Below are 111194 nucleotides of genomic sequence, written 5' to 3' on the forward strand. Positions count from 1 at the left end.
GCCCGACGCCGATATCCGCATCTGCAACCGCGCCGCCGACATCGACGCGGCCGACCGCGTCGTCTTCCCCGGCCAGGGCGCCATGGCCGACTGCATGCGCACGCTCAACGAATCCGGCCTGCGCGACGCCGTCGAGCGCGCCGCGCGCGCCAAGCCGCTCCTGGGCGTATGCGTCGGCGAACAAATGCTCTTTGAAGCCAGCGAAGAAGGCGACACCCCCTGCCTGGGGCTGTTCCCCGGCACCGTGCGCCGCTTCGCCGGCGATGCCTTCGCCGACGCCGCGGCCCCGCTGGACGGCGCCGAACGCCTCAAGGTGCCGCACATGGGCTGGAACCAAGTCCGCCAGACCCGCTCCCATGCATTGTGGGCCGGCATTCCCGACCACGCCCATTTCTATTTCGTGCACAGCTACTACGCCGCGCCGGCCGACCCTGGCCTCACAGTGGGAGAAACCGACTACGGCGTTACATTTACCTGCGCCGTGGCAGCGGCTAACATTTTCGCGGTGCAGTTCCACCCCGAGAAAAGCGCGGCGCACGGTTTGCGCCTGTACCGCAATTTTGTAGACTGGAACCCATAGCCGCCCCGTACGAGCCTCGGCCGGCCTTTTTTCAACCGATTTTTCAACGCTCGCTATCCACCATGCTGCTGATCCCCGCCATCGATCTCAAAGACGGGCGCTGCGTACGCCTGCGCCAGGGAGACCTCGACGAGGCAACGGTATTCTCCGAAGACCCCGCCGCCATGGCCACGCACTGGCTCGACCTCGGCGCGCGGCGCCTGCACCTGGTCGACCTCAACGGCGCCGTCGCGGGCAAACCCAAGAACGACGCGCCCATCAAGGCCATCCTGGACGCCGTCGGCGACGACATCCCGGTGCAGATCGGCGGCGGCATCCGCGACCTCGACACCATCGAGTCCTATCTCGACGCCGGCATCTCGTACGTGATCATCGGCACGGCCGCCGTGAAGAATCCCGGCTTCCTGCAGGATGCCTGCGGCGCCTTCCCCGGCAACATCATCGTCGGCCTGGATGCGCGCGAGGGCAAGATCGCCACCGACGGCTGGAGCAAGCTGACCCGCCACGATGTCCTCGACCTGGCCAAGAAATTCGAGGACTACGGCTGCGAGGCCATCATCTACACCGACATCAGCCGCGACGGCATGATGTCGGGCGTGAACGTCGACGCCACCGTGCGCCTGGCGCAGCACGTGCGCATCCCGGTCTTCGCCTCCGGCGGCATCGCCGGCATCCAGGACATCGAGGCCCTGTGCGCGGTCGAGGAAGAGGGCGTCGAGGGCGCCATCCTGGGCCGCAGCATCTACGAAGGCGCGCTCGATTTCAAGGCCGCGCAGGCCCGCGCCGACGAACTCAGCCAATGAACGCCCCCAATCCGCAGCCCGCCGCCAAGCCGGGCGCAGCCCCGGCCACCCCGCTGACCCGCCGCATCATCCCCTGCCTGGATGTCACCGCGGGGCGGGTGGTCAAGGGCGTCAACTTCGTCAACCTGACCGACGCGGGCGATCCGGTCGAGATCGCCCGCCGCTACGACGAGCAGGGCGCGGACGAGCTCACCTTCCTCGACATCACAGCCACCAGCGACGACCGCGACCTGATCCTGCCCATCATCGAGCAGGTGGCTTCGCAGGTGTTCATCCCGCTGACCGTGGGCGGCGGCGTGCGCCAGGTGTCCGACGTGCAGCGCCTGCTCAATGCCGGAGCCGACAAGATCAGCATCAACAGCGCGGCCGTGGCCAACCCGGAACTGGTGCGCGCGGCGGCCGGCTACCACGGCTCGCAGTGCATCGTGGTGGCCATCGACGCGCGCCGCGTGTCGGCCGCCGGCGAACCGGCCCGCTGGGAAGTCTTCACCCACGGCGGCCGCAAGCCGACCGGCCTGGACGCCGTGGCGTGGGCACGCCGCATGGCGGCCTATGGCGCCGGCGAGATCCTGCTCACCAGCATGGACCGCGACGGCACCAAGTCCGGCTTCGATCTCGAACTCACCCGCGCCGTGTCCGACGCCGTGCCGGTTCCCGTCATCGCCTCGGGCGGGGTGGGCAGCCTGCAGCACCTGGCCGACGGCGTCACCACCGGGCGCGCCAGCGCCGTGCTGGCCGCCAGCATCTTCCATTTCGGCCAGCACACGGTGCGCGAATGCAAACAATTCATGGCCGATCAAGGCATCGCCGTGAGACTGGGCTAGACTGCATCCCATGAATACCGATCCCGCCTGGATGGCCGACGTCGTCTTCGACGACAACGGCCTCATTCCCGCCATCGCCCAGGACGCCGACAACGGCCAGATCCTCATGGTGGCCTGGATGAACCGCGCCGCGCTCGCCGAAACCGCCGCCACCGGGCGCGCAGTGTACTGGTCGCGCTCGCGCCAGCGCCTGTGGCGCAAGGGCGAGGAATCCGGGCATACGCAGGCCGTGCACGAATTGCGCCTGGACTGCGACGGCGACGTGGTCCTGCTCAAGGTCCACCAGCATGGCGGCATCGCCTGCCATACCGGCCGCGCGAGCTGCTTCTTCCGCCGCCTGGAAGGCGCCTCCGGCGAGGCCTCCTGGGTCACCGTCGACCCCGTCCTGAAAGACCCGGAACACATCTACAAATGACCGCTCCCGCCGCCGGCGCCGACACCCTGGCGCGCATCGCCGACACCCTGGCCACCCGCCGCCCCGACCAGGGCGGCGATCCCCAGACGTCCTACGTGGCCAAGCTGCTGGCCAAGGGACCCGACGCGTTCCTGAAGAAAATCGGCGAAGAAGCCACCGAGCTGGTCATGGCCGCCAAGGACGGCGCGCCCGATCGCATCATCAGCGAAACCGCCGATCTATGGTTTCACTGCCTGGTCACTTTGACTCACTACAATCTGCGGCCCGAAGACGTGCTGGCCGAACTGGCACGCCGGGAAGGGCTGTCGGGCCTTGAAGAAAAAGCGCGGCGGCCCGCCCACTGAGCACGGAACCTGAGATGAGCGACAACTGTATCTTCTGCAAGATCGCCCGCGGCGAGATCCCCTCCAGGAAGGTCCACGAAGACGACGAATTCGTGGCCTTTCACGACATCAACCCGGCGGCCCCGGTGCACCTGCTGCTCATCCCGCGGCGGCACGTCGTGTCGCTGCAGGACATCGGCGCCGACGATGCCGGCTGGTTGGGTAGAATGGTGACTCTGGCGTCCCAACTGGCGGCCGAGAACGGCTGCCGCCCGGGACCCGAAGGCGGGTTCCGCCTGATGGCCAACTCGGGCGTCGAAGGCGGCCAGGAAGTCCCGCACCTGCATTTCCACATTCTCGGCGGTCAGCGTCCCTGGAAAGGGCGCATGGCTCCCAACGCATAATCACGGAGAACCGTCATGGGTAGCTTCAGCATCTGGCATTGGTTGATCGTCCTGGTCATCATTGCTCTCGTATTCGGCACCAAGAAACTGCGCAACATCGGCAGCGACCTCGGCGGCGCGGTCAAGGGCTTCAAGGAAGGCATGAAGGACGCCAACTCCGACAAGCCCGCCGACCAGGTCACCCAGCAAAAGGTCGCGGACGACACCATCGACGTCCAGGCCAAAGAAAAGACCAATTCCTGATCCCTGCCACCAGCCCCTCCCGGAGCAATGCCGCCAGGCATTGCTCCGGCCCACCTGATTGAGCGAGCAGACGCCGCATGTTTGATGTCAGTTTCACCGAGCTGATGGTAATCGGCGTCATCGCGCTGATCGTCATCGGCCCCGAACGGCTGCCCAAAGTGGCGCGCACCGTCGGCCACCTGCTCGGCCGCGCGCAGCGCTACGTCAACGACGTCAAGAGCGACATCCAGCGCGAAATCGAACTCGACGAACTGCGCAAGTTCAAGAGCGAAATGGACGAGGCGGCCAGCAGCATGACCTCGTCGCTGCGCGAGACCGAAAACTCCCTGCGCACCGGCCTGAATGACACCGCCCGCGAAGCCACGCAGGCGGTATCCGGCGCCCAGCCGGCGGCTGCCCCGCCACCCTCTGCCGAGCCGGCGCCGCCGGCCGCCCCGGCACCGGCCGCCGTCCCCGCGTCGCCCGACGAGCCAGCGCCCGCCGCGCCGTCCGGACCGCAGCCCCCCATCAAGCAAAACACCGGTACCGCACCGTGACCCAGGACGCCAAGCAAGACACGCTGGACCAGGAACAGCCGCAAGAAACCTTCATCTCGCACCTGGTCGAACTGCGCAGCCGCCTCATGAAGGCGGCGCTCGCCGTCATCGGCGTGTTCGTCGTGCTGTTCATCTATCCGGGCGCATCCGTCATCTACGACGTGCTGGCCCAGCCCATGCTGGCCTCGCTGCCCGAAGGCACGCGCATGATCGCCACCGGCGTCATCACGCCCTTCATGGTGCCCGTCAAGGTCACCCTGATGGCCGCCTTCGTCGTCGCGCTGCCCGTCGTGCTGTACCAGGCCTGGGCCTTCGTGGCGCCCGGCCTGTACCGGCACGAAAAGCGCCTGGCCCTGCCGCTGATCGTCTCCAGCACGCTGCTCTTCATCCTGGGCATGGCGTTCTGCTACTTTTTTGTGTTCCGCACGGTCTTCCATTTCATCGCCACGTTCGCGCCGCAGTCGATCACGCCGGCGCCCGATATCGAGGCCTATCTCAGCTTCGTGATGACCATGTTCATGGCCTTCGGCATTACATTCGAAGTGCCGGTGGCGGTGGTGCTGCTGGTCAAGACCGGCATCGTCGAACTCGACAAGCTGCGCAGCGCGCGCGGCTACGTGGTGGTCGGCGCCTTCGTGATTGCGGCGGTGGTCACGCCGCCCGACGTGGTCAGCCAGTTCATGCTGGCCGTGCCCCTGTGCCTGCTGTATGAAGTCGGCCTGATCTGCGCGCGCATGGTCACTCCGGGCAAGAAAGACGAAGACGCCGAAGACGCGGCAGGCAGCCTGACCGAACACCGCTGACGCCGTGCCTCTACCTGGGCGCAGCCCGGGTCGCTGCCCGGCCTATGTCGTCGTCCCGTATAAAGCGGACACTTTCACTCTTGTCCGTCCGTGCCCGGCAACCGTAAATTGCCGGCATGACGCTCGCACACCGTTTGCGCGCCCAGATGCGATGGCGCGGCATCAAAAGCCAGAATCAATTGGCACGTATCTCAGGCGTGCCCCAGTCGTCCATTCACCGCATATTGGCCCGGGGTGACGCCTATTCACCCGCTCGCAGCACGCTGCAACGCCTCGCCCAGGCACTGGACACGTCGGTCCCCTGGCTCACCGATGGCGTCGAACCCCTGGCGCGGCCCGCCGGGGCGCAGGCCCGGCAGCCGCTGCCGGCGGCCGAGCCCGACGGCTACGCCGCCGAACTGCAGGCCCTGATGGACCGGCTGCCCACCGACGCCCGCAAGAAAATCGTGGCCATCGCGCGGCTGATCGCCGACGGCCCGCGCCTGCCACCCGCCACGAAGGCCCATGCGGTCCATCCGCCGGCGCCAGAACGCCTGCGCTAGCGCGGCCGCGCGGGCCTCGTCCCCACGACCACCGTCACATCGCGCGCCTTGCCGCCACGCAGGATACCCAGGGTGGCCTTCTCGCCCGGCGGCAGCGCCGCGATCAACCGCAGCATCGACACCGTGTCCTGCACCGGCGCACCATTGACCGTCTGGACGATATCGCCGACGCGCAGCCCCGACTTGCCCGCCGGGCCGCCGCGCATCACGCCCGCAATGACCACGCCGCGGGTATCGGGCGCCAGGCCGAAGGCGCGCGCCAGGTCGGGCGTGACATCCTGGGGCTCGATGCCGAGCCAGCCGCGCCGCACGGAGCCGGTCTTGATGATGTCGTCCATGACCTTGCGGGCGGCATCGATGGGGATGGCAAACCCGATGCCCAGCGAGCCGCCCGATTCGGAATAAATGGCCGTGTTGATGCCGATCAGATTGCCCTGGGCGTCGATCAGCGCCCCGCCGGAATTGCCGGGATTGATCGCCGCGTCGGTCTGGATGAAGTTCTCGTAGGTATTGATGCCCAGCCCGTTGCGTCCCAGCGCCGACACGATGCCCTGGGTAGTGGTCTGCCCGACGCCGAACGGGTTGCCAATGGCCAGCACCACGTCGCCCACGCGCAGGCTGCGATCGGCGGCAAACGCGGCGACGGGCAGGGGCCGGATGCCGGGATCCAGCTTCAGCACCGCCAGGTCGGTCTCGGGATCGGCGCCCACCACCTTGGCGCTGCCGCTGCGGCCGTCCGCCAGCGCGACCTCGATGGCGTCGGCCGCCTCCACGACGTGATAATTGGTGAGCACGTAGCCTTCGCCGCTGACGATCACGCCCGAACCCAGGCTGGTGGAAGCCTGGCGGCGGCTCAGGCCCGGCACCTGGCCGAACAGCTGCCGCAGGACCGGGTCATCGGGTAATGGCACGACCGGCACGTTGACGTGCTTGGTCGTGAACACATTGACCACCGCCGGCGCGGCCTTGGTGACGGCCGCCGCATAGCTCGCCACCGCCGGCGCGCCGGCCGGCTGGGCGGGCGCGCCGGCCGGCGCGGGCGCCGACAGGCGCAGCCAATCGGGCCGCAAGGTGGTCACGACGAATAAAATGGCCAGACATACCGTGACGGCCTGAGCGAATATCAGCCAGTAGCGACGCATGATCCTGACAAGGTAGGGCAATGAAAACTGTCGACACCCGCGAAGTGGCAGCCTGGCTGGACACCACGCTGCAAGCGGCGCGATTCAAAGATTACTGTCCCAACGGCCTGCAAGTGGAAGGCCGGCCGCAGATAGGCCACATTATCACCGGCGTCACCGCTTCCGAGGCACTGCTGCGCGCGGCCATCGAACGCGGCGCGGACGCCGTGCTGGTCCATCACGGCTGGTTCTGGAAAAACGAGGACCCGCGCGTGCGCGGGCCACGCCGCACGCGGCTGGCCCTGGCGCTGGCCCACGAGCTGAACCTGTTCGCGTACCACCTGCCGCTGGACGCGCATCCGCAGTGGGGCAACAACGCGCAGCTGGCGCAAGTGCTGGGCCTGGCGCCGCAGTACCTGGCCGACGGCGCGCCCGCGGCCTGCGGACCGGACAATCTCATCTGGCTGGGCACGGCGCCCGGCCTGGCCACGCTCGGCGCGCTGGCCGAGCGCGTGCGCGAACGCCTGCAGCGCGAGCCTCTGCTGGTGGGCGAGCCGGATCGCCCGCTGGCCCGCGTGGCCTGGTGCACAGGCGCCGCCCAGGGGATGCTCGCCGACGCGGTGGAAGCCGGCGTCGATGCCTACATCACCGGCGAGGCCTCCGAGCCCACCGTGCATCTCGCGCGCGAGACCGGCGTCGGGTTCATCGGCGCCGGCCACCATGCCACCGAGCGTTACGGCGTGCAGGCGCTGGGCGACGCACTGGCGCGCCAGTTCGGCATCCGGGTCGAATTCATCGACATCGACAACCCGGTGTAGGCCGGCCACCCCCGCGCCGCGCTTATTTCTTCAGCAGGTCGCGGATTTCCCGCAGCACCACCAGGTCTTCGGCGGGCGCTTCGGGGGCCGGGGCCTCTTCTTCCTTGCGGCGCGCCGAGTTGATCGCCTTGACAATGATGAACACCACCAGCGCCAGCAGGATGAAATTGATGAGGATCGTCAGGAAGTTGCCCCACGCCAGCACGATGGCGCCCGCCTTGGTGAGGTCGGCGTAGGTCATGGGGCCGGCGTAGCCTTCCGGCGCCGACAGCACCAGGAACTTGTTGGAAAAATCGACCGAACCGCCGAGGATGAAGTTGACCAGCGGCATGATCAGGTCCTTGACCACCGAATCGACGATCTTGCCGAATGCCGCGCCAATGATTACACCCACCGCCAGGTCGATCGCATTGCCCTTGACGGCGAAATCGCGAAATTCCTTGAGAAAACCCGATGCTTTGCTCATGAATGCTCCTTACGTCGTTCGCCCGTCAGTGGGCAGGCGCTATAATACGCGGTTGCTATGTTGTTACATATTTCGGCATAACGGATGCTGCAAGCCTGATGCTACAGGCACTGCGGGCGCATCAACAAGGATAGGAAGATGAGTCAGGATACGCTGGTGCATGACGATGACGGTGCGGTTGATCCCAACCTCCCACCAGATCCTTCGCGCCGTTTCTGGGTAACGACCGCCTGTGCGGTGGGCGGAGTCGCCGGCGTGGCAACCGCCGTTCCCTTCGTCAGCACCTTCGCCCCTTCTGAAAAAGCCCGCGCCGCCGGCGCGCCCGTCGAAGTCGACGTGGCCACCCTGGCCCCCGGCCAGATGCGCACCGTCGAATGGCGCGGCAAGCCGGTCTGGATCATCCGCCGCACCGAAGAGCAGCTCGCCGGCCTGAAGACCCAGGACGCCTTCGTCGCCGATCCCAACTCCGAGCGCCCCGGCTTCACGCCTGAATACGCCCAGAACGAATACCGTTCGCGCAAGCCCGACCTGTTCGTCTGCGTCGGCATCTGCACCCATCTCGGCTGCTCGCCCACCGCCCACTTCGAGACCGGCGGCGGCGGCGGCCTGCCCGCCAACTGGGAAGGCGGCTTCCTGTGCCCCTGCCACGGCTCCACTTTCGACATGGCTGGCCGCGTGTACAAGAACAAGCCCGCGCCCGACAACCTCGAAGTTCCGCCGTACCAATACCTGAGCGACACCCGCATCATCGTCGGGGTTGACGAAGAGAACAAGGCCTGACGCGAACAGCGCAGCCTCCTACCCCGACCTTAGCAAAATACGCCCCGTATAGAAGGAGCCATTGATGGCTGGCGAAAAAACCGTCGAGACAACAGGCCTGCTGGGCTGGCTGGACCGGCGCTTCCCGGTGACTTCCACCTGGAAAGCGCACCTGTCCGAGTATTACGCGCCCAAGAACTTCAATTTCTGGTATTTCTTCGGATCCCTGGCGCTGCTGGTGCTGGTGCTCCAGATCGTCACCGGCATCTTCCTGGTGATGCACTACAAGCCCGACGCCGAACGCGCGTTCCAGTCGGTCGAATACATCATGCGCGAAGTGCCGTGGGGCTGGCTGGTGCGCTACATGCACTCCACCGGCGCCTCGATGTTCTTCGTGGTGGTCTACCTGCACATGCTGCGCGGGCTGTTCTACGGCTCGTACCGCAAGCCGCGCGAACTGGTCTGGATCTTCGGCGTGGCCATCTTCCTGTGCCTGATGGCCGAAGCGTTCTTCGGCTACCTGCTGCCCTGGGGCCAGATGTCCTACTGGGGCGCCCAGGTGATCGTGAACCTGTTCTCGGCCATCCCGTTCATCGGCCCTGAACTGTCCATCTGGATCCGCGGCGACTACGTCGTCTCCGACGCCACCCTGAACCGCTTCTTCTCGTTCCACGTCATCGCCATCCCGCTGGTGCTGATCGGCCTGGTGGCCGCCCACCTGGTGGCGCTGCACGAAGTCGGCTCCAACAACCCCGACGGCGTCGAAATCAAGCAAGGCCCGAAGGACAAGCACGGCCGCCCGAAGGACGGCATCCCGTTCCACCCGTTCTACACCGTCCACGACATCATGGGCGTGGCGGGCTTCCTGATCGTCTTCGCGGCGATCGTGTTCTTCGCGCCGGAAATGGGCGGCTACTTCCTGGAATACAACAACTTCATTCCGGCCGATCCGCTCAAGACCCCGCCGCACATCGCGCCGGTCTGGTACTTCACGCCGTTCTACTCCATGTTGCGCGCCACCACCAACGAATTCACGTGGGTGCTGGCCGGGGCCGCCGTGCTGGGCGCCGTCGCGCTGCTGGTCAAGAGCAACCTGAAGGGTTTCATGCGCATCGCCGTGCCGGGCCTGCTGGTCGTCATCGCCGTCCTGCTGCGCGTCATCGACGCGAAGTTCTGGGGCGTGGTGGCCATGGGCGGCGCCGTCGTCATCCTGTTCTTCCTGCCCTGGCTCGACCACTCTCCCGTCAAGTCCATCCGCTACCGTCCGGGCTGGCACAAGGTCCTGTACGGCATCTTCATCGTCAACTTCCTGGTGTTGGGTTTCCTGGGTACGCAGCCGCCCAGCGACGCGTACAACCTGACCTCGCAGATCGGCACGCTGATCTACCTGGGCTTCTTCTTCCTGATGCCCGTCTGGAGCCGCCTCGGCACGTTCAAGCCGGTTCCCGACCGCGTCACGTTCCATGCCCACTGAGCCACGAACCCATAACGGAATGACCATGATCAAGAAGCTGATTGGTGCCGTAGCGTTGATGCTCACGTGTACCGCCACGTACGCCGCCGAGAGCGGCTACCCGCTGGAAACCGCGCCCAACCGCGTCAACGACGTCGCGGCGCTGCAGAACGGCGCCAAGCTGTTCGTCAACTACTGCCTGAACTGCCATAGCGCGTCGTCGATGCGCTACAACAAGCTGCAGGACATCGGCCTGACCGACGACCAGATCAAGGAAAACCTGCTTTTCACCGGCGAAAAGGTCGGCGACCTCATGAACATCGCCATGAAGCCCGAGGACGCCAAGAAGTGGTTCGGCACCACGCCCCCGGACCTGTCCGTCATCGCGCGCGCGAAGTCGATCAACGCCGGCCCCACGGGCGCCGACTACATCTACACCTACCTGCGTACGTTCTACCGCAACACCGCGCGCGCCACCGGCTGGGACAACCTGGTGTTCCCCAACGTCGGCATGCCGCACGTCCTGTGGGAACTGCAGGGCCCGCGCGAGCTCACCACGGTGGCCATGCACGAAGTCACGGGCAAGGACGGCGCCAAGAGCTGGGAACGCGTTACCACCACCTACGACGCCCAGGGCTATTCCACCGTCAAGACCGAGCCGGTTGCCGATTTCCATGGCCATGCCTCGGTCGAAGCCAAGTTCAAGGCGCTGGATCCCGCCAAGGCGGCCGCGTACGACAACGACGCGGCCGACCTGACCGCGTTCCTCGCCTGGATGGCCGAGCCCGGCCAGCTCTTCCGCAAGCAACTGGGCGTCTGGGTGCTGCTGTTCCTGGGCCTGTTCCTGGTGGTAGCCTGGCGCCTGAACGCTTCCTACTGGAAACACGTGCGCTGATTATCAATGCCCCGCCAGGTTGCCGGCCCGGCTTCGCGCCGGCCGGCAACGTGATCCCGATAGGGCGGCACACCTATCCCACCCTGGCAATCGGGGCCAGCGCCTGCTAGATTAGCAGCGCTGGCCTTTCGCTTTTCATACAAGGACTTACCGCCATGATGGTGCTCTATTCCGGAACCACGTGCCCTTTCTCGCAACGCTGCCGCTTCGTGCTGTTCGAGAAGGGAATGGATTTCGAGATCCGCGACATCGACCTGTACAACAAGCCCGAAGACATTTCGGTCATGAACCCGTACGGGCAGGTGCCCATCCTCGTCGAGCGCGACCTGGTGCTGTACGAGTCGAACATCATCAACGAGTACATCGACGAGCGCTTCCCGCACCCGCAGCTGATGCCGGCCGATCCCGTCATGCGCGCGCGCACCCGCCTGTTCCTGTACAACTTCGAGAAAGAGCTGTTCGTCCACGTCTCCACGCTGGAAGACCGCAGCGCCAAGCCCGACGAGAAGAAGCTGGTCAACGCCCGCCAGAACATCCGTGACCGGCTGGCCCAGCTGGCCCCGCTGCTGCTCAAGAACAAGTACATGCTGGGCGACGAGTTCTCGATGCTGGACGTGGCCGTCGCGCCGCTGCTGTGGCGCCTGGACCACTACGGTATCGAACTGCCGAAGAACGCCGCGCCGCTGCAAAAATACGCGGAACGCATCTTCTCGCGTCCGGCCTACATCGAAGCGCTGACGCCGTCCGAAAAAGTCATGCGTCGCTGAGCGCCAAGGGTTGTGCAATATGGGTGAAACTTCCACCAAGCCTTATCTGCTGCGCGCGCTGCACGAATGGTGCACCGACAACGGCTATACGCCGTACATCACCGTGCAGGTCGACGAGCACACCATGGTGCCGGCGGCCCACGTGCGCGACGGCCAGATCACGCTGAACGTGGGCACGCTGGCCACCAACAAGCTGGTGCTGGGCAATGAATTCATCGAATTCCAGGCCCGCTTCAGCGGCGTCACCGAGAACGTGTCGGTGCCGATCGGCGCGGTCAGCGCCATCTACGCCCGCGAGACGGGCGCTGGCATGGGTTTCGAAGTCCAGCCCTACGAGCCGCCCGCCCGCGACGACAGCGCGGCCCCGGCGACCGAAGCCGTTCCCGGCCAGTCCGAGTCGGCCCCCACCGACCCAGCCGAAGGCGGCGACGAGCCCAAGCGCCCGCACCTGACCATCGTCAAATAGGCCGGTCGCTGGGCCCGGGCGCCCGGATTTACTACAATGCAGTCCCTTTGCCCGCCGCCTCCGCGCGGCGGCGCATCCGCCGGTGTAGCTCAGTTGGTAGAGCAGCTCACTTGTAATGAGAAGGTCGAGGGTTCGATTCCTTTCACCGGCACCATCGCTATTCCCTTCTAGCCCCTGGAAACACCCGCTACGACGACGCCCGCATAGCGGGTTTTTTTGTCGTGGGCAGAATCCCCCGCGGCATTTACATTAAGCCACTAAAACAACATTTCCAATTATGTCTGCCCAATCGACATAATGAAAGACGCGGATATTTAAACGAATAAAAACGCAGCTTTCGATTTTATTTTCAAACCCTGCATCGAGAAAAATAAAAGGTTTGAAAATTAACTTTTCTTGATCGTAGAAAACGTAGCTTTTTGTTATCCCTTCGATATTCTGTCGCCGAGCTCATTACCAGTTGTGTTGTTCGGCATTGTTCGGAAAGGAGAAGGGCATTAACTGCAGGGCTCATTGCAATTCATTCGAATAATTGCCACCGACGCGAAACAAACTGCCATAAAGCAATTTTGCCCGCATCTCCGTTTTTTATTTTCAGGAAACTCTTCATGAACTCCAGCGTGACTTCTATTTTCAAACGGACCGTCCTGGGCCTGGCCCTGGCAGGGGTTTTGCCGGTGGCCGCGCAGGCCGCGACCGGCACGGTCAAATTCGAAGGCGAAATCATCCAGTCGACTTGCGACGTGACCAGCGCCACCAAGGACCAGACGGTCGTCATCGGCACGTATCCGACGTCGCTGTTCAAGAACGTGGGCGATGTGTCCTCGTCCAAGGCCTTCACCATCGGCCTGGAGAACTGCGATCCGGGCGCGTACACCATCCGCTTCGACGGCCAGGCCCCCACCGGCCATCCCGAGCTGCTGGCGGTGAGCGTGGCCACCGGCGTGGGCATCGAGATCCTGGACAACAGCGACAAGGTGTTCCCCCTGAACCAGGACATCACCGATCCGGCCATCGTCAATGTCGGCACCGATGGCACCGCGACGGTCAACCTGAAGGCCCGCTACAAGTCCTTCGAGCAGACCGTGGGCGCCGGCGAAGCCAACGCCACCTCGACCTTCTCGATCGAGTATCGCTGATCGGCAAGGCGGGGCGCCGGCCGGCGCGGTATCCGGCCTGCCCCCGGCAACGAAGCAACGCGGCGGGCGGCGCGATTTCCGCGCCGCCCGCCGCGCACAGCAAGTTTTATCGCAGAGCACTGTCATGATTTTCATCCAAGCATTCGGCCGCTGGGCGGCATGGGCCAGGCGCCTGGCCGGCGCGGCGACGCTCGGGCTGGCCCTGCACGGCGCCGCCCAGGCAGCCGTCCACGTACAGGCCACGCGCGTGGTCTACCACGGACAGGCCGCCTCGGCGTCAGTGGCGATCTCGAACAAGAGCGCGCTGCCCTATATGGTGCAGACCTGGCTGGATACGGGTGACGCCACAGTCATGCCGGAAAACCTGCCCGTGGCGATCACGCCACCGCTGATGCGGCTGGCTCCGGGGGAGGAAGCCCTGGTGCGCACCATCTATGCCGGCCAGGGCCTGCCTGGCGACCGGGAATCCCTGTTCTGGATCAACATCCAGGAAATCCCGCCGCGCTCGGAGGCCGCCAATGCGCTGCAGGTGGCGATCCGTACACGCATCAAGCTGTTCTACCGCCCGGCCGGCCTGAAGACGACCCTGGACGAAGCGGCGCGCGCCTTGCAGTGGCGCATCGACGGCCAGACGCTGAAGATCAGCAATGCCAGCCCGCTGCACGTCACTTTCGCGCACATCCAGGACCGGCCCGCCGGCGGCACCGCACAGGGCATCGATGTCGACATGATCGCCCCCGGCCAGACCTTGTCCGTGCCGCTGCGGCAACTGAACCTCGCCTCGCGCGGCACGCTGCGCTTCGGCTACATCAATGACTACGGCGGCGTTTCCGACGTTGCCGACGTGCCCTTGCAGCACTGACGACCCGCACGCCGCTTACCATGCCTACCACGCTTTGCAGAATCCGCGCCGCGGCGCGGAGGGGCCTCGTCGTCCCTCGCCTGGCGCCCCTGGCCGCCGCCGTGTGCGCCCTGGGCGCGGGCCAGCCCGCTGCCGCCCAAGAGGAATTCAACCTGGACTTCCTGCGCGGCGACGCGCGCCAGGCCGACGTATCCGCGCTGACCAGCCCGGGCGGCATCCTGCCGGGCACGTACCCGTTCACGGTCTACCTGAATGGCACGGAAACGGCGCGCGAAGACATCGTTTTCGTCAAATCCGCCGCGGCCCGCGTCGAACCTTGCCTGAACCGGACACAACTGGCCAACTGGGGCGTGCTGCTGCCGGAAACAGCGACCGAGGCCGCCACGCCGGCGGCCTGCGCCAACATCGCCGCGCTGATTCCGGACGCGCACGTCGCCTATAACGGCAACCAGCAGCGCCTGGACCTGAGCGTGCCGCAGCGCTACCTGGTGGCAGTGCCGCGCGGCTTCATCCAGCCGTCGCTGCGCGACCAGGGCATCAATGCCGCGTTCGTGAACTACAACCTGAACGGCACGCACAACCACCAGAAGGGCTACGGCAACTCGGACTACTTCTTCGCGTCGTTCAACAGCGGCATCAACCTGGGCGCCTGGCGCCTGCGCCACAATGCCACGGTCAACCACGAAAGCGGCGGCGACACGCAGTGGCGCACGCAAAGTGTATGGGCGGAGCGCGACCTGCAATCGATACGCAGCCGCGTCACGCTGGGCGACACCTACACGGCCAACGGCGTGTTCGACAGCGTGCAGTTCCGCGGCGCCCAGCTCGCCAGCGATGACGAGATGCTGCCATACAGCCAGCGCAGCTACGCGCCGGTGGTGCGCGGCGTGGCCGCCAGCAATGCGCGGGTCGAGATCCGCCAGGACGGCAGCCTGATCTACGCCGTCAATGTGGCGCCGGGCCCGTTCCAGATCAGCGACATCGTGCCCAACCGCATGAGCGGCGACCTGGAAGTGTCGGTGATCGAGGCCGACGGATCGGTGCAGCGCTACAGTCAGGCGTTTTCGGCGGTGGAAACCATGCTGCGGCCGGGCCTGTGGCGCTATGAGATCAATGCCGGCGAACTGCGCAACGGCTACACCGACTACCGGCCGGCCTTCGTGCAGGCCACGCTGGCGCGCGGCCTGGAATCGAACACCACGCCGTACGGCGGCCTGCTGCTGGCGGAGAACTACAGCGCGGCCGCGCTCGGCGTGGCGCAGAGCCTGGGCAGCTTCGGGTCGGTGTCGTTCGACGTCACGGCGGCCCGGACCAAGCTCGCCAACGGCGACACCAAGACCGGGCAAAGCTACCGCTTCCTGTATTCCAAGTCGCTCAATGAGCTCGGCACCGAGTTCCGCCTGGTGGGCCACCGCTATTCGACTTCGGGCTACTACGACTTCAATGACGCCGCGGCAGAGCGCGATCAATGGCGCAACGGCTACTACGAGGCCAACTACCGGGATCCGCGCGAGACCTTCGACGGCACGCCGAGCTGGTCCTCGTCGCGCGAGCGCCACGTGCAGTCCAACCGCTATTACAACAAGCGCAGCCGGCTGGAAGTCGCCGTCAACCAGCGCCTGACGAATGATCACTCCCTGTACGCCAGCTACAACAACCAGACGTACTGGGGTTCGAACGACAAGGAGCGCAACATCCAGGTCGGCGTGAACGGCCGCGTGAAGTTCATGACGTACGGCCTGTTCGTGCGCGATACGCGCAGCCAGTACGGCTACAACGACCGCATGGTCGGCCTGACACTGTCATTCCCGCTGGGCCGGCCGGAGACGTCGCGCATCAGCTCCAATTCTTCCTATACCCATTCGCGCCAGTCCGGCAGCAGCTACCAGACCGGCATCAGCGGCACCGCCCTGGACGACAACCGGCTGGGCTACGGCGTGAGCGCCGGGCATTCGGACGGCGCCGGCACCACCGGCACGGCCAACGTGGACTACCTGGGCAGCAAGGGCGCGCTCAGCGCCGGCGTGATGAGCTCGGAGCGCTACAGCCAGTTGAACTGGGGCGTGCGGGGCGGCGCGATCGTGCACGGCGGCGGCCTGACCCTGAGCCAGCCGCTGCAGCGCACCAGCGTGTTGGTGCACGCGCCGGACGGCGCCGGCATCGGCGTCGAGAACCAGTCGGGTGTGCGGGTCGATGGCAACGGCTATGCCGTCATTTCCGGCATGAGCCCGTACCGGTTCAACCGCGTGGCGCTGCGCACCGACGACCTGGGCAGCGACATCGACGCCAGCAAGGCGGCGGTGAACGTGGTGCCCACGCGCGGCGCGATCGCCCGGGTCGACTTCGACACGCGGCGCGGCAGCAGCCTGATGATCCGCACCGCGCGGCCCGACGGCAAGCCGCTGCCGCTGGGCGCCAACGTGTTCAACAGCGACGGCCTCAATCGCGGCGTGGCCGGCCCGCAAGGCCAGGTCTTCGTCAGCGGCGTCCGGCCCGGCGACGTGCTGGCGGTGCAGTGGGGCGACGCCCCCGACGAGCGCTGCCTGCTGAACCTGGACGACCTGCCGCCTGCCCAGCTCGAACCGTCCGAGGCAGGGTACCGGCACGTCGCAATGCAATGCCGTCCCGACGGGCGGCCACAAGGAAGCTAGTCATGTTTCATCCGCTCTGGACCAAACTTATCGTCTTGCTGGCGGCCCTGCTGGGAGTGCCCCAGGCGGCCCTGGCGCTGTCGTGCAAGGATGCGCAGACCGAGGCGATACGCCGCACCATCACGCTGAACGAGGACATCTACGTGTCGACCGGCGACATCACCGCGGGCCGGCTGCTGTGGCGCTCGGAGAACTTCACGGTGAGCTTCCGCTGCGTGGATACCGACAATTTCCCGCAAGGCGAGAATACCTACCTGTACTGGGACCCGGCCCAGACGCTGTCGCAGATCCATCCGTCGATTGAAGTCGGCGTGACCTACCAGTCGGTCAACCACGAACTGGACTATGGTGGGCGCGTCATTGTCGGCCCCGGCACCGCGCCGCCGGCCAACAGCACCAACTGCAGGCTGTACTGGAACACCTCGCGGGCTCCCCGCTGCGCGACCTCGCAGGTAGTGACGGTCACGTTCTCGGTGTTCATCAGGGCCACTGGCGCGGCGCCACCGGCCAACGGGCAGATCAACAACACCGGCACCTACGACCTGTTCCAGGTGGATGGCGTGGGCGGCCTGAACAGCCGCCCCAACTCGAACTACCGCGCCGCCATCTCGGGCCTGGGACGCATTCATTTCATCGCCTGCAACCCGGATATCAAGGTGCTGGCCAACCAGGGCAATTCGGTGAATTTCGGCCGCATTCCGGCCAACCGCGCGCAGGTCGGCGCGATCGAGAAATCCGTGCCGTTCACGGTGGAGATCAACATGACCGGCCCGAACGCCGGCAACCAGTGCAGCAACCGGTCGCTGGTGGGCAGCTTCAGCACCTCCCACCAGGTCGTGGGCGGCACGACCATCCTGCCACGCAGCGACAGCGGCTTCGGCATCGTGCTGGCGGATGCCGAGCAGCCGACGCGCGAGCTGGCCATGAACACGGTCGTGCCGCTGGGCGTCATCAACAGCAATGTGGTCCAGCACGGTTTCATCGCCTCGCTGAAGTGGCTGAGCCCGACGCCGCGCATCGGCCCCTTCCAGGCCACCGCCACCATCGACGTATCATTCCGCTGAAGCCCGCCGGCCTTACCTGGCCGGTGTCGCCCCGGCCGGGGCCGGCGCCCGGCCCGCGCCGCGGCGGGCAAACACCAGGACGTTGCCCAACATCACCAGCGCCAGGCCGGCCACGGCGGGCAGGGTCCAGCGATAGCCCTCGGCCAACGTGGAAATGGCCAGCGCCACCACGGGAAACAGCACCGTGCAATAGGCGGCGCGCGACGGGCCCAGCCGGCCCACCAGGGTCAGGTACGCGGTGAACCCGACGATCGAGCCGATGAACACCAGGTACAGCAAGGCGCCCACGTAGGCCGGCGCCGGATCGAACGCGAACGGCTGGCCGCTGAGCAGGCATCCGGCCAGCAACACCAGCGAGCCGTACAGCATGCTGTAGGCATTGCCGGTCAGCGGCCCGATGCCGGCGCGCTGTTGCGCCGACGACAACATGTTGCCGGTGGAGAAGCACAGCGTGCCCAGCAGGGCAAGCCCGAGGCCCAGCAAGGTCTCGTGGCTGGCCTGCTGGCCGGCCAGCTCGGGCCAGAACAGCAGGGCCAGGCCGCACAGGCCGAACGCGCCGCCCACCATGATGCGCGGCGCAATGGGGGTGCCGAACCACAGCCGGGCATTGAGCGCATTCCAGATGGTCGCCGCCGAGAACACCACCGACACCAGGCCGCTGGAAATCCATTGGGTGGCGCTGTAGAAGCACAGGAAATTGAGGCAGAACAGGCATACGCCCTGGCCCAGGCACAGCAGGTGGCCGCGGCGGTCCAGCCGCTGCAGGCGGCGCAGGGCGGCCAGGCCGGCCAGCATCAGCAGCGAGGCGAGGGCAAAGCGGTAGAAGATCGATACGGGGATGGCGACCACCCCGAGCTGCAGCTTGATGGCGATCCAGGTGGACCCCCATACCAGCACGGTCAACAAATACAGGAACAGATTCACGATGGCGGGCCGGAACAATGCGTGGAGCATCCAGTCTAGGATGCCGGGCAGGGCGGCGATTGCCGTTTCTTGCGGTTTTTGCGGGCTGGAGCCAGGCGCCGCGCGCAAGCGGCGGCGGCTTGGCGTACGATGACCGTGCCATGGCCAAGATTGCATCGGCGCCGTCCGATTTCACCCTGTTCCACACCCTGCGGGACGCGCGCGTCCGGCTGGACCGGGCCGCCTCGCTGGGCGCCGGCCTGGCGGTGGCGCAATGGGACCGCGACCAGCGCGCCGGCCGAGCGCTGATGGACTACGACACGCCCGGCCACCATACGCTGTCGCTTTACCTGCAGGGCGGAGAAACCTGTTTCCGGCTGGAACAGCGCGACCGCCATGGCGGCGCGGGCAAGTTCTGCGTGCTGCCGGCGCGCCATCATTCGCGCTGGAGCATGAACGAGGAAGTGCGTTTCCTGCACCTGTACATCGCGCCGGAACGCCTGGCGCGCGAAGCGGTCATGCGCCTGGACCGCGAACCGCGCGAACTGGAGCTGCGCGACCGCACGTATATCCAGGATCCTTCCCTGGCGGCCGTGTGCCGCGGCCTGCTGGCCGCCGACTGGGACGCGCCGGCGGCGCGGCTGGCGGCCAGCAGCGCCGCCGAGACCATCCTGCACCACCTGCTGACCGAGAACACCGGCCGGCCGGGCCGGCCCGCCGCGCTAGGCGGACTGGCGCCGGCGGTACGCCGCCGCGTACGCGACTATATCGATGCGCACCTGGCCGACACCCTGACACTGGATACGCTGGCGGGGGTGGCGGCCCTGTCCACCTACCATTTTGCGCGCATGTTCCGCACCTCGTTCGGCGAACCGCCCCATACCTGGGTGCTGGGGCGCCGCCTGGCGCAGGCCCGCACCCTGCTGGCCGCCACGCCGGACGACCTGGCCAGCGTGGCCCAGGCCTGCGGCTTCGGCAATGCCAGCCACCTGAGCCGGGCGTTCCTGCAGGCCACCGGCGTGACTCCCGGCCAATACCGCGCGGCGATGCGCGGGCGCCGGTAGGCCCGGCGCACCCGCGGCACAACCCCCGCCAGGGGTCTACAATGGGCTATTGCCCATGACTGACCGGGAACGCAACCCGTATCCCGACCGACCATGCCGATTGCCAATCCGACCTACGAAAAGGCCTATTCCGACCAGCGCTTCTGGCGCAAGGCGACGCGCCACGCGTCCGCGGCGGGCCGGCAGGCCCTGGAGAAAGCCCTCTGGCTGTACTACGCCGTAAAAAGCCCGGACACGCCCAAGTGGGCGCGCCGGGTCATCTATGGCGCGCTGGGCTATTTCGTCCTGCCGCTGGACACCATCCCCGACCTGGCGCCGCTGGTGGGCTACACCGACGACCTTGGCGTCATGACGGCCGCGCTGGCCACCGTGGCGTTCTATATCAACGACGACGTCAAGCAGCAGGCCAGCCGCAAGCTGGCCGACTGGTTCGGCGCGACCGCGCCTGCCGCCCCGCCCCGCGCCGGGTGAATGGCCAATCCCGCCACCGGCGCATGCCGCCTTTCGCCGGCCCGCGGCCGGCGCGCCTGTCCGGCGCCGCGCTGACATGACCCGGCCCGCCGCCGATCCCCTCCGCCCCGCCGCATCCGGCGGCTGGCAGACGCACTGGCTGGCCGAGACCATCCGGCTGCGCGAAGAGCATTGGGGCCCGCTCGAAGACGCCGAAGCAGTGCGCCAGGCGCGCGGCGGACCCGACGCGCTGGAAGCGCGCATCCTGCTGCGCGCCGCGCTGCTCGGCAGGCGCGAAGGGCTCGATGGCCTGGTGGCCCGCTGGCGCCAGGGCGCCGTGCTGAGCCTGGCCGCGCTGCTGCTGGTTGCCCTGGCGGCCGGCATCGCCTCGGCGGCCGGCGCGCTTGGCGACGGCGGCCGCCCGGTCAATGTGTTGTGGGCGGTGGGCGCGCTGCTGGGCCTGCATGTCGTCACCTTCTTGCTGTGGCTGGCTTCGTTCCTGCTGCGCCCCGGCGGCGCCACCGGGCTGGGCCGGCTGTGGCTGTGGGCGACCCGCAAGCTGGCGCGCGGCCCCGACGCCGCCCTGGTGCCCCAGGCGCTAATGAACCTGCTGGCGCGGGCCGGCGCGCTGCGCTGGCTGTTCGGCACGATCAGCCACTTGCTCTGGCTGGTGGGCCTGGGCGCGGCGCTGGCCACGCTGGTCGTCATGCTGTCGACGGCCAGCTACCGGTTCGTCTGGGCCACCACCCTGCTGCAGCCCGACACTTTCGTCGCGCTGACGCGGGTGCTGGGCTGGCTGCCGGCGCAGCTCGGCTTTGCCGCGCCGGCCGATGCGGTGGTGCGCGCCAGCGACAACAGCCAGGTGCTGCCGGCGGCCGCGCAGGCGCAATGGTCGGTATGGCTGATCGGCGTAGTGGCTGTCTACGGTGTGCTGCCGCGCCTGCTGGCCGGGCTGCTGTGCCTGGCGCAGGCCGGGCGGGCGCGCCGCCGGCTGCGCATCGACACGGCCCTGCCGGGCTATGCGGCACTGCGCGACCGCCTGCAGCCGCCGGCGCAATCGACCGGCATCGACCGGCCCGCCGATCCGCTGCACCAGCCCCAGGTCGGCCCGGCGCAACTGGCCAACCTGGGCGACCAGCCCGTGCTGGTGGGCCTGGAACTGCCGTCCGATCTCGCCTGGCCGCCGGCGGACCTGCCGGCCGGCGTGCAAGACGCGGGCAATCTCGATACTCGCGAACAGCGCAACCGGCTGCTCGATGCACTCGCGCGGGCCGGCGCCCGCCGCCTGCTGATCGCCTGCGATGCCCGGCAGACCCCCGATCGCGGCACGCTGGCGCTCATCGCCGCGCTGGCCGGCAAAGCCGGCCATACGCGCGTCTGGCTGTCCGCCGGCCCGGACCGGAGCGGCGCGGCGGGCTCCGCGCGCCTGGACGCCTGGCGCGAGCGCCTGGCAGCCGCCGGCATGGCGCCGGGCGACGTTCTGCGCGATGCCGACCAGCCGCTGCGCTGGCTGGAGACCGGCGATGACTGAATCCATGTTGAAAGTCGCGGTGGTCGGTCATACCAACACCGGCAAGACCTCGTTGCTGCGCACCCTGACGCGCGACAGCGCGTTCGGCCAGGTGGCCGACAGCCCCGGCACCACCCGCCACGTCGAAGGCGCGCGCCTGCGGCTGGACGGCCGCCCGGTGCTCGAATGGTTCGACACGCCCGGCATGGAAGACAGCATCGCCCTGCTGGAATACCTCGAACGCCTGGACGCGCCGGGAGAGCGCCTGGACGGCCCGGCGCGCATCCGGCGCTTCCTGGATTCCCCCGAAGCGCACCGCCGCTACGAACAAGAAGCGCGCGTGCTGGCCAAGGTGCTCGACTGTGATGCGGCGCTGTACGTCATCGACGCGCGCGATCCGGTCCTGAGCAAGCATCGCGACGAACTGGCCTTGCTGGCCGCCTGCGGCCGTCCGCTGCTGCCGATCCTGAACTTTGTCAACGCGCCGGCGCACCGCGCCGCCGAGTGGCGCGACGCGATGGCGCGCCTGGGCCTGCACGCCGCGCTGGAATTCGACACTGTCGCCCCGCCGCTCGACGGCGAGCGCCAGCTGTACGCCAAGCTGGCGGTGCTGCTGGATCGCCACGCCGCCATGCTGGCACGCTTGTCTGACGACCTGGCCCGCCAGCGGCGCGAACGCGTCCAGGCCACTTGGCAACTGGCAGCGGAACTGCTGGTCGACGTGGCCGCGCTGCGCCTGGCCAGTCCGCCCGACGACGACGCCCTGCAGGCCCACGCCGGCAAACTGCGCGACCAAGTGCGCCGCCGCGAACAGGCCTGCGTGGACGCGCTGCTGGCGCTGTACAACTTCCGCCGCAGCGACTATGCCGAGGACGAACTGCCGCTGGAAGGCACGCGCTGGGGCATGGACCTGTTCCATCCACAGGCGCTGAAAGACATGGGCATCCACCTGGGCACCGGCATGGCGGCGGGCGCCATGGCGGGCGCGGCGGTCGACCTGTTCAGCGCGGGCCTGAGCCTGGGCACCGGCATGCTGATCGGCGCCGCGGCCGGCGGGCTGTGGCAAGGCGTGGAACGCTTCGGCGGACGCGTCCTGGGCAAGCTGCGCGGCTACCGCGAGATCAGCGTGGACGACGCCGTGCTGCGCTTGCTGGCGCTGCGGCAGCGGCAACTGATCCACGCCCTGGAACACCGCGGCCACGCCGCGCGCGACCCCTTGCGCCTGGACCGCCCGGCCGACCAGGCTTGGCGCACCGGCCGCCTGCCCGACGCCCTGAAAGAAGCCCGCAGCCGGCCGGAATGGTCGGCGCTGGCCAAGGGGCATGAAGACGATGCGCGAAGGAAGCTGGTAGTCGCGGAATTGGCGCGGGAATTGGCCGCCGAGGGGTAACGGGGGGCCAGACGGCGGTTTCCGTGTTGTTCTTCTGGCGTCGAGGCGAGGGGTCGCGGGCCGGCGGGGCTTCACGGAGCCGCCCCGCCACGACGGCCAGCAGAACGCTCCCCCGCAAACGCCAGACACCCCAGCATTCCCAACGCGGCGCAACCAAGTACTAACCCCAAGTCAAAACGATTGACGCTTAAATCATTGCCTCTATAAGATTCGACTACATTGGCGCCGGCGACCCCGCGCCAGAAAACAGAATCACCAGAGGTCAGGTCTATCGTGAACCCGAAGCCCTATGCAGTGATCGCCGCCGCCTTCCCGCACGCCCCGCGTGCGTCCGCCAAGCGCCATCCGCAAGACCTCGCGTCGTCCTAAGCAGCACGCCGTGCCCCCGGCCTGGACCGAACAGGGGCGGGGGCCCTGTCACTTCTGTGCGCCACGCGCGCACCACACGGAGCAAAAGGGCTATGCGTATCACTCCCTTCATCAAGAAATCAGCGCTGGCACTGGCCATCTGCGCGACCGCGCTGGCGGGCACCGTGCACGCCAAGACCCTGCGCTGGGCCTACCAGGGCGACGCCACTTCCATGGATCCGATGGCGCTGAACGAGACGTTCACGCTGGGCTTCCAGGGCAACATCTACGAAACCCTGGCCGGCTATGACGGCGACATGAAACTGACCCCGCTGCTGGCGGAAAGCTGGGAAAACACCGAACCCACCAAGTGGGTCTTCAAACTGCGCAAGGGCGTCAAGTTCCACGACGGCTCGCCGTTCACGGCCGACGACGTGATTTTCTCGTGGAAGCGCAGCCTGACGCCCGGCTCCGACATGAAAGGCTACGGCGCCAAGGCGTCCGACGTGAAGAAGATCGACGATCACACGATCGAGGTCACCACGCCGACGCCCAACCCGATCCTGCCGCGCGAGTGGACCTTCCTCTACATCATGAGCAAATCGTGGTCCGAGAAGAACAAGACCACCGAAGCCACCAACGTCAAGGGCGACAACCAGGGCAACTACGCCAACCTGCATGCCAACGGCACCGGCCCCTTCATGCTGGTGGAACGCCAGCCCGACGTGAAGACCGTGCTCAAGCGCTTTGACGGCTACTGGGACAAGAACATCAAGACCAACGTGACGGAAGTGATCTTCCAGCCGATCACCCAGGAAGCCACCCGCGTGGCGGCGCTGATTTCCGGCGAGATGGACATCGTGCAGCCGGTGCCGGTGCAAGACTGGCAGCGCCTGGAAGACGCGCCGGGCGTCAAGCCTCTGACCGAGCCCGAGGCGCGCGCCATCTTCATCGGCATGGACCAGCATCGCGACGAACTGCTGTTCTCGAACGTGAAGGGCAAGAACCCCTTCAAGGACGTACGCGTGCGCCAGGCCGTGGTGCTGGCGGTGGATATCGAGGCGATCAACAAGAAGATCATGCGCGGCGCTGCCAAGCCGCTCGGCTCGCTGGTGGCGACGTCGGTCAATGGCTATGACGACTCGTTCGGCACTCCCTACAAGCCCGATCCGGAAAAGTCCAAGAAGCTGCTGGCCGAGGCCGGCTATCCGGACGGCTTCACGGTCACGCTGGATTGCCCCAACGACCGCTACGTCAACGACGAAAAAGTCTGCCAGGCGGTGGCCGGCATGCTGGCGCGCGTGGGCATCAAGATCAACCTGCTGGCGCAGACCAAGTCCAAGTACTTCGGCAAGATCCTGCTGCAGGCCGGCAACCAGACCAGCATGTACATGCTCGGCTGGACCCCCAGCTCGACCGACGCGCACAACGTGCTGCTCAACCTGGCGGCGTGCCGCGACAGCAAGACGGCCGCCGGCCAGTTCAACCTGGGCGGCTACTGCAATCCCAAGGTCGACGAGCTGACGGCCAAGATCGGCGTGGAAACCGACCAGGCCAAGCGCAACGCGATGATCAAGGAAGCCTTCGACATCGTGCGCAACGATTACGGCTACCTGCCGCTGCACCAGCAACCCATGTCGTGGGGCATCAAGGACGGCCTGCAAGTGATCCAGCGCGCCGACGACGTGCTGGACCTGCGCCACGTCGTCATGCCGTGAAGCGGGGCCGCCTTTGAAGCGCTGCGCGCTTTCCACCTCTTACAGGTGTCTGGCGCCCAGAGGGTGTCAGGCACCTGCCACCGATCCCGTCCATGCCCGGACAGCGCCGGGTCCGGCATGAACGACTGACCCATTCCCACCCGGCCGCCGTCACGGCCGGCCTGCCAACAGGACGCTGATTCATGCTTGGTTTCATCGGGCGACGCCTGCTGCAGTCGCTGCTGGTCATGCTGACTGTCGCGTTGATCGCGTTCGCCATGTTCCGCTATGTCGGCGACCCGATCGTCAGCATGGTCGGCCAGGACACCACCGAGGCCCAGCGCGCCGAGCTGCGCGAGCGCCTGGGGTTGAACGACCCGTTCATCGTGCAGTACGCGCGCTTCGTGCGCGACGCGGCACAAGGCGACTTCGGCATGTCGTACCGGCACCGCCGCCCGGTCAGCGACCTGATCGAAGAACGCCTGCCCGCCACGCTGGAACTGTCGTTCATTTCGGCGCTGATGGCGCTGGCGTTCGGCATTCCCATGGGCATCTACACGGCGCTGCGGCGCCATGGCGCGCTATCGCGCGCCTTCATGGCCCTGTCGCTGGCCGGCATCTCGCTGCCGACCTTCCTGATCGGCATTCTCCTTATCCTGGTGTTCAGCGTGCAGTTGCGCTGGCTGCCCAGCTTCGGCCGCGGCGAGGTCATCGCCTTCGGCGGCTGGACCACCGGGCTGCTTACGCCGTCCGGGCTGGCCGCCCTGATACTGCCCGCCATCACCCTGGCGCTGTTCCAGATGACGCTGATCATGCGGCTGGTGCGCGCGGAGATGCTGGAGGTGCTGCGCGCCGACTTCATCAAGTTCGCACGGGCCCGCGGCCTGCCAGAACGGCTCATCAATTTCCGCCATGCCTTGAAGAACACGCTGGTGCCGGTGATCACCATCACCGGCCTGCAGCTCGGCTCCATCATCGCCTTCGCCATCATCACCGAGACGGTGTTCCAGTGGCCCGGCATGGGCCTGCTGTTCATCCAGGCCATCAGCATGGTCGACATCCCCGTGATGGCGGCCTACCTGGTGCTGATCGCCTTTTTCTTCGTGGTCATCAACCTGATCGTCGACCTACTGTACGTGGCCGTCGACCCGCGCCTGCGCGTGCAGAGCAAGTAGCAAAGGAAGCCGGATGATTGCTCGCATAGCCCCGTTTTTCTCGCGCGCCGCGGACAGCGACCTGTGGCACAGCTTCAAGAGCTCGCCCAGCGCGGTGATCTCGGCCGTGGTCACGCTGGCGATCCTGGCCGGCGCGCTGTTCGCACCGGTGATCGCGCCGCACAACCCGTTCGACCTGGCGTCGCTGAACATCATGGACGCCAACACGCCGCCGGCCTGGAACCCGGACGGCAACGCCGCCTTCCTGCTGGGCACCGACGACCAGGGCCGGGACATCCTGTCGGCCATCCTGTACGGTTCGCGCGTGTCGCTGTTCGTCGGCTTCGCCTCGGTGGTGTTCTCGATGGTGCTGGGCGTATCGCTCGGGCTGATCAGCGGCTATGTGGGCGGGCGCGTCGACAGCGTGATCATGCGCATCGCCGACGTGCAGCTGTCGTTCCCCGCCATCCTGATCGCGCTGCTGATCGACGGCGTGGCGCGCGGCCTGCTGCCGCGCCACCTGCACGACCAGCTGGCGCTGTATGTGCTGATCTTCGCCATCGGCATATCGGGCTGGGTGCAGTACGCGCGCACGGTGCGCGGCTCGACCATGGTCGAGCGCAACAAGGAATACGTACAGGCCGCCAAGCTGATCGGCATCGGCCCGCTCACCATCCTGCGCCGCCACATCCTGCCCAACGTGATGGGCCCGGTGCTGGTGATCGCCACCATCCACCTGGCGATCGCCATCATCACCGAGGCCACCCTGTCGTTCCTCGGCGTGGGGGTGCCGCCCACCGCGCCGTCGCTGGGCACGTTGATCCGCATCGGCAACAGCTACCTGTTCTCCGGCATGTGGTGGATCTCCATTTTCCCGGGCATTGCGCTGGTCGCCCTGGTGCTGTCGGTGAACCTGCTGGGCGACTGGCTGCGCGACGCGCTCAACCCCAAGCTGCGCTGAGGACGCCATGGCACTGCTCGACATCGACAAGATGCGCATCGAATTCGCCAGCCGGCGCGGCACGCTGGTGGCCGTCGACGGCGTATCGCTGACCCTGGACCGCGGCGAAATCCTGGGGGTAGTGGGCGAATCGGGCGCCGGCAAATCCACCATCGGCAACGCGGTGATCGGCCTGCTGGAGTTTCCCGGCCGCCTGGCCGGCGGCGAAGTCCACCTGGAAGGCCGCCGCATCGATGCCTTGCCTGAAACCGAGAAGCGCAAGGTGCGCGGGCGCCGCATCGGCATGATCTTCCAGGATCCGCTCACTTCGCTGGACCCGCTGCAGACGGTGGAAAGCCAGCTCGTGGAGACCATGCTGGTGCACCTGGACCTGACCCCGGCGCAGGCGCAACAGCGCGCCGTGGACCTGCTGCGGCAGGTCGGCATCGATTCGCCCGAGCTGCGCGTCAAGCAGTATCCGCACCAGTTTTCCGGCGGCATGCGCCAGCGCGTGGTGATTGCGCTGGCCCTGTGCTGCGAGCCCGAGATCATCATCGCCGACGAACCGACCACGGCGCTCGACGTATCGATCCAGGCGCAGATCCTCGACCTGCTGCGCAAGCTGTGCAAGGAAAAGCAGGTGGGCATGATCATCATCACGCACGACATGGGCGTGATCGCCGATGTGACCGACCGCGTGGCGGTGCTGTACCGCGGCAAGCTGGTGGAGCAGGGGCCCACGGCCAAGATCCTGGGCGACCCCGACCATCCCTACACGCGCAGCCTGATTTCCGCGGTGCCGCGGCCCGACGTGAAACTGCGGCGCTTTCCCCTGGTGACCTACATCGAGGACGTCAAGACGCCCACCAAGCCACTCGACATCGGGTCGCACTGGCTGGGGCAGCGCCGCGACTTCGGGCAGGACGCGGGCGGCCCGCTGGTGCAGACGCAGGACCTCAGCATGCGCTTCATCCTGAAGAACGCCTTCCTGGCGCGCAACCGGCGCACCCTGGACGCCGTCAAGGGCGTCAGCCTGGCGATCGGGCAGGGCGAGGTGTTCGGCCTGGTGGGCGAATCCGGTTCTGGCAAGTCCACGGTGGCCCGGCTGATTTCCGGGCTGTACACGCCCAGCGGCGGCGCGGTGACGTTCAATGGCACCAACCTCACCGCGCTCAAGGATGAAAAGCGGATGAACGCCTTCCGGCGCCAGATCCAGATGGTGTTCCAGGATCCGTATTCGTCGCTGAACCCGCGCATGCGCGTGCTGGATATCGTGGCCGAGCCGATCCGCTTCCACCGGCTGGCCGACGGCGAGGCGCAGACGCGCCAGGTGGTGTCCGACCTGCTGGATATCGTCGGGCTGGGCGCCGCGGCGGCGCGCCGCTATCCGCACGAATTCTCCGGCGGCCAGCGCCAGCGCATCTGCATCGCGCGGGCGCTGGCCACCCGGCCGCGCTTCCTGATCTGCGACGAACCCACTTCGGCGCTGGACGTGTCGATCCAGGCACAGATCCTCAACCTGCTCAAGGACCTGCAGGAACAGCTGGGCCTGACGATGCTCTTCATCAGCCACGACCTGCCGGTGATCCGCCAGATGTGCGACCGGGTCGGCGTCATGCGATACGGCGAGCTGCTCGAAGTGGCCGATACCGAAACCCTGTTCAACGCGCCACGGCACGACTACACCAGGCACCTGCTGGGCCTGATGCCGAAGCTGCAGGCGATGTCCCGCGAAGGATTGGAGGTGGAATCATGAGCGAGCCCGACCCCTTGCTGTTCACGGGCGGCAATATATTCGACGGCCGCGGCGCGCTGCTGCCCGGCCATGCGGTGCTGGTGGAAGGCGGGCGCGTCGCCCGGGTCGCGCCGGCGGGCCAGTTCGAAGGCTATGCCGGCCGCCGCGTGGATACCTCGGGCATGACGCTGATGCCAGGCCTGGCCGACTGCCACGTGCACCTGGTGTTCACCGGCAGCGCCGACCCGCATGCGCAGATGAGCCGCCAGGGCCCGGCCCAGATCACCCTGACCGCGCTGGAGAATGCCCAGGCGGCGCTGCATGGCGGCATCACCGCGGTACGCGACTGCGGCGGCAAGGACTATCTGGAATTCGGCGTACGCGACGCCATCGCGCGCGGCACCTTCCCCGGGCCCACCATCAAGGCGGCCGGCCGCATGATCTGCATGACCGGCGGCCACGGCAACCGCACCGGCCGGGTGGCCGACGGCTGCGACGAGGTCGTCAAGGCCGTGCGCGAGCAGGTGCATGCCGGCTGCGACCTGGTGAAGATCATGGCCACCGGCGGCGTCATGACCCCGGGCGTGAACCCGATGGACGCGCACTACAGCTTCGACGAGATGCGCGCCGGCGTGCACGAGGCCAAGCGTTTCAGCAAGAGCACCGCGAGCCACGCGCAGGGCACCGAAGGCATCCTGAACGCCGTGCGCGCCGGTATCGACTCGATCGAGCACGGCATCTTCATGGATGAACAGTGCCTGCGCGAAATGCTGGAAAGCCAGACCTACCTGGTGCCCACCATCGCCGCGCTGCGCAACATCCTGGACAACGCCGACCGCGGCATTCCATCGTACGTGGTGGACAAGGCGCGCGCGGTCGAGCAGCGCCACCGCGAATCGTTCCAGATGTACTACCGCGCCGGCGGGCGCATCGCCATGGGTACGGACGCGGGCACGCCGTTCAACCGGCACGGCCGCAATGCCGAGGAGCTGGCCTATATGGTGGAGTTCGGCATGACGCCGAGCGACGCACTGGTGGCCGGCACGTCGCGGGCGCACGACCTGATGGGGCTGGCCGACCGGGGGTTCGTCGCCGCGGGAGCCGTGGCCGACCTGCTGCTGGTGCGCGGCGACCCCACGCAAGACATCGGCCGGGCCGCCGACGCGCAGCACCACGTTGCCGTATTCAAGCAGGGCGCGCTGGTGGCCGGCGCGCTGGGGTGAAACGGCCCGCAGGCCGCTGTGGCGAACCGTGGCGCGCCAGGCGCCCTGGCGAGCCCTGAGGTGTCAGGCTCCCGCAGGGTGCCTGACACCCGCAACCGAACCTGCCGCGACTCCGGCTACCACCGGCCGGACGCGCCGCCGCCGCCGCTGCGGCCGCCACCGCCGCCGAAACCACCACCGCCACCGAAGCCGCCGCCACGGCCGCCGCCAAAGCCGCCGCCGAAACCGCCGCCACCCCGGCCGCCGCGGCGCGCCGAGTTCAGCAAGCGGCGCTTGATGCCCAGCACGCCCAGCAGCCCGCTGATGGCGAAACCGCCGACGCCGCCCAGCAGGGCCGCCCACCAGGTGCCGAACACCATCCACGACGCCGCCGCAGCGGCCAGCCCCGCCACGATGGCCGGCAGGCCCAGCATGAACGCCCCCAGCATGAGGAAGAACGGCCAGTTCTCCTCTCCCTGGTCGCCGCCGTCGGCCTGCGGTGCCGGCGCCGGCAAGGGTTCGCCGTCGATCAGCTTCTCGATGGCGGCGACGCCGGCTTCGATACCGCCGCCGAAGTCGCCCGCCTGCAGGCGCGGCACGATCTGCTCGCGAATGATGCGGCCGGCCATTGCGTCGGGAATGGCGCCCTCCAGCCCGTAGCCCACTTCGATGCGCAAGGCGCGGTCGTCCTTGGCCACGACCAGCAGCACGCCATCATCGGTATTCTTGCGCCCGAGCTTCCATTGGTCGAATACGCGGGTAGCGTATTGCTCGATGGTGTCCGGCGCCGTGGTGGGCACCATCAGGACCGCCACCTGGGCCCCCTTGCGCTGTTCCAGCGCCGCCAGCCGCTGCTCCAGGGCTTGGCGGCGCGCCGCGTCGAGCGTGCCGGTCGTGTCGGTGACGCGCGCCTGCAGGGTCGGCACGGCGGCCGGGGGAGCCGGCTGGGCGCCTGCCGGAGCGCCGGCCAGCAGGCCGAGCGCCAGCAACAGCAGGCCGGCCAGCCACATGCGCACCCCGCGCCGCGGGGCCGCCTGCCGGCTACTGGGCCGGCTTGGGAGCACTTGCATCATTGCTGAAACGAATCTCCGGCGGCCGGGAAATAGCCGCCTCGTCCGCGACGCCAAAATTGGCCTTGGGGGCATAGCCGAATATCTTGGCCGTGATCACGCCCGGAAACTGCCGCACCAGCACGTTGTATGCCTGGACCGACTGCACATAGCGGCCGCGCGCCACGGAAATGCGGTTCTCGGTGCCTTCGAGCTGCACCTGCAGGTCGCGGAACAGGCCGTCGGCCTTGAGCTGCGGATAGTTCTCCGACACCGCGATCAGGCGCGACAGGGCGGACGTGAGCTGGCCCTGGGCCTCCTGGAAGCGCTGCACGGCGGCCGGGTCTTCCAGCTGGTCGGCGGTGATCTGCACGCTGCCGACCTTGCTGCGCGCCTCGGTGACTTGCGTCAGCACATCGCGCTCGTGCGTCATGTAGGCGTCCACCGCCTTCACCAGCTGGGGCACCAGGTCGGCGCGCCGCTGGTATTGGTTCAAGACCTCGGACCAGGCCGCCTTGACCTGCTCGTCGGCGGCCTGGATGCTGTTGTAGCCGCAGCCCGACAGCAGCGCGGTGACCATGGCGATCAAAGAAAGACCCAGCCAGCGGGATATGTTCATGGTGTCGTGATTCCTGTCCTGGAACATGGCGCCCGTCGCCGCGCCCCTTGGCGCGGTGCGGGAGTGCCGCCATTACAGCAGGTCGGGGCGGGTTTGCCCAGGCGGCGATGTAACGCGCTCTATCTATTGTTACGCGATGCGGCACCGCCCAACCAGGTAGGCATGCGCTACAATGCGCGCAGTGTGTCTAGCCAATCGGCACACGTTCGCTGGCGCATCGCCGCCACGCCAGGCCCGGTTTCGGGCCATTCCTTTTCTCCTCACTCGTACGCCTGGATTGGAGTCTCTCAACTTGAGCGACAGGCTGCCGCTGGAGTTGTTTTGACTGCCACTGTTTCTTTCGCCGACCTCGGTCTGGCCGATCCCCTCTTGCGCGCCATCGCCGATACCGGCTATACCGCGCCCACTCCCATCCAGGCCCAGGCCATCCCGCAAGTCCTCAAGGGCGGCGACCTGCTGGCCGCCGCCCAGACCGGCACCGGCAAGACCGCCGGCTTCACGCTGCCCATCCTGCATCTGCTGATGCAGCGCAAGCCCGCCCTGAAGAAGCCGGGCCGCCCGCGCTGCCTGATCCTAACCCCCACCCGCGAGCTCACCGCCCAGGTGGCCGAATCGGTGCAGACCTACGGCAAGCACACGCCCCTGACGTCCATGGTGATGTTCGGCGGCGTCAACATCAACCCGCAGATCAGCGCCCTGAAGAAGCCGCTGGACATCCTGGTGGCCACGCCCGGCCGCCTGCTGGATCACTGCGGCCAGAAAACCGTCGACCTGTCCGGTGTCGAGATCCTGGTGCTGGACGAAGCCGACCGCATGCTCGACATGGGCTTCATCCGCGATATCCGCAAGGTGCTGGCCCTGCTGCCCAAGCAGCGCCAGAACCTGCTGTTCTCGGCCACCTTCTCGGACGAGATCCGCAGCCTGGCGCGCGGCGTGCTGAACAATCCGGGCGAAGTCTCGGTCACGCCGCGCAATACCGCCACCGAACTGGTCACGCAGACCGTGCACCTGGTCGAGCAGCACCACAAGCGCGACCTCATCAGCCATATCATCCGCGAAAGCGGCTGGCACCAGGTGCTGGTGTTCACCCGCACCAAGCACGGCGCCAACCGCCTGGCCGAGAAGCTGGTGAAAGACGGCCTGAGCGCCGCCGCCATCCATGGCAACAAGAGCCAGGCGGCGCGCACGCGCGCCCTGTCGGGCTTCAAGGACGGCAATGTCGCCGTGCTGGTGGCCACCGACATCGCCGCGCGCGGCCTGGATATCGACCAACTGCCGCAAGTGGTGAATTTCGAGCTGCCCAACGTGCCGGAAGACTACGTCCACCGCATCGGCCGCACCGGCCGCGCCGGCGCCACCGGGGCGGCCGTGTCGCTGGTCGACAGCAGCGAGATCAAACTGCTCAAGGGCATCGAGCGCCTGATCGGCAAGACCATCGAGCGCAAGCCGGTGCAGGGCTGGACCCCGCCGGCCGGCAGCAGCGCCACCGCCTACGAACGCCAGGAGCGCGAGGAAGACACCCGCCAGCCGCGCCGCCACGGCGCGCCGCGCGGCAATGGCGGCGAACGCCAGGGCCGTCCCGGGCAGGCGCCGCGCCAGGGCGCCGCAGCGCGGCCGGCCGGCCAGCGCCAGGCGCAGCCGGCGCGCGGCGACCGCCCGGCCGGCGGCCATCGCGCCGACAACCGTGGGCAAGCGCAAGTGTCGCGCGGCGCCGACGGCGCCAACCGGGGATCGGGCCGCCCCGCCGGCGCTCCCCGCGCGGCGCTGCTGGGCAAGTAATATTCGTATCCCGTTCCACCCACCGGCGGCGCGCCGCCCCTGAGACCGACATGACCCTCTCGACCTGGCTGACCTTCTTCGTGGCCTCCTGGGCCATCTCCTTCTCGCCGGGCGCGGGCGCCATCTCGGCCATGACCTCGGGCCTGAAGTACGGCTTCGCGCGCGGCTACTGGAACACGGCCGGGCTGATCCTGGGCATCCTGGCCCAGTTCGTGATCGTGGCGGTGGGCCTGGGCGCGGTGCTGGCCACCTCCGAGATTGCCTTCGCAGTGGTGAAGTACCTGGGCGTGGCCTACCTGGTGTACCTGGGAGTGCGCCAGATCCGCACCGACGCCGCCCCGGTCGCGGTGGATGCCGGCAACCCCGCGCACTTCTCGGTGCGCGAACTGGTCGTGCGCGGCATCCTGGTGAACCTCATGAACCCCAAGGGCACGGTGTTCCTGCTGGCGGTGGTGCCGCAATTCGTGGACCCCGCCCACGCGCTCACGCCGCAGTACGCGGCGCTGGCGGGAACGCTGGTCTTCACCGACCTGGTGGCCATGGGCGTATACACGCTGCTGGCCGCCAAAGTGCTGCGCCTGCTGCGCGACGCGCGCCACATCCGCTGGATGAACCGTATTTTCGGCTCGCTGTTCATCCTGGCGGGCGTTTTCCTGGCCACTTTCCGCCGCCAGGCGTAAGGGCACCCGGCGCCGGCGCGCCACGCGCGCGCCGGTAAAATCGCATCAACCATGAATATTTCCCAAGAAGTCGCCCGGCGACGCACGTTCGCCATCATCTCCCACCCCGACGCCGGCAAGACCACGCTTACCGAGAAGCTGCTGCTGTTCGCGGGCGCCATCCAGATCGCTGGCAGCGTCAAGGCGCGCAAGGCGTCGCGCCACGCCTCGTCGGACTGGATGGAAATCGAAAAGCAGCGCGGCATTTCGGTGGCCTCGTCGGTGATGCAGATGGAATACCGCGACTGCGTCATCAACCTGCTCGACACCCCGGGCCACCAGGACTTCTCCGAAGACACCTACCGCGTGCTGACCGCCGTGGACGCGGCGCTGATGGTCATCGACGCCGCCAACGGCGTCGAGCCGCAGACCATCCGCCTGCTGCAGGTGTGCCGCGCGCGCAACACCCCCATCATCACGTTCATCAACAAGATGGACCGCGAGGTGCGCGAGCCGCTCGACCTGCTGTCCGAGATCGAAGGGCACCTGGGCATGGACGCGGTACCGTTCTCCTGGCCCGTGGGCATGGGCAAGGCCTTCGGCGGCGTGTTCGACATCCGGCGCAACCGCATGCGGGTATTCCGCCCCGGGCAGGAGCGCCGCTCGGACGACGACGACATCATCGACGGCCTGGACAACCCGGAAATCGCCCAGCGCTTCGGCTCGGCCTTCGAGCAGGCCAATGGCGAGATCGAGCTCATCCAGGAAGCCGCGCCCCCGTTCGACCGCGACGCGTTCCTGGCCGGCAAGCAGACCCCGGTGTTTTTCGGCTCGGCGATCAACAACTTCGGCGTGCAGGAAGTGCTGGACGCCCTGGTCGAGCAGGCGCCGCCTCCCGGCCCGCGCCAGGCGCTGGAACGCCTGGTCGAGCCGCAGGAGCCCAAGTTCACCGGCGTCGTGTTCAAGGTGCAGGCCAACATGGATCCGGCCCACCGCGACCGCGTGGCCTTCGTGCGGGTGAGTTCGGGACGCTTCGAACGCGGCATGCGCCTGAAGGTGGCCCGCACCAACAAGGAGATGCGCCCCAACAACGTCGTGTCGTTCCTGTCGCAGCGCCGCGAGCTGCTCGACGAGGCCTACGCGGGCGATGTCATCGGCATCCCCAACCACGGCGTGCTGCAGCTGGGCGACGTGCTCACCGAAGGCGAAAGCCTGCGCTTCACCGGCCTGCCGTTCTTCGCGCCCGAACTCTTCCAGGCGGTGGAAGTCAAAGATCCCTTGCGCACCAAGCAGCTGCGCATCGGCCTGACGCAACTGGGCGAAGAGGGTGCCATCCAGGTGTTCCGCCCCGAGGCGGCCGGCGGCACGCTGCTGCTGGGCGCGGTGGGCCAGCTCCAGTTCGAGGTCGTGGCGCACCGCCTGAAGACCGAATACGGAGTCGAGGCCCGCATGTTGCCGTCGCGCTACACCATGGCGCGCTGGATCACCTCCGAGAACCCGCGCGCGCTGCGCAAGTTCATGGATGCCAATGCTGCGCACATCGCCTATGATGTGGTTGATGCGGCGGCTTTTTTGATTGGTTCGCCCGCGCAGTTGCGCGTGGCCGAAGACCTGTATCCGGATGTGAAATTCCACGCCATGCGCGAGCACGGCGGCCAGGTCTTCGGAAGCCATGCATAGGCTGGGCGGGGCCGCCCAAAGATGAGGGTAGCAATGTCTTGGCGTGTATTGTTCGCAACGCTTCTGTTGGCGCTCGGCGCGGCAGCGTGGGGCGGAATTCAACTGGGCGACTGGCTGGTGGCGCACGCGCCGAAAGCCTCGGCCGCGCCGGGCCAGGAAAGCCTGGTGTCCCAGGAACCCGTGCTGGACGCCAATGGCAAGCCTTACGTGGCGCAGCCGCCGCAGCCGCGCGTCGACGGCACGCTGGGCGTGCCCGACAAGCCCGGGGGCCAGGCCTGGACGGTGCCCACGGTGTCGCTGTTCGAGACCACCACCGACCCGTCCGTGCGCATCTCGCGCGACAACATCACCATGGACGAAGCGCGCGACCTGGCGGCGGCTTCGGAAGTCCCCCTGCCATCGGGGCCGTCCGACGTCACCACGCTCGACCTCCAGGCCCTGCCGCCCACCACCACCGCCGTGCCGCCGCCCAACCAGCAGGCCTACACGGTCAACCCGCCTGTCGCCGTGGCCCAGGCTCCCGCGCCCGCCAGCAACAATAGCGGCTGGCGCGATGCCCTGCGCCGTGAACTGGCGCGCTGCGCCGACGCCGGCTTCTTCCAGCGCCCCACCTGTTCCTGGAACGCCCGCAACAGGTATTGCGAGCCCAATCGCGCCTGGGGCACCATCGCGGAATGCCCGCGCCGGCCCGACTGACCACGACCGCTCCGTCCGCTTAGGACCATTCCGCCCGCCCGGCGGGCCCTGGTTGACGGGGCGACGGCATCGTTGCTAGTATGCTAGCAAATTAGCACCCAGAACCGACATGGCCAATGATGAAGTCAAGCAATTCAACGTGTACCTGCCGGTCGGGCTGATCCGGCAGGTCAAGCATCACGCGATCGAAGCGGAACTATCGCTCTCCGCCCTCGTCGCCGACGCGCTGCGCGCCTATCTCGATGCGCACAAGCGCGAGTCGCAATCATCCGCAGAGGAGCAATGACATGAAAACCGAAGGCATCGAAGCCGTCTTCCTGACGACGCACAACTGGGGCAAGTCCGCCAAGTTCTTCCAGGCGCTGGGCTTCAGCCTGGAATTCGAGACCGACCACCACTCCGGGCAATTGCGCAACGGCGACGGCCCCTACCTGTTCATTGCCGAGGTCCCGGCCAGCCAGGCGCCCGAGGCGCACCTCGTCCTCAAGGCGCCGGACGACCAGGTCCGGCCGGACCCCATCGTCGAGGTCGTCACGCCCTTCGAAGACACCCATTGGGGCACCCGCGAGATGACCGTGCGCGACCCGGACGGCCGCATCTGGCGCCTGCAGGCGCAGCAACCCGCCACGGAGTGACGGCCATGGGCAGCGACCCCCGGCAAGGCGATGCGCCCGACAGCACGGCCGCGCGTGTGGCGCTGTGGCGCGCCCTGCACAGCGAGGCCGATGCGCCGCCGCATGTCCTGGAAGACCGCGTCGGCCTGGCGCTGCTGGCGCCCGACGACAACTGGCGCAGCCGCGGCGACATGGACACGCAGTTCACGCGTCCATTCCGCGCCTCCATCGTGGCGCGCGCCCGCTTCATCGAAGACCTGGTGGCGGAGCAGGCCGGCCGCGGACTCGACCAGTACGTCATCCTCGGCGCCGGCCTGGACAGTTTCGCGCAGCGCAGGCCCGAGCTCGCCTCCCGGCTGAAAATATTCGAGATCGACCGCCCAGGGCCGCAGGCATGGAAGCGCCGGCGCCTGCAGGAACTGGGATTCGGCCTGCCCGGCTGGTTGCGCTTCGTGCCGGTCGACTTCGAAGCGGGAGAAACCTGGTGGGACGCCCTGGCGGGCGCCGGCTTCGATCGCGCCAAGCCGGCCATCGTGGCATCCACCGGCGTGAGCATGTATCTCACCCGGGAAGCCAATGCGGCCACCTTGCGCCATGTGGCGGCCTTCGCGCCGGGATCGGTATTCGCCATGACGTTCCTGCTGCCGCTGGAACTGGCGGGTCCGGAGGTGCGCCCGGGCCTCGAAATGGCCCACCAGGGCGCGCGCGCCAGCGGCACGCCGTTCCTCAGTTTCTTCGCCCCGGCCGATATCCTCGCCATGGCGCGCGCGGCCGGCTTCGGCACGGCGCGGCACGTGCCCGCGGCCGAACTCGCCGCGCGCTATTTCCAGGGCCGCGCGGACGGCCTGCGTCCGCCCGACAACGCGGAAGAGCTGCTCGTGGCGCAGGCATGACCCGCCACGTGGGGCTGGCCGGCCGGAGCCGGACATCCCCGCCCGTGGCGGCCGCGCGCGGCACGCCTGCGCGGCGACCGCGCGTTACGTACCGATGACGCCGCCGTCTTCCTTCCAGATCACCACCGTCGCCGGGCGCGGCCGGCTGGCCTGCGCGCCGTCGGGCCACGTGGAAGCCTGCAGCGGGTCGGCCTGGGCGGACGCCACGCCGGGGCCTTCGCCGGGGTGCTGGATGTTGATGAACAGGAACTTCTGGTCCGGCGTCCAGGTAATGCCGGTCACCTCGCAGCCCACCGGCCCGGTCATGAAGCGGCGGATCTCGCGCGTCGCCGGGTTGGCCACCAGCATCTGGTTGTGGCCCTGCCCGGCGTACTCGTCGGCATTGGAATAATTCCCGTCGGTCTCGATCCACAGCAGGCCGCGCGGGTCGAACGCCAGGCCATCGGGGCTGTTGAAGGTGTTGTCCACCGTGACATTGTCCGAGCCGCTGCGGGGATCGGCCTTGTCGTACAGCGTGGGGTTGCCGGCCAGCACGAAGATGTCCCACTCGAAGCTCAAGGCCGTGGGGTTGCCGCCCTGCTCGCGCCAGCGCACGATCTGGCCGTAGATATTGTCCTCGCGCGGATTGGCCTCGTCGGCGCCCGGGTGGTTGGGGCCGCCGGGGTAGCGCGCCTTGCCGCTGCCGCGGCTGCTGTTGTTGGTCATGGTCACGTACACCTCGCGCGTGGCGGGGTGCACGGCCACCCATTCGGGGCGGTCCATGGGCGTGGCGCCCACCGCGTCGGCCGCCTGGCGGGTCTTGACCAGCAATTCGCCCATGTCCTGGTTGAACAGGTCGCCCAGGGTGCCGCCCGCCAAGGCGGGCGTGTCCAGCTTCAGGGGCACCCACTCGCCGGTGCCCATGGCGTCGCCCTGGGTGTCGCCGGCCAGGAAGCGCGCCACGTACAGGGTGCCGCGGTCCAGCAGCAGGCGGTTGAGCGCCGGCGTGGCCGGGTCGTACTTGCCGTCGGACACGAACTTGTACACGTATTCGCTGACCTGGTCGTCGCCCATGTACACCACCACGCGACCGTCGTCGGCCAGCGACATGGCGGCATTCTCGTGCTTGAAGCGGCCCAGGGCGGTCAGCTTCTTGGGCGTGGAATTGGGATCGAACGGGTCGATCTCCACCACCCAGCCGAAGCGGTTGTATTCGTTCGGCTCTTCGGACCAGTCAAAACGCGTGTCGTGCGTATCCCAGCGGTACGATCCGCTCGCGGTCTTGCCGCTGCCCTTGTAGCGTTCCATGTGGGCCTGGAATTCCGCATCGGGATAGTCGACGGTGGATGCGTCCTTGGTGCCGACGCCGAAGTAGTCGGTGAAGTTCTCTTCACAGGTCAGGTAGGTGTTCCACAGCGTGTAGCCGTTGCCGCAGTTGCCGAAAGTGCCGAATACGCGCGTGCCGGCGGCGTCGGCGGTGGTGCGCGTCAGGCGGCTGCCGGCCGCCGGCCCGACCAGCTGCATGGCGGTGGTGCCATTGATGCTGCGGTTGAAGGGCGAGTCCAGCACGGGCTCCCACTGGTTGCCGTTGCGGCGCATGTGGATCACCGACACGCCCTGCGCGTGCTGCGATTTGCGCACCCAGTCGAGGGTCCACTCGGCATTGCCGGGCTCCACGCCCAGCGGGAAGAAATAGTGCGGGGTAATGTATTCGTGATTGGTCACCATCAGGCCTTCATCGCTGCTGCCCGAGGTGCTGTTGGTGCCGTCGATCGGGAAGAAATGCATCCCGTCGTGGTTGTAGCCGATCTGCAGGGCCTGCTCGTCGCCCGTATTGCCGGCATCGGCGCGAAAGGCGGGCGAATTGGCGTGCAGCTTGTCGCCCCAGCGGTTGATGACCGCCCAGGCATAGCCTTCCGGCACGGTCACGGTATCGGCGACGCTGATGGGCACCGCCTTGAATCCCATGTTCACCGGCTGCGGCGGCGGATTGCCGCCATCGCCGGGGCCGGCATCGTCGTCGTCATCGTCGCTGCCGCTGCCACAGGCCGTCAGGCTGGTGCCCATGAAGCCGACCGCGCCCGCGCCCAGGCCGGCTTTCAAGAAGCCACGGCGCGATAAGGCGCGCCGCACGATGTCGTTGAAATGGGCTGTCGCCGTCGGATTCGACGGGATATCGTCGTGGTCGGTCATGGTTCTTCCTGTTCGCGAATAGTGGACGACCCCTCTGGCAAGCGGGGGCTGGTCGAAATGTTCGCGAAGCCAGGTTGCGTGGCAATGACAACCGCGTGTCAAGAAGCATGAAAAAGGCCCGCGCGGGCGGGCCAGGACAGGTCGAACCGGGATCGCGCCGCCGCGGGCGGCGGCAGCGGGTTCAGCTTTCGACTTCCATCTGGCTTTGCAGGTAATTCTGCAAGCCGACCTTGCCGACCAGTTCGATCTGGGTCTCGAGGTAGTCGATGTGTTCTTCGGTGTCGTCCAGGATGTCCTGGAACAGGTCGCGCGACACGTAGTCGCGTACCGACTCGCAATGCGCGATGGCTTCCTTCACGGTGGCCTGGGCGCCCTGTTCGAGTTTCAGGTCACAGGACAGGATCTCCGGCACGTCCTCGCCAATGAGCAGCTTGTGCAGGTCCTGCAGGTTGGGCAGGCCGTCGAGCATCAGGATGCGTTCGATCAGGCGGTCGGCATGCTTCATTTCGCCGATCGATTCCTCGTACTCGTGCTTGCCCAGCTTCTTCAGGCCCCAATGACCCAGGATGCGGGCATGCAGGAAATACTGGTTGATGGCCGTCAGTTCGTTGGTCAGTTGTTTGTTCAGGAACTGGATGACGGTTTTGTCGCCTTTCATGATGAACTCCTTGCGATCCGGTGCGCGGCGCGCGCGAACATGCGCACGCGATATGGCGCATGCAACGATCGCAGGCTAACACCGCGCGGGGGCTGCGGCTAGATCGGCGGCGTATTTGATAAATGGCTTTGCGAGCATGATCGCAAAGCGACAATCAAATGAGAATGAGTTTGCGTGTTGGATAGGCCGCATGCGACGGCACGTGCTGCAAGGCCCGGCGGCCGACGCGCCGCCAGAAAACCGCCACGCCATGGCGCACGATGGCTGCGATGGCGGCCGCGCCAAGCGCCATTCCGCGTCAGGCCGCAGCTACCGGCACCGTTGGCGAAGTGCAACGCAGGATTACGACCCGCGCGTCGCCAGCCAGATCCCCAGCGCGATCGGCACGATGCCCAGCAGGTCCTGCCAGGACACGGCCTCGCCCAGCAGCGCCCAGCCGAACAGCAGCCCGAGCGGCGGCATCAGGAAGTGCAGGGCGCTGGCCGAGGTGGCGCTGGCCCGCCCCAGGATCAGGAACCACAGGTAATAGCCGCCAATGGATACGGCAACCACCATATAGGCCATGCTGCCCAGCAGGCTGGCCGTCAGCCGCGCATCGGCCAGGCTTTCCTGCCACAGCGCGAACGGCAGCAGCACTACCGCGCCGGCAACGGCCTGCACGCCGGTGGACATCCACAGCCCGCTGGCCGGACGCAGGCGCTTGTACAGCAGGGTGCCGGCCACCAGCGCCAGCAGGGCCCCCGCCACCAGCCAGGAGCCGTGCGCGTCTTCGGGCATGCCGCCCGACAGGCGCGAACGCAGCACGATGGCGACGCCGGCCAGCCCCAGGCACAGGCCGGCCAGGCGCCGGCCGGTCAGCCGTTCACCCAGCACCGGGCCGGCCAGCACGCCGATCAACAGCGGGTTGGTGCTGATCAGCACGGCAGTGAAGGCGGAGGACACCGTGGTCATGCCCGACCAGCTCAACCCCAGGTAAAGCGCGTTGTTCAGCGCGCCCAGCACGACCAGGCCCGCCAGCTCGCGCCAACCCGGCATGCGCCACTGGCCGGCAGCGCGCGCCACGGCCAGCATGATGACGCCGGCCACCAGGAAACGCACGGCCAGCAGGGTGAGCGGGGGACAGTCCTGCACGGCAATCTTGGCCGCCGCGAATGCCGAGCTCCATAGCAGGCAGAACACCGCGATGGGCCCCCAGGTCGCCAGGACGGAAACAGGCGCCGGCCCGCTCCATGCCGCCGGATCGCCCGCACTGGCCGTACACGTTTTCATCGATGCCATTCCCGTTTCGCGTGCATTGGCCGGTCCGTCCGGCCTTCCAGGACATTCTGCGCGGCGGCCAACCCATTGACAAATTCTTTATTTGGATCAAAAGTATTTGAAATTCGAATGGAAAGTGAGCGCATGGATCTGGACCTGCTGCACAGCTTCGTCTCGGTCGTGGACGCCGGGGGCTTCACCCGGGCCGGCGAGCGCGTGCACCGCACGCAGTCCACCGTGAGCCAGCAAATCCGCAAGCTCGAGGACGCGCTCGGCTGCGCGCTGTTCGTGCGCGAGGGCCGCCGGGTACGGCTCACCGAAGACGGCGAGCGCCTGCTGGGCTATGCGCGCCGCATGCTGGCGCTGTCCACCGAAATCCGCGAAACCGTCAGCGGTCGTCAGCGCGTCGAGGTGGTGCGGCTGGGCATTCCCGACGAGTTCGCGGTCGACCGGCTGACCGAAGTGGTCGCCAACTTCGCCCGCCGCTATCCGCAAGTGCGCCTGACGGTGCGCTGCGACCTCAGCGACGCGCTGGCGCGCGCCCTGGCGCGCGGGGAACTGGACGTGGCGCTGCTCAAGCGCGAGCCCGGCGCCGGCCCGAGCATGGCGGCCTGGCCCGAACACCTGCACTGGATCGGCCCGCGCGATGCGGAGCCGGAAGCGGCGGACCCGATTCCCCTGGTGCTGTTCCCGCAGGGCTGCCTGTACCGCAATCGCGCCATCCACGCCCTTGAAAGCGTCGGACGGCGCTGGCGCGTGGCATACGAAAGCCCCAACCTGGCCGGCCTGCAGGCTGCGCTGGCAGGCGGCATCGGCATCGCCCTGCTGGAACGCCGCTGCATCACGCCGTCACACCGCGTGCTGGACGACCTGCTGCCGCGCGCCGCCCCGACCGAGCTGGCGCTCTACGCGGGCAGCGCGGCCTCGGCCGCGGCACGCGCACTGGCCCGCACGGTGAAAGAATTCTGCGACAGGGAAATCGGGCCGGCGCGCTGAGCGCGCCGCGTGGCCCGCGGGCTCAGGCCGCGGCGACCAGGGGAATGGGGAAGCTGTTGGCGGCGGGCGCGTCGGCCTCGACCACGGTTGCGCCCGGGTTGACGGCCATGGCCACCGATTGAACGTTGCAGACGCTGGAACAGCGCCCGCCCGGCAGGTATTCCTCGGCCGTGGCTGCGCAGCAGCCGCAGCACGTGGCCACGCCCAGCTCGAACTGCAAGTCGGAAAGCGTCGTGGCGCCGGCGTCCACGGAGGCGCGGACCTGGCGTTCAGTGACGGCATTACATACGCAAATGTACATGAGAATAATTATCGTGAGTTATTCTCATAAAAGCAAGCGCCCACCCGCGCCCACCGGCAAGCTAACTGCTTGAAAATCAGGGACAAATTGCCCTGCGATTCAGGGCGCGGCGTGGGTCTTGCGCAGGCTGGCCGGCGCGATCCGCAGGGCTTCGCGATACTTGGCTACCGTGCGGCGCGCAATCACGATGCCCTGGTCGGCCAGCCGCTGGGTGATCTGGTTGTCCGACAGCGGCTTGCGGCGGTCCTCGTCGGCCACAAGTTGGCGGATGAAGGCCTGCACCGCGGTGGCCGATGCCACCTCGCCGGCGTCGGTGGCCACGCCGGTGCCGAAGAAGCGCTTGAGCTCCAGGGTGCCGAACGGCGTCAACATGTACTTCTGGGTAGTCGCGCGCGAGATGGTCGATTCGTGCAGGCCCAGTTCGCCGGCCACGTCTTTCAGGATGAGCGGCCGCATGGCCGCCGGCCCTTCGCTGAAAAACGCCGACTGGCGCGCCACGATGACCTGCGCCACGCGCAGGATGGTGTCGAACCGCTGCTCGACGTTGCGGATCATCCAGCGGGCCTGCTGCAGCTGCGCGTGCAGCCCGGCATGGCTGGACTCGCGCTGGTTGCCCAGCAACTGGGCATACAGCCCATTGACTTGCAGGCGCGGCACGGCCGCGCTGTTCAGTACCGCCTGCCAGCCCTGCCGCGTCTTGCGCACGATGACGTCCGGCACGGCGTAGTCGGCCGCCGGCACGGTCCACGCCCGGCCCGGGCGGGGGTCGAGCCGGCGGATCAGGGCGTGGGCGGCGCGCGCGGTCGCCTCGTCGCAGCGCAGCGCGTCGCGCAGGCGCGCCAGGTTGCCGGCCGCCAGCAGCGGCAGGTGGTCGGCGCACAGCCGCCGCGCACAGGCCAGCACGGCCGGATCGGCCGCCTCGCGCAGGCGCGCCAGGTCGGGGTTGCGCAATTGCAACACCAGGCACTCCGCCATGTCGCGCGCGCCGATGCCCGGCGGATCGAACGATTGCAGCAGGGTCAGGGCGGCGCGCAGCTCGTCCAGGTCGGCCTCGGCTTCGGGCGGCAGCCACTGCAGGATCTCCTCCAGCGGCGAGCCCAGGTAGCCGTTCTCGTCGAGCTCGTCGATCAGCAGCCCGACCAGCGCGGCGTCGCGCGGCCCGGCCCGCGTCAGCCCCAGCTGGGCCAACAGGTGTTCGCGCAGCGTCTCGCTGCGCGCCGTATCCGGGCCATCGGCGCGATCGTCGGGGTATACGCCGCCGGCGCCGGGCATTTCATCGGCGCGCGCCTCGGCCTCGCGCGCGGGTTCGTCGTCCAGCGTGGTTTCGCGCTCGGGATGGGGATCCGCCTCGGCGCGCTCCTCGCTGCGCTCGAGCATGGGATTGTCGGCCAGCGCCTGGTCGATCTCGGCCTGCAGGTCCAGCGTGGAAAGCTGCAGCAACCGGATCGATTGCTGCAGTTGGGGGGTCAACGCGAGATGTTGACCGGTTCGGAGTTCTAACGCGGGCCTGGTCATAGGTACAATATTTTGCATGATGAATCCCACCTCGCCCGAACGTGTCCGCCAAGATTGCCGTCTGATCGGCCAGACGCTGCTGAAACTGGCGCTGCCTCGCCTGCTGATCCGGGCGGTGGTGTTGATCGTCGCCGCCATCATCTGGCTGCTGGTCGCCTCCTGGCTGCTGGACTTCGGGCGCGGCCTGTCGTTCGACAGCCTGCAGGCCCTGGGCCAGCAGACCAGCGACTTCCTGGCGCGCATCAACCCCTATGTCTGGTGGGGCGTGGTGGTCATCTGGACCCTCATCGTATTCTTCATCGTGCGCGCCTGGGTGACTTCCGACGTGGCCTCCACCCGGGCCCGGTCGGTGCCGCCGTCCGAACTGGCGCAACTGCGCTCGCAACTGTCGGACGACGTCACGGCGGTGCTGCGCTGGGTCTGGGGCAGCCGCGACGAACCCTTCACCCTGGGCGACCTGCGCCTGGCGCTGGCCGAATTGCGCCACAGCCGCATCGGCAAGATGGAGCTGGTGCGGCAGCAGGGCGACATCCTGGACGGCCATCCGCCGGCCCAGCGCGCCCCGGAAGCCGCCCCCAACCGGCCCGCCGCGCCCCCTTCCGGCGCCGTCCAGCCGGACATCCGCCCCGATGTCCGCCCGGCAGGGGCGCGCATCGAACCCAATTTGTAAGGCGCCCTGGCTGGCCCTGGCCGTTGCGCTTCGGGCCAAAATGTGTTTGACTTACAGCTTATGGCCGATATCCGATTCCCCCTCGCGATTGCCTCCGGACGCCTCAGCGCGCCGGGCGCCGGCCTGCGCGCGTCCCTCTCCCTCATCGCGCTATCGCTATACCTACCGATCGGTTGCCGGGCCTAGCGCCCTGTGGTAGCTCGGCAGCCACGCTCGCCACAAGCCTGTTCCCTGTTCATCGCTTGACCCCAGCCGGCCCATCCATGGCCCGCTGACGGCCCCGGACCATTATCCCGGCCTGCGGACAGGGCTCACCGGAACCGAAACCGGAATTCCTCCCGCCACCCGCCGGGAATATTGATCGAGGTGTACTGATGCTTGCCAACCCCGCCACCAAATACGTACCGTTCGCGCCGTTCGCCCGCGACTTTTCCGAACGCACCTGGCCGAGCCGCCGCATTACGCAGCCGCCCATCTGGATGAGCACCGACCTGCGCGACGGCAACCAGTCGCTGATCGAACCGATGAGCGTCGAGCGCAAGCTGCGTTTCTTCGAGCAGCTGGTCAAGATCGGCTTCAAGGAAATCGAGGTCGGCTTCCCCTCGGCGTCGCAGACGGATTTCGACTTCGTGCGCAAGCTGGTGGACGAGAAGCGCATTCCCGACGACGTCACCATCATCGTGCTGACCCAATCGCGCGAAGACCTGATCAGCCGCACTGTCGAAGCGGCGGCCGGCGCCCGGCAAGCCATGGTGCACCTGTACAACGCGTGTGCGCCGGCGTTCCGCAAGGTCGTCTTCAACATGAGCAAGGACGAGATCAAGCAGATCGCGGTCACGGGCACGCAGTGGGTCAAGCAATACATGGCCCGGCATCCCGAGACCGACTGGCGCTATGAATACTCGCCCGAGGTCTTCAGCACCACCGAACCCGAGTTCGCCCTGGAAGTCTCCAACGCCGTGGCCGACGTGTGGCAGCCCACGCCGCAGAAGAAGATGGTGCTGAACCTGCCGGCCACCGTCGAGGCCACCACCCCCAACCTGTACGCCGACCAGATCGAGTGGATGCACAAGAACCTGGCGCGCCGCGACAGCATCGTGCTGAGCGTGCACCCGCACAATGACCGCGGCACCGCCGTGGCGGCCGCCGAATTCGCCGTCATGGCGGGCGCCGACCGCATCGAAGGCTGCCTGTTCGGTAGCGGCGAGCGCACCGGCAACGTCGACCTGGTGACGCTCGCGCTGAACCTGTACACGCAAGGCGTGCACCCGGGCCTGGATTTCTCCGACATCGACGAAGTGCGCCGCTGCGCGGAGTACTGCAACCAGTTGCCCGTGCATCCGCGCCACCCGTATGCCGGCGACCTGGTGTTCACCGCGTTCTCCGGCTCGCACCAGGACGCCATCAAGAAGGGCTTTGCGCAGCAGAAGCCCGACGCGGTATGGGAAGTGCCGTACCTGCCGATCGACCCGGCCGACCTGGGCCGCAGCTACGATGCGGTCATTCGCGTCAACAGCCAGTCGGGCAAGGGCGGGGTGTCGTACCTGCTCGAACAGGAACACGGCCTGGTGCTGCCGCGCCGCCTGCAGATCGAATTCAGCCGCGCCATCCAGCGCGTCACCGACGAAACCGGGCGCGAAGTCACGGCGGACGACGTACACACCATTTTCAATCGTGAATACCTGGAACAGCACACGCCCTGGAAACTGGTGCGCCACCGCATCGACGGCGACCCCGCCGCCGGACAAGGCAAGCAGTTCAGCATCCAGGTCGAGCTCGACTACAACGGCGAGCGCCGCGTGGTGACGGGCACCGGCGACGGTGCCATCTCGGCCTTCGTGGCGGCGCTGGACGTGCCGGTGCGCATCATGGACTACCACGAACACGCTATCGGCACCGGCACCGACACGCGCGCCGCCAGCTATGTCGAATTGCGCGTCGGCGATTCCGCCACGGGCTTCGGCGTGGGCATCGACAGCGACATCGTCACCGCCTCGTTCCGGGCCGTGCTCAGCGCCGTGAACCGGCACCTGGCCAACGGCGCCAACGTCCAGTCCGAAAGCGAAACCGCCCAGGCCGCGTGATCCGCGTCCCAGGCTCGCAGGCCCGCCTACCGGCGGGCCTTTTTATTTGGGGCCGACGGGCGGCGCGAGGACTCAGCCGTGCTCGCCCGGACGCAGCACGTTCAACACCCAGCGCGCAATGGCCAACGTGCGATGGTCGTCGCCGGCGCGGCCCACGGCTTGCAGGCCGACTGGCAGGCCCTGCGGGCCCGTATGGAAGGGCAGGTGCACGCACGGCAGGCCGAACAAGGTCCATACCCGGCAGAATTGCGGATCGCCCGTGCCCTGGTCGAAGAAGGGCGCCTCGCCGCTGGCGCTGGGCGCCAGCAGGATGTCGTACTGTTCGAACCATTGCGCCACGTGCGCACGCCCTTGCGCGGCGCGCTCGAGGTTGGCGGCATGCTGCTCGGCGCCGATGGACGCGCCGGCCTCCAGCAAGGCCCGCAGGGATCCGCTGAGCTGGGCCGCATGGCGGCTGTGCTCGAAAGCCAGGGCCTGGGCCGCCTCGAAGCTCATGATGTCGGCATGCACCTGCACCAGGGCGCAGAGATCGGCCGGCAATTCCAGTTCGTGGACCCGGGCGCCGGCGCGCGACAGCGCGCCGGCGGCTTCGCTGAAGGCCGCGCGCGTCTCGGCCTCGGTATGGCGCCACTGGAGCGTGCGGTACATGCCGATGCGCGGCTTGTCGTCGTAGTCCAGTTCGCGCAGGCGCGGCTCGCGCATCAGCACCGACGCGAACAGCGCCACGTCGTCGACGGTGCGCGCCAGGCCGCCCACGGTGTCGAGCGAATCGGCCAGGCTTTTCATGCCGGCGCGGGCGATGCGTCCAAAACTGGGTTTGTAGCCCACCACGCCGCAATAGGCGGCGGGCCGGATGATGGACCCGGCGGTCTGGGTGCCCAGCGCGAACGGCACCATGTCGTCGGCCACGGCGGCGGCCGAGCCGCTGGAAGAACCGCCCGGCGTGTAGGCCGGGTTGCGCGGATTGCGGGTGGGCCCCGGCTGGTACGACGCGAACTCGGTGGTCACGGTCTTGCCGGCGACGATGGCGCCGGCGGCGCGACAGACGGCTACGGCGGCCGCGTCCAGGGGCGGCCGGTGGTGCTCGTAGATGGGCGAACCGTAGCGGGTCGGCAGGTCGCAGGTGGCGAAGATGTCCTTCACGCCAAACGGCAGCCCGTGCAGCACGCCGCGCACCGCGGCGCGGTCTTGTTCGCGCGCCTGGGCCAGGGCCTGCGCCTTGTCCAGCGCGACCCAGGCCCGCACCGCATCGTCGCGCTGCTCGATGCGCGCAAAGCACGCGCGCATCAGTTGTTCGGCGCTGAGCTCGCGGCGCGCCAGCAGTTGCGCGGCGCGGCTGGCGCTCAAGCGATTCAGTTCAACAGCCATTGTTTCCTTCCCCTGTAGCAGCATCGTCTTTCTATAGTGCACCGCAATGACGACGGTGGCATTGCCGCCTGCTTGCGGCACCGCAACACTTGTTCTGGTTGGCGTCGCGATGAAATGACGATACCGTATCTTTTGAAATCTGGATGTCATGCTTTACCCCTAGAATGAAAACGTTTTCAAGGGTGACCCGCCATGACCACGAAGCCGCCGCACCGCCCGTCGATACTCGAGATCGCCCGCAAGGCCGGCGTGTCGCCGGCCACCGTGTCGCGCGCCTTCAACCAGCCCGGGCTGCTGCGCGCCGAGACGCTGGCGCGCATCGAGGCCGTCGCCCAGCGCAACGGCTTTCGTCCCAATCGCGTGGGCCGCAGCCTGCGCGCCGGGCGCACGCGCACCATCGGCCTGCTGCTGCCGACCCTGTCCAACCCGGTCTTCGCCGATTGCTTCGAAGGCGCCGAAGAATATGCGCGCGCCGCCGGCTACAGCGTGATGATGGGCATCACCGGCTATGACCCTTCGGTGGAATCCGCCTCGGTACAGGCGCTGATCGACCACCAGATCGACGGCCTCATCCTCACGGTGGGCAATCCGGCGCGCAACGCCACCTTGCGCGCGCTGGACGCGGCCGGCATGCCGCACATCCTGGCGTACAACGAGTCCGGCGCGCATCCGTTCGTCTCGGTGGACAACAAGGCGGCCGGCCATGAGATGGTGGCGCGCCTGGCGGCCCTGGGACACCGGCGCATCGCCTTCGTCAGCGGCCCGCTGCCGGCCTCCGACCGCGCGCGGCGACGCCTGCAGGGCGCGCGCGCCTGTGCCCTGGCGCTCGGCCTGCAGCCCGTCGAACACCTGCCCATGCCGGCCCATACCGAATCCAGCGCGCCATTGCTGCGCGCCATGCTGGCGCGCGCCGACGCCCCTACCGCGCTGTTCTGCTCCAACGACCTGCTGGCCGCCTCGGTCATTGCGCAACTGGCCGGGCTGGGCGTGCGGGTGCCGGACGACCTGGCCGTATGCGGGTTCGACGGCATCGGCATCGGCGCCCTCATGGTGCCGCCGCTCAGCACTGTCGAACAGCCCAGCCGCCAGATCGGCGCGACCGCCTGCGAGCTGCTGCTGGCCCGCCTGCGCGGCGATGCGCCGGCGTCGGTGCGGCTGCCGCATCGCATCATCGACGGCGGCACCGCGGCCGCCATCATTTCCCCCGCGCCCTCTACAAGGAAACGCTCATCATGAAACCGCTCCTCTCCCTGGCGCTGCGCGCCGCGGCGCTGAGCCTGGCCCTGGCCGCGACGGCCGCCCAGGCGCAGAACGCCATCTGCTACAACTGCCCGCCCGAATGGGCCGACTGGGGCACGCAGCTCAAGGCCATCAAGCAGGCCACCGGCATCACGGTACCGGCCGACAACAAGAACTCGGGCCAGTCGCTGGCCTCGATCGCCGCCGAGAAGAACAACCCCGTCGCCGACGTGGTGTACTACGGCGTCACCTTCGGCATCCAGGCCGCGCAGGACGGCCTGGTACAGACCTACAAACCGCAGCACTGGGACAAGATTCCCACCGGCATGAAAGACCCGGACGGCAAGTGGTTCGCCATCCACTCGGGCGCGCTGGGCTTGATGGTCAACGTCGACGCGCTGGGCGGCAAGCCGGTGCCGCGCTCCTGGGCGGACCTGCTCAAGCCGGAATACCGTGGCATGGTGGGCTACCTGGACCCTGCCTCCGCGTTCGTGGGATACGTGGGCGCGGTGGCCATCAACCGCGCCATGGGCGGCACGCTGGAGGACTTCGGGCCGGCGCTGGACTGGTTCAAGAAAATGTCCGCCAACCGTCCCATCGTGCCGAAGCAGACGGCTTACGCGCGGGTCCTGTCGGGTGAAATCCCCATCCTGATCGATTACGACTTCAACGCCTACCGCGGCAAATACAAGGATGGCGGCAATATTGAATTCGTGATCCCCGCCGAAGGCACCATCGCCGTGCCCTATGTGATGAGCCTGGTGGCCAACGCCCCGCACGCGGATAACGGCAAGCGGGTGCTGGACTTCACCCTGTCGGACCAGGGCCAGGCCATCTGGGCCAACGCCTTCCTGCGCCCGGTGCGACCCGAGGCCATGTCGGCCGAGGCCCAGCAGAAGTTCCTGCCCGAGTCGGAATACGCGCGCGTCGGCACGGTGGACTACGTGAAAATGGCGGCCGGCCAGCGCGCGTTCGCGCAGCGCTATGCGCAGGAGGTGAACTGATGCGGCGCCGGCCCGTCGCCGCCCGCGGAGCGCGCTGACATGGCGCGTCGCGGATGGATCTGGTTCGCCGCGCCCGCGGCGACGCTGTTCCTGGCCTTCTGGCTGTTGCCGATGGCGGGCCTGGCGCTGGTCGGCGCGCAAGGCAAGGATGGGCAGTCGGCCTACCTGACGGTGCTGACCCGCTCGCAGTACTGGGTCAGCCTCTTCAATACGGTAGCGTTGTCGCTGGCCGCGACGCTGGCGACCCTGCTGGCGGCGCTGCCGGTGGGCCGCTTCCTGGCCTGGCACCGGCATTTCCCCGGGCGTCGCCTGCTGATGTCGCTGCTGATGTTCCCGTTGGCGTTCCCCGGCGTGGTGGTGGGCTTCCTCATCATCCTGCTGGCCGGGCGCCAGGGCCTCGTCAGCGCGCTCACCGAGTGGCTGGCCGGCGACCGTCTGGTGTTCGCCTACGGCATGGGCGGACTGTTCCTGGGCTATTTGTACTTCTCGTTGCCGCGCTGTATCGGCGTGATCGCGGCAGCGGCCGAACAGATCGACGCCAGCCTGCTGGAAGCGGCCCGCACCCTGGGCGCCAGCCCCTGGCGGCGCTTCGTGGATATCGAGCTGCCCGCGCTCGCGCCGGCGCTGATCGGCGCCGGCGCCATGAGCTTCGCCACCAGCATGGGCGCGTTCGGCACTGCCTTCACCCTGGCCACCCAGATCGACGTGCTGCCCATCACCATCTACAACGAATTCACCAACTACGCCAATATCCCGGTGGCCGCGGCGCTGTCGATCGTCCTCGGCCTGGCGACCTGGGCCGTGCTGTACGTGGCGCACAGCCTGGCCGGCGCGCGCCTCGGCGCGGCGGGATAGAAGGTCACCAGACATGAACGCCTCCAAAACCGATACCCGCCTGGGCCTGGCCGTCACGCTGGCGGTAGCCGCCTTCCTGATCGGCCCGGTCGTGCTGTCTGTGCTGGCCGGCCTGACGAAGAACTACTTCGTGGGCCTGTCCAGCGGCCTGACGCTGCGCTGGGTGGCCGAAGTGTGGTCGCTGTATGCCGAGACCATCTGGCGCTCGTTCGCCGTGGCCCTGCTCACGCTGGCGATCTGCACGCTGGTCGGGGTGCCGGCGGCCTGGGTGCTGACCCTGCACCGCGGCCGGCTGGCGCGCGCGCTCGAAGAACTGCTGACCCTGCCGGTGGCCGTGCCGGGCCTGGCCTCGGCGCTGGCGCTGATCGTCTCCTGGGGCACCGTACCCGGGCTGCGCGGCAGCATCTGGTTCATCGTGATCGGCCACGTGCTGTTCACCTTGCCGTTCATGGTGCGCGCCGCGCGCGCCAGCATGCGCGGCGCCGACCTGGCCACGCTGGACGAGGCCGCCGCCACGCTGGGCGCCTCGCGCGCGCAGCGCTTCCTGCAGATCGTGGTGCCGAACGCCGCGCCCGGCATCGTGACAGGCGCGCTCACCGTGCTGACCCTGTCCATCGGCGAATTCAACCTGACCTGGCTGCTGCACACCCCCCTGACCAAGACCCTGCCGGTCGGGCTGGCCGACAGCTATGCCTCGATGCGGCTGGAGATCGCCTCGGCCTATACGCTGGTGTTCCTGCTGATGCTGGTGCCGCTGCTGGTCGGCCTGCAGTGGCTGGCCGCCCGCGGCGACCGTCCCGGCCGCGCGCATTAACCGGATTTCCTCATGACCGATCCCGTTGCCATCACCCTGAGCCGCTGCGCCAAGACCTGGCCCGACGGCACCCGCGCCCTGCAACCCCTCGACCTGCGCGTGCAGGGCGGCGAGACCCTGGCGCTGCTGGGGCCCTCGGGCTGCGGCAAGACCACGCTGCTGCGGCTGATCTGCGGCCTGGAGCAGGCCGACGCCGGCGCGTCGATCCGCTTCGGCGACGATGAAGTCTCGCCGTTGCCGCCCGAGGCGCGCGGCGTGGGCGTGGTGTTCCAGAGCTACGCGCTGTTTCCCAACATGTCGGTGGCGCAGAACGTGGCCTACGGCCTGCGCGTGCGCGACGTCGGCGCGGCCGAGCGCGATCGCCGCGCGCGCGAGCTGCTGGCGCTGGTGCGGCTGGACGGCTTCGCCGACCGGCGCGTCGACCAGTTGTCCGGCGGCCAGCGCCAGCGCGTCGCCCTGGCGCGCGCGCTGGCGATCGAGCCGCGCGTGCTGCTGCTGGACGAGCCGCTCACCGCCCTGGACGCCAAGCTGCGCGAGCACCTGCGCGTCGAACTGGCGCAGATGCTGCGCCAGTTGCGGGTCACCACGGTCATCGTCACGCACGACCAGGACGAGGCCATGATGCTGGGCGACCGCATCGCCGTCATGTCGGCCGGGCGCCTGGAACAGGTCGGCACGGCGGAAGAACTCTACCGCCGGCCCGCCAGCGATTTCGTGGCGGAGTTCCTGGGCACGCTGTGCCGCGTGCGCGCGGCGTGGTCCGGGGGCATACTGGTGGCGGGCGGCGAAGCCCTGGCCTTCCGGCCGCACGAAGCCCGGCTGGCCGCGCCGCGCCCTGGCGCGCTGCCGGCGCGCGTGCTGGCGCGCTTCTTCCTGGGAAGCTCGGTACGCTACGAAATCGGCCTGGACGACGGCCAGCGCTTCCCGGTGGTCGCGCCCGCCCACAGCAGCCATGCCGCCGGCGAAACGGTCAGCGTCGCGCTGGCAAGCGCCGGGCCGGGCGCGGCCTGAAGCGCGGCGTTCCCTTCTTGTTCACGGATATTCCTCATCATGCTCTTCGCACAGATCAGTGACCTGCACATCCGCATGCCGGGCCAGAAAGCCTATCGCGTGGTCGAGACCGACCGCTACCTGCCGCCGGCCATCGAGGCGCTCAACCGGCTGGACCCGGCCCCCGCGCTGGTGATCGTCAGCGGCGACCTGACCGACTTCGGCCGGCCGCAGGAATATGCGCACCTGAAACGCATGCTCGACGGCCTGCGGGCGCCGTACTACATCATGCCGGGCAATCACGATGCGCGCGACGAACTGGCCGCCGCATTCCCGCAGCACCGCTATCTGGGCGACATGGCGGACTTCGTGCAATACGCCATCGAAGACCATCCCGTGCGGCTGCTGATGCTGGACACGGTGGTGCCGATGCAGAGCCACGGCGCGCTGTGCGAACGGCGCCTGGACTGGCTGCGCCGCCGCCTGGCCGAACAGCCCGGGCGGCCCACCGCAATCGCCATGCACCACCCGCCCTTTGCCACCGGCATCGCGCACATGGATGCCATCGGCCTGCTCGAAGGCGCGGACGCGCTGGAGCAGATCGTCGCGGCACACCCGAATGTGGAACGGATCCTGTGCGGCCATTTGCACCGCACCATCTTCCGGCGTTTCGGCGGCACCGTGGCCTCGACCTGCCCCAGCCCGGCCCACCAGGTGGCCCTGGACCTGCGGCCCGACGGCCCGTCGGCCTTCGTCATGGAGCCGCCCGGCTTCCACTTGCACGAATGGCGCGGCGGCGCGCTGGTGACCCACCACGCTTATATAGGTACTTACCCGGGGCCTTATCCCTTCCACGAAGGCGGCGCGCTGATCGACGAGTGAAGCCGCCGCTGCAACGGCCGCGTCATGTTTGCACTGCAGAATGAAAAGGATTTCATTTGCCGCCAGAATGAGGGCCATCCATGACCGGCGCAGGCGCCCCGGCGGCGCCTGACCCCCCATAGGTTGCGTACCCGCACATGTCCACGCTCATCCTGGAACACCTGACCAAGCAGTACGGCGACGCGGCGGCCATCGACGATGTCGGCTTCACGGCGCCGGCCGGCAGCTTCACCGTGCTGCTGGGCCCGTCGGGCTGCGGCAAGTCCACCACGCTGCGCATGATCGCCGGGCTGGACACGCCCACCTCGGGCCGCATCCGCATCGGCGAACGCGATGTCACGCACCTGCCGCCGGCACAGCGCCGCATCTCGATGGTGTTCCAGTCGTACGCGCTGTTCCCGCACCTGTCGGTGCGCGAGAACATCCTGTTCGGGCTGAAGGTGCGCAAGGAGCCCGCCGCCGACCACCCGCGGCGGCTGCAGCGCGTGGCCGACCTGCTGGGCCTGGCGCCGTTGCTGGACCGCAAGCCCTCGCAGTTGTCGGGCGGCCAGCAGCAGCGCGTGGCGCTGGGCCGCGCGGTCATTTCCGAAGCGCCGGTGTGCCTGATGGACGAGCCGCTGTCGAACCTGGACGCCCAGCTGCGCCACGAGATGCGGCGCGAGATCCGCGCGCTGCAACAGGCCCTGGGCATCACCATGGTGTACGTCACGCACGACCAGACCGAAGCCATGAGCATGGCCGACCAGGTGGTGCTGCTGCGCAACGGCCGCATCGAGCAGCTCGACACGCCCGACGGCCTGTACGCCAGGCCGGCTACGGAATTCGCGGCGCGCTTCATCGGCACGCCGCCCATGAACCTCGTCGACCTGGCGCGGCAAGGCGATGCGACGCTGATCGCCGGCACCGAGGGGCCGCCAGTGGAGTACGCGCCGGCCGGCGCCGCGCGGCTCGGCGTGCGTCCCGAGCACATACGCATCGATGCCGCCGGCCGGCCCGCGGTGGTGGAAAGCGTCGAGTACTTCGGCGCCGACTCCATCGTGGTGTGCCGCGTCGGCGGCAACAGCGGCGTGGCCGTGCGCGTGGCGGGCCACCTGCGCGCCGCGGCCGGCGACGCCGTGGGCCTGTCCTGGCAGCCCGGCCACCAGCACTTCTTCGCCGCCGACACAGCGGTCATCCCCACCCCCGGACGCCCCGGCGCCGGCCCCCTCTAGGAAAACCATCATGCGACGCACCGCCCTCAAAGCCCTGGCGGCCGGCCTGACCGGCGCCTTTCTCGCGCTGCCGCTGTACGCGCAGACCAAGCCCGTGGAAGTCGAGTTCTATTATCCGGTGGCGGTCGGCGGCCCGATCACCAAGATCGTCGACGACATGGTCGCCGCGTTCGAAAAGGAAAATCCCGGCATCGACATCAAGCCCATCTATGCGGGCTCGTACCAGGATTCGATCGCCAAGGCGCTTACCGCGCTCAAGGGCGGCAACCCGCCGCAGCTCGCCGTGCTGCTGTCCACCGACATGTTCACGCTGATCGACGAAGACGCCATCGTGCCGATCGACCAGCTCGCCGCCTCCGATGCCGACAAGCAATGGCTGGGCGGCTTCTACGACGCCTTCATGCAGAACAGCCGCACCGGCGGCCACGTCTGGGGCGTGCCGTTCCAGCGCTCGACCATCGTGATGTACTACAACAAGGACCTGTTCAAGCAGGCCGGCCTGGACCCCGAACGCGCGCCGGCGACCTGGGACGAACTGGTCCAGTTCAGCAAGCAGCTCACCAAGAAGGACGCGGCCGGCAACGTGACGCAATGGGGCATCGAGATCCCGTCGGGCGGCGCGTTCGCCTATTGGCTGTTCCAGGCATTGACGACGCCCAACGACGCCATCCTCATGAACGAGGAAGGCAACGAGGTCTACCTGGACAAGCCGGCCGTGGTCGAGGCCGCGCAGTTCTGGCACGACCTGTCGGCCAAGCATGGCGTGATGCCGCGCGGCACGGTCGACTGGGGCACCACGCCCAAGGACTTCCTCGAAAAGAAGGCCGCCATCGTGTGGACCACCACCGGCAACCTGACCAACATCCGCAAGAATGCCGACTTCCCGTTCGGCGTGGCCATGATGCCCAAGGCCAAGCGCGGCGGCAGCCCCACCGGCGGCGGCAACTTCTACGTTTTCAAGAGCGGCACGCCCGAGCAACAGGCCGCGGCGCTCAAGTTCGCGCAATGGGCCACCACGCCCGAGCGCGCGGCCGACTGGAGCATCGCCACCGGCTACGTGGCGGTCACGCCGGCCGCCTGGCAGACCGACAAGATGAAGCAATACGCCGCCGAAGTGCCGGCCGCTAAGGTCGCGCGCGACCAGCTGGAAGTCAGCGTGGCCGAGTTCTCCACCCACGACAACCAGCGCGTGACCAAGACGCTGAACGACGCCTTGCAGGCCATGCTGACCGGCGCCAAGACCCCGCAGCAGGCGCTGTCCGACGCGCAGCGCGAAGCCGACCGCGTGCTGCGCGCGTATCGCTAGGAGCCGGTGGCGATGAACCGGTCCCTGCAGGCGGTGTATGGCTGGCTGCTGCTGCTGCCGGCCCTGGCGCTGCTGGCCGCGTTCACTCATTATCCGGCGCTGGCCACGTTGTGGCACAGCTTCTTCTCCACCCCGCGCGGCAACCGTCCGGCGCGCTTCGTGGGGCTGGAGAACTACCAGTTGATGCGCGACGACCCGGTGTTCTGGCAATCGCTGTGGAACAACCTGTGGTTCGCGCTGGGCACCATTCCGGCGTCGATCGCCATCGCCCTGACGATGGCGCTGTGGGTCAACCGCAATTTGCCTGGCCGCGGTTTCCTGCGCATGGCGTACTTCACGCCCACCGTGCTGCCAATGGTGGCGGTGGCCAATATCTGGCTGTTCTTCTACACACCGCAGTACGGCCTGATCGCCCAGGTCATGCAGTGGTTCGGCCTGCCCGGTCCCAACTGGCTGGGCAGCCGCGATACGGCCCTGCCGGCGCTGATGGCAGTCACCATCTGGAAGGAAGCCGGGTTTTTCATGATCTTCTACCTGGCGGCGCTGCAGACCATCTCGCCGTCGCTGCGGGAAGCCGCGCTGCTGGAAGGCGCATCGCGCTGGCAGTACTTCCGCCGGGTGCTGTGGCCGCTGCTGATGCCCACCACCCTGTTCGTGCTGGTCAATGCGCTCATCAACGCGTTCCGGCTGGTCGACCACGTGGTGGTGATGACACGCGGCGGACCGGATAACGCCAGCACGCTGCTGCTGTTCTACATCTACCAGGTCGGCTTCAGCTTCTGGGACACCTCCTACGCCGCCACGCTGACCGTCGTGCTGCTGCTGATACTGGCCATTACGGCGCTGGTGAAATTCCGCTGGCTCGACCGCAGGACGCACTACCAATGACGCGCAAGCTCGATACCCTGGGCGCCTGGCTGCTGGGCCTGCTGTGGATCCTGCCGTTGGCCTATGCGGTGTGGGCCGCCTTCCATCCGCCCGCGTACGCCACCCGCTTCGACCTGCTGGCGCCACTGACGCTCGAGAATTTCAGCCGCGCCTGGCACGCGGCGCCGTTCCCGCGGTATTTCCTCAATACCTTCCTGCTGGTGACCATGGTACTGGCGGCGCAGCTGGTGCTGTCCACGCTGGCGGGCTATGCCTTCGCGCGCTTCGAATTCCGCGGCCGCGACCTGGTGTTCATGTTGGTGCTGCTGCAATTGATGATCATGCCCGACGTGCTGCTGGTCGAGAACTACCGCTCGATGAGCCTGCTGGGCGTGCGCGACACGGTGTTCGCGGTGGGCCTGCCATACTTTGCTTCGGCCTTCGGCATCTTCCTGCTGAGGCAAACGTTCAAGACCGTGCCGCGCGAACTGGAAGAGGCCGCGCGGGTCGAAGGCGCCGGCCCGCTGCAAGTGCTGATGAAGGTGTACGTGCCGCTGGCCAAGCCCATTTACGTGGCGTATGGCCTGGTCTCGGTCAGCCACCATTGGAACAACTTCCTGTGGCCGCTGATCATCACCAATTCGGTGGAATCGCGCCCGCTGACGGTGGGCCTGCAGGTATTCGCGGCGACCGACCAGGGCATCGACTGGTCGGTCATCACCGCCGCCACGCTGCTGTCGGCCGCGCCCCTGCTGGTCGCGTTCCTGCTGTTCCAGCGCCAGTTCGTGCAGTCCTTCATGCGCGCCGGCATACGATGATGCCGGCCGCGGCGGCCGGCGCCGGCGCTGTCACCGCGGCGCCCGCATCCCGCCGCTGAGAAACCGCACCATCTGGTCGATGGCTTCGCTGGCCGAGGACGGCGGGTGCGGCGTGGCCTCGGGAAAGCCCTGCGGCACCCGCGTCATGCGAGCCGTGCCGGCCATCGCGTAGATCAGGGCGCCCACCATCAGGTTGTAGCGCCAGATGACGTCCTCCAGCCGCAAATCCGGCAGGCCGCGGCACAGGGCCTCGACGAAGCGACTGCGCACGGGCTCGTAATACTCGAGCAGGAAGGCGTCTTCTCCCGGCATCGCGAACACGCGCGCCAGGAACTGCATGACGACCAGCGCCGGGCGTCCGCTGGGATCGACGAAATCGGTCAAGCGCATGGGCGGCGTGATGAACGCCCGGATCACGCTTTCCAGGTAATCCCCGTCCTGCCGCAGGCGGCACTGCTCCAGCATGGCCAGGCGCTCTTCGTTCACAGGCACCACGCGGCGGCGGAACATGGCCTCGAAGAGCTGGCGCTTGGATCCGAAGTAGTAGCTGATCGCCGCCACGTTCACGCCCGCCACATTGGCGATGGCGCGCACCGACAGGCCCTCGAATCCCTCCCGCGCGCAGATCTCCTCGGCCACATCGAGGATTTCCGTACGGGTCTGCTCGCCCAGGGCGGTCCGCGCCTTGGCAGGGGCGGCGGCGAGCGGAGCCTGCCTGGCCGGCTTGGATGCATTCATGCGGGTTTCGCGGGGCAGAGTGAATGGAGGTGGGCCATGCTGGCGGCGATGTGATGCGGTTTCGCCATCTTACCGGGGACACCTTCGGCCGTTATAAAACAGTTGTTTATTTTTTTGACCTGAAAATTGGCATAAATTGGCCAAAATCAGCGCCTCATATGATCGATATGAGAAATTATAAAGACTAAGGCATGGCAAAAACGGCTACTTCAAAAAAACCGCTTGCCTATATCCCGCATGAAATCTAGCATTTATGGAAAATAACGGCGCACGACAGCCAGCCGCGCTCATAACAATTTAAATCAATCGATTGTTTGATTTTGGAGACAAGCATGAGCGATCCCGTGATCCTCACCTGTGCCGTGACGGGCGGCGACGACGTGGCCGGCAAATATCCGCAATTGCCCATCACCCCGCGCCAGATTGCCCAGGCGTCGGTGGACGCGGCGCAGGCCGGCGCGGCCATCGTCCATATCCACGTGCGGGACCCGCAAACCGGCAAGCCGAGCATGGCGCTGGAGCACTACCGTGAAGTGGTGGAGCGCATCCGCGCCAGCGGCTCGGACGTCATCATCAATCTGACCACCGGACCCGGCGCACGCTACGTGCCGGCGCTGGACCAGGCCAACGGCGCGGCGCCCGGCTCGAACGTCCGCCCGCCCCATGAACGCGTCCGGCACGTTGTCGAGTTGCGGCCGGAAATCTGCACCCTGGACATGGGTTCGGTGAATTTCGGCGCCGGCGCGCTGGTCAACACCGCCAGCCAGATCCAGGCGATCGCCGCCGCCATTCCGCCTGCGGTCAAGATCGAGCTGGAGATCTTCGACACCGGGCACCTGGCACTCGCGCGCAAGATGATCGACGACGGCGCGATCGCGGCCGATTCGATCTTCCAGTTCGCGCTCGGCATTCCATGGGGCGCCCCGGCCACGACCGAAACCATGCTGCTGCTACGCAGCGCCATTGGCCGCAAAGCCGTCTGGGCGGCTTTCGGCATAGGGCGGCACGAATTCCCGATGGTGGCCCAGTCGCTGCTGCTGGGTGGCCAGATCCGCGTCGGCCTGGAAGACAATTTCTATCTGGACAAGGGCGTGCAGGCGCGCTCGAATGCCGAGCTGGTGGAGAAGGCCGCCGGCATCGCGGCGGCCCTGGGACGCCTGCTGGCCACGCCGGCACAGGCGCGCCAGATGCTCGGCCTGGCCGCCAGGTGAGCGCATGACCACGGTCAAAATCGCCTGCGTGCAGCTGTGCCCCGGCAATGACATGCCGGCCAACCTGGCCGCGATAGACGGCGGGGTGGCGCAGGCTGCGGCGGCCGGCGCACGGTTCGTCATGCTGCCGGAATTCGCCGCCTTCCTGGATCGCAACGGCCGGGCCATGGCACAAGCCGCGCAGCCGTTCGACCGACATCCCGCCGTGCGTGCCCTGCAGGACTGCGCAGGCGCCCACCGCGTATGGCTGCTGGCCGGCAGCCTGACGGTGCGGCTGGACTCCCCCGCGGGCAAGCTGGCCAATCGCGGCGTGTTGTTCGACGACGAGGGCCGCATCGCGGCCACGTACGACAAGCTGCACCTTTTCGATGCGCGCCTGCCGGACGGGCGCGAGATCGCCGAATCGCGCGCCTACCAACCCGGCGACCGCGCGGTGCTGGCCGCCACGCCCTGGGCCAGGCTGGGGCTTAGCATCTGCTACGACCTGCGCTTCCCGGCCTTGTACCGGGCGCTGGCGCAGGCCGGCGCCAGCGTGCTGTGCGTGCCGTCCGCCTTCGCCCGCGAGACGGGGCGCGCGCACTGGCATGCGCTGCTGCGGGCCCGCGCCATCGAAAACGGCTGCTATGTGGTCGCCGCGGCCACCTGCGGCGACCACCCTGGCCCCTGGCACACGTACGGACATTCGCTGGTGGTCGACCCGTGGGGCGCCGTCGTCGCCGAAGCCGGCGAGACGCCCGGCGTGCTGTTGTGCGACCTCGACCTCGACGCGGTCGCGCGCGCGCGGGCGGCGCTGCCCTCGCTGTCGCACGACCGCCGATTCCAGCTCTGCACGCTTTTCTAACCCCCAGCGCGGAAACCCATCATGCCGATCATCAATGCACCGGAACAACGCTCCCGCTTCGTCGCAAGCTCCAGCATGCCCTGGCTGCCCACGGAGTTCGAGGGTATCGAGATGAAGATCCTATACCAGGACGATGCCGGACGCTCGACGATTCTGTTCAAGCTTGCGCCGGGCGCGGTGGTGCCCAGCCATGAACACACCGCGCTGGAAATGACCTACATGCTCGAAGGCACCCTCGTCGACGACGAGGGCAGCGCGCAAGCCGGCGATTTCGTGTGGCGCCCGGCAGGCAACCGCCACATCGCCCGCGCGCCCGATGGCGCCGTGTTCCTGTCGATCTTCAACCAGCCCAATATCTTCGACGACGGCCGGCCGTTCTTCTCCGGCACGGAAACGGACCGGTCATGAACGCATCCGCGACACCCGCGCTGACCATCGCCGCGGTGGGTGATCTCTACCTGGGCACCGCGCTGCGACAGCAATGCCATCCCGCGTTCCTGCAAGCGGTCGGGGCGTTGCGCGCGGCGGATGTACGGCTGGCCAACCTGGAATGCCTGCTACTGGACGACGCCACGCCAGGCGCGGCCGAGGCGCCGGGCGCGTGGGCCGGCGCGCCGTCCACGCTGGCCGCCGAACTGGAGTGGCTCGGGGTAAGTGTGCTGTCTACCGCCAACAATCATGCCGGCGATTATGGCGATGCGGGCCTGGCGGCCACCTGGGATGCCCTGCGCCGCCTCGGCATCGCTCACGCGGGCAGCGGACCTGACCTGGCCGCCGCGCGGCAGCCCGTCTGTATCGACGCGCCCGGCGGGCGGCTCGCCGTCATCGCCGCGTCGTCCAGCTACCAGCCTCACGCCCGCGCCGGCCGGCCAGGGGTGGGGCTGCCGGGACGGCCCGGCGTGGCGCCGCTGCGGTACGGCTCCGCCTGCCATGTCGACGCCGAGGCCTTCGCGGCCTTGCAGCGCATTGCCGCGCAATTGCCCGCGCAAGCCGCCGGCCGCCATCGCGAAAGCGCGCTGGCGCGCCGCTATGACCGCGAGCATGGCCATGCGGACGCCGACAGATTATCGTTCTTCGGCACCGAGTTCATCCGCTCGGACCGGTTCGGCGTGCAATCGTGGCCCGCCCCCGACGACATGCAGGACATCGAGGACAGCGTGCGGCAAGCCAGGGCCCAGGCAGACTTCGTGGTGGCCAGCCTGCACACGCACGAATTCGACAGCGACGCCCGACACCCCGCGGAATTCGCCGTGGCGTTCGCCCGGCGCGCGGTCGAGGCGGGCGCCGATGCGGTCATCGCCCACGGCGAGCATGGCATCCGCGCCGTGGAGGTCTGGCAAGGCCGGCCCATTTTCTATGGAATCGGCGCATTCGTATTCCAGCCGTATCGGTACCCGCGCCAGCCGGCCGACTTCCTGGAGGCCTACGCAATGCGCGACGCCACCCTGGAGCAGGCCTACCAGGCCCGGCGCGCCAACGCGGGCTTCTATGCATCCCCTGATTATTGGGAAGCGATGCTGCTGCGGCTGACCCTGCGCAAGCGGCACATGCCGGCCTTCGAGATCCACCCGGTCACCTTGTGGCAACCCGGCTGCAGCCACCCCGCCGGCATCCCGCACCTGGCCCGCAGCCCCGACGGGCTGCGACTGCTGTCGAAGATCGACGCGTGCAGCCGCCGGCACGGCACGCAATTGCGGCTCGACACCGAGAACTACTTGCTGCGCGGCCCGTAGCGCCGACCCAGCCGGCATCCCGCCAGGCGCCATGGCGCCACCCATCGTCCACAGACAGGAATCCTCATCATGAAACTCTGGTATCAGCTGGTGTCCTCGGAAACGGGCATGAAGCACTTCCTTGCCTCGACGCAGGCGCTGTGCGACAGCGCCGCGCTGCCGGACACCCGCGTGCACGTGCGCGGCACCCGGCAGGGAGCGCTGGGCGATCAATATCGCCTGTTCTGGAACTATGACGTGCGCGAAATCATCGACAACGCGCTGCGCATCCGCAAAGAGGGCGGCTACGACGCCTTCGTGCTGGCCAACTCGCTGGACCCGGCCCTGGTGGAGCTGCGCGAGATTCTCGACATTCCGGTGGTGTCCTTCATGGAGGTGTGCTGCTTCCACGCATGCACCATGGGCGAACGCTTCGGCCTGGTCGTTCCCAACATGAAGATGGTGCCGCGCTATCGCGAGATTCCGATCGGCTATGGCTTGCGCGACCGGCTGGGCGGTGTCGAGGCCATCGAGTTCGACAACATCCGGGGCTTCGATGCGGTCTTCACCGACGCGGCGCTGGGCGACGACTGCGTGGCGCAGATCCTGGCGGCCAGCCGCCGCTGCATTGCGCAAGGGGCGGAAGTCATCATTCCTGCCGGTCCGTCGACCACGCTGCTGGCCGAGCGCGGCATTTTCGAGGTCGATGGCGTGCCCCTGCTGGATTGCTACCGGCTGCTGGTCAAGGGGGCCGAACTGGCCGTCGCGATGCACAAGCTGACAGGCGTGCATGTCAGCCGCAAGCTGTTGTACCAGGCGCCGCCCCAGGAGTACATCGAGCGCGTGGCGCAGGTGCGCGGCATCGATGCGCTGCGCGCCTGACCGTCCTTCATATACAGGGAGAGAGCAATGACGAAAAAAGTGATGCTGGTGGTCGAGTTCGAAATCAAGCTGGAACACCGCGACAAGTTCCTGACAATCATGCACGGCCATGCCAGCCGCACCACCCGGCGCGAAAGCGAATGCCTGCAGTTCGATGTGCTGCTGCCCGACGACGAGCCCCACAAGGTGTTCCTGGTCGAGGCCTACGCCAGTCGCGCAGCGCTGGACGACCACATGGAGAACTCCGGGCTGAAGTACGTGCGCGAGACGTACGGGGACTGGATCATCAGCCGCACCATCACGATCTGCGACGTGCTGGCCTGACACCGGACGCCAGCCATGCAATCGCACCGCCTGGCCATCAACCAGATCACCACGCCGCGCTGGACCCTGGCCGAGGCGGCCGAAGGCTACGCGCGCCAGGGCGTGGGCGGCATCGGCATATGGCGCGACCGGCTGGCCGAATGCGGGCTGGCCCGGGCGCGCGGGCTGTTGCGTGATCTCGGGCTGTGGGTGCCGTCGCTGTGCAAGGCCGGCGACCTGGCCATGCTGGATGCGCGGGGCCCGGCGGCGGCGCTGGACGACTGCCGGCAGGCCATCGACGAAGCCGCGAGCATCGGCGCGGCGACGGTGGTGTTCGTGGCCGGCGGCATAGGAGCCCATGCCGACCTGCGCTCCGCCCGCGCACGCGTGCGCGACCTGCTATGGCAGGCGCGCGAGACCGCGCGCGCGGCCGGCGTCAGCATCGGCATCGAACCCTTCCATCCGATGCACGCAGCCGAGCGGAGCTGCATCAACACACTGGCGCAGGCGCACCGCCTGCGCGACGAACTGGGCGGCGCCGCCAGCGTGGTGCTGGATGTTTTCCATTGTTGGTGGGATCCGGAACTGGAAACCTATCTGGCGCCCCCGTACCTGGACGCGGTGTCCACCGTACAGCTATGCGATTGGCGCGTACCCACCCGTCATCCCGTCACCGACCGCGCCATGATCGGCGACGGCGCGGCGGACGTGGCGGGCATGGTGCGCCAGCTGGAAGCGCGCGGCTACCGCGGCCCCTACGAAATCGAGATCTTTTCCACTGAATGGTGGGACCGCGATCCGGCCGATGTCACCCGGATATGCGCACAGCGCTTCGCGGCCCTGTCCTGCTCCTAGGGCTTGTCCGCCCTAGCCGACGACAAGGCGCGACCGCGCCACACAGGAGACAGACATGTTCAAGCGCTTTTCCCTGACGCGGGGGCCGACCGCCCCCGGCCCGCGGTGGCTGGCCGTGCTGGGCGCGGCCGCCGCGCTCTGGGCCGGCACGGCGCAGGCCGACGCCTGGCCGTCCCGGCCGCTGCGCATCATCGTGCCCTACACCGCGGGCGGCGCCGTCGACGCCCTGGCCCGCCTGGCGAGCCAGTACCTGACCGGGCGCCTGGGCCAGCCCATCCTGGTCGAGAACAAGCCCGGCGCGGGCTCGAACATCGGCATGGAGGCCGCCGCCAATGCGCCGCCGGATGGCTATACGCTGCTGATGGCCGCCAATTCGCTGGCCACCAACAACTGGCTGTATCCCGACCTGCGCTTCAATGGCCTGCGCGACTTTGCACCGGTGGCGCAGATCGGCTACGCCCCCCTGATGATCGTCGTGCCGGCGGCGTCGCCGGCCCGCACGCTGCAAGACCTGCTGGCCGCCGCCCGCAAGGCGCCCGGCACGCTCAGCTATGCCAGTTCCGGCAATGGCAGCTCCTCGCACCTGGCGGGCGAATCGCTGAAACTCGCCGCGCAGGTCGACGTGCTGCACGTGCCATACCGCGGCGCCGCGCCCGCCATGACCGACCTGCTGGGCGGCCGCATCTCGTACATGCCGGTCAACCCGGCCGAGGCCGTGCAGCACATCCGCGCCGGCAAGCTGCGCGCCCTGGCGGTGGCCGCCCGGGAACGGCTGGCGATCCTGCCGGACGTGCCGACCGCCGCCGAAGCCGGCTTGCCAGGCTATGAAGAGGCCGTGTGGTGGGGCCTGGTGGCGCCGGCCGGCACGCCGCCCGAGATCTTGTCCCGCCTGAACCGCGACGTGCGCGCCGCCCTGGACGAGCCCGCCATGAAAGAACGCCTGGGCGAACTGGGCGTCATCGCGCGGCCCGGCCCCGCCGCCCAGTTCGCCGAGTTCATCAAGTCCGAGACCGCGCGCGCCGGGAGGGTCATCGAGGTCGCGCACATCCAGTCCAACTGACGCCGCGAACGGAGGGCTCGATCATGAACACCCGTAGAACATTCCTGGCCGCCGCGGCACTGGCGGCCGCCCCCCTGCTGGCCCTGGCCGGCTATCCGGAAAAACCTATCCAGATCATCGTCGGCGCGGCCGCCGGGGGGCCGACCGACCAGACCGCCCGCGTCGTCGGCGAGCGCATGTCGTTCGACCTCGGCGTACCCGTGGTGACGCACAATATCGCCGGCGGCGGCGGCAGCCTGGGCGCGGCCGCCGCCGCCCGGGCGCGAGCCGACGGCTACACCCTGCTGATGGGCACCATCAGCACCCATGGCGCCAATCCGTCGCTGTACAAGCACTTGAACTACGACGCCATCAAGGACTTCAGCCCGATATCGACCCTGGTCACGTACCCGCTCGTGGTGGTGATCAACCCGCAGCAAGTGCCGGCCCGCAGCCTGGCAGAACTGATCGACTATGCCAAGGCGCACCCTGGCGAGGTGAACCGCGGGTCGGCCGGCGTCGGGACCTCGATGCACCTGGCCGGCGAGCTGTTCGACAGCATGGCCGGCATCAAGACCACGCATATTGCCTACAAGGGCAGCGCGCCATCGATGAAAGACCTGGTGGGAGGGCAGATCGGCCTGTCGTTCGAGAGCCTGGCGGTGGCCTTGCCGCATATACGCTCCGGACGCCTGCGCGCCCTGGCGGTGACCGGGGACACGCCCAGCCGGCTGCTGCCCGGGGTGCCGACGGTGGGGGCAACCCTGCCGGGCTACCGGTTTTCGGCCTGGCTGGGGCTGGTGGCGCCCGCGGGCACCCAGCCCGGGGCGATCGCGCGCCTGAACGAGGCCGTGCGCAAGGCGCTGGCCGACCCCGGCGTGATCGCGGCGCTGCAGGCCCAGGCCGCCGAGCCCGCCTGGAGCACGCCGGACGAGTTCGCCAAGTTGATTTCGACCGATATCGCCCGGCTGCGCGAGCTGATCAGGACGGCGGGCATTCCGCCGCAATAGCGCGGCGGCGCGCCTTCAATACCCCACCGACAGCCCCGGCAGGTCGACGATGATGCGCGGCTTGTCCAGGGCCAGGGCGGCGTGCTCGGCGAATTCGCGGCTTTCCTTGGCGTCGGTGGACAGCGTGTCGTAGCCGAGCGCGTCGGCCACGCCCATGATCTTGTCCAGCAGCAGCACCTTGCCGCTGGGCCGCAGGGGCTCGCAGCCGAGGGTGTCCCAGGCCGCCTCGAACCAGTCGCGCGCCGTTTTCGCGGCTTGCGGGGAAGGGTCGACATCGACGGACAGGTCGACCGTCCGGCGGGCATCGAAGATGACAGTGACGTCGCTGCGCATGGGAAGCTCCGGAAACGTATGGAAACGAGGCGCCGGCAGTATGCCGCGAAGCGGCGCCGCAGACTGTCGGACCTGCGACATTGCCCCCGCGGGGCGCTACCAGCCCTTGGAGGCCTCCCAGGTGACGTCGGCGCCTTCGGCCAGCGAGCGGCGCATCATGTCGAGCAGGGGGAAGGCCCGCTGGTGCAGCTCCACGGTCTGGGCGATGGGGTGCACGGGCGGCTTGTCCGGGTCGTCGGCCTCGTCGGCCTGGCCCGCATGGGCGCGCTCATCCGCCGCGATGGCGCCCTCGATGCCGGCAATGGCCGCCTGGAGCTGGTCGCGCGTGAACACCCCGCGCTCCGGAACCTCGTCGCCGAACGACTTGCCCGCCGCACGCAGCAGCGGGGCGGCATTCTGCGACAGCATCAGTACTTCGGCGGCTACCTTGGAGTGAAACTTGATGAGCATATTGCGGACTCCCACAATGGACACTTCCATACACTACCGCAATGCGCCGGTCCGCGCCAATTGCGTGATACGAGCATGATGCCCGCCCCGGGGCGGCAGGCCGCAAGCCGCCCGCGCGCAGGGGAAATCACGCCAAATCACGCTATGATCTAGGATATTCCCGCGAGTACCGTGGTTTTCGGCGGCCTGATCCACGCCAGCGTGCCGCCGCCGGTCCTCACAACTTTCTTCTGATTCCTCCATGCTCCCCGAGCAACATCAACAACTCGTTTCCCTGATCCAGGCCGCCGTGGCGCGCTGCCTGCCCGACGCCCAGGCCCAGGTGCTGCTGGAGCGCCCCAAGGTCGCCGCCCATGGCGACGTCGCCACCAACGTGGCCATGCAACTCGCCAAGCCGGCGCGCCGCAACCCGCGCGAACTGGCCCAGGCCATCGTCGACGCGCTCATGGCCGAAACCCCGGCCCGCGCGCTGGTCGAAAGCGCCGAGATCGCCGGCCCCGGCTTCATCAATTTCCGCATCACCGCGGCGGCCCGCCAGGCAGTGGTCCAGGCCGTGGCCGAGCAGGGCGACGCCTACGGGCGCGCCGCGCCCACCGGCGAAAAAGTGCTGGTCGAATTCGTGTCGGCCAACCCCACCGGGCCGCTGCACGTAGGCCATGCCCGCCAGGCGGCGCTGGGCGACGCCATTTGCCGCCTGTACGAAGCCACCGGCCGGGACGTCACCCGCGAGTTCTACTACAACGACGCCGGCAACCAGATCCACAACCTGGCCATCAGCGTACAGGCGCGCGCCCGCGGCATCGGCCCCGATTCCCCCGACTACCCGGCCGACGGCTACAAGGGCGACTACATCCTCGACATCGCCCAGGACTTCATCGCCGGCAAGACCATCCAGGCGGCCGACGGCGCGGCCGTCACGGCCACGGGCAACATCGACAGCCTCGATGACATCCGGGTCTTCGCGGTGGCCTACCTGCGGCGCGAACAGGACCTCGACCTGCAGGCCTTCGGCCTGGCATTCGACAACTACTACCTGGAAAGCTCGCTGTATACCTCCGGCCGGGTCGAGCAGACCGTGCAGGCGCTCATCGCCAAGGGCCACACCTACGAGCAGGACGGCGCGCTGTGGCTTCGCACCACCGACCTCGGCACCGGCGACGACAAAGACCGCGTCATGCGCAAGCGGGAAGGCGGCTACACCTATTTCGTGCCCGACGTGGCCTACCACAAGGCCAAGTGGGAACGCGGCTTCCACCTGGCCGTCAACATCCAGGGCAGCGACCACCACGGCACCGTGGCGCGCGTGCGCGCCGGCCTGCAGGCCCTGGAAGAGGGCATCCCCAAGGACTACCCCGCCTACGTGCTGCACAAGATGGTCAAGGTGATGCGCGGCGGCGAAGAGGTCAAGATCTCCAAGCGCGCCGGCAGCTACGTCACCCTGCGCGACCTCATCGACTGGGTGGGCCGCGACGCGGTGCGCTATTTCCTGATCCAGCGCCGCGCCGACACCGAATTCGTCTTCGACATCGACCTGGCGCTGTCCAAGAGCGACGAGAACCCGGTGTACTACATCCAGTACGCCCACGCCCGCATCTGCTCCATGATCGCCAACTCGGGCGCCGACGACGCCCGCATCGCGCAGGCCGACGCCGCGCTGCTGGCCGCGCCCTCCGAGTTCGCGCTGATGCAGCGCCTGGCGGGCTTCCCGCAGGTGGTGGCGCTGGCCGCGCAAGAACTGTCGCCGCACCACATCGCATTCTGGCTGCGCGACTGCGCCTCCGACTTCCACGCCTGGTACAACGCCGAACGCGTGCTGGTCGACGACGAACCCCTCAAACTGGCCCGCCTGCGCCTGGCCGCCACGACGCGGCAGGTGCTGGCCAACGGGCTGGCGCTGCTGGGCGTATCGGCCCCGCAACGGATGTAAGCTTCGACATGGCCACCAAACGCAAATCGTCCCGCCAACCGAAACAACGCGGCAGCACCATGTACGGCGCCCTGGCCGGCCTGCTGATCGGCCTGATCATCGCGGCCATCGTGGCGTTCTACGTCACCAAGGCGCCGATGCCCTTCGTCGACCGCGCCACCCGCGAACCCGACAGCGCCCAGCAGCCCGACCCGCGCCAGGCGCCCGACCCCAACCTGGGCCTGTATGGCCGCGACGGCGCCGCCGGCACCCCGCCCAGCGGCCCCACCGCCACGGCGCCCGCGCCGCTGCCCGGGGTGCAGCCCTCGACGCCGCCATCCCAGCCCAAGAACCAGCCCGACGAGCTCGGCGCCCTGATCGCCACGCTGCCACCGGGCGGCGCCCAGCCCGCCGCGCCCGCGGCCCCGGCGGCGCCGCCTGCCCGCGCCCCGGCGCCGGCCACGGGCAAGTACTATCTGCAGGCCGGCGCCTATCGCGTGCTGGAAGACGCCGAGGCGCTCAAGGCGCGCATCCTGCTGCTGGGGCTGCCGGTGGCCGTGCAGCGCGCCGAGGTCAACGGCATGCAGGTCAACCGCGTGCGGGTCGGCCCGTTCACCCGCCTGGACGACATGAACCGCGCCCGCAGCCGCCTGGGCGAGAACAAGATCGAATCGGCGGTGGTGCGCCAGTGACGGCCGCCCCGCAACATTGAACTTAAGCGCGCCGCCGCCGGTCTGTAACCCTAACTTCTACTCAGGACACGCCCGATGCAGTTCACCATGATCACCCGCCTGGCCGCCGCCGCCGCGCTGGCCGCCACCACGTTCTTCGCGCCGGCCGCGCACGCCCAGGATGCCCAGCGGTACGTGGCCGTCAGCCCCGCGCTGCCTTCGGATACCCCGGGCAAGATCGAAGTGCTGGAATTCTTCGCCTATACCTGCCCGCACTGCGCCACCATGCAGCCCATGGTCGAGCAATGGGCCAAGACGGCGCCTCCGGACGTCGTGCTCAAGCAGGTGCCCATCGCCTTCAACGCCAGCATGAAGCCGCTGCAGCAGCTGTACTACACGCTGCAGGCCCTGAACCGCGCCGACCTGCATCCCAAGGTATTCGCCGCCATGCACGTCGAGCGCAAGCGCCTGTTCGACAAGAAGGCCATGGGCGACTGGGCGGCCGAACAGGGCGTGGACCGCGCCAAGTTCGACGCCGTGTTCGATTCCTTCAGCGTCCAGACGCAGGTGCAGCGCGCCGACCAGCTGGCCGAGGCCTACCATATCGACGGCACCCCCGCGTTCGGCGTCGGCGGCCGCTACCTGACCTCGCCGGCGCTGGCCGGCAACAGCTACGAAGGCGCCCTGCAGGAAGTCGACCAGCTCATCAAGATGGCGCGCGAGCAATAAGCCCCGCGCCCCCCCCCGCCGCCGCCTCACGCGGCGGCCGCCTGCTCCAGGGCCTGCGTCAAGTCGGCGATCAGGTCCCTGGGGTCCTCCAGCCCGATGTGCAGCCGCACCAGGGCATGCTCCCCTCCCTGCCAGTAATGGTGGCGCGCCAGCTCTCCCGGCGCGACCCACTGCACCAGGCTTTCGAAGCCGCCCCACGAGAACCCGATGCCGAACAGCCGCAACGCGTCGACGAACCGGCGCGAAGCCGGCGGCGCCAGGCGCAGTTCGACGGCCAGCATGCCGTTCGAGCCGGTGCAATCGCGTTGCCACAGCGCGTGGCCGGCATCGCCAGGCCAGGCTGGATGATAGATGCGCGCCACTTCGGGACGCCCGGCCAGGAACTCGCAGACCTGCATGGCATGGCGCGCGTGCTGCGCCATGCGTATCGGCAGGGTGCGCACGCCGCGCAGCGCCAGCCAGGCGTCGTCGGCGCTGACCGAGTAGCCCATGGCGTACTGCGTGCGATTGAGACGCTGGGCGACCTCCGCGTCATTGGTGATCACGGCGCCCAGCATCAAGTCCGAGTGGCCGCCCACGTACTTGGTGCCCGCCACGACCGACACATGCGCGCCCAGCTCCAGCGGCCGGTAGACATATCCGGAACCCCAGGTGTTGTCGCAGGCCAGGACCAAGTCGTGGGCCCGGGCAAAGCGCGCCAGCGCGGGCAGGTCGAGCATCTGGAACAGCAGCGAACCGGGCGACTCGACATACACCATGCGGGTATTGGGGCGCACCAGCGCCTCCAGGTCGTCGTCGGCGCTGAAATAGGTGATTTCGATATTCATCCGCTTGAGCAGGGCGGCGTCCAGTTCGTACACCGGGCCGTAGACGCAGTCGGCCACCAGCGCATGGTCGCCGGCCGACAGCAGCGAAGCCATCGCCATGGTGATGGCGCCCAGACCCGACGACGCCAGGTAGCAGTGCGTGCCGCCCTCGAGCTGCATGAATACCTGTTCGAGCGCGGCATGGGTGTCCATGCCCATGCGGCCGTAGGTGGCGGCGCGCTCGCCGGCTTTCTTGCGGCGCTGGGTGGCCTCCAGGGCATCGAGGTTCTGGAAGCGCACCGTGCTGGCCCGCATCGACGGCAGGTTGACCGGCGCCGAGCCGGTCGCGGGGTTGAACGAGGCGGTAGCGGTGTGCTGCAGCAGCGTATCGATGTGCGGGGCGTTGTCTTTGGCCATGATGATGCGGAGGGAAGCGACGGGAAACTTCGATATTAGGAGATTCGCCGCTGGCGCGGAATCGTTGGCGAGCGATTGCCAGCGCACTCCGGCGCGCAGTACCCTTGAAGCCCGCTCATTTTCCAGGCCGCACGCAGCCTGCGCTGCCGCCCGCCGAACCATGCCGCCCCCCGACACGCTGCTCGCCTTCTTCGGTATTGCCGTATTGCTGGCCCTGACGCCGGGGCCCGACAACCTGTTCGTCCTGATGCAGTCGGCCATCTGGGGGCGAACCGCCGGCATGCTGGTGGTGCTGGGCCTGTGCACCGGGCTGCTGGGCCACACGGCCGCCGTGGCGGCGGGGCTGGCGGCGGTGTTCGCGGCCTCGCCTCATGCGTTCACGGCGCTGAAGCTGGTCGGGGCGGCCTACCTGGCGTACCTGGCATGGCAGGCGCTGCGCGCGCCCGGCGGGCCGGCCAGCGCGCAGCGGCCAGCGCCGCTGGCGGGCGGCGCCCTGTACCGGCGCGGCATCATCATGAACCTCACCAACCCCAAGGTGCTGCTGTTCTTCTTCGCGTTCCTGCCGCAGTTCACCTCGCCGGCGCACGGCTCGGTAGGCCTGCAGACCATCGTGCTGGGGGCGGTCTTCATGGCGGCCACGCTGCTGGTGTTCGGCGCGATTGCATTCTTCTCGGGCACCTTCGGCCAGCTCCTGCAGCGCTCGCCCACCGCCTCGCGCTGGCTCAATCGCCTGGCCGGGGTGGTGTTCCTGGGCCTGGCGGTACGGCTGGCCACGGCCAGCCGCTAGCAGCGGCGCGCACGCCGCCATGCGGCATGCGGCACGCGCCGGTCAGCGCGCCGTGAAGCGCACGATGCCGTCGTCGCCGGTGCGGCGCGCTACCTTGCCGTCGAAATACAGCGCATGCAGGTGCGCCAGCGCCTCGCCCATGGCGAAGGTGAGCTGGTGCAGATCGAGCTTGCGCTTGAACAGCACCGGCACGATGTCGGCGGTGGACTGCGGCTGGACACAGGCTTGCAACACGTCCTGCAGCCGGTCGGCATGATGCTGGTGCTGCTGGGCAATGCGCTGGTGCAGGCCCTTGAACGGACGGCCATGCGACGGCAGCACCAGGGTATCGGCCGGCAGGTCGACATAGCGGTCGAGCGAGCGCAGATAGAGCGGCAACGGGTTGGCGTCCGGCTCGTAGTCGAACACGCTGACGTTGGTCGAAATGCGCGGCAGCACCATGTCGCCGGAGATCAGCGTCGCCAGGTCCGGACTGTACAGCGACACGTGTTCCGGAGCGTGCCCGTAGCCCACGATGACGCGCCACGGCCGGCCGCCGATGCGCACATCGTCGCCATGCAGCAGGCGGGTGTAGCGCGACGGCATGGCGGGCACCAGGCCTGGGTAGTAGCCGGCGCGCCGGCGGATCTGCTCCTGCGCGTCGGCGTCGACCAGCCCGTGACGGGCGAAGTGCTCCACCGCGGCCTGGCCGTTGGGGCCGGAGCCCGACTGGCGCGACGACCACAGCGACGCCACCATGTAATCCGTCATGCTCATCCATAGCGGCGCGTCCCAGCGCTCGCACAACCAATGGGCCAGGCCGACGTGGTCGGGGTGCATGTGCGTGACGATGACGCGCAACACCGGCAGGCCGTCCAGTTCCTTGGCGAATACCTGTTCCCATAGCGTCTTGACCTCATCGCGCGCGATGCCGCAGTCGACGATGGTCCAGCCCGGGCGCCCGTCGACTTCATCGCGCAGCAGCCACAGGTTGATGTGGTCCAGCGCAAACGGCAGCGGCATGCGGATCCATTTCACGCCATCGGCCACCTCGCGGGCAACGCCGGCTTCGGGCTGGACATCGCCCCAGGGATACTGCAATTGATGCTCGTTGGGATTCATGGAAGCTCTCGTATTGGCTTGACGATTGTTCCAAGCCATCATAATTTACGTTTACGTAAACTGCCAAACCTCGCATGCCCGCCACCTGGACGATTTCCGAGCTCTCGCGCGAGTTCGACATCACGCCCCGCACCATCCGCTTCTATGAAGACCAGGGCATCGTCAGCCCTGCGCGGGATGGCCGCAATCGCGTGTACAGCCCGCGCGACCGCACGCGCCTGAAGCTCGCGCTGCGCGGCAAGCGGCTCGGGCTGCAGCTGTCGGAAATCCGCGCCCTCATCGACATGTACGATGGCCCCGGCGACAGCACGCCGCAATTGCGGCATTATCTCGACGTGCTGGCCTCGCACCGCGCGGCCCTCGAGCAGCAGCGGCGCGACATCGAAGACACGCTGTCGGAAATCGCCGAACAAGAGCGGCAGTGCCGCCTGCTGCTGGCCCAGAAACCCTGACACGCGCCGCGCGCCCGCCCGCGGCGCCGGAGAGTCCTATGTACCTGCCCCGCCATTTCGAGGAAACGCGGCCCGCGGCGCTGCATGACCTGATGCGCGCGCGGCCGCTGGCCACGCTGGTCACCGCCGACGGCGCGGGCGGCTTCGAAGCCAACCACATCCCCTTGCACCTGGACGCGACGGCCGGTCCGCAGGGCGTGCTGCGCGGCCATGTGGCGCGCGCCAACCCGCTGTGGCGCGCAGTGGGCGAGGGCGCCCCCGCGCTGGCCATATTCCAGGGCGACGACGCCTATATCTCGCCATCCTGGTACCCGTCCAAGCACGAGCACGGCAAGGCCGTGCCCACCTGGAACTACGCGGTAGTCCACGCCCACGGCAGCTTGCGCGCCATTGACGATGCGGCCTGGCTGCGCGGCCTGCTCGACACGCTGACGGACGCGCACGAATCCGGCTTTGCGCGACCCTGGTCGGTGGCCGACGCGCCGGTCGATTTCGTCGACAAGATGATCGCCGCGGTGGTCGGCATCGAATTGCGCATCGAGCGCCTGACCGGCAAATGGAAGGTCAGCCAGAACCAGCCAGCGGCCAATCGCGCCGGCGCGGCGCAAGGCCTGCGCGAGCGCGGGCGGCCCGACGCCGCCGCCATGGCCCGGCTGGTGGCCGGCTACCCGGACGAGACCTGACCGATGGCGACGCTGCAGACGCTGGGCCTGTTCGCGCTGACCGCGCTGGCCGAGATACTGGGCTGCTATCTACCCTACCTGTGGCTCAAGCAGGGGCATTCGGCCTGGCTGCTGGCGCCGGCGGCCCTGAGCCTGGCCTTGTTCGCCTGGCTGCTGACGCTGCATCCCACGGCTGCCGGCCGAGTCTACGCCGCCTATGGCGGCGTCTATGTCAGCATGGCGCTGCTGTGGCTTTGGGCGGTGGACGGCGTGCGGCCGGCCCCGACCGACTGGGCCGGCGTCGGCCTGTGCCTGGCCGGCATGGCCCTGATCATGGCCGGCCCGCGCCACGGCTGACCGGCGCCGGGCTACTGCACCCGGATGTTGTTCTCGCGGATGACGCGGCGGTTGTTGTCGTAGTCGGCGCGCACCTGGCGGGCGAACTCGGCGCCCGTGCCGGTGCCCGGCTGCATGAAATACTTGTCCAGCATCTGCCGGTACGCCGGGCTGGCCAGCGCCTTGTCCAGCGCCGCCTGCATGGCCTGCGACACATCGGCCGGCACGCCCGCCGGCGCGAACAGGGCGAAATTGGAAAAGTAGCGGATCTCCGGCAGCTTGAGTTCGGCCATGGTCGGCACGTCGGGCCACGGGGCCAGGCGCTGCGGCGCCATCACCGCCAGCGGCGTCAGCGTGCCGGCCTTGACGTGCGGCAGCACGATGTCGGTATTGACCACCAGCAGGTCGACCTGGCCGCCCAGGCCGTCCGAGACCGCCTGGCTGCCGCCGCGGTAGGGCACCTGCAGCATGTCGATGCCCAGCTGCTTGTTCAGTGCCGCCATGCCGATGTGCGCCACCGTGCCCAGGCCCGGCACGCCGAACGTGACCTTGCCGGGATGCTTGCGGGCATGCTCGACCAGTTCGCCGAAGCTCTTGACCGGCAGCGCCTTGGTGGCCAGGATCGCCACCGGCCCCACCGCCACGCTGGCCACCGGCACCAGGTCTTTCATCGGGTCATAGGGCGTCTCGACCAGGTTGGGGAAGATGACCACCGGGCTGGTCGAGGCCAGCAGCAGCGTGGCGCCGTCGGCGCGCGCGCGGGCCACGGCGTCGGCGCCCACGCTGCCGCCCGCGCCGGGCTTGTTCTCGATGATGGTCGCCGTGCCATATTCCTGGCGCAGCACGTCGCCCAGCGCCCGCCCCAGCGTGTCGTTGGTGCCGCCGGCGGTGTAGGGCACCACCAGCGTCAGGGTCTTGCCGGGCCAGGCCGGCTGGGCCTGCACGGCGGGGGCGGCAACCATGGCCGCACAGGCCAGGACATGGACGAATCTCGACAGCACGGCAATTCTGATCATGACGGCTCCGGTTGGAAACGCGGGAAAACCGGCCCGGGCAGGCCCCGGGCCGCGGCACCTGCCGGCTTCAAGCCAGGTATCGCTGTACCAGGCGGATCCAGTACGACGCCCCGACGGGAATCAGGCTGTCGTTGAAGTCATAGCTGGTGTTGTGCAGCATGCATGGACCCAGGCCATGGCCGGCCAGCCGATGCCCGCCGTCGCCGTTGCCCAGGAAGACGTAGCAGCCCGGCTTGGCCTGCAACATGAAAGCGAAGTCTTCCGACGCCATGGCGGGTTCGATCACGCGCGCCTGGTCGGCTCCCGCCACTTCGCGCATGACATCCAGGCAGAAGGCGGTTTCATCCGGGGTGTTCACCAGCGCCGGATAGCGGCGCTCGAAGTAGACATCGGCCTGGCAGCCATGGGCCGCGGCGATCGGCTCGGCCAGTTCGTGCATGCGGCGCTCGATCAGGTCGACGACGGCCTCGCTGTAGGCGCGCACCGAGCCGCCCAGCCAGGCGCTGCCGGGGATGATGTTGGTGACGTCATTGCCGGCCTGCAACTGGGTGATGGATATCACGGCGGCGTCCAGCGGCCGTTTGCTGCGGGTCAGGATGGTCTGCAGCGCCTGGCCGATGGCCAGCACGGCGGGCACCGGGTCGTCGCAGTCCTGCGGGGCGGACGCATGGCCGCCGCGCCCCGTGACGGTGATCTTGAACGCATTGGCGGCCGCCATCATGGGGCCGCTGCAGACGCCGAAGCTGCCGGCCGGCATCCCGGGCCAGTTGTGCATGCCGAACACCGCCTCGCACGGGAAGCGCTCGAACAAACCGTCCTCGATCATGGCGCGGGCGCCCGCGCCGCCGTTTTCTTCGGCCGGCTGGAAGGCAAAGTAGACCGTGCCGTCGAAACCGCCGACCTGCTTCAGATGACGGGCGGCGGCCAGCAGCATGGCGGTATGGCCATCGTGGCCACAGCCGTGCATCTTGCCGTCGTGGCGCGAACGGTGCGGGAAGCGGTTTTCCTCCTGGATGGGCAGAGCGTCCATGTCGGCGCGCAGCAAGATCGCCTTGCGGCTCGTGCCTGCCTTCAGCGCGCCGACCACGCCGGTGCGGCCGATGCCGGTGTGGGTCTCGATGCCCCAGTCACGCAGGCGCTCGGCCACCAGGGCCGCGGTACGATGTTCGTCGTAGGCCAGTTCGGGATGAGCATGAATGTCACGCCGCAGTGCGACAATCTCGTCCAGGTCGGCGAGCTCGATCAAGGCAATTCCCCCTGTGGTGCGACGGGCCCCGGCGGGCCCATCCTGTCAGACATGTTTCATGTGAATTCTGTCATGGTCAGACAAGTTGGCGCGGGTATTTTTGTCAGGGTAAACCCGTGTCCAATTTACGTTTACGTAAACGTAATATTGAGCTTCCGCATTGCCTGGCCCAGCCCGCCGGGCGCATGATGGGCCCGCCCTGCGGGCGCCGCTTGCGCCGCCCGGGTAGGTAAGCGCCCACTATCACGGAGACTGCGATGAACCTTCCCGGCTTGAATTTCAATTTAGGCGAAGACCTGGACATGCTGCGCGACGCCGTGCGCACCTTCGCCCAGGCGGAAATCGCGCCGCGCGCAGCCGAAGTCGACCGCAGCGACCAATTCCCCATGGACCTCTGGCGCAAGTTCGGCGAACTGGGCGTGCTGGGCATGACCGCCAGCGAAGAATACGGCGGCGCCAACCTGGGCTACCTGGCGCACATGGTGGCCATGGAAGAAATCTCCCGCGCCAGCGCCTCCATCGGTCTGTCGTACGGCGCGCATTCCAACCTGTGCGTCAACCAGATCCACCGCAACGGCACGGCCGAGCAGAAGGCCCGCTACCTGCCCAAGCTGATCTCCGGCGAGCACGTGGGCGCACTGGCCATGAGCGAGCCGGGCGCCGGCTCCGACGTGGTCAGCATGAAGCTGCGCGCCGACAAGAAAGGCGACCGCTACGTGCTCAATGGCACCAAGATGTGGATCACCAACGGCCCGGACGCCGACACCCTGGTGGTCTATGCCAAGACCGACCCCGCAGCCCACCAGCGCGGCATCACCGCCTTCCTGGTGGAAAAATCCTTCAAGGGTTTTTCGGTGGCGCAGAAGCTCGACAAGCTGGGCATGCGCGGCAGCCACACCGGCGAACTGGTGTTCCAGGACTGCGAGATCCCCGAGGAAAACGTGCTGGGCCAGGTCAATGGCGGCGTGCGGGTCCTGATGAGCGGGCTCGACTACGAACGCGCGGTGCTGTCGGGCGGGCCGCTGGGCATCATGCAGGCGGTGATGGACGTCGTAGTGCCGTACATCCACGAACGCAAGCAGTTCGGCCAGGCCATCGGCGAATTCCAGCTGATCCAGGGCAAGGTGGCCGACCTGTACACCACCCTGCAGGCCAGCCGGGCTTTCTGCTACGCGGTCGGCAAGAACCTGGACCAGCTCGGCGCGGAACATGTCCGCCAGGTGCGCAAGGATTGCGCCGCGCTCATCCTGTACACCGCCGAGAAAGCCACCTGGATGGCCGGCGAAGGCGTGCAGATCCTCGGCGGCAATGGCTACATCAACGAATATCCCACCGGGCGCCTGTGGCGCGACGCCAAGCTGTACGAGATCGGCGCGGGCACCAGCGAGATCCGCCGCATGCTGATCGGCCGCGAGCTGTTCGCCGAAACCGCCTGACCGCCCGGCCATGATCTACAGCGGCGACGTCCAGCGCATCGAGCAGGCTCCTGCCCCGCAGCCGCAGCCGCTGGCCGTGGCGCGCCAGATCCTGGCCGGGTTCGACCGCCACTATGCGCTGTTCCGCTACAGCGCGCAGCGGGCCAAGTCGCTGTTCGAATCGGGCGACTGGCACGGCATCCAGCAGCTGTCGCGCGAGCGCATCGAATACTACGACATGCGGGTGCGCGAATGCGCCACCCAGCTGCGCGAGGCGCTGCGCGACTCGGCCGCGCCGGCAGGCTCCGCCAGCCTCACCGACAGCCAGACCGCCTTCTGGCAAGAGGTCAAGCAGCAATTCGTGGGGCTGCTGTCCGGGCACCGCCAGCCGGAATGCGCCGAGACCTTCTTCAACTCGGTGTCGTGCCGCATCCTGCACCGCGACTACTTCCACAACGATTTCCTGTTCGTGCGCCCGGCGGTCGCCACCGACTATCTCGACAGCCGCATCCCCTCGTACCGCGTCTACTACCCGCTGACGGAAGGGCTGCGCAAGAGCCTGATCCGCATGGTGGCCGACTTCGGGCTGGCCTCGCCGTATGCCGACCTGCCGCGCGACGCCCGCCTGCTGGCGCGCGCGGCCGTGCGCCAGCTGCGCGCCCAGTGGCCGCGCCACCTGGGCCGCCGGCTCGCGCCGGACTGCCAGGTGCAGGTGCTCGGCTCGCTGTTCTTTCGCAACAAGGGCGCCTACATCGTCGGGCGCCTGATCAACCAGAGCACCGTGCATCCGTTCGCGGTGGCGCTCACGCGCAACGCCGCGGGCCAGGTCGAGCTCGACGCGCTGCTGCTGGGCGCCGACGACCTGAGCACGCTGTTCAGCTTCACGCGCGCGTATTTCCTGGTCGACATGGAAACCCCCGCGGCGGTGGTCAATTTCCTGTCGAGCCTGCTGCCGCGCAAGCCCAAGGCCGAGCTCTACACCATGATCGGCCTGCAGAAGCAGGGCAAGACCCTGTTCTACCGCGATTTCCTCCACCACCTGGCCCATTCGCGCGACGCCTTCGACATCGCGCCCGGCATCAGGGGCATGGTGATGTGCGTGTTCACGCTGCCCTCGTATCCGTACGTGTTCAAGCTCATCAAGGACCGCATCGACAAGGACGGCATCGACCACGCCACGGTGCGGCGCAAGTACCAGATGGTGAAGCTGCACGACCGGGTGGGCCGCATGGCCGACACCTGGGAATACTCGCAAGTCGCGCTGCCGCGCGCGCGCTTCGCGCCCGGCCTGCTGGACGAACTGCGCGAGCGCGTCCCCAGCCTGCTCGAGGAAGACGGCGACACCGTGGTCATCCGCCACGTGTACATCGAGCGCCGCATGACGCCGCTGAACCTGTACCTGCAGCATGCGCCCGAGCCGCTGCTGGACCAGGCCGTGCGCGAGTACGGCGACGCCATCCGCCAGCTCGCCACCGCCAATATCTTCCCTGGCGACATGCTGTACAAGAACTTCGGCGTCACCCGCCTGGGCCGCGTGGTGTTCTACGACTACGACGAAATCCAACGCATGACCGAGATGCAGTTCCGCCGCATCCCGCCCGCACCCAACGAAGAAGCCGAAATGGCCAGCGAACCCTGGTATGCGGTCGGGCCCAACGACGTTTTCCCCGAAGAATTCGGCCGTTTCCTGCTGGGCGACCCGCGCGTGCGCCGGGCCTTTCTGCGGCACCACGCCGACCTGCTGCAGCCCGAGTGGTGGCAGGCCTGCCGCGCCCATGTGGCGCAGGGCCGGATCGAGGAATTTTTCCCTTACGATAAAGACAGGCGGCTGCGCCACGACAGCGCCCCGCAACGCGCTACCGCGCCGTGACAGTTCCCGTCCGATTTTCAGGAGTCAATCATGTCTGATCCCATCGTCATCGTTTCCGTCGCCCGTACCCCCATGGGAGGCATGCTGGGCAGCCTGTCCGGCCTGGCCGCCCACGAGCTGGGCGCGGTCGCCATCAAGGCGGCTGTCGAGCGCGCCGGCCTGCAGCCGGACCAGGTCGACGAAGTCATCATGGGCAACGTGCTGCAGGCCGGCCAGGGCCAGGCGCCGGCCCGCCAGGCCGCGCTCGGCGCGGGCCTGCCGCTGGGCGTATCGTGCACCACCATCCACAAGGTATGCGGCTCCGGCCTGAAGGCGGCCATGTTCGGCCACGACCTGCTGGCCGCGGGCTCGGCGCGGGTGGTGGTGGCCGGCGGCCAGGAGAGCATGAGCAACGCCCCCTACCTGCTGCTCAAGGGGCGCCAGGGCTACCGCTACGGCCACAGCACGGTCTACGACCACATGGCCCTGGACGGCCTGGAAGACGCCTACGACCGCGGCAAGGCCATGGGCGTGTTCGCCGAAGACTGCGCCGCCAAGTACAGCTTCACGCGCGAACAGCAGGACGCCTTCTCGCTGGAATCGCTGCGCCGCGCCCGCGCGGCCAGCGAAGACGGCAGCTTCAAATGGGAAATCGCGCCGGTCACCGTGGCCGGCCGCAAGGGCGATACCGTGGTGGACACCGACGAGGCGCCCACCAAGGCCATGCCCGAGAAGATTCCCACCCTGAAGCCCGCCTTCAAGAAAGACGGCACCGTCACCGCGGCCAACTCGTCGTCCATTTCCGACGGCGCCGCCGCCATGGTGCTGATGCGCGCTTCCACTGCCGAAGAACTGGGCGTCAAGCCGCTGGCGCGCATTGTCGCCCACAGCCAGCATTCGCAAGAGCCTGGCTGGTTCACCACGGCGCCGGTGGGCGCGCTGAAGAACCTGTTCGCCAAGACCGGCTGGAAAGCCGAGGACGTCGACCTGTACGAGATCAACGAAGCCTTCGCCGTGGTGACCATGGCCGCCATGACCGACTTCAAGCTGCCGCACGAGAAAGTCAACGTGCATGGCGGCGCCACGGCCCTGGGCCACCCCATCGGCGCCTCGGGCGCCCGCCTGATGGCCACGCTGGTCGGCGCGCTGCGCAAGACCGGCGGCAAGCGCGGCGTGGCCACGCTGTGCATCGGCGGCGGCGAAGCCGTGGCCATGGCGATCGAGATGATGTAACCCCCCGGCGTGTCTGGCTCCCGCAGGGCGCCAGACACCCACCGGATCTGATTTGCACCGCAATGCACATGCCTCGGTGTCAGGCACCCTTCGGGAGCCTGACACCTGCAAAACCCGCGCAGGGAAAATAATGCCCACCTTAGAATCCCGCATCAATGTGCGCTCGCAAGAGTACGCCAACAATGCCCGCGCCATGCAAGCGCAACTGGACGACCTGGCCCGCCAGTTGGCGCAGGCGGCGCTGGGCGGCAGCGAGGCGGCGCGCGCCAAGCACGTGGCGCGCGGCAAGCTGCTGCCGCGCGACCGCGTCGAGCGGCTGATTGACCCGGGCAGCCCCTTCCTGGAGCTTTCCCCGCTGGCGGCCCATGGCATGTACGACGGCGAAGCGCCGGGGGCCGGCGTCATCACCGGCATCGGGCGCATCGCCGGCACGGAATGCGTCATTGTCTGCAACGACGCGACCGTCAAGGGCGGCACCTACTACCCCATGACCGTCAAGAAGCACCTGCGCGCGCAGGAGATCGCCGCGCAGAACCGCCTGCCGTGCGTGTACCTGGTGGATTCCGGCGGCGCCAACCTGCCGCGCCAGGATGAAGTCTTCCCAGACCGCGACCATTTCGGACGCATCTTCTACAACCAGGCAGTGATGTCGGCGCAGGGCATCGCGCAGATCGCGGTGGTGATGGGGTCGTGCACGGCGGGTGGCGCCTATGTGCCCGCCATGAGCGACGAGTCCATCATCGTGCGCAACCAGGGCACCATCTTCCTGGGCGGCCCGCCGCTGGTCAAGGCGGCCACCGGCGAGGAAGTCAGCGCCGAGGACCTGGGCGGCGGCGACGTGCACACGCGCCTGTCCGGCGTGGCCGACCACCTGGCCGCCAACGACCTGCATGCCCTGCAGCTGGCGCGCAATGCGGTGGCGCGCCTGAACCGCCAGAAACCCGCGCCGCTGGCGCTGGCGCCGGTGCGCGAACCGCGCTACGACCCGGCCGAGCTCAACGGCATCATCCCGGCCGATACGCGCAAGCCGTACGATGTGCGCGAGATCATCGCGCGCATTGTCGACGGCTCCGAGTTCGACGAATTCAAGGCGCGTTTCGGCACCACGCTGGTCACCGGCTTCGCGCACATCCACGGCATGCCGGTGGGCATCGTGGCCAACAACGGCATCCTGTTTTCCGAATCGGCCCAGAAGGGGGCGCACTTCATCGAGCTGTGCGCGCAGCGCAAGATCCCGCTGGTGTTCCTGCAGAACATCACCGGCTTCATGGTGGGCCGCAAGTACGAGAACGAGGGCATCGCGCGCCACGGCGCCAAGATGGTCACGGCGGTGGCCACCGCCAACGTGCCGAAGTTCACGGTGCTGATCGGCGGCTCGTTCGGCGCCGGCAACTACGGCATGTGCGGCCGCGCCTATTCGCCGCGCCTGCTGTTCATGTGGCCCAACGCGCGCATCTCCGTGATGGGCGGCGAGCAGGCCGCCAGCGTGCTGGCCACGGTGCGGCGCGACGGCATCCAGGCCAAGGGCGGCCAGTGGTCGGCCGAAGAAGAAGAGGCGTTCAAGGCCCCCATCCGCGCCCAGTACGAGCGCGAAGGGCATCCGTACTACGCGACCGCGCGCCTGTGGGACGACGGCATCATCGCGCCGGCCGATACGCGCCGGGTGCTGGGCCTGGCGCTGTCGGCCGCGCTCAACGCCCCCATCGAGGACACCCGCTTCGGCGTGTTCCGGATGTAGCCCCCGGCCAGGGGCCAGCGCTGGCGGACCGGCGAAGCCGGATCCGCGCGCCCCGACAAGGTTGCTGCAAAGCCGCAGCATCGCTGAAGTTAACGAAGCATTCCGACTGGATGACGCCAATGTTCGACACCCTGCTGATCGCCAACCGCGGCGAAATCGCCTGCCGCGTCGCCGCCACCGCCCGCCGCCTGGGCATCCGCACCGTGGCGGTGTATTCCGATGCCGACGCCGGCGCGCGCCATGTCGCCGCCTGCGACGTGGCCGTGCATATCGGCGGCCCCGAGCCGCGCGCCAGCTACCTGCGCGGCGAGGCCATCCTGGAAGCGGCGCGCGCCACCGGGGCGCAGGCCATCCATCCGGGCTACGGCTTCCTGTCCGAGAACGAGGCCTTTGCCCAGGCCGCCGCCGATGCTGGCATCGCCTTCGTCGGGCCGCCGGCGTCCGCCATTGCCGCCATGGGCAGCAAATCGGCCGCCAAGGCGCTCATGGAGAAAGCCGGCGTCCCGCTGGTGCCCGGCTACCATGGCGACAACCAGGATCCGCAATTCCTCAAGTCGCAGGCCGACGCCATCGGCTACCCGGTGCTGATCAAGGCCAGCGCCGGCGGCGGCGGCAAGGGCATGCGGGTGGTCGAGTCGGCCGGCGCCTTCCTCGATGCGCTGGCCTCCTGCCAGCGCGAGGCCGCCTCCAGCTTCGGCGACGATCGCGTGCTGATCGAACGCTACCTGCAGAAGCCGCGCCACATCGAGATCCAGGTATTCGCCGATACGCATGGCAATTGCGTCTACCTGTTCGAACGCGACTGCTCGGTGCAGCGGCGCCACCAGAAGGTCATCGAAGAAGCGCCCGCGCCCGGCATGACGCCCGAGCGGCGCCGCGCCATGGGCGAGGCGGCGGTGGCGGCGGCGCGCGCGGTCGGCTACGTGGGCGCCGGCACGGTGGAATTCATCGCCGAGCCCGACGGCCGCTTCTACTTCATGGAAATGAACACGCGCCTGCAGGTCGAGCACCCGGTCACCGAGATGATCACCGGCCACGACCTGGTGGAATGGCAGTTGCGCGTAGCCGCCGGCCAGCCGCTGCCCGCCGCGCAGGAAGACCTGCGCCTCGACGGCCATGCCATCGAGGCGCGCATCTATGCCGAAAACCCCGACAAGGGCTTCCTGCCTTCCATCGGCACCCTGGCCTACCTGGAACTGCCGCCGCACACGGCGTTCGCCAACGGCGACGTGCGGGTGGACGGCGGCGTGCGCATGGGCGACGCCATCACGCCCTATTACGATCCCATGATCGCCAAGCTGATCGTGCGCGGCGCCGACCGCGACCAGGCACGCGCGCGGATGATCCAGGCCCTGGCCCACACCCACGCGGTGGGCGTGCAGACCAACGTGGCCTTCCTGACGCGGCTGATGCAGGACGCGGCCTTCGCCGCCGCCGACCTGGACACCGGCCTGATCGAGCGCCAGCGCCAGACCCTGCTGCCGCCGCCGGCACCGGCCGATGCCGCGACGCTGGCGCTGGCCACGGCGGCGGTGCTGGTGCGGCAGGGCCTGGCGCAATCGGCCGGCCAGGCGGGCCGGCCCGCCGTCGACCCCTGGGACACGCGCGACGGCTGGCGCCTGGGCGGCCGATATACACAGGCCGTGCAGTGGCTCGACCAGGACACCTTGCGCGAAGTCGCCGTGGCGCGCGACGGCCAGGCCTGGACCCTGGCCTGCGACGGCCAATCCCGGCCGTTCTCGTGGCGCGCCCAGCCGGGCGCCAACCCCAACCTGGCCTACGGCCTGCGCATCGCGCTGGGCGGCCACGAAAGCACCGGCACGGTGGTGTTGCACGGCGACAAAGCCTATGTGTTCCGCGCCGGCCGCACGCAGGTGCTGGGCCTGCACGACGCGCTCGCGCACGCGCAGGACGCCCAGGGCGACCATGCCGGCGGGCTGACCGCCCCCATGCCGGGCAAGATCATCTCGATCGCCGTGCAGGCCGGCGACAGCGTTTCCAAGGGCCAGCCCCTGCTGGTCATGGAAGCCATGAAAATGGAGCACACCATCTCGGCGCCGGCCGACGGCAAGGTGCGGGAAATGTTCTACGCCGTGGGCGATCAGGTGGCGGAAGGGGCGGAGCTGGTGGCGATCGACTAGCCCGCCCGGACCTCAGCGGCACGACCGTTCGAAGAAGGCCAGCACTTGCTCGCCCAGCCATTGCTCGGGAGTGTTGAAATGCGCCATGATGGACACATGGTTGTGGTCCGGCAGGGCGACGTGCACCGGCGCCGTGCCGCGGGCCTTGCCTAGCGCCAGGGCAAATTCGAGGCCATACAGGTCCAGCAGCGGGTTTTCGTATTCGGCATTGGCCACCATCACGGGCATGCCGGCGCGGGCGGCATGCGTCAGCGGCGAACAGGCCGCATGACGGGCCGGATCCGGGCCAAAATACGCCGCGACGCCCGCGGCGTTGGGATTCACCGCCGACGTATCCGCCTGCAGCCGGGCGGATACCAGGACGGCGCAACGCGCATCGATGGGCAGGGGATCGTCCAGCGCATTGCACACCAGTGTGGCTACATGGGTGCCGCCGGCCGAATGGCCAATGATGCAGAGCCGGTCCGGATCGCCCCCCAAAGAACGCACATGGCGGGAGATCCATCGACATGCCGCCGAGACATCGGCCGCGCCGCCCGGGTACGGCGCCTCCGGCGCGAGCCGGTATTCGATATTGACGCCGACGCATCCCTGCCGCGCGAACCAGGTCAGTACGTTGCCGTACATCTCCGCATTGATGTTCTTCGCTCCCCTGACGAAAGCCCCGCCATGGACGAACGCCACGACTGGCGCGCGTCGCGCTCCCGAGGGACTATGGACATCCAGCACTTGGCGCGGGTGGCCGCCATAGGCCAGGTCGCGCACGACATCGATACCGGCTCGCGGAGCACCCGCCAGCAAAGGCAAGTAGAGTGCCTTGGTCTCGTCCCCCGCCGCGCGTATGTCCGCTTGCCATCGCGCACCGATCTCGCGCAGGCGGCGGGTCACAAACTCAGGACGCATCGTGTTGGCCCCGCCGGCTCAAGTGGCTGCCGGGAGAAAGGCGGTGCCTTCGATTTCGACCAGCCATTCCGGACGGGCCAGCGCCTGCACGACCACCAGCGTGGAGGCGGGCCGGGCCTCGCCGATGAACGAAGCGCGCACTGGGCCGAACAGCGGCACATCGGCCTGCCGGGTCAGGAACGTGCTGACCTTGACCAGATGGCGGACCTGCATTCCGGCGGATGACAATACTGCCACCAGGTTCGCCCAGGCTTGCCACGCCTGGGCTTCGAAGCCATCTGGCAGCCGGCCGTCCGGCTCGACGCCGACCTGGCCGGCGATGTGCAGCCAGGTCCCCGGGCCTTCGGAAGCGATAGCCATGCTATAGGGGCCCAGGGGCGGGGCAGCGTCGGCGGCGACAATGATCCGATTCGGCATAGGGCGGCTCGCTCACTGGATGCTGTCGTCGATTTCGGGCACGCGGGGAATCTCGACCCCATATGCGCCCACGTCTTCGCGGATCTGGTTCAGCCCTTTCCGGATAATGCCCATTTCTTCCTCTGGATGCGTCGCACCGAGGCCGTGCTCCGCCGCCAGGGCGCGATTGCGGCCGGATCTCGCCCGCTCGTCGGCGGGAAGGTTGACAACGGCATAGACGCCATTGAGCAGGCTGCCCCTGAGTTTTTTTGCAACCTTTTCGCCGATCGTGCGCTTCTCCTGCGTCGGCAGTTCGGCAAAGAAGCGGCGCATGATGATGCGACCGAACTGGATGTGGCGGGCCTCGTCCCGAAGAATCAGCCGGCACGCCTCGCGGATCGAGGCGAACCGCGCATTTTCATAGCGCGCCTGGAGCAGCTCGCCGGAAAGCTGCTCGAACAGTGTATTGACCGACAAGCCCGCATAGAAGCTCATGGCCTTCTCGTCAGACTCGTCGTGAAAGCGCGGAATGATGTCCTTGAAATAGTCGGCCCGCGGCGTCGCCTCATAGCCGCTCAAATGCTCGGCGATGCGGAAGCTGGCTTCATGATGGCGGAACTCTTCCGCGATGAAATTGGTGATGTGCTGCTTGACCTCGAAGGGCTGGTGAGAAAAGATGGCTTCGCGCAGGCGCTCGGCCCCGTATGGCGTGGCGCCGTGCTCCATCCAGGCGCGCAGGCTCCACCATTCGGCGCCGGCTGAACGCACCTCGGCCGGCAGCTCGGCCTCTTTGATATCCGAATAGTCGATATCCGTCACCGGATCCCAGGCAAGCTCGCGTGCCTGCATGCACAGGCGCCAGACCTCGGGGTATTCGACATCAGCCACGACCGGATAGGGATTGGGAACCTGCGGAATTTCCTCAAGCAAGGACGGTTGCATCGGGTTGATCCTCGAGTGGGAACAGAGAACGGATGCGTCGGGCAGTACTCATCGCTTTCTGTCCGTGGGTGAAGAAGCCATCGGAGCCACCCATCCTAGGTCCGTGCCCCTGATACATCCAATACTATTTACATGGCCACGTGATTCGTGCTAGATATTGCCAACCCGGGTCGCCAGTGTGGTGCCGCTATGCTCGAACTTCGGTTGGTGCGCCAGTTTGTTGTCATCGCCGAGGAGCTGAATTTCCGGCGGGCGGCCGAGCGGCTGCACATGTCGCAGCCGCCGCTGTCCACGGCGATGCAGAATCTCGAAGCGGAGATCGGCACGCCACTGCTCGACCGCAGCAAGCACCATGTACGGCTGACGCCGGCGGGCCAGGTCTTCTATAGCGACGCGGTGCGGCTGCTGCAGTTTGTCGAGCAGGCGCGGCAACGCGCCCGCCGCACAGGCAGCGGCCTCGAAGGCAGCTTGCGCCTGTCCTTCGTCCCCAGTGCGGCCCTCGATGTCCTGCCCGGCATCTTCAAGCGCTTCCAGGCCGCTTACCCGACCGTGCAACTGACGTTGACGGCGGAGACGACGCGGCGGCAACTGGAAGACCTTCACAACGGACACACCGATCTGGCGCTGCTTGTCGGCCCGGTCTATGACTCGCGAGGGCTGGAACTGGTCGCGCTGCAACCGCAGCATTTCGTGATCGCGGTTCCGCTCGGACACCCGTTGGCCGCCCGCCGGAAAGTGCGCATGAAGGAACTGGCCGGGGAAGCGTTCGTTTCGTTCCCGGCCGCCGAAGGCACCGGCTTCGCCAGCGCGCTACTGGGGGCCTGCCAGGCAGCCGGCTTCATGCCGAGAGTCGTGCAAGAAGCCTCGCAGATGCAAGCCATCTTGACCTTGGTCGCGGGCGGCCTGGGCGTAGCGCTGGTGCCGTCCGCCATGCGGCGCCTGCAAATGCGGGACGTGTGCTTCGTCGACATCGCCGCGGCGAAGCATCCTCCCGCCTATCAGCTGGTATTCGCGTATGCCGGCAGGAATGACAATCCGGTCATCCACGCCTTCCTGGCGAGCGCCTTGGACGCATCCCATATACCGGCCAGCTAGACAGCACGGCGAGACCGCGCAAAAGCTCGGCACAACCGGCAAAACACCGGGTGTGATTCGTCCGGCGTATCAGCAGCCGCCCCGAACGGTATTAGACAAGCCGGGAGTAACTTGGGAGCATTTGACGCAAATCAGGATCGCCTAGCGGCGGAATGCCACCCATGAGGGATGAATCGCATGAACCAACTGCGCCGAGTGATTGCATCCGCGACCGCCTGTCTATTGCCGATGGCGGCGGCCTGTATCCTGTTGGCGAGCGGCCCGGGCCAGGCCGTGGCGCAGGCCTTTCCCACCCGTCCCGTGACACTGGTGGTGCCCTACCCGGCAGGTGGCTCCGCCGACATTCTCGCGCGCGCCGTAGGACAGAAACTGGGCGAAAGGCTGGGCCAGCCGGTCGTGGTCGAGAACAAGGGTGGCGCCGGCACGGCGATCGGAGCCCGGTTCGTGGCAGAGGCTCCGGCCGACGGCTACACCCTGCTATTGGGCACGGTCAGCTCGCATGCCATCAACCCGGCCATCAACAAGGTCGGCTACGACCCTCTCCACAGCTTCGTGCTGGTAGCCCCTGTAGCGGCGACGCCTTTCGTGCTCGTGACGCCTCCCGCCTCGCCATTCAAGACGCTCTCCGATGTCATCGACGCGGCAAGGCGCCAGCCGGAAACGCTCGACTATGCATCGGCCGGCCCGGGCACATCCAATCACCTGGCGGGAGAAATGCTGGCCAGCGCCACCGGGATCCGGCTGGTGCATGTGCCCTACCGGGGCAGCGCGCCCGCGCTGGTGGACGTCATGGCGGGCCATATCCCGCTGATGTTCGACCTGCAAACCACGTCGATTCCCAATATTCGCCAAGGAAAGCTGCGCGCGCTCGCGGTTACCGGCCTGCAGCGCAGCGCGCTGCTGCCCGAAGTGCCGACCGTGGCAGAAAGCGGCATACCGGGCTTCGAGGTCAGCGCCTGGTTCGCGGTATTCGCGCCGGTCAACGTCCCGTCCCAGGCGCTGACGCGCCTGCGGGACGAAATGTCCGCCATCATGCATTCAGAAGACCTGGCGCAGCAGCTGCGCCAGATCGGCGCCGAACCGGATCAGCGGTCTGCCGGCGAGTTCGCGGCCTATGTCGAAGAAGAAGTCAAAAAGTACACCGCCGTCGTGAAGGCCGCCGGCCTGGCGCCACGTTGAACGCCGGGCAGCGCCCGGGCGGCCCTCCCTTCCAGAGAGAGGCGTCCCCCGGCAGCCTGGCCATCGGCAATTGCGGCAAGGCCCTGGCCAGCGCTGTGTTACGTTTAGAACTCGAGGTGCCGGACGCATTGGCACCCCTGCTGCGCGGGCCGAAGGCCGACCTGGGGGGAGTGGATGTTCGAGGACTTGAAGTCGAAGACGGTATTGATCACCGGCGCCTACAGCGGCCTGGGGCGGCATTTCGCCGGCGTGCTGTCGCAGGCCGGCATGCGCGTGGCGCTGTGCGGCCGCCGCGTTGAACTGGGCGAGCAAGTGGCCGCCGGCATCCGGCAGGCGGGCGGCATGGCCTGCGCCGTGAAGATGGATGTCACCGACGCGGACAGCGTGCGGGCCGCCGTCGACGCCGCTGCCGCGGAGCTGGGCCCCATCGATGTGGTGCTCAACAACGCCGGCATCGCCCTCAGCGAGCCCGCGCTGGACATTTCCGAACCGGCCTGGACCGGCCTGATCGACGTCAACCTCAACGGCGCCTGGCGGGTGGCGCAGGCCAGCGCCGCGCATTTCCGCGCCCACGCCAGGCCGGGCGTCATCATCAACATCGCCTCCATCCTGGGCCAGCGCGTGGCCTCGCACGTGGCGCCCTATGCGGCCGCCAAGGCCGGCCTGCTGCACCTGACGCGCGCCCTGGCACTGGAATGGGCGCGCCACGACATCCGCGTCAATGCACTGGCGCCGGGCTACATCGCCACCGACCTGAACCGCGAATTCTTCGCCTCGCCGGCCGGCGAGGCGCTGATCAAGCGCGTACCGCAGCGCCGCCTGGGCCAGCCGCGCGACCTGGACGGCCCGCTGCTGCTGCTGGCGTCGGACGCCTCGGCGTTCATGACCGGCTCGGTGATCGACGTCGACGGCGGCCACCTCGTCAGTTCGTTGTGAAGCAACCGCATACTGCCGTCCCTGCCCAAGGGCGGCGCTGAGCATGGAGACTGTGGATGGATTTTTCGCTGCCCCCCGAACTCGAGGACTACCGCGCGCGCGTGCGCCGCTTCGTCGATGCGGAGCTGATCCCGCTGGAGGCCGACCGGGCCAATTATGACGACCATGAAAACATCGACGAGGCGGCACTGCAGGCGGTACGCGCCAAAGTGCGCGAAGCCGGGCTGTGGGCCCTGCAGATGCCGCGCGAACGCGGCGGGCAGGGCCTGCCCATGGTGGGCCTGGCCGCCTGCTATGAAGAGATGAACCGCTCGATCTTCGGGCCGGTGGCGTTCAACGCCGCGGCCCCCGACGATGGCAATATGCGCGTGCTGGCGCAGGTGGCGCGCCCCGACCAGAAAGACCGCTGGCTGCAGCCGATCATCGATGGCCGGGTCCGGTCGTCGTTCGTCATGACCGAGCCGCATCCCGGCAGCGGCTCGGATCCGTCCATGATGCGCACCACGGCCACCCGGCAGGGCGACAAGTGGATCATCAACGGCCGCAAGTGGTTCATTACCGGCGCCGGCGTGGCGCAGCATTTCATCCTGATCGCACGCACTTCGGACGACGCGCGCAAGGGCCTCAGCGCGTTCCTGTTCGACGCCGGCCAGCCGGGCTGGCGCATCGAGCGCCGCATCCCCATCATGGGTCCGGAAGAGCATGGCGGACATTGCGAGCTGGTGTTCGACGGCCTGGAGATTCCGGACGAGAACCGCCTGATGGAAATCGGCGACGGCCTGAAGCTCACGCAAATCCGCCTGGGACCGGCGCGGCTGACACACTGCATGCGCTGGCTGGGACTGGCGCGCCGCGCCATGGCGATCGCGGTCGATTACGTCGGGCAGCGCAGCAGCTTCGGCCAGAAGCTGGCCGAGCGCGAGGGCGTGCAGTGGCTGCTGGGCGACGCGGCCATGCAGATCGAGATCGGCCGGCTGCTGACCATGCGCGCGGCCGCCCGGCTGGACCAGGGCGACTACGCGCGCAAGGAAATCTCCATGGCCAAGATCGTGGTTTCGGAAACCTTGCACAAGGCTGTCGACACGGCCCTGCAGCTCAACGGCGCGCGCGGCTATTCGAAAGACACGCCGCTGGAGTGGATCTACCGCTACGCCCGCCAAGCGCGGCTGGTGGACGGCGCCTCGGAAGTGCACAAGATGGTGCTGGCGCGCTACCTGGTGGACGAAGGCGACGCCTACTGGCGCTGGGACGAGGCCGACGCCCCGCGCAAGGCCCTGGTATGAGCGCGGCCGCGCAGCCGGACTGGCTGGCCGCGCTGGCGGCGTACCTGGCGCAGCGGGGGCTGGCCGACGCCGCCAGCCTGCGCGCCCGTCCGCTGGCCGGCGGGCAATCCAACCCGACCTTCCTGCTCGAAGACGCGACCGGGCGCCGCGTGCTGCGCAAGCAGCCGCCCGGCGCGCTGCTGCCCTCGGCCCATGCCGTGGACCGCGAATACCGCGTGATGGCCGCGCTGGCCGACACGGCGGTGCCGGTGCCGCGCATGCTGCACTATTGCGATGACCGGACCATCATCGGCACGCCGTTCTACCTGATGAGCTATGCGCAGGGGCGCGTCTTCATGGACCCTGCGCTGCCAGGCCTGGCAGCGCCCGAACGCGGCGCCATCTATGCCGAGGCGGGCCGCGTGCTGGCCGCGCTGCATGCGGTCGTGCCGGACCGCCTCGGCCTGGCCGACTACGGCCGCGCGGGCGATTACTTTGCCCGCCAGGTGGCGCGCTGGACCCGGCAGTACCGCGACACCGCGACGGGCCGCATCGACGCCATGGATGCCCTGATCGACTGGCTGCCCCGCCACCTGCCGGCGGACGACGGCCGCGTCTGCCTGGTACACGGCGACTACCGCATCGACAACCTGGTGTTCGACCCGGCGGCGCCGCGCGCCATCGCACTGCTCGACTGGGAGCTGTCCACCCTGGGCCACCCGCTGGCCGACCTGGCCTACCACTGCATGTGCTGGCGCATTCCGCCCAGCCTATGGCGCGGCATCGCCGGGCTGGACTTGCAAGCGCTGGGCATTCCCGGCGAAGACGAGTTCGTGGCCGCCTATTGTCGCGCGCGCGGCATGGAGGCTCCGGCCGACTGGGACTTCTACCTGGCCTACAGCTTCTTCCGCATCGCCGCCATCCTGCAGGGCGTTTACGCGCGCGCCCAGGCCGGCAATGCCGCCGCGCACGACGCGCGCGAGATGGGTGCGCGCGTCGCGCCGCTCGCCGAACTGGGGTGGCAGGCCGCCAGCCGCGAGACGACGCGGCGCAATGCACCCGCGAGGCCATGATGACAAGCACCGCAACCGACGACGCGCTGCCGCGCAATAGCGCCAACCATCTTGCACTGACGCCGCTGGGCTTTCTGCAATGGGCCGCCGACGTCTACCCGCGGCGCCCCGCCCTGGTGCACGGCGCCCGCAGCCAGGACTGGCGCACGACCCGCGAACGCTGCGCGCGGATGGCGGCGGGGCTGCGGGCGTGGGGCGTGGGACGCGGCGACGTGGTGGCGGTGCTGGCGCCCAACGTGCCCGCGCTGTACGAGGCGCATTTCGGCGTGCCGATGTCCGGCGCGGTGCTCAACGCGCTGAATACGCGCCTGGATGCCGCCACGCTGGCGTTCATCCTGGAGCACGGCCGCGCCGCCGTGCTGTTGTACGACAGCGAATACGCCGGGCTGGTGCGCGAGGTGCTGGCCCGGCTGGCGTCGCCGCCGCGCACGGTGCGCATCGAGGACAGCGAGTACGGCGGCCCGCATGGCGACCTGGGCGACGCCGAGTACGAGGCATGGCTGGCGGCGCAGCCGCCCGATGCGCCATGGCAATGGCCCGAGGACGAATGGCAGGGCATTTGCCTGAACTACACCTCGGGCACTACCGGCAACCCCAAGGGCGTGGTGTATCACCATCGCGGCGCGTATCTCAACGCCACCGGCAACGTGCTGACCTGCGGCATGCCGCCGCACGCCGTGTACTTGTGGACGCTGCCGATGTTCCACTGCAACGGCTGGTGCTTCCCATGGACCCTGGCGGCGCTGGCGGGCACCAGCGTGTGCCTGCGGCGGGTCGAGCCGGCGGCGATCTTCGACGCCATCCGCCGCCACCAGGTGCAGTTCTTCTGCGCCGCGCCGGTGGTCTTGAACATGTTGATCAATGCCCCGGCCGAACAGCAGTATCGCGCTACGCACCGCGTGCAGGCGCTGACCGGCGGCGCCGCGCCGCCCGCCGCCGTGATCGAGGCCATGGAGCAGCTGGGCGTCGGCGTGACGCACCTGTACGGCCTGACCGAGACCTATGGCCCCTCGATCAGTTGCGCATGGCACGATGAATGGGACACGCTGCCGCTGGCCGAGCGCGCCGCGCTCAAGGCGCGCATCGGCGTGCGCAAGCTCAATGTCGAGCAGGTCGAAGTCATGGACGAACAGATGCGGCCGGTGCCGCGCGACGGCGCCACCATGGGCGAAATCATGCTGCGCGGCAATACGCTCATGAAGGGCTACCTGCGCAATCCGGCCGCCACGGCGCAAGCCTTCGCGGGCGGCTGGTTCCATTCCGGCGACCTGGGCGTGGTGCACGCCGACGGCTACATCGAGATCAAGGACCGCGCCAAGGACATCATCATTTCCGGCGGCGAGAACATTTCCACGGTAGAGGTCGAGAGCGTGCTGTACCGCCATCCGGACGTGCTGGAAGCCGCCGTGGTGGCCCGGCCGGACGCGGTCTGGGGCGAGACGCCGTGCGCCTTCGTCACCCTGAAGCCCGGGACCCGCTGCACGGCCGCCGAGCTGATCGAGCATTGCCGCGCGCACCTGGCCCGCTTCAAGGTGCCGCGCACCATCGTCTTCGGGGCCTTGCCCAAGACCGCCACGGGCAAGGTGCAGAAGTTCCTGCTGCGCAGCCAGGCCGCCGCCCTGGATGAGGCCGGCGCGGGCGGCGGCTAGATTCGCTTGCGCGGCGGCGCCGCGACCAATGAGGTGTTTGACGCCCCCAGATGTAGGAAGGTGTCAGACACCCTTGTATCTTGGGCGCAGTGGTGATTAGCTATCCCCACTAGCGGATCTGGTGAGCTTGTTCAGACACCGAAGGCTTGAGACTTTCTCCTACAGATTAAGCGCCGGATCCTCCCTCTGAGAGCCGACTGGACACTGGACGGTAGCGAAGGGCTTGGAGCCCCTGGATGTACAAGGCAAGTGGGCGCAGTGGGCTTGGAGGCAGCGTCAATAGGAGTCCAAGTCTATGTTTTTTCTGGGAATTGATGTTTCAAAGGCGAAGCTGGATTGCGCGCTGTTGAGCGCCGAAGGGACCAAGCGCAAGACCAAGGTGGTGCCCAATACGGCGGCCGGGGTGCGGCTGTTGCTGGGTTGGTGCGCCAAGCAGGGCGCGCAGCCCGAGCAGTTGCATGCCGTGCTTGAGCCGACCGGGCCGTATCACGAGCAGGCCGGCACGGCGCTGCACGATGCGGGGGTGACGGTGTCGATGATCAACCCGGCGCAGGCTCGCGATTTTGCGGGTGCGCTGGCGGTGCGCTCGAAGACCGATGGAATCGATAGCTACGTGCTGGCACGCTATGGCCAGGTGCTGCGTCCGTCGGCCTGGCAGGCTGCGCCGCTGCACGCGCGGCAGTTGCGCGCGCTGCTGGCTCGGCGCGAGGCGCTGGTTCAGGATTTGCAGCGAGAACTCAACCGCCAGGAGAAGGCCCAGTTCGGCCGCTCGCCGCAACTGGTGACGGGCTCGATCAGCGAGAGCGTGGCGTTCTTGCGCGAGCAGCTCAAGCGCCTGGAGCGTGCGATCGACGACCATATCGATCGTCATCCGGACCTGAAAGAAGATCGCGAGCTGTTGACCAGCATCCCGGCCATCGGCCCGCAAACAGGCAATGCCATCCTGTCGATCATGCACAACCGGCGTATCGACTCGCCAGGGGCGTTGGCCGCTTACCTGGGTGTGGTGCCGGTGCAGCGCCAGTCCGGGACCAGCCTGTGCGGCCGAGCGCGGCTGTCCAAGGCCGGCCCGGCTCAGGTGCGGGCCATTCTCTACATGGCTGCCATCGTGGCCGTGCGGCGTAATCCGCACGTGCAGCAGCTCTATGCCCGCTTGCTCAAGGCCGGCAAAAGCAAGATGGCCGCGCTGGGCGCGGCCATGCGAAAGCTCACTCACTTGTGCTTCGGCGTGCTCAAAAACCGCACCCCCTACCGCAGTGACTACGCTTTAAATGCTTGACTGCCGAGACGGTATCTGTGGGTGTCTGACACCTGTTCAATGCCTGCAATGATAGTGTCGTGAGGTGTCAGACACCCAGAGGGTGTCTGACACGTTTCCCCTGTGCTCAACTCTTGCGCAGCGCGCCGATCACGCCATCGAGCTGGGCCAGCATCTGCTCGATTTCCTGGGCTGTGACGTTCAGCGCCGGCATGAAGCGCAGCAGGTTGCCACGCGGCGCGTTCAGCAGCAGGCCTTGCGGCGACAGCTTGCGCGCGGCCTCGACGATGGCGGGGCCGTCCTCGCGGTCGAGCACCAGGGCGCGCAGCAGGCCCATGCCGCGCTCGCCGCCCATGTTCCATTTGGCCGACAGCGCCAGCAGGCCTTCGGACAGCTGCTTAGCGCGCTCGCGCACCGTGTCCATGAAGCCCGGCGCGGTCAGCGTGTCGAACACCGCCACGCCCACCGCCGCCATCAACGGATTGCCGTTGTAGGTGCCGCCCTGGTCGCCGTGGGCGAACACGCAGACGTCCTGGCGCGCCAGCAGCGCCGCCAGCGGCACGCCGCCGCCGATACCCTTGGCCAGGGTCATGATGTCGGGCACCACGTCGAACTGCTGGTAGGCGAACAGCGAGCCGGTGCGGCCCATGCCGGTCTGGACTTCGTCGACGATCAGCAGCAGGCCGTGCTCGTCGGCCAGCTTGCGCAGGCCCTGCATGAACTCGCGCGTGGCGGGCATGACGCCGGCCTCGCCCTGCACGGGCTCGAGCATGATGGCCACGGTCTGGGCATCGATCAGCGCCCGCACGGAATCCAGGTCGTTGAGTTCAGCCTTGGGAAAGCCCTCGACCTGCGGCGCGAACATCGTGTCCCAGCCCGGCTTGCCCGAGGCCGACATGGTGGCCAGGGTGCGGCCGTGGAAGCCATGGTTCATGGTGATGATCTTGTACGCGCCGTTGCGCTTGACGCGGCCCCACTTGCGCGCCAGCTTGATGGCGCCTTCGTTGGCCTCGGCGCCGCTGTTGGCGAAGAACACGCGGTCGAAGCAGGACGCGCCGGTCAGGCGCAGCGACAGGTCGATGGACGGCTGGTTGTAGAAAGCCGGCGACGGGTTCATCAGCTTGTCGGCCTGCTCGAGCAGGGCGCGCTTCATTTCGGGCGCGCAGTGGCCCAGCGTGTTGACCGCCCAGCCCTGCACGAAATCCAGGTATCGCTTGCCGGCATGGTCCTCGAGCCACGAGCCCTGGCCTCGCACGAACACCAGGTCCGGGCGGGAGGTGATCTCCATGAGGGCGTTGACGTTGAACTGGCTGAATTCCATGGCGGTTCCTACGGAATAGGGGAAAACGAGAGGGGGGGTGGAAAACAAAGAATTTAGCACCGTCTGGCGGCCGCCGGCGGGGCGGCGCGCCCCCGGCGGCCGGTCATCGGCTCAGGCCGCGGGCCGCGATGGCCCACACGCCCTCGACCACGCCGTCGCGGTAGGCGACCAGGCTGTCGTGCAGGTTGAAGGTCGGATCGACGTGCGAGGGGACCAGCAGCAAGGTGTCGCCCAGGCGCACGGCCGCATCCGGCGCCAGTTTCAACACGCCGTGTTCGTCATTGGCCGCCGCGTAGTGCAGCCCGGCGCGGCCGGCCACCTGGGGCGGGCCGCACTCCACGGTGGTCGATTTCAGGCCGGCGTCGACGATGGCGCGGCCAGCGGCCGGCACGCTCATCACCGTGGTCAGCAGGAACAGGCTGTGGCGGAAAGCCAACGGACCGGACCATTCGTTGGCGCCGTAGTCGCCATCCATGAACGCGTACGAGCCAGCCTGCAATTCGGTGTATACGCCGGAGGCGGCGTCGAATTCCGCGCTGCCGGTGCCCGCGCCGGTAATGCGGTCGCAGGCGATGCCGGCCGCGCGCAGGCTGTCGGCGTAGCCGGCCGCCGCGGCGGCGGCGCGGGCGGCCACCGCGGCGCGCCCGGCGCGATCGCGCACATGCTGCACCGAACCGTGATAGGCCTGCAGGCCGCCGAAGGCCACGCCGGGCAGGTCGCGGGCCTGGCGCGCCAGCGCCAGCACGGCGGCCGTGTCGGCCACCCCGCAGCGGCCCTGGCCCACGTCGACCTCGACCAGCACCTCGACCTGCGCCCCGGCCTGCGCCATGGCCGCCGAGATATCCGCCAGGTTGGCCGGATCGTCCACGCACACGCTGAGGCGTGCGGCGCGCGCGAGCTGGCCCAGCAGCGCCAGCTTGGCCGGCCCCACCACCTGGTTGCTGATGTGCACGTCCGTCATGCCGGCCGCCACGAACGGCAGCGCCTCGCTGACCTTCTGGCAGCAGATGCCGCGCGCGCCCAGCGCCAGCTGGCGCCGCGCGATCTCGGGGCACTTGTGCGCCTTGGCGTGCGGCCGCAGGGCCACGCCATGGCGGTCGGCCCACGCCTGCATCAGTCGCAGGTTCGCCTCGAAGGCGTCCAGGTCCAGCACCAGGCTGGGCGTGTCGACCTGCGCCAGGGCGTCGCCCGGCGCAGCCGCGGGCGGCAATGCCGGAATGGGAGCAGCGGGAATGGCGGCCATGGAATGTGCGCTTCCTTTTCGTACGAACACGGCGAGCGCCAGCGCGCCGTCACGAAGACATGCGCGTAGTGTATCCCCAGGCAAACCCTAGGCGTTGCGGGCGGTCGCGCGTGACAAAATCTGCGGGGATCAAAAAACAACGGCCCGCGCGCTGCGCCTTCACCCCGCTGCCGCCTCCTGGAAGGCGGCTCGTGTCCCGCAGCGGTCCGGCGGCGCCATACCTGGAGAAGCTTCATGTCCTTGAAAAACTGGATCAAGACCCTGGCGGTCGCCTTGGCCGTGGCCGGCGCGGCCGGGCCCGCCCACGCGCAACAGTTCTTCCGCATCGGCACCGGCGGCACGGCCGGCACGTACTACCCGGTGGGCGGCATGATCGCCAACGCCATTTCGCAGCCCGGCAAGCTGATCGCCACCGCGGTGGCCTCGAACGGCTCGGTGGCCAACATCAACGGCGTGCTGGGCGGCTCGCTGGAAGCCGGCTTCACGCAATCCGACGTGGCCTACTGGGCCTACACCGGCACCGGCACCTTCGACGGCAAGCCCAAGGCCGAGAGCCTGCGGCTGGTCGCCACCCTGTATCCCGAGAGCATCCACCTGGTGGCACGCAAGGGTTCCGGCATCAAGTCGGTGGCCGACCTGCGCGGCAAGCGCGTGTCCATGGACGAACCCGGCTCGGGCACGCTGGTCGACGTGCGCCTGATCCTGGGCGCCTTCGGCATGACCGACAAGGACATCGAAGCCGAATACCTCAAGCCCAACCAGGCTGGCGACAAGCTCAAGGATGGCGGCCTGGACGCGTTCTTCTTCGTGGGCGGCGCACCGGCTGGCGCCATCGCCGAGCTGGCTTCCAGCGGCGCGGGCATCGAACTGGTGCCGATCGTCGGCCCGGAGATCGACAAGCTGCGCAGCCAGCAGCAATTCTTCACACCCGACACCATCGCGGCGGGCCTGTACCAGGGCATCGGCGAAGTGAAGACCATCTCCGTGAACGCCCAGATGATCACGTCCACCAAGATGTCCGAACAGACCGTCTACGACATCACCAAGGCGATGTACAGCGACGCTACCCGCAAGGTGCTGGACAACGGCCACGCCAAAGGCAAGCTGATCACCAAGGAAAACGCCGTCAAGGGCGCCGGCATTCCGTTCCACCCGGGCGCCGAGAAGTTCTACAAGGAAGCCGGTTTGCTATGACCCCCCCGAGGCGCTTCGCGCCTCGCCCCAGGGGGCGACGCTGGCGGACCGGCGCAGCCGGATCCGCGGCGTCCCCGATGGAGCGGCACCCGTTTCATTCGTCGCAGCCGTTCCATCGGGGTATTTCATGTGACGCTGCATGAACCACTGAAGCGAGCAACGCGCCGGGCAGGGATCCGGCACGCGGCTTTTGCCGACAAGGCCAGGCGATGGAAATCAATCACGAGCAGACCCAGAAACTGGCGGAAAAATTCGACTCCGAAATCCGCTTCCGGCCGCTGGCCAAGACCGCCACCTGGATCGTCTCGATCCTGCTCGTGTCGCTGTCGCTGTTCCATTACTACACCGCCGGCTTCGGCCTGCTGCGCGAGGCCACGCACCGCGGCGTGCACCTGGCTTTCGTGCTGAGCCTGATCTTCCTGGTGTTCGGCTTCAGCAAGGCGCACTACCAGCGCGAGCCGCGCTCGACGCTGCTCGCGCCCGGCGGCGTGCCGCTGTACGACTGGCTCATCGCCATCGCGCTGGCGTTCAGCGTGCTGTACATCCCGTACATCTTCGACGACCTGGCGTTCCGCGTCGGCAACCCGCTGCCCATGGACGTGTTCATGGGCACGGTGCTCATCGTCGGCCTGCTGGAAGGCACGCGCCGCGCCATGGGCTGGCCGCTGCCCATCATCGCGCTGGTGTTCCTGGCCTATGCCGCGTTCGGCCCGGTCTTCCCGGGGCTGCTCAAGCACGCCGGCAACAGCTGGCCGCAGATCGTCAACCACATGTACCTGACCAGCCAGGGCATTTACGGCGTGGCGGTCGGGGTGGTGGCGACCTACGTGTTCCATTTCGTGCTGTTCGGCGTGCTGGCCAGCCGCATCGGCCTCGGCCAGCTGTTCCTGGACGTGGCCTCGACCGTCGCCGGTCGCTACGCGGGCGGGCCGGCCAAGGTGTCGGTGTTCGGCTCGGCGATGTTCGGCATGCTGTCCGGCTCGTCGGTCGCCAATGCGGTGACGGTCGGTTCGCTGACCATCCCCGCCATGATCCGCATCGGCTACCCGCGCCATTTCGCGGCGGGCGTCGAGGCGGCCTCCAGCACCGGCGGGCAGATCACCCCGCCGATCATGGGCGCGGCCGCGTTCCTGATGATCGAGTTCCTCGACATTCCCTACCAGCAGATCATCCTGGCGGGCATCTTCCCGGCGTTCCTGTACTTCTTCGGCATGTTCATGCAGGTGCACTTCGAGGCCAAGCGCGAAGGCCTGCGCGGCCTGCGCGCCGACGAGATGCCGGACCTGCGCGATTCGTTCAAGCGCCGCTGGCCGACGTTGCTGCCGCTGGCCGCGCTGATCGCCGTGCTGGCCAGCGGCCGCACGCCCTACCTGGCGGCCTTCGCCGGCATCACCGGCTGCATCCTGGTGGGCCTGCTCAACCCATACCAGCGCATCAAGCTGCGCGACCTGTACGACTCGTTCGAAACCGGCGCGAAGTACGCGCTGGCGGTCGGCGCGGCGGCCGGCACGGTCGGGCTGGTGATCGGCGTGGTCACGCTCACCGGCGTGGGCTTCAAGGTCTCGTACATCGTCATCAGCGCCGCGCAGGCGATCGCCGGCGGCCTGGGCGCGTTCATCCCGGATGCCCTCGCCAATGTCCAGACCCTGACGCTGGTGGCGGCCCTGGCCATGACCGGCATCGTGTGCATCCTGATGGGTTGCGGCATCCCCACCACCGCCAATTACCTGATCATGGTGGCGGTGGCCGCCCCCACGCTGGTACAGCTGGGCGTGCAGCCGATTGCCGCGCACTTCTTCGTGTTCTATTTCGGCATCCTGGCCGATATCACCCCGCCGGTCGCGCTGGCGGCCTACGCCGCCGCCGGCATGGCCGGCAGCGATCCCTTCAAGACCGGCAACACCGCCTTCCGTCTGGGCATCACCAAGCTCATCGTGCCGTTCGTGTTCGTGTTCTCGCCCTCGCTGCTGATCTCGGTGCAGGGCTTTACCTGGTATGCGTTCTTCGTCACCCTGCTGGGCTGCATGATCGGCCTGGTGTTGCTCTCGGCGGCGCTGTCGCGCTATCTGCTGGTAACTATGAAGCCCTGGGAGCGCTGGCTGTGCGTGATAGGCGCGCTGCTGACCATCATGCCGGGGCTGGCCAGCGGCCTGCTGGGCCTGGCGATCTGCCTGCCGGTGTTCATCCGCCAGCTGGCCCAGTTGCGCGCCGACAAGGCCCTGCCCGCGGCATGAAAAGGGGACGGCCTCATCACGGGGACTGACCATGCCAGCCGTCCCGGGAAAGCCGCCACGATGATTCGTTGTATATCGCCAACCCCGGGCAACGAAGTTGCCCCGGATGACGATTCAGCGTACAGTTAAAAGCATGTTTGCTGGTTTGCCGATATGCGGGCCGACTGTGCAAACTGGCACGACAATGCGCCATATGTTCGACATCCTCGTTTATCTGTTCGAAAACTACTACACGCCGCAAGCCTGTCCCGCGGCCGACGTTCTCGCCAAACGCCTCGCGGCCGCCGGCTTCGAGCACGAAGACATCGACGACGCACTGGGCTGGCTCTACGGCCTGGCCGAAACCACCGAACGCTGTGTAGACCTGGCCCAGGCGCCCAGCACCGGCATCCGCATCTACACCGACGCCGAATACCAGCAGCTCGGCACCGAATCCATCGGCTTCATCGCCTTCCTCGAATCCGCCGGCGTGCTGCCCGCGCCGCTGCGCGAGATCGTCATCGACCGCGCCCTGGCGGCCCCCGAAACGCCGGTCTCGCTGGCCAAGATCAAGATCATCGCCCTAATGGTCCTCTGGAGCCAGGAAGCCGAGATCGACAACCTGGTCCTCGAGGAACTGCTGGACGACGACGGCACGCGCCGGCTCCACTGAGGCCGCCACGCTACCCGAGCAGTGCGTGGTTCCCGCTAGCGTGACCAGGCCTTACGTCGGCCGCTTCGCTCCCAGCCCGAGCGGGCCCCTGCACCTGGGTTCGCTGGTGGCCGCCCTGGCCAGCTGGCTGGACGCGCGCGCCCACGGCGGGCGCTGGCTGCTACGCATCGAAGACGTCGACACCCCCCGCACCGTGGCCGGCGCGGCCGAGGTCATCATGGCCCAGTTGCGCGCGCTGGGGCTGCACTGGGACGGCGACATTCTCTGGCAATCGCGGCGCGGCGCCGCCTACCAGCAGGCCTTCGATGCCCTGGCGGCGCGCGGCCTAGTCTATGGCTGCGGCTGCACCCGGCGCGAGATCGCCGACTCCTCCTTGCGCGGCCCCGGTCCAGGGCTGGACGGCGAACGCCCCTATCCCGGCACTTGCCGCCATGGCCTGCCGCCCGGACGCCAGGCGCGCGCGTGGCGCCTGCGCGTGCCCGCGGGCATCGAACGCTTCGAAGACCGCTGGCTGGGCCCGCAAGAACAGGATGTGGCCCAGGCAGTAGGCGATTTCGTGCTGCGCCGGGCCGACGGCCTGTGGGCTTACCAGTTGGCCGTGGTGGTGGACGACGCGGCGCAGGGCGTCACCGACATCGTGCGGGGCGCCGACCTGCTCAGTTCCACCGCGCGCCAGCGCGTGCTGGCCCGGCTGCTGGACGCGACGCCGCCGCGCGTCATGCACGTGCCCCTGGTGGTGGACCCGGCCACCGGCCTGAAACTGTCCAAGCAGAATGGCGCCGCGCCGCTCGACGACGCGCGGCCGCTGGCAATGCTGGCGCGGGCATGGCAGGCGCTGGGCTTCGAGCCTTGCGCGGCCGGCGACCCGGCCGCCTTCCTGGCGCAAGCCACCGCGCGATGGGCGGCGCGCTTCGGAATCGACAGGCCGGCGCAGCGCCGCCATGACCTATAAAGGCTGCCGGTCGGCTCCCAGCATGCGCACCAGCAGGCCGGTGCCGTCGTCGCCGACGCGCACCTCGCCATAGCGCGCCGACGCATAGCGGTCGGCCTGGCCTTCGGGAAAGAAATACGCATTCGTCACAATGCGCACGCCCTCGGCGCGCAGGCGATAGCGCAGGGGAATTTCATGGCTGGCGTGCGGCTGCGCGGCATCCTGGATGCGCGCCACCTGCGCCACGCCTTCGCTGTCCGGCACCAGCACCACGAAGCCGTCGACCGATTGCGGCGCGTCGCTATCGGCACGGTCCAGGCGCTGCCGCATGACTTCGTTGCCGGCCGCGAACCGCAGCGCCATGTAGTCGCCCTGCATGAGCGAGCGCGGATCGACCGGCGCCAGCTCCAGGATGGCGACCCGACCGTGGGCGAGCAGGTTCTCGCGCTGCCAGATGGCGCCATTGACCACGCCCAGTGCCAGCACCAGCCCGCCCAGCACCACGGCGGTACGCCAACGCAAGGCCGGCGAAGCCGGCCCCAACGCGACGGCGCCCGGCGAGGCGGTGCGCATCAGGCGCGGCACCAGCCACACCAGCGCCCGCAGCAGGAACAGCAGCAGCGCCGCGCCGGCCAGCCACAGGGCCTTCTCCAGCAGCGGGACTTGCAGTTGATAGTAATAGACCAGCAGGTACGCCAACAGGCTGAAGCCGCCGAAGATCGTCAGGCGCGAGCGATTCAGCCCGAAACCCAGGATCATCCACGCCAGCGCAAAGGCGATGCCCGGGCTGGGCAGCCAGAACAGCGCCAGCGCGGCCAGGCCAAGCGGCACGCCCCACAGCACGCCGGCGGTCAGCAGGCGGCGCCGCGGCCACAACACCGCCATGGCGCAGGCCACCGGCAGCAGCGCACCGGCCACCGTCAGCAGCGCCGTCACCGGGTTCAGTTGCCAGATCACCGGCAGGCGGGTAATGGACGTGCCGCCCGCCAGCCAGACCATGCCCTGCACGGCCAGCACGAATGCCCAGGCCAGCGGCAGCAACGCATTGGGCCGCGTATGCGCCAGGCGATGCCCGACGCAGAAGGCCGCGGCGGCGGTCCAGGCGCCGGCCACCGCCACCGGCAGCCAGACGAACGCCGCGCGCACCGTATCGAAATCCAGCCAGGCGCCCAGCAGGTCGTCGTACATCAGTTCCGGCACCAGCCCCAGCCAGATCAGCCCGGCCAGCGCCAGTGCGATCATCCAGGCGCTCAGGAAGCGCAGCAGCGCCTCGGGCGCCAGCGCATACACGGCCACGCCGAGCAGCAGCACGAACGCGCAGGCATTGAGCAGCGAATCCGATGCGGACAGGCCGAATGCCACCAGGATCTGCCCGGCAAAGCCCATGGCCGTGGCGCATTGGCGCCAGAAAGGGCCGGCATCCGTGCGCAGCACGGCCACCGCCACGGCGCACAAGACCAGGCCCATCACCATCGCGCCCTGCTGGGACTGGACCGCGCCGGACAGGAACAGGAACAGCAACAGCAACAGGGTGGCGAGCCAGGCGCTCAGGCCGAGCAGGCCCTGCACATACCAGGCCGGGCCGAACTGCGGCTCCGCGGCCGGACCGGCCAACTCGACCACGGCGCCACTGGCGTCGCCCGGCGCCACTGCGTTGCCGGCCGAAGCGCCAGCCGGCTCGGCATCGGCCAGGGCGCGGCCGGCCGGCGGCTGCGCGGCCAGGCGGCGCAGCCAGCGGGCCGCCCACACGGCTTCGGCCATGAGCAGGCCGGCCAGCGGCAGGATCGCCCACGGGCCCGGCTCCAGGCGCAGCAGCCATTCGCCGGCCAGGCGCAACGACACGCAGATGGCGCCGGCGGCCAGCATGGCCAGGATCAGCAAGTCGCGCCGCGCCCGCTGGTAGTAATAGCCCAGCCCCAGGGTGACCACGACCCAGGCCAGGCCGTTCACGGTGCCCAGGTGTTCCAGCACCGAATCGCCGAAGGTCAGCGCCAGCACCAGTACCCCGACGGCCAGGGTCGCCAGCACCCGCGGTCCGATCCGGGCGCCGGCGCCCCGGCGCCAGACGGCGCATTCCCAGGCGGCCAGCATGACCAGGTTCAGGGCGGCCAGCAGCAGATTGGGCAGGCTGGGGCCGGCCAGCCACCAGAATGTGCCGCGCTCGCCTAAATAGAATATGGCCGCCACGTTGAGCACCACCGCCCACAGCAGCCAGACGGCCTGGCTGGCGGCCACCAGCGCCCAGGGCAGCAACAGCAGCGCCCACCAGGCGAAAAGCTCCCAGGTGTCGGCGCCGGTCTGGTAGGTCTGGCCCAGCAAGGCCAGCAGGGCGCCCAGCAGCAGGCCGGCCAGCGCCAGCAGCGCCCCCGGCGCATGGCGGCGCGCGCCCGCCGCGCCGCGCAGGCGCCAGCCGGCCCAGGCGGCCGCGGCCGCGCACAGCGCCAGCAGCACCTGGGCGCCGGCGAAACGCTGGAATTTCGACATGTCCTGCCAATTGGCGGCGACCCAGCAAATCGCCGCGCTGCCCAGCAACCAGACTCCCAGCCACAGCGTGCCGCGGGCCAGGAACTGGCGCCAGGCATGCAGTTCCGATCCCGCTTGTCCTTCAGCCCCGACTTGCATGCGGCGAATCTCCCCTCGTATCATCCGCGCTACACCGGCGGGTCCACCGCCACTGGATACACATGAGCAAAACGCTGATTATTGCCGAGAAGCCCTCGGTAGCCCTGGATATATCACGCGCCCTGGGGGGCTTCGCGCGCGAAGGCGACTATTTTGAAAGCGAACGTTACGTGCTGGCCTCCAGTATCGGGCATTTGCTCGGCCTTGTCGCGCCCAACGATCCCGTCAAGGGCAAATGGAGCTTCGCGCACCTGCCGGTCATCCCGCCCGAGTTCGAACTCGGCCCGGCCGACAAGAAATCCGCCGAACGCCTGAAACTGCTGGTCAGGCTGGCCAAGCGCAAGGACGTGGATTCGCTGATCAACGCCTGTGACGCCGGGCGCGAGGGCGAGCTGATCTTCCGCTACATCATCCAGTACGCCGGGGTGAAGAAGCCCATCAAGCGGCTGTGGCTGCAATCCATGACCCAGGCCGCCATCCGCGAGGCCTTCGCCAACCTGCGCGACGACTCCCAGCTCAAGCCCCTCGAGGCTGCCGCCCGCTCGCGCGCCGAGGCCGACTGGCTGGTCGGCATCAATGGCACGCGCGCCATGACCGCCTTCAACAGCAAGGACGGCGGCTTCTTCAAGACGCCAGTGGGCCGGGTGCAGACCCCCACGCTGGCCATCGTGGCCGAGCGCGAAGAACGCATCCGCGCCTTCGTGCCGCGCGACTACTGGGAAGTGCACGCCACCTTCGTGGCGGCCGCCGGCCTGTACCAGGGCCGCTGGATCGACCCGGACTTCAAGAAAGACGAACGCGACCCCGAAAAGCGCGAATCGCGCCTGTGGTCGCAGGCGGCCGCGCAGAGCGTGGTGGCCGCCTGCCGCGAGCAGCCGGGCAGCGTCACCGAGGAATCCAAGCCGTCGACCCAGATGTCGCCGGCCCTGTACGACCTGACCTCTCTGCAGCGCGACGCCAACGGCCGGTTCGGCTTTTCCGCCAAGACCACGCTAGCGCTGGCCCAGACCCTGTACGAGCGCCACAAGGCCCTGACCTACCCGCGTACCGATTCGCGCTACCTGCCCGAGGACTACCTGGGCACCGTGCGCGACACCATGCAGGCGCTGGCTACGGGCGGCTCCAACGCGGTCGGGCAGCTGGCTCGCCATGCCGGCACGGTGGTGGCCCAGAACTGGGTCAAGCCGAACCGGCGCATCTTCGACAACAAGAAGGTATCGGACCACTTCGCCATCATTCCCACGCTGCAGATCCCGCACGATCTCAGCGAAGCCGAGGCCAAACTCTACGACCTGGTGCTCAAGCGTTTCCTGGCGGTGTTCTTCCCGGCCGCCGAGTACCGCGTCACCACCCGCATTACCGAGGTGCAGGGGCATCATTTCAAGACCGAAGGCAAGGTGCTGGTGGCGCCGGGCTGGCTGGCCGTATATGGCAAGGAGGCCCAGGGCGAAGACGCCAACCTGGTCCCGGTGGCCGACGGCGAGACCGTGCGCACCGAGGACGTCGAGGCCGTGGGCCTGGCCACCAAGCCGCCCGCGCGCTACAACGAAGCCACGCTGCTGTCGGCCATGGAAGGCGCCGGCAAGCTGGTCGACGACGAAGAACTGCGCGAAGCCATGTCCGAACGCGGCCTGGGCACGCCGGCCACGCGCGCCGGCATCATCGAAGGCCTGCTCGGCGAAGGCTACCTGCGCCGCGAAGGGCGCGACCTGGTGCCCACCGCCAAGGCGCGCCAGCTCATGACCCTGCTGGCCGGGCTGGACGTCACCGAACTGACCTCGCCCGAACTCACCGGCGAATGGGAACACAAGCTCAAGCAGATCGAGCAGGGTGGCCTGGGCCGCGACGCGTTCATGCGCGAGATCGCCCAGATGACCCAGGTCATCGTCAAGCGCGCCAAGGAATACGAGCGCGACACGGTGCCGGGCGACTACGCCACGCTGCAGACGCCGTGCCCCAAGTGCGGCGGCGTGGTCAAGGAAAACTACCGCCGCTACGCCTGCACCCAGTGCGATTTCTCCATCGGCAAGCACCCGGGCGGCCGCACCTTCGAGCTGCCGGAAGTCGAAGAACTGCTGGCCAAGCGCGAAATCGGCCCGCTGCAGGGCTTCATCAGCAAGATGGGCCGGCCGTTCGCCGCCATCCTGCGCATCAGCGACGAATACAAGCTGGAATTCGACTTCGGCCAGAAGGATGACGACGACGACGAACCCGTAGATTTCTCCGGCCATACGCCGGTGGGCACCTGCCCGAAATGCGCCTCGCGGGTGTTCGAGCACGGGCTGAGCTATGTATGCGAAAAATCGGTAGGCCCGGACAAGACCTGCGATTTCCGCTCGGGCAAGATCATCCTGCAGCAGGAGATCTCGCGCGAGCAGATGCACAAGCTACTGGCCGACGGCCGCACCGACCTGCTCGACGGCTTCGTGTCCAGCCGCACGCACCGCAAGTTCAAGGCCTTCCTGGTGCGCCAGCCGGACGGCAAGATCGGCTTCGAATTCGAGCCTCGCCCCGCCAAGACCGGCCGGGCGCCGGCCAAGACCGCGGCGGGCGCCAAGACCGCCGGCAAGACCGCCAGCAAGACGGCCGCCAAGAAAACCGCCGTAAAGAAAACGGCGGCCAAGAAGGCCCCCGCCAAGAAAGCGGCCAAGAAGACAGCCGGCTAGCGCCTGTCCCCTCTGGAAGATGCCCGCGCGCCCGCTGGCGGGGCGCGCGGGCATCGATGAGCGGACGGCCGCCGCGGGCGGGCCGGCATTTGCGGTATCGTTATCGTCAAACGACGATTCCAATGACGCACCGAGGATGACATGCCGCCCCGTTCGCACTTCGCCTTTCCCACCCGCCGCGACTTTCTCGCCGCCGCCGGGGCCTTGGGGGCCGCCAGCCTGCTGGGGCCGCGCGCCGCGTTCGCGCAGGCCGGGCTCGGCAAGGCGGCATTCGGGCTGGGCAGCATCGACCCGTTCTTCGCCGCGGCCTACGTGGCGCTGAAGAAGGGCTACTTCGGCGCAGCCGGCCTGGACGTGGAATACCTGAACTCGCAAAGCGGGCCGCGCACCATGCAGATGCTGGCGTCGGGACAAATCCTGTTCGGCGCCACCGCGG

General features: G+C 68.2%; 107 protein-coding genes and 1 tRNA gene (2 of these 108 only partly in view). 84 read left to right on the forward strand and 24 right to left on the reverse strand.

All coding sequences use genetic code 11. The annotated features are described in order from the left end of the window. The 10 genes from hisH to ACKTT0_RS07800 form a co-directional block, all read left to right on the forward strand. On the forward strand, nucleotides 1–580 hold the 3' portion of the coding sequence (gene hisH / locus ACKTT0_RS07755; protein ID WP_407849374.1) for an imidazole glycerol phosphate synthase subunit HisH. It extends 74 nt beyond the left edge of the window; the window shows 580 of its 654 coding nt (coding positions 75–654); the start codon falls outside the window, past its left edge; its stop codon occupies nucleotides 578–580. Nucleotides 581–642: 62 nt separating this feature from the next. Next, nucleotides 643–1383 (forward strand): 1-(5-phosphoribosyl)-5-[(5-phosphoribosylamino)methylideneamino]imidazole-4-carboxamide isomerase, encoded by a 741-nt coding sequence (gene hisA, locus ACKTT0_RS07760; protein WP_028353739.1) that lies wholly within the window; start codon nucleotides 643–645, stop codon nucleotides 1381–1383. Beyond that, on the forward strand, nucleotides 1380–2207 hold the full coding sequence (gene hisF / locus ACKTT0_RS07765; protein ID WP_407849375.1) for an imidazole glycerol phosphate synthase subunit HisF: 828 nt from the start codon (nucleotides 1380–1382) through the stop codon (nucleotides 2205–2207). The genes hisA and hisF overlap by 4 nt, the downstream gene beginning before the upstream one ends. A 10-nt stretch (nucleotides 2208–2217) precedes the next feature. After that, a complete protein-coding gene (gene hisI, locus ACKTT0_RS07770; protein WP_407849376.1) occupies nucleotides 2218–2622 on the forward strand; it encodes a phosphoribosyl-AMP cyclohydrolase in 405 nt (134 codons plus the stop codon). Then, a complete protein-coding gene (locus ACKTT0_RS07775) occupies nucleotides 2619–2966 on the forward strand; it encodes a phosphoribosyl-ATP diphosphatase (protein ID WP_028353742.1) in 348 nt (115 codons plus the stop codon). The genes hisI and ACKTT0_RS07775 overlap by 4 nt, the downstream gene beginning before the upstream one ends. Before the next feature lie 14 nt (nucleotides 2967–2980). After that, entirely contained in the window at nucleotides 2981–3349 is a 369-nt protein-coding gene (locus ACKTT0_RS07780) for a histidine triad nucleotide-binding protein (protein WP_407849377.1), read from the forward strand. Nucleotides 3350–3364: 15 nt separating this feature from the next. Then, nucleotides 3365–3592: a Sec-independent protein translocase subunit TatA gene (gene tatA / locus ACKTT0_RS07785; protein WP_028353744.1), complete on the forward strand. Its 228-nt coding sequence runs from the start codon at nucleotides 3365–3367 to the stop codon at nucleotides 3590–3592. Nucleotides 3593–3669: 77 nt separating this feature from the next. Then, the gene (tatB, locus tag ACKTT0_RS07790; RefSeq protein ID WP_407849378.1) at nucleotides 3670–4128 is read left to right on the forward strand and encodes a Sec-independent protein translocase protein TatB; all 459 of its coding nucleotides are present in this window, start codon (nucleotides 3670–3672) and stop codon (nucleotides 4126–4128) included. Further along, entirely contained in the window at nucleotides 4125–4931 is an 807-nt protein-coding gene (gene tatC, locus ACKTT0_RS07795) for a twin-arginine translocase subunit TatC (protein WP_407849379.1), read from the forward strand. Before tatB ends, tatC begins: the two co-directional genes overlap by 4 nt. Before the next feature lie 116 nt (nucleotides 4932–5047). Further along, nucleotides 5048–5473, forward strand: a complete 426-nt coding sequence (locus tag ACKTT0_RS07800; protein WP_407849380.1) for a helix-turn-helix domain-containing protein — start codon at nucleotides 5048–5050, stop codon at nucleotides 5471–5473. On the opposite strand, the gene ACKTT0_RS07805 is transcribed toward ACKTT0_RS07800, so the two are convergent. Then, on the reverse strand, nucleotides 5470–6615 hold the full coding sequence (locus ACKTT0_RS07805) for a S1C family serine protease (protein WP_407849381.1): 1146 nt from the start codon (nucleotides 6613–6615) through the stop codon (nucleotides 5470–5472). The genes ACKTT0_RS07800 and ACKTT0_RS07805 overlap by 4 nt on opposite strands. A gap of 20 nt (nucleotides 6616–6635) precedes the next feature. On the opposite strand from ACKTT0_RS07805, the gene ACKTT0_RS07810 reads away from it, so the two are divergent. Continuing rightward, on the forward strand, nucleotides 6636–7412 hold the full coding sequence (locus ACKTT0_RS07810) for a Nif3-like dinuclear metal center hexameric protein (protein WP_407849382.1): 777 nt from the start codon (nucleotides 6636–6638) through the stop codon (nucleotides 7410–7412). 22 nt (nucleotides 7413–7434) lie between these two features. Here ACKTT0_RS07810 and mscL read toward each other — a convergent pair whose 3' ends face one another. Further along, nucleotides 7435–7878 carry a large conductance mechanosensitive channel protein MscL gene (mscL, locus tag ACKTT0_RS07815; RefSeq protein ID WP_407849383.1) on the reverse strand — a complete coding sequence of 148 codons (444 nt, stop codon included), beginning with the start codon at nucleotides 7876–7878 and terminating at the stop codon, nucleotides 7435–7437. A 138-nt stretch (nucleotides 7879–8016) separates the two neighbouring features. Between mscL and petA the strand changes: the two genes are divergently transcribed. From petA to ACKTT0_RS07865, 10 genes are all read left to right on the forward strand, one after another. After that, entirely contained in the window at nucleotides 8017–8658 is a 642-nt protein-coding gene (gene petA / locus ACKTT0_RS07820) for a ubiquinol-cytochrome c reductase iron-sulfur subunit (protein WP_407849384.1), read from the forward strand. 64 nt (nucleotides 8659–8722) lie between these two features. Then, on the forward strand, nucleotides 8723–10111 hold the full coding sequence (locus ACKTT0_RS07825; RefSeq protein WP_407849385.1) for a cytochrome b: 1389 nt from the start codon (nucleotides 8723–8725) through the stop codon (nucleotides 10109–10111). A gap of 19 nt (nucleotides 10112–10130) precedes the next feature. After that, nucleotides 10131–10985 (forward strand): cytochrome c1, encoded by an 855-nt coding sequence (locus tag ACKTT0_RS07830; protein WP_407849386.1) that lies wholly within the window; start codon nucleotides 10131–10133, stop codon nucleotides 10983–10985. Nucleotides 10986–11140: 155 nt separating this feature from the next. After that, nucleotides 11141–11752, forward strand: a complete 612-nt coding sequence (locus ACKTT0_RS07835) for a glutathione S-transferase N-terminal domain-containing protein (RefSeq protein ID WP_028353753.1) — start codon at nucleotides 11141–11143, stop codon at nucleotides 11750–11752. Between the two features lie 19 nt (nucleotides 11753–11771). Continuing rightward, nucleotides 11772–12218, forward strand: a complete 447-nt coding sequence (locus tag ACKTT0_RS07840; protein WP_407849387.1) for a ClpXP protease specificity-enhancing factor — start codon at nucleotides 11772–11774, stop codon at nucleotides 12216–12218. Nucleotides 12219–12296: 78 nt separating this feature from the next. Beyond that, a tRNA-Thr gene (locus ACKTT0_RS07845) sits at nucleotides 12297–12372 on the forward strand. A gap of 454 nt (nucleotides 12373–12826) precedes the next feature. Next, entirely contained in the window at nucleotides 12827–13357 is a 531-nt protein-coding gene (locus ACKTT0_RS07850; protein ID WP_407849388.1) for a fimbrial protein, read from the forward strand. Between the two features lie 124 nt (nucleotides 13358–13481). Further along, nucleotides 13482–14219 carry a fimbrial biogenesis chaperone gene (locus ACKTT0_RS07855; RefSeq protein ID WP_407849389.1) on the forward strand — a complete coding sequence of 246 codons (738 nt, stop codon included), beginning with the start codon at nucleotides 13482–13484 and terminating at the stop codon, nucleotides 14217–14219. Nucleotides 14220–14239: 20 nt separating this feature from the next. After that, nucleotides 14240–16870 carry a fimbria/pilus outer membrane usher protein gene (locus ACKTT0_RS07860; RefSeq protein WP_407849390.1) on the forward strand — a complete coding sequence of 877 codons (2631 nt, stop codon included), beginning with the start codon at nucleotides 14240–14242 and terminating at the stop codon, nucleotides 16868–16870. Nucleotides 16871–16872: 2 nt separating this feature from the next. Beyond that, nucleotides 16873–17934, forward strand: a complete 1062-nt coding sequence (locus tag ACKTT0_RS07865; RefSeq protein WP_407849391.1) for a fimbrial protein — start codon at nucleotides 16873–16875, stop codon at nucleotides 17932–17934. Nucleotides 17935–17946: 12 nt separating this feature from the next. Here ACKTT0_RS07865 and ACKTT0_RS07870 read toward each other — a convergent pair whose 3' ends face one another. Continuing rightward, nucleotides 17947–18858: a DMT family transporter gene (locus ACKTT0_RS07870; protein ID WP_407852392.1), complete on the reverse strand. Its 912-nt coding sequence runs from the start codon at nucleotides 18856–18858 to the stop codon at nucleotides 17947–17949. 140 nt (nucleotides 18859–18998) lie between these two features. On the opposite strand from ACKTT0_RS07870, the gene ACKTT0_RS07875 reads away from it, so the two are divergent. The 9 genes from ACKTT0_RS07875 (at nucleotide 18999) to ACKTT0_RS07915 (ending at nucleotide 30348) form a co-directional block, all read left to right on the forward strand. Further along, nucleotides 18999–19901, forward strand: a complete 903-nt coding sequence (locus ACKTT0_RS07875; protein ID WP_407849392.1) for an AraC family transcriptional regulator — start codon at nucleotides 18999–19001, stop codon at nucleotides 19899–19901. A gap of 93 nt (nucleotides 19902–19994) precedes the next feature. Next, entirely contained in the window at nucleotides 19995–20372 is a 378-nt protein-coding gene (locus ACKTT0_RS07880; protein WP_407849393.1) for a YkvA family protein, read from the forward strand. A 76-nt stretch (nucleotides 20373–20448) separates the two neighbouring features. Next, complete coding sequence (locus ACKTT0_RS07885; RefSeq protein ID WP_407849394.1) at nucleotides 20449–21882, forward strand: DUF2868 domain-containing protein; 1434 nt, start codon at nucleotides 20449–20451, stop codon at nucleotides 21880–21882. After that, a complete protein-coding gene (locus ACKTT0_RS07890) occupies nucleotides 21875–23251 on the forward strand; it encodes a GTPase/DUF3482 domain-containing protein (RefSeq protein ID WP_407849395.1) in 1377 nt (458 codons plus the stop codon). The genes ACKTT0_RS07885 and ACKTT0_RS07890 overlap by 8 nt, the downstream gene beginning before the upstream one ends. A gap of 461 nt (nucleotides 23252–23712) precedes the next feature. After that, nucleotides 23713–25317 carry an ABC transporter substrate-binding protein gene (locus ACKTT0_RS07895; protein WP_407849396.1) on the forward strand — a complete coding sequence of 535 codons (1605 nt, stop codon included), beginning with the start codon at nucleotides 23713–23715 and terminating at the stop codon, nucleotides 25315–25317. A 182-nt stretch (nucleotides 25318–25499) separates the two neighbouring features. Next, complete coding sequence (locus ACKTT0_RS07900) at nucleotides 25500–26471, forward strand: ABC transporter permease (protein WP_407849397.1); 972 nt, start codon at nucleotides 25500–25502, stop codon at nucleotides 26469–26471. Between the two features lie 13 nt (nucleotides 26472–26484). Continuing rightward, complete coding sequence (locus ACKTT0_RS07905) at nucleotides 26485–27411, forward strand: ABC transporter permease (protein ID WP_028353773.1); 927 nt, start codon at nucleotides 26485–26487, stop codon at nucleotides 27409–27411. Nucleotides 27412–27418: 7 nt separating this feature from the next. Then, nucleotides 27419–29146, forward strand: coding sequence for a dipeptide ABC transporter ATP-binding protein (locus ACKTT0_RS07910; RefSeq protein ID WP_407849398.1), 1728 nt, complete (start codon nucleotides 27419–27421; stop codon nucleotides 29144–29146). Then, nucleotides 29143–30348 (forward strand): metal-dependent hydrolase family protein, encoded by a 1206-nt coding sequence (locus ACKTT0_RS07915; protein WP_407849399.1) that lies wholly within the window; start codon nucleotides 29143–29145, stop codon nucleotides 30346–30348. The genes ACKTT0_RS07910 and ACKTT0_RS07915 overlap by 4 nt, the downstream gene beginning before the upstream one ends. A gap of 116 nt (nucleotides 30349–30464) precedes the next feature. Here ACKTT0_RS07915 and ACKTT0_RS07920 read toward each other — a convergent pair whose 3' ends face one another. Both ACKTT0_RS07920 and ACKTT0_RS07925 read right to left on the reverse strand, forming a co-directional pair. Further along, nucleotides 30465–31337, reverse strand: a complete 873-nt coding sequence (locus ACKTT0_RS07920) for a TPM domain-containing protein (protein WP_407852393.1) — start codon at nucleotides 31335–31337, stop codon at nucleotides 30465–30467. Between the two features lie 31 nt (nucleotides 31338–31368). Continuing rightward, complete coding sequence (locus tag ACKTT0_RS07925; protein WP_038853286.1) at nucleotides 31369–31995, reverse strand: LemA family protein; 627 nt, start codon at nucleotides 31993–31995, stop codon at nucleotides 31369–31371. Nucleotides 31996–32316: 321 nt separating this feature from the next. On the opposite strand from ACKTT0_RS07925, the gene ACKTT0_RS07930 reads away from it, so the two are divergent. From ACKTT0_RS07930 to ACKTT0_RS07960, 7 genes are all read left to right on the forward strand, one after another. Next, nucleotides 32317–33774, forward strand: a complete 1458-nt coding sequence (locus ACKTT0_RS07930; protein WP_407849400.1) for a DEAD/DEAH box helicase — start codon at nucleotides 32317–32319, stop codon at nucleotides 33772–33774. A 50-nt stretch (nucleotides 33775–33824) separates the two neighbouring features. Further along, nucleotides 33825–34454: a LysE family transporter gene (locus ACKTT0_RS07935; RefSeq protein ID WP_407849401.1), complete on the forward strand. Its 630-nt coding sequence runs from the start codon at nucleotides 33825–33827 to the stop codon at nucleotides 34452–34454. Between the two features lie 51 nt (nucleotides 34455–34505). Further along, nucleotides 34506–36113 carry a peptide chain release factor 3 gene (locus tag ACKTT0_RS07940; RefSeq protein ID WP_407849402.1) on the forward strand — a complete coding sequence of 536 codons (1608 nt, stop codon included), beginning with the start codon at nucleotides 34506–34508 and terminating at the stop codon, nucleotides 36111–36113. A gap of 21 nt (nucleotides 36114–36134) precedes the next feature. After that, entirely contained in the window at nucleotides 36135–36809 is a 675-nt protein-coding gene (locus ACKTT0_RS07945) for a hypothetical protein (RefSeq protein ID WP_407849403.1), read from the forward strand. A gap of 109 nt (nucleotides 36810–36918) precedes the next feature. Beyond that, nucleotides 36919–37095 carry a ribbon-helix-helix protein, CopG family gene (locus ACKTT0_RS07950; protein ID WP_407849404.1) on the forward strand — a complete coding sequence of 59 codons (177 nt, stop codon included), beginning with the start codon at nucleotides 36919–36921 and terminating at the stop codon, nucleotides 37093–37095. Between the two features lies 1 nt (nucleotide 37096). Then, nucleotides 37097–37444 (forward strand): VOC family protein, encoded by a 348-nt coding sequence (locus ACKTT0_RS07955; protein ID WP_407849405.1) that lies wholly within the window; start codon nucleotides 37097–37099, stop codon nucleotides 37442–37444. A 5-nt stretch (nucleotides 37445–37449) separates the two neighbouring features. Further along, nucleotides 37450–38316 carry a class I SAM-dependent methyltransferase gene (locus ACKTT0_RS07960; protein WP_407849406.1) on the forward strand — a complete coding sequence of 289 codons (867 nt, stop codon included), beginning with the start codon at nucleotides 37450–37452 and terminating at the stop codon, nucleotides 38314–38316. A gap of 84 nt (nucleotides 38317–38400) precedes the next feature. Here ACKTT0_RS07960 and ACKTT0_RS07965 read toward each other — a convergent pair whose 3' ends face one another. From ACKTT0_RS07965 to ACKTT0_RS07975, 3 genes are all read right to left on the reverse strand, one after another. Further along, a complete protein-coding gene (locus ACKTT0_RS07965; protein WP_407849407.1) occupies nucleotides 38401–40488 on the reverse strand; it encodes a PhoX family protein in 2088 nt (695 codons plus the stop codon). A gap of 181 nt (nucleotides 40489–40669) precedes the next feature. Next, nucleotides 40670–41146 (reverse strand): bacterioferritin, encoded by a 477-nt coding sequence (gene bfr, locus ACKTT0_RS07970; RefSeq protein WP_407849408.1) that lies wholly within the window; start codon nucleotides 41144–41146, stop codon nucleotides 40670–40672. Between the two features lie 342 nt (nucleotides 41147–41488). After that, nucleotides 41489–42415 (reverse strand): DMT family transporter, encoded by a 927-nt coding sequence (locus tag ACKTT0_RS07975; RefSeq protein WP_407849409.1) that lies wholly within the window; start codon nucleotides 42413–42415, stop codon nucleotides 41489–41491. 132 nt (nucleotides 42416–42547) lie between these two features. On the opposite strand from ACKTT0_RS07975, the gene ACKTT0_RS07980 reads away from it, so the two are divergent. Continuing rightward, nucleotides 42548–43399, forward strand: a complete 852-nt coding sequence (locus tag ACKTT0_RS07980) for a LysR substrate-binding domain-containing protein (RefSeq protein WP_407849410.1) — start codon at nucleotides 42548–42550, stop codon at nucleotides 43397–43399. A 22-nt stretch (nucleotides 43400–43421) separates the two neighbouring features. Here ACKTT0_RS07980 and ACKTT0_RS07985 read toward each other — a convergent pair whose 3' ends face one another. Both ACKTT0_RS07985 and rpoN read right to left on the reverse strand, forming a co-directional pair. Further along, the gene (locus tag ACKTT0_RS07985) at nucleotides 43422–43700 is read right to left on the reverse strand and encodes a (2Fe-2S)-binding protein (RefSeq protein ID WP_028353787.1); all 279 of its coding nucleotides are present in this window, start codon (nucleotides 43698–43700) and stop codon (nucleotides 43422–43424) included. A gap of 99 nt (nucleotides 43701–43799) precedes the next feature. Then, nucleotides 43800–45215, reverse strand: a complete 1416-nt coding sequence (gene rpoN / locus ACKTT0_RS07990) for an RNA polymerase factor sigma-54 (protein WP_472977666.1) — start codon at nucleotides 45213–45215, stop codon at nucleotides 43800–43802. Nucleotides 45216–45231: 16 nt separating this feature from the next. Between rpoN and ACKTT0_RS07995 the strand changes: the two genes are divergently transcribed. Next, nucleotides 45232–45885 (forward strand): hypothetical protein, encoded by a 654-nt coding sequence (locus ACKTT0_RS07995; protein ID WP_407849412.1) that lies wholly within the window; start codon nucleotides 45232–45234, stop codon nucleotides 45883–45885. Between the two features lie 371 nt (nucleotides 45886–46256). Further along, nucleotides 46257–47969 carry a 2-isopropylmalate synthase gene (leuA, locus tag ACKTT0_RS08000; protein WP_407852394.1) on the forward strand — a complete coding sequence of 571 codons (1713 nt, stop codon included), beginning with the start codon at nucleotides 46257–46259 and terminating at the stop codon, nucleotides 47967–47969. A 72-nt stretch (nucleotides 47970–48041) separates the two neighbouring features. Here leuA and ACKTT0_RS08005 read toward each other — a convergent pair whose 3' ends face one another. Then, nucleotides 48042–49337 carry an amidase gene (locus ACKTT0_RS08005; RefSeq protein WP_407849413.1) on the reverse strand — a complete coding sequence of 432 codons (1296 nt, stop codon included), beginning with the start codon at nucleotides 49335–49337 and terminating at the stop codon, nucleotides 48042–48044. 192 nt (nucleotides 49338–49529) lie between these two features. Here ACKTT0_RS08005 and ACKTT0_RS08010 point away from each other — a divergent pair, with 192 nt between their 5' ends. The 10 genes from ACKTT0_RS08010 to ACKTT0_RS08055 all read left to right on the forward strand — a co-directional run bounded on the left by ACKTT0_RS08010 (nucleotide 49530) and on the right by ACKTT0_RS08055 (nucleotide 59323). Beyond that, a complete protein-coding gene (locus ACKTT0_RS08010) occupies nucleotides 49530–50573 on the forward strand; it encodes a LacI family DNA-binding transcriptional regulator (RefSeq protein WP_407849414.1) in 1044 nt (347 codons plus the stop codon). Beyond that, a complete protein-coding gene (locus ACKTT0_RS08015; RefSeq protein WP_407849415.1) occupies nucleotides 50570–51580 on the forward strand; it encodes an ABC transporter substrate-binding protein in 1011 nt (336 codons plus the stop codon). The genes ACKTT0_RS08010 and ACKTT0_RS08015 overlap by 4 nt, the downstream gene beginning before the upstream one ends. Nucleotides 51581–51619: 39 nt before the next feature. Beyond that, nucleotides 51620–52435, forward strand: coding sequence for an ABC transporter permease (locus ACKTT0_RS08020; RefSeq protein WP_407849416.1), 816 nt, complete (start codon nucleotides 51620–51622; stop codon nucleotides 52433–52435). A gap of 13 nt (nucleotides 52436–52448) precedes the next feature. After that, nucleotides 52449–53249, forward strand: a complete 801-nt coding sequence (locus tag ACKTT0_RS08025; RefSeq protein ID WP_407849417.1) for an ABC transporter permease — start codon at nucleotides 52449–52451, stop codon at nucleotides 53247–53249. Nucleotides 53250–53261: 12 nt separating this feature from the next. Further along, nucleotides 53262–54260 carry an ABC transporter ATP-binding protein gene (locus ACKTT0_RS08030; protein WP_407849418.1) on the forward strand — a complete coding sequence of 333 codons (999 nt, stop codon included), beginning with the start codon at nucleotides 53262–53264 and terminating at the stop codon, nucleotides 54258–54260. Nucleotides 54261–54299: 39 nt separating this feature from the next. Then, nucleotides 54300–55121: a phosphodiesterase gene (locus ACKTT0_RS08035; protein ID WP_407849419.1), complete on the forward strand. Its 822-nt coding sequence runs from the start codon at nucleotides 54300–54302 to the stop codon at nucleotides 55119–55121. Between the two features lie 137 nt (nucleotides 55122–55258). After that, complete coding sequence (locus ACKTT0_RS08040) at nucleotides 55259–56332, forward strand: ABC transporter ATP-binding protein (RefSeq protein ID WP_407849420.1); 1074 nt, start codon at nucleotides 55259–55261, stop codon at nucleotides 56330–56332. Between the two features lie 10 nt (nucleotides 56333–56342). Then, nucleotides 56343–57638 carry an ABC transporter substrate-binding protein gene (locus ACKTT0_RS08045; RefSeq protein WP_407849421.1) on the forward strand — a complete coding sequence of 432 codons (1296 nt, stop codon included), beginning with the start codon at nucleotides 56343–56345 and terminating at the stop codon, nucleotides 57636–57638. Between the two features lie 12 nt (nucleotides 57639–57650). Beyond that, on the forward strand, nucleotides 57651–58526 hold the full coding sequence (locus ACKTT0_RS08050) for a carbohydrate ABC transporter permease (RefSeq protein WP_407849422.1): 876 nt from the start codon (nucleotides 57651–57653) through the stop codon (nucleotides 58524–58526). Beyond that, nucleotides 58523–59323: a carbohydrate ABC transporter permease gene (locus tag ACKTT0_RS08055; protein WP_028353801.1), complete on the forward strand. Its 801-nt coding sequence runs from the start codon at nucleotides 58523–58525 to the stop codon at nucleotides 59321–59323. The genes ACKTT0_RS08050 and ACKTT0_RS08055 overlap by 4 nt, the downstream gene beginning before the upstream one ends. Nucleotides 59324–59353: 30 nt before the next feature. On the opposite strand, the gene ACKTT0_RS08060 is transcribed toward ACKTT0_RS08055, so the two are convergent. Further along, a complete protein-coding gene (locus ACKTT0_RS08060; RefSeq protein WP_407849423.1) occupies nucleotides 59354–60061 on the reverse strand; it encodes a TetR/AcrR family transcriptional regulator in 708 nt (235 codons plus the stop codon). Between the two features lie 332 nt (nucleotides 60062–60393). Between ACKTT0_RS08060 and ACKTT0_RS08065 the strand changes: the two genes are divergently transcribed. The 9 genes from ACKTT0_RS08065 (at nucleotide 60394) to ACKTT0_RS08105 (ending at nucleotide 67914) form a co-directional block, all read left to right on the forward strand. Next, nucleotides 60394–61272, forward strand: a complete 879-nt coding sequence (locus ACKTT0_RS08065) for a beta-keto acid cleavage family enzyme (RefSeq protein ID WP_407849424.1) — start codon at nucleotides 60394–60396, stop codon at nucleotides 61270–61272. A gap of 4 nt (nucleotides 61273–61276) precedes the next feature. Then, the gene (locus ACKTT0_RS08070; RefSeq protein ID WP_407849425.1) at nucleotides 61277–62113 is read left to right on the forward strand and encodes a carbon-nitrogen hydrolase family protein; all 837 of its coding nucleotides are present in this window, start codon (nucleotides 61277–61279) and stop codon (nucleotides 62111–62113) included. A gap of 21 nt (nucleotides 62114–62134) precedes the next feature. Then, the gene (locus ACKTT0_RS08075) at nucleotides 62135–62521 is read left to right on the forward strand and encodes a cupin domain-containing protein (protein WP_407849426.1); all 387 of its coding nucleotides are present in this window, start codon (nucleotides 62135–62137) and stop codon (nucleotides 62519–62521) included. Beyond that, nucleotides 62518–63846 carry a CapA family protein gene (locus ACKTT0_RS08080; RefSeq protein ID WP_407849427.1) on the forward strand — a complete coding sequence of 443 codons (1329 nt, stop codon included), beginning with the start codon at nucleotides 62518–62520 and terminating at the stop codon, nucleotides 63844–63846. Before ACKTT0_RS08075 ends, ACKTT0_RS08080 begins: the two co-directional genes overlap by 4 nt. Nucleotides 63847–63915: 69 nt before the next feature. Then, nucleotides 63916–64707, forward strand: coding sequence for an aspartate/glutamate racemase family protein (locus ACKTT0_RS08085; RefSeq protein WP_407849428.1), 792 nt, complete (start codon nucleotides 63916–63918; stop codon nucleotides 64705–64707). 27 nt (nucleotides 64708–64734) lie between these two features. Further along, nucleotides 64735–65031: a putative quinol monooxygenase gene (locus ACKTT0_RS08090; RefSeq protein WP_407849429.1), complete on the forward strand. Its 297-nt coding sequence runs from the start codon at nucleotides 64735–64737 to the stop codon at nucleotides 65029–65031. 15 nt (nucleotides 65032–65046) lie between these two features. Then, nucleotides 65047–65865, forward strand: coding sequence for a sugar phosphate isomerase/epimerase family protein (locus ACKTT0_RS08095; protein ID WP_407849430.1), 819 nt, complete (start codon nucleotides 65047–65049; stop codon nucleotides 65863–65865). Between the two features lie 55 nt (nucleotides 65866–65920). After that, nucleotides 65921–66925 carry a tripartite tricarboxylate transporter substrate binding protein gene (locus ACKTT0_RS08100; protein ID WP_407849431.1) on the forward strand — a complete coding sequence of 335 codons (1005 nt, stop codon included), beginning with the start codon at nucleotides 65921–65923 and terminating at the stop codon, nucleotides 66923–66925. 23 nt (nucleotides 66926–66948) lie between these two features. Beyond that, nucleotides 66949–67914: a Bug family tripartite tricarboxylate transporter substrate binding protein gene (locus ACKTT0_RS08105; RefSeq protein ID WP_407849432.1), complete on the forward strand. Its 966-nt coding sequence runs from the start codon at nucleotides 66949–66951 to the stop codon at nucleotides 67912–67914. A gap of 15 nt (nucleotides 67915–67929) precedes the next feature. Here the strand turns inward: ACKTT0_RS08105 and ACKTT0_RS08110 are convergent, their stop codons facing one another. Together ACKTT0_RS08110 and ACKTT0_RS08115 are read right to left on the reverse strand one after the other, a co-directional pair. Then, nucleotides 67930–68247: a hypothetical protein gene (locus ACKTT0_RS08110; protein ID WP_028353802.1), complete on the reverse strand. Its 318-nt coding sequence runs from the start codon at nucleotides 68245–68247 to the stop codon at nucleotides 67930–67932. A gap of 96 nt (nucleotides 68248–68343) precedes the next feature. Further along, entirely contained in the window at nucleotides 68344–68697 is a 354-nt protein-coding gene (locus ACKTT0_RS08115) for a DUF1840 domain-containing protein (protein ID WP_407849433.1), read from the reverse strand. 241 nt (nucleotides 68698–68938) lie between these two features. On the opposite strand from ACKTT0_RS08115, the gene argS reads away from it, so the two are divergent. The 3 genes from argS to ACKTT0_RS08130 all read left to right on the forward strand — a co-directional run bounded on the left by argS (nucleotide 68939) and on the right by ACKTT0_RS08130 (nucleotide 72003). Beyond that, entirely contained in the window at nucleotides 68939–70624 is a 1686-nt protein-coding gene (gene argS, locus ACKTT0_RS08120) for an arginine--tRNA ligase (protein WP_407849434.1), read from the forward strand. A gap of 8 nt (nucleotides 70625–70632) precedes the next feature. Next, the gene (locus ACKTT0_RS08125) at nucleotides 70633–71295 is read left to right on the forward strand and encodes an SPOR domain-containing protein (protein WP_407849435.1); all 663 of its coding nucleotides are present in this window, start codon (nucleotides 70633–70635) and stop codon (nucleotides 71293–71295) included. A gap of 75 nt (nucleotides 71296–71370) precedes the next feature. Beyond that, complete coding sequence (locus tag ACKTT0_RS08130; RefSeq protein WP_407849436.1) at nucleotides 71371–72003, forward strand: thiol:disulfide interchange protein DsbA/DsbL; 633 nt, start codon at nucleotides 71371–71373, stop codon at nucleotides 72001–72003. Between the two features lie 26 nt (nucleotides 72004–72029). Here the strand turns inward: ACKTT0_RS08130 and metC are convergent, their stop codons facing one another. Then, the gene (gene metC / locus ACKTT0_RS08135; RefSeq protein WP_407849437.1) at nucleotides 72030–73226 is read right to left on the reverse strand and encodes a cystathionine beta-lyase; all 1197 of its coding nucleotides are present in this window, start codon (nucleotides 73224–73226) and stop codon (nucleotides 72030–72032) included. 160 nt (nucleotides 73227–73386) lie between these two features. Here metC and ACKTT0_RS08140 point away from each other — a divergent pair, with 160 nt between their 5' ends. Continuing rightward, nucleotides 73387–74013: a LysE family translocator gene (locus ACKTT0_RS08140; RefSeq protein WP_407849438.1), complete on the forward strand. Its 627-nt coding sequence runs from the start codon at nucleotides 73387–73389 to the stop codon at nucleotides 74011–74013. Between the two features lie 42 nt (nucleotides 74014–74055). Here the strand turns inward: ACKTT0_RS08140 and ACKTT0_RS08145 are convergent, their stop codons facing one another. Next, on the reverse strand, nucleotides 74056–75114 hold the full coding sequence (locus ACKTT0_RS08145) for an MBL fold metallo-hydrolase (RefSeq protein WP_407849439.1): 1059 nt from the start codon (nucleotides 75112–75114) through the stop codon (nucleotides 74056–74058). A gap of 74 nt (nucleotides 75115–75188) precedes the next feature. Here ACKTT0_RS08145 and ACKTT0_RS08150 point away from each other — a divergent pair, with 74 nt between their 5' ends. The 3 genes from ACKTT0_RS08150 to ACKTT0_RS08160 are packed head-to-tail and all read left to right on the forward strand — an operon-like array spanning nucleotide 75189 to nucleotide 76585. Further along, entirely contained in the window at nucleotides 75189–75566 is a 378-nt protein-coding gene (locus ACKTT0_RS08150) for a MerR family transcriptional regulator (RefSeq protein WP_407849440.1), read from the forward strand. 38 nt (nucleotides 75567–75604) lie between these two features. Further along, nucleotides 75605–76249, forward strand: coding sequence for an FMN-binding negative transcriptional regulator (locus tag ACKTT0_RS08155; RefSeq protein ID WP_407849441.1), 645 nt, complete (start codon nucleotides 75605–75607; stop codon nucleotides 76247–76249). A gap of 3 nt (nucleotides 76250–76252) precedes the next feature. Beyond that, nucleotides 76253–76585, forward strand: a complete 333-nt coding sequence (locus tag ACKTT0_RS08160) for a YnfA family protein (RefSeq protein ID WP_407849442.1) — start codon at nucleotides 76253–76255, stop codon at nucleotides 76583–76585. 11 nt (nucleotides 76586–76596) lie between these two features. On the opposite strand, the gene ACKTT0_RS08165 is transcribed toward ACKTT0_RS08160, so the two are convergent. Beyond that, on the reverse strand, nucleotides 76597–77580 hold the full coding sequence (locus tag ACKTT0_RS08165) for a tripartite tricarboxylate transporter substrate binding protein (RefSeq protein ID WP_407849443.1): 984 nt from the start codon (nucleotides 77578–77580) through the stop codon (nucleotides 76597–76599). Between the two features lie 67 nt (nucleotides 77581–77647). Next, a complete protein-coding gene (locus tag ACKTT0_RS08170) occupies nucleotides 77648–78826 on the reverse strand; it encodes a M20 aminoacylase family protein (protein ID WP_407849444.1) in 1179 nt (392 codons plus the stop codon). Nucleotides 78827–79083: 257 nt separating this feature from the next. Here ACKTT0_RS08170 and ACKTT0_RS08175 point away from each other — a divergent pair, with 257 nt between their 5' ends. From ACKTT0_RS08175 to ACKTT0_RS08195, 5 genes are all read left to right on the forward strand, one after another. Continuing rightward, a complete protein-coding gene (locus ACKTT0_RS08175) occupies nucleotides 79084–80262 on the forward strand; it encodes an isovaleryl-CoA dehydrogenase (protein ID WP_094805446.1) in 1179 nt (392 codons plus the stop codon). Nucleotides 80263–80272: 10 nt separating this feature from the next. Continuing rightward, nucleotides 80273–82111 (forward strand): bifunctional isocitrate dehydrogenase kinase/phosphatase, encoded by a 1839-nt coding sequence (gene aceK, locus ACKTT0_RS08180; protein ID WP_407849445.1) that lies wholly within the window; start codon nucleotides 80273–80275, stop codon nucleotides 82109–82111. A 30-nt stretch (nucleotides 82112–82141) separates the two neighbouring features. Further along, a complete protein-coding gene (locus ACKTT0_RS08185) occupies nucleotides 82142–83323 on the forward strand; it encodes an acetyl-CoA C-acetyltransferase (protein WP_407849446.1) in 1182 nt (393 codons plus the stop codon). Nucleotides 83324–83453: 130 nt separating this feature from the next. Continuing rightward, nucleotides 83454–85061: a carboxyl transferase domain-containing protein gene (locus tag ACKTT0_RS08190; RefSeq protein ID WP_407849447.1), complete on the forward strand. Its 1608-nt coding sequence runs from the start codon at nucleotides 83454–83456 to the stop codon at nucleotides 85059–85061. Nucleotides 85062–85180: 119 nt separating this feature from the next. Beyond that, complete coding sequence (locus ACKTT0_RS08195; protein ID WP_407849448.1) at nucleotides 85181–87202, forward strand: acetyl/propionyl/methylcrotonyl-CoA carboxylase subunit alpha; 2022 nt, start codon at nucleotides 85181–85183, stop codon at nucleotides 87200–87202. A gap of 12 nt (nucleotides 87203–87214) precedes the next feature. On the opposite strand, the gene ACKTT0_RS08200 is transcribed toward ACKTT0_RS08195, so the two are convergent. Genes ACKTT0_RS08200 through ACKTT0_RS08210 form a run of 3 tightly spaced genes read right to left on the reverse strand, consistent with a single transcriptional unit; the run spans nucleotide 87215 to nucleotide 89443 of the window. Beyond that, entirely contained in the window at nucleotides 87215–88105 is an 891-nt protein-coding gene (locus ACKTT0_RS08200; protein WP_407849449.1) for an alpha/beta hydrolase, read from the reverse strand. 18 nt (nucleotides 88106–88123) lie between these two features. Then, on the reverse strand, nucleotides 88124–88522 hold the full coding sequence (locus ACKTT0_RS08205; RefSeq protein WP_407849450.1) for a RidA family protein: 399 nt from the start codon (nucleotides 88520–88522) through the stop codon (nucleotides 88124–88126). Between the two features lie 12 nt (nucleotides 88523–88534). Continuing rightward, nucleotides 88535–89443 carry a ferritin family protein gene (locus ACKTT0_RS08210; RefSeq protein ID WP_407849451.1) on the reverse strand — a complete coding sequence of 303 codons (909 nt, stop codon included), beginning with the start codon at nucleotides 89441–89443 and terminating at the stop codon, nucleotides 88535–88537. A 189-nt stretch (nucleotides 89444–89632) separates the two neighbouring features. Between ACKTT0_RS08210 and ACKTT0_RS08215 the strand changes: the two genes are divergently transcribed. The 7 genes from ACKTT0_RS08215 to ACKTT0_RS08245 all read left to right on the forward strand — a co-directional run bounded on the left by ACKTT0_RS08215 (nucleotide 89633) and on the right by ACKTT0_RS08245 (nucleotide 97916). After that, nucleotides 89633–90538 (forward strand): LysR family transcriptional regulator, encoded by a 906-nt coding sequence (locus ACKTT0_RS08215; protein WP_407849452.1) that lies wholly within the window; start codon nucleotides 89633–89635, stop codon nucleotides 90536–90538. Nucleotides 90539–90715: 177 nt separating this feature from the next. Then, a complete protein-coding gene (locus ACKTT0_RS08220; protein WP_407849453.1) occupies nucleotides 90716–91717 on the forward strand; it encodes a Bug family tripartite tricarboxylate transporter substrate binding protein in 1002 nt (333 codons plus the stop codon). 174 nt (nucleotides 91718–91891) lie between these two features. Further along, on the forward strand, nucleotides 91892–92653 hold the full coding sequence (locus tag ACKTT0_RS08225) for an SDR family NAD(P)-dependent oxidoreductase (RefSeq protein ID WP_407849454.1): 762 nt from the start codon (nucleotides 91892–91894) through the stop codon (nucleotides 92651–92653). A 56-nt stretch (nucleotides 92654–92709) separates the two neighbouring features. Beyond that, a complete protein-coding gene (locus ACKTT0_RS08230; RefSeq protein WP_407849455.1) occupies nucleotides 92710–93936 on the forward strand; it encodes an acyl-CoA dehydrogenase family protein in 1227 nt (408 codons plus the stop codon). Next, nucleotides 93933–94988, forward strand: a complete 1056-nt coding sequence (locus ACKTT0_RS08235; protein WP_407849456.1) for a phosphotransferase — start codon at nucleotides 93933–93935, stop codon at nucleotides 94986–94988. Before ACKTT0_RS08230 ends, ACKTT0_RS08235 begins: the two co-directional genes overlap by 4 nt. Then, nucleotides 94988–96637 carry an acyl-CoA synthetase gene (locus tag ACKTT0_RS08240; protein WP_407852395.1) on the forward strand — a complete coding sequence of 550 codons (1650 nt, stop codon included), beginning with the start codon at nucleotides 94988–94990 and terminating at the stop codon, nucleotides 96635–96637. Before ACKTT0_RS08235 ends, ACKTT0_RS08240 begins: the two co-directional genes overlap by 1 nt. A gap of 295 nt (nucleotides 96638–96932) precedes the next feature. Beyond that, nucleotides 96933–97916: an IS110 family RNA-guided transposase gene (locus ACKTT0_RS08245; RefSeq protein WP_407849457.1), complete on the forward strand. Its 984-nt coding sequence runs from the start codon at nucleotides 96933–96935 to the stop codon at nucleotides 97914–97916. 106 nt (nucleotides 97917–98022) lie between these two features. Here the strand turns inward: ACKTT0_RS08245 and ACKTT0_RS08250 are convergent, their stop codons facing one another. Continuing rightward, nucleotides 98023–99216 (reverse strand): acetylornithine transaminase, encoded by a 1194-nt coding sequence (locus ACKTT0_RS08250; RefSeq protein ID WP_407849458.1) that lies wholly within the window; start codon nucleotides 99214–99216, stop codon nucleotides 98023–98025. A 103-nt stretch (nucleotides 99217–99319) separates the two neighbouring features. Beyond that, on the reverse strand, nucleotides 99320–100459 hold the full coding sequence (locus ACKTT0_RS08255; protein ID WP_407849459.1) for a DSD1 family PLP-dependent enzyme: 1140 nt from the start codon (nucleotides 100457–100459) through the stop codon (nucleotides 99320–99322). 234 nt (nucleotides 100460–100693) lie between these two features. Between ACKTT0_RS08255 and ACKTT0_RS08260 the strand changes: the two genes are divergently transcribed. From ACKTT0_RS08260 to gluQRS, 4 genes are all read left to right on the forward strand, one after another. Continuing rightward, nucleotides 100694–101653, forward strand: a complete 960-nt coding sequence (locus ACKTT0_RS08260) for a TAXI family TRAP transporter solute-binding subunit (protein ID WP_407849460.1) — start codon at nucleotides 100694–100696, stop codon at nucleotides 101651–101653. A gap of 209 nt (nucleotides 101654–101862) precedes the next feature. Continuing rightward, the gene (locus ACKTT0_RS08265) at nucleotides 101863–103887 is read left to right on the forward strand and encodes a TRAP transporter permease (protein WP_407849461.1); all 2025 of its coding nucleotides are present in this window, start codon (nucleotides 101863–101865) and stop codon (nucleotides 103885–103887) included. 193 nt (nucleotides 103888–104080) lie between these two features. Continuing rightward, entirely contained in the window at nucleotides 104081–104539 is a 459-nt protein-coding gene (locus ACKTT0_RS08270) for a Smg family protein (RefSeq protein ID WP_028353831.1), read from the forward strand. Nucleotides 104540–104579: 40 nt separating this feature from the next. Continuing rightward, nucleotides 104580–105491, forward strand: a complete 912-nt coding sequence (gene gluQRS, locus ACKTT0_RS08275; RefSeq protein ID WP_407849462.1) for a tRNA glutamyl-Q(34) synthetase GluQRS — start codon at nucleotides 104580–104582, stop codon at nucleotides 105489–105491. Here the strand turns inward: gluQRS and ACKTT0_RS08280 are convergent. After that, complete coding sequence (locus ACKTT0_RS08280) at nucleotides 105486–108092, reverse strand: GDYXXLXY domain-containing protein (protein WP_407849463.1); 2607 nt, start codon at nucleotides 108090–108092, stop codon at nucleotides 105486–105488. The genes gluQRS and ACKTT0_RS08280 overlap by 6 nt on opposite strands. Before the next feature lie 62 nt (nucleotides 108093–108154). Here ACKTT0_RS08280 and ACKTT0_RS08285 point away from each other — a divergent pair, with 62 nt between their 5' ends. Continuing rightward, the gene (locus ACKTT0_RS08285) at nucleotides 108155–110758 is read left to right on the forward strand and encodes a DNA topoisomerase III (RefSeq protein WP_407849464.1); all 2604 of its coding nucleotides are present in this window, start codon (nucleotides 108155–108157) and stop codon (nucleotides 110756–110758) included. A gap of 141 nt (nucleotides 110759–110899) precedes the next feature. Beyond that, nucleotides 110900–111194: the start of an ABC transporter substrate-binding protein gene (locus ACKTT0_RS08290; protein ID WP_407849465.1), read on the forward strand. 773 nt of this gene lie beyond the right edge of the window; the window shows 295 of its 1068 coding nt (coding positions 1–295); the start codon lies at nucleotides 110900–110902; the stop codon falls past the right edge of the window.

This window comes from Bordetella saccharivorans (assembly GCF_045862855.1).
Lineage (GTDB): Bacteria > Pseudomonadota > Gammaproteobacteria > Burkholderiales > Burkholderiaceae_B > Bordetella_A > Bordetella_A petrii_F.

What these genes read in the sequence shown, in the direction of transcription:
- ACKTT0_RS07965 (WP_407849407.1), bottom strand. Translation starts at nt 40,488, where the DNA reads ATGACCGACCACGACGATATCCCGTCGAATCCGACGGCGACAGCCCAT.
- argS (WP_407849434.1), top strand. Translation starts at nt 68,939, where the DNA reads ATGCTCCCCGAGCAACATCAACAACTCGTTTCCCTGATCCAGGCCGCC.
- ACKTT0_RS08100 (WP_407849431.1), top strand. Translation starts at nt 65,921, where the DNA reads ATGTTCAAGCGCTTTTCCCTGACGCGGGGGCCGACCGCCCCCGGCCCG.
- ACKTT0_RS07945 (WP_407849403.1), top strand. Translation starts at nt 36,135, where the DNA reads ATGAGGGTAGCAATGTCTTGGCGTGTATTGTTCGCAACGCTTCTGTTG.
- ACKTT0_RS07925 (WP_038853286.1), bottom strand. Translation starts at nt 31,995, where the DNA reads ATGAACATATCCCGCTGGCTGGGTCTTTCTTTGATCGCCATGGTCACC.
- ACKTT0_RS07780 (WP_407849377.1), top strand. Translation starts at nt 2,981, where the DNA reads ATGAGCGACAACTGTATCTTCTGCAAGATCGCCCGCGGCGAGATCCCC.
- ACKTT0_RS08065 (WP_407849424.1), top strand. Translation starts at nt 60,394, where the DNA reads ATGAGCGATCCCGTGATCCTCACCTGTGCCGTGACGGGCGGCGACGAC.
- ACKTT0_RS07910 (WP_407849398.1), top strand. Translation starts at nt 27,419, where the DNA reads ATGGCACTGCTCGACATCGACAAGATGCGCATCGAATTCGCCAGCCGG.
- petA (WP_407849384.1), top strand. Translation starts at nt 8,017, where the DNA reads ATGAGTCAGGATACGCTGGTGCATGACGATGACGGTGCGGTTGATCCC.
- hisI (WP_407849376.1), top strand. Translation starts at nt 2,218, where the DNA reads ATGAATACCGATCCCGCCTGGATGGCCGACGTCGTCTTCGACGACAAC.
- ACKTT0_RS08210 (WP_407849451.1), bottom strand. Translation starts at nt 89,443, where the DNA reads ATGCAACCGTCCTTGCTTGAGGAAATTCCGCAGGTTCCCAATCCCTAT.
- ACKTT0_RS08045 (WP_407849421.1), top strand. Translation starts at nt 56,343, where the DNA reads ATGCGACGCACCGCCCTCAAAGCCCTGGCGGCCGGCCTGACCGGCGCC.
- ACKTT0_RS07955 (WP_407849405.1), top strand. Translation starts at nt 37,097, where the DNA reads ATGAAAACCGAAGGCATCGAAGCCGTCTTCCTGACGACGCACAACTGG.
- ACKTT0_RS08070 (WP_407849425.1), top strand. Translation starts at nt 61,277, where the DNA reads ATGACCACGGTCAAAATCGCCTGCGTGCAGCTGTGCCCCGGCAATGAC.
- ACKTT0_RS07865 (WP_407849391.1), top strand. Translation starts at nt 16,873, where the DNA reads ATGTTTCATCCGCTCTGGACCAAACTTATCGTCTTGCTGGCGGCCCTG.
- ACKTT0_RS08035 (WP_407849419.1), top strand. Translation starts at nt 54,300, where the DNA reads ATGCTCTTCGCACAGATCAGTGACCTGCACATCCGCATGCCGGGCCAG.
- ACKTT0_RS08150 (WP_407849440.1), top strand. Translation starts at nt 75,189, where the DNA reads ATGCCCGCCACCTGGACGATTTCCGAGCTCTCGCGCGAGTTCGACATC.
- ACKTT0_RS07890 (WP_407849395.1), top strand. Translation starts at nt 21,875, where the DNA reads ATGACTGAATCCATGTTGAAAGTCGCGGTGGTCGGTCATACCAACACC.
- ACKTT0_RS08215 (WP_407849452.1), top strand. Translation starts at nt 89,633, where the DNA reads ATGCTCGAACTTCGGTTGGTGCGCCAGTTTGTTGTCATCGCCGAGGAG.
- metC (WP_407849437.1), bottom strand. Translation starts at nt 73,226, where the DNA reads ATGGCCAAAGACAACGCCCCGCACATCGATACGCTGCTGCAGCACACC.
- ACKTT0_RS08010 (WP_407849414.1), top strand. Translation starts at nt 49,530, where the DNA reads ATGACCACGAAGCCGCCGCACCGCCCGTCGATACTCGAGATCGCCCGC.
- aceK (WP_407849445.1), top strand. Translation starts at nt 80,273, where the DNA reads ATGATCTACAGCGGCGACGTCCAGCGCATCGAGCAGGCTCCTGCCCCG.
- ACKTT0_RS07850 (WP_407849388.1), top strand. Translation starts at nt 12,827, where the DNA reads ATGAACTCCAGCGTGACTTCTATTTTCAAACGGACCGTCCTGGGCCTG.
- ACKTT0_RS08145 (WP_407849439.1), bottom strand. Translation starts at nt 75,114, where the DNA reads ATGAATCCCAACGAGCATCAATTGCAGTATCCCTGGGGCGATGTCCAG.
- ACKTT0_RS07920 (WP_407852393.1), bottom strand. Translation starts at nt 31,337, where the DNA reads ATGTGGCTGGCCGGCCTGCTGTTGCTGGCGCTCGGCCTGCTGGCCGGC.
- ACKTT0_RS08185 (WP_407849446.1), top strand. Translation starts at nt 82,142, where the DNA reads ATGTCTGATCCCATCGTCATCGTTTCCGTCGCCCGTACCCCCATGGGA.
- ACKTT0_RS08020 (WP_407849416.1), top strand. Translation starts at nt 51,620, where the DNA reads ATGGCGCGTCGCGGATGGATCTGGTTCGCCGCGCCCGCGGCGACGCTG.
- ACKTT0_RS07830 (WP_407849386.1), top strand. Translation starts at nt 10,131, where the DNA reads ATGACCATGATCAAGAAGCTGATTGGTGCCGTAGCGTTGATGCTCACG.
- ACKTT0_RS08040 (WP_407849420.1), top strand. Translation starts at nt 55,259, where the DNA reads ATGTCCACGCTCATCCTGGAACACCTGACCAAGCAGTACGGCGACGCG.
- ACKTT0_RS07905 (WP_028353773.1), top strand. Translation starts at nt 26,485, where the DNA reads ATGATTGCTCGCATAGCCCCGTTTTTCTCGCGCGCCGCGGACAGCGAC.
- ACKTT0_RS08250 (WP_407849458.1), bottom strand. Translation starts at nt 99,216, where the DNA reads ATGGAATTCAGCCAGTTCAACGTCAACGCCCTCATGGAGATCACCTCC.
- ACKTT0_RS07825 (WP_407849385.1), top strand. Translation starts at nt 8,723, where the DNA reads ATGGCTGGCGAAAAAACCGTCGAGACAACAGGCCTGCTGGGCTGGCTG.
- ACKTT0_RS07940 (WP_407849402.1), top strand. Translation starts at nt 34,506, where the DNA reads ATGAATATTTCCCAAGAAGTCGCCCGGCGACGCACGTTCGCCATCATC.
- ACKTT0_RS08165 (WP_407849443.1), bottom strand. Translation starts at nt 77,580, where the DNA reads ATGATCAGAATTGCCGTGCTGTCGAGATTCGTCCATGTCCTGGCCTGT.
- rpoN (WP_472977666.1), bottom strand. Translation starts at nt 45,215, where the DNA reads ATGACCAGGCCCGCGTTAGAACTCCGAACCGGTCAACATCTCGCGTTG.
- ACKTT0_RS07840 (WP_407849387.1), top strand. Translation starts at nt 11,772, where the DNA reads ATGGGTGAAACTTCCACCAAGCCTTATCTGCTGCGCGCGCTGCACGAA.
- ACKTT0_RS07810 (WP_407849382.1), top strand. Translation starts at nt 6,636, where the DNA reads ATGAAAACTGTCGACACCCGCGAAGTGGCAGCCTGGCTGGACACCACG.
- ACKTT0_RS08245 (WP_407849457.1), top strand. Translation starts at nt 96,933, where the DNA reads ATGTTTTTTCTGGGAATTGATGTTTCAAAGGCGAAGCTGGATTGCGCG.
- ACKTT0_RS08160 (WP_407849442.1), top strand. Translation starts at nt 76,253, where the DNA reads ATGGCGACGCTGCAGACGCTGGGCCTGTTCGCGCTGACCGCGCTGGCC.
- ACKTT0_RS08095 (WP_407849430.1), top strand. Translation starts at nt 65,047, where the DNA reads ATGCAATCGCACCGCCTGGCCATCAACCAGATCACCACGCCGCGCTGG.
- ACKTT0_RS08175 (WP_094805446.1), top strand. Translation starts at nt 79,084, where the DNA reads ATGAACCTTCCCGGCTTGAATTTCAATTTAGGCGAAGACCTGGACATG.
- ACKTT0_RS08080 (WP_407849427.1), top strand. Translation starts at nt 62,518, where the DNA reads ATGAACGCATCCGCGACACCCGCGCTGACCATCGCCGCGGTGGGTGAT.
- ACKTT0_RS07900 (WP_407849397.1), top strand. Translation starts at nt 25,500, where the DNA reads ATGCTTGGTTTCATCGGGCGACGCCTGCTGCAGTCGCTGCTGGTCATG.
- ACKTT0_RS08055 (WP_028353801.1), top strand. Translation starts at nt 58,523, where the DNA reads ATGACGCGCAAGCTCGATACCCTGGGCGCCTGGCTGCTGGGCCTGCTG.
- ACKTT0_RS07980 (WP_407849410.1), top strand. Translation starts at nt 42,548, where the DNA reads ATGGATCTGGACCTGCTGCACAGCTTCGTCTCGGTCGTGGACGCCGGG.
- ACKTT0_RS07995 (WP_407849412.1), top strand. Translation starts at nt 45,232, where the DNA reads ATGATGAATCCCACCTCGCCCGAACGTGTCCGCCAAGATTGCCGTCTG.
- ACKTT0_RS08230 (WP_407849455.1), top strand. Translation starts at nt 92,710, where the DNA reads ATGGATTTTTCGCTGCCCCCCGAACTCGAGGACTACCGCGCGCGCGTG.
- ACKTT0_RS07800 (WP_407849380.1), top strand. Translation starts at nt 5,048, where the DNA reads ATGACGCTCGCACACCGTTTGCGCGCCCAGATGCGATGGCGCGGCATC.
- ACKTT0_RS08280 (WP_407849463.1), bottom strand. Translation starts at nt 108,092, where the DNA reads ATGCAAGTCGGGGCTGAAGGACAAGCGGGATCGGAACTGCATGCCTGG.
- ACKTT0_RS07775 (WP_028353742.1), top strand. Translation starts at nt 2,619, where the DNA reads ATGACCGCTCCCGCCGCCGGCGCCGACACCCTGGCGCGCATCGCCGAC.
- ACKTT0_RS08050 (WP_407849422.1), top strand. Translation starts at nt 57,651, where the DNA reads ATGAACCGGTCCCTGCAGGCGGTGTATGGCTGGCTGCTGCTGCTGCCG.
- ACKTT0_RS07885 (WP_407849394.1), top strand. Translation starts at nt 20,449, where the DNA reads ATGACCCGGCCCGCCGCCGATCCCCTCCGCCCCGCCGCATCCGGCGGC.
- ACKTT0_RS08270 (WP_028353831.1), top strand. Translation starts at nt 104,081, where the DNA reads ATGTTCGACATCCTCGTTTATCTGTTCGAAAACTACTACACGCCGCAA.
- ACKTT0_RS08195 (WP_407849448.1), top strand. Translation starts at nt 85,181, where the DNA reads ATGTTCGACACCCTGCTGATCGCCAACCGCGGCGAAATCGCCTGCCGC.
- ACKTT0_RS07855 (WP_407849389.1), top strand. Translation starts at nt 13,482, where the DNA reads ATGATTTTCATCCAAGCATTCGGCCGCTGGGCGGCATGGGCCAGGCGC.
- ACKTT0_RS07875 (WP_407849392.1), top strand. Translation starts at nt 18,999, where the DNA reads ATGGCCAAGATTGCATCGGCGCCGTCCGATTTCACCCTGTTCCACACC.
- ACKTT0_RS08030 (WP_407849418.1), top strand. Translation starts at nt 53,262, where the DNA reads ATGACCGATCCCGTTGCCATCACCCTGAGCCGCTGCGCCAAGACCTGG.
- ACKTT0_RS08235 (WP_407849456.1), top strand. Translation starts at nt 93,933, where the DNA reads ATGAGCGCGGCCGCGCAGCCGGACTGGCTGGCCGCGCTGGCGGCGTAC.
- ACKTT0_RS08155 (WP_407849441.1), top strand. Translation starts at nt 75,605, where the DNA reads ATGTACCTGCCCCGCCATTTCGAGGAAACGCGGCCCGCGGCGCTGCAT.
- ACKTT0_RS08260 (WP_407849460.1), top strand. Translation starts at nt 100,694, where the DNA reads ATGTCCTTGAAAAACTGGATCAAGACCCTGGCGGTCGCCTTGGCCGTG.
- ACKTT0_RS07950 (WP_407849404.1), top strand. Translation starts at nt 36,919, where the DNA reads ATGGCCAATGATGAAGTCAAGCAATTCAACGTGTACCTGCCGGTCGGG.
- ACKTT0_RS07985 (WP_028353787.1), bottom strand. Translation starts at nt 43,700, where the DNA reads ATGTACATTTGCGTATGTAATGCCGTCACTGAACGCCAGGTCCGCGCC.
- ACKTT0_RS08090 (WP_407849429.1), top strand. Translation starts at nt 64,735, where the DNA reads ATGACGAAAAAAGTGATGCTGGTGGTCGAGTTCGAAATCAAGCTGGAA.
- ACKTT0_RS08200 (WP_407849449.1), bottom strand. Translation starts at nt 88,105, where the DNA reads ATGCGTCCTGAGTTTGTGACCCGCCGCCTGCGCGAGATCGGTGCGCGA.
- ACKTT0_RS07935 (WP_407849401.1), top strand. Translation starts at nt 33,825, where the DNA reads ATGACCCTCTCGACCTGGCTGACCTTCTTCGTGGCCTCCTGGGCCATC.
- ACKTT0_RS07835 (WP_028353753.1), top strand. Translation starts at nt 11,141, where the DNA reads ATGATGGTGCTCTATTCCGGAACCACGTGCCCTTTCTCGCAACGCTGC.
- ACKTT0_RS08220 (WP_407849453.1), top strand. Translation starts at nt 90,716, where the DNA reads ATGAACCAACTGCGCCGAGTGATTGCATCCGCGACCGCCTGTCTATTG.
- ACKTT0_RS08240 (WP_407852395.1), top strand. Translation starts at nt 94,988, where the DNA reads ATGACAAGCACCGCAACCGACGACGCGCTGCCGCGCAATAGCGCCAAC.
- tatA (WP_028353744.1), top strand. Translation starts at nt 3,365, where the DNA reads ATGGGTAGCTTCAGCATCTGGCATTGGTTGATCGTCCTGGTCATCATT.
- tatB (WP_407849378.1), top strand. Translation starts at nt 3,670, where the DNA reads ATGTTTGATGTCAGTTTCACCGAGCTGATGGTAATCGGCGTCATCGCG.
- ACKTT0_RS08075 (WP_407849426.1), top strand. Translation starts at nt 62,135, where the DNA reads ATGCCGATCATCAATGCACCGGAACAACGCTCCCGCTTCGTCGCAAGC.
- ACKTT0_RS07960 (WP_407849406.1), top strand. Translation starts at nt 37,450, where the DNA reads ATGGGCAGCGACCCCCGGCAAGGCGATGCGCCCGACAGCACGGCCGCG.
- hisF (WP_407849375.1), top strand. Translation starts at nt 1,380, where the DNA reads ATGAACGCCCCCAATCCGCAGCCCGCCGCCAAGCCGGGCGCAGCCCCG.
- ACKTT0_RS08225 (WP_407849454.1), top strand. Translation starts at nt 91,892, where the DNA reads ATGTTCGAGGACTTGAAGTCGAAGACGGTATTGATCACCGGCGCCTAC.
- ACKTT0_RS08285 (WP_407849464.1), top strand. Translation starts at nt 108,155, where the DNA reads ATGAGCAAAACGCTGATTATTGCCGAGAAGCCCTCGGTAGCCCTGGAT.
- ACKTT0_RS07805 (WP_407849381.1), bottom strand. Translation starts at nt 6,615, where the DNA reads ATGCGTCGCTACTGGCTGATATTCGCTCAGGCCGTCACGGTATGTCTG.
- ACKTT0_RS08060 (WP_407849423.1), bottom strand. Translation starts at nt 60,061, where the DNA reads ATGAATGCATCCAAGCCGGCCAGGCAGGCTCCGCTCGCCGCCGCCCCT.
- ACKTT0_RS08125 (WP_407849435.1), top strand. Translation starts at nt 70,633, where the DNA reads ATGGCCACCAAACGCAAATCGTCCCGCCAACCGAAACAACGCGGCAGC.
- ACKTT0_RS08115 (WP_407849433.1), bottom strand. Translation starts at nt 68,697, where the DNA reads ATGCTCATCAAGTTTCACTCCAAGGTAGCCGCCGAAGTACTGATGCTG.
- ACKTT0_RS07915 (WP_407849399.1), top strand. Translation starts at nt 29,143, where the DNA reads ATGAGCGAGCCCGACCCCTTGCTGTTCACGGGCGGCAATATATTCGAC.
- ACKTT0_RS08085 (WP_407849428.1), top strand. Translation starts at nt 63,916, where the DNA reads ATGAAACTCTGGTATCAGCTGGTGTCCTCGGAAACGGGCATGAAGCAC.
- ACKTT0_RS08190 (WP_407849447.1), top strand. Translation starts at nt 83,454, where the DNA reads ATGCCCACCTTAGAATCCCGCATCAATGTGCGCTCGCAAGAGTACGCC.
- ACKTT0_RS08025 (WP_407849417.1), top strand. Translation starts at nt 52,449, where the DNA reads ATGAACGCCTCCAAAACCGATACCCGCCTGGGCCTGGCCGTCACGCTG.
- ACKTT0_RS08130 (WP_407849436.1), top strand. Translation starts at nt 71,371, where the DNA reads ATGCAGTTCACCATGATCACCCGCCTGGCCGCCGCCGCCGCGCTGGCC.
- ACKTT0_RS08005 (WP_407849413.1), bottom strand. Translation starts at nt 49,337, where the DNA reads ATGGCTGTTGAACTGAATCGCTTGAGCGCCAGCCGCGCCGCGCAACTG.
- ACKTT0_RS07975 (WP_407849409.1), bottom strand. Translation starts at nt 42,415, where the DNA reads ATGAAAACGTGTACGGCCAGTGCGGGCGATCCGGCGGCATGGAGCGGG.
- ACKTT0_RS08265 (WP_407849461.1), top strand. Translation starts at nt 101,863, where the DNA reads ATGGAAATCAATCACGAGCAGACCCAGAAACTGGCGGAAAAATTCGAC.
- mscL (WP_407849383.1), bottom strand. Translation starts at nt 7,878, where the DNA reads ATGAGCAAAGCATCGGGTTTTCTCAAGGAATTTCGCGATTTCGCCGTC.
- bfr (WP_407849408.1), bottom strand. Translation starts at nt 41,146, where the DNA reads ATGAAAGGCGACAAAACCGTCATCCAGTTCCTGAACAAACAACTGACC.
- ACKTT0_RS08105 (WP_407849432.1), top strand. Translation starts at nt 66,949, where the DNA reads ATGAACACCCGTAGAACATTCCTGGCCGCCGCGGCACTGGCGGCCGCC.
- ACKTT0_RS08140 (WP_407849438.1), top strand. Translation starts at nt 73,387, where the DNA reads ATGCCGCCCCCCGACACGCTGCTCGCCTTCTTCGGTATTGCCGTATTG.
- ACKTT0_RS07895 (WP_407849396.1), top strand. Translation starts at nt 23,713, where the DNA reads ATGCGTATCACTCCCTTCATCAAGAAATCAGCGCTGGCACTGGCCATC.
- ACKTT0_RS08015 (WP_407849415.1), top strand. Translation starts at nt 50,570, where the DNA reads ATGAAACCGCTCCTCTCCCTGGCGCTGCGCGCCGCGGCGCTGAGCCTG.
- ACKTT0_RS07880 (WP_407849393.1), top strand. Translation starts at nt 19,995, where the DNA reads ATGCCGATTGCCAATCCGACCTACGAAAAGGCCTATTCCGACCAGCGC.
- ACKTT0_RS08205 (WP_407849450.1), bottom strand. Translation starts at nt 88,522, where the DNA reads ATGCCGAATCGGATCATTGTCGCCGCCGACGCTGCCCCGCCCCTGGGC.
- ACKTT0_RS08110 (WP_028353802.1), bottom strand. Translation starts at nt 68,247, where the DNA reads ATGCGCAGCGACGTCACTGTCATCTTCGATGCCCGCCGGACGGTCGAC.
- ACKTT0_RS08255 (WP_407849459.1), bottom strand. Translation starts at nt 100,459, where the DNA reads ATGGCCGCCATTCCCGCTGCTCCCATTCCGGCATTGCCGCCCGCGGCT.
- hisA (WP_028353739.1), top strand. Translation starts at nt 643, where the DNA reads ATGCTGCTGATCCCCGCCATCGATCTCAAAGACGGGCGCTGCGTACGC.
- ACKTT0_RS07860 (WP_407849390.1), top strand. Translation starts at nt 14,240, where the DNA reads ATGCCTACCACGCTTTGCAGAATCCGCGCCGCGGCGCGGAGGGGCCTC.